The following is a 115,343-nucleotide window of genomic DNA, read 5'->3' as shown; positions in this document are numbered from 1 at the left end:
GGTTATCAAACGGCGTCAGCGCACCAGCAACAATTACAGAAGCTCGCTTTGAGTAGCGCTCAGTATCAAGATTACATTGATGCTAAAGAACAGCGTCGCCGAAAGCTGCAATACGGCGATCAGTTAACGGTCGATAATATTGCGATTCGTAACCACTCTCATTACAGCGACTTACTGTTAAAAAATAGACTGAATTTAGCGCAAGATATGGCGCTCAGTACCGAAGAGATTGAAGCAAGTATTGATCGACTTTATGCGTTAGACCGATTTAAACTTGTTCGTTATCAGTATGAGCAAGCCGATGAAAAAAATAACTTATTAATTGATGTTTACGAGAAAGGTTGGGGCCCTAATTACTTAAATTTTCGCTTTTTTTTAGAAGATGATTTTAGCACCACCAGTCAATACTCTTTAGGTGCATCTTTGAATTTTACCGATCTTGGTTCTCAGGGGGCGGAGTTGGCACTTAATATCGATTTGGGAACCGATAAACAATTAGAGGCTGAACTTTACTCACCGCTGTTCTCGAGTCAAAAAACCTTTATTGCAGTGACTGGGCGTTATCGCGATGATAACCGCCAAGTTCCCTATGATGATTTATTTGAAAATACCGGACTTTCTGCGACGCGCAATTATATACCTATCTCTTATCGTACCTTGACCGGTGAGGTGGCATTGGGGTATCAACAAACCTTGTGGCGTCAATTAAGAGTGGGTGCACGTTATATTGATGGTAAGGCTGAGCCTTCAACTATCCCTGATTATGGGCATGCCACTTTTACTCGCCAAGGAGTATTTGTCAATTTTCGCATTGATTCACTAGATGATTTTAGTATGCCACGTGAAGGTAACTACATTGATCTTGAATATGTTATCTCACACGATGATGTGCATGATCTGATCGATCAAACCAATAACAGCTCTGATACGGTGTATGATATTTCCGCCAAGTTGATGTCGGCAAAAAGTTTTGGCCGTCATACGTTGGTTGCTAATTTAGACTACGGAGAAGTGAGGAGCAAAAACTCGATAACCCCAGTGGAGCCGAAAACCATTGGTGGCTTTTTAAATCTTTCAGGGATCCCTCGTAATAGTTTGATCGGACAAAATAAAGCGTATACGAGTTTGGTTTACCGTTATCGTTGGTTTGATAACGATTTCGGTTTATTTACTTCCCCGGTCTATTTGGGGGCCTCTTTAGAGTATGGTGGGATTTGGTCAGAGCCAAAAGTCAATATTGATAATGCCCCTATGTATGTTGCGAGTTCGATTTTCGCTGGGGTTGATTCTCCGATAGGCCCGATCATGTTTGGTTACGGCCGAACAGAACAAAATTTTGATGCGTTCTACCTGATTGTAGGAAGCACTTTTTAAGGCATAGAGGGCGGGAGTGAGGATAAACTTTCGTCTTAACTTGCTATGTTGGTCAACATGATGAGATTTTAATTTATCGTTAAATTTGCTATTCTATTGTCCACAGTTTGGCCTCTAGGGCGCTGTTTCTCAGTCAAATTTGAATGAAAACATGGGCAACGGAGAGCCAAGTTTCCAAGGATGTTCACTCACCTTTTAATAATAATTTGGGTGAACCGCAATGAGAGGAAAAAGTCGTGCTTGAAGCCTACCGTAAACACGTCGCAGAGCGTGCTGCTGAAGGAGTTGTCCCCAAACCTTTAGATGCAGAGCAAGTTGCTGGACTTGTTGAGCTATTGAAAAATCCCCCGCAGGGTGAGGAAGCTTTTATTCTTGACCTGCTTGAAAACCGCATCCCGCCCGGTGTTGACGAAGCTGCTTACGTGAAAGCGGGTTTTTTAACCGCGATAACCCAAGGTGAAGTTTCTTCCCCTCTAATCAGTCGTGAAAAAGCGGCTAAACTACTCGGCACCATGCAGGGTGGATATAATATTGAGCCGCTGGTCTCGCTGCTTGATGATAATGAGCTTGCGCCGATTGCTGCAACAGCCCTTTCTCACACCTTACTGATGTTTGATGCTTTCTACGATGTCGAAGAAAAAGCACAAAACGGTAATCTGTTTGCGAAACAGGTGATGCAATCCTGGGCTGAGGCTGAGTGGTTCCTCGCCAAACCCGCACTCGCAGAAAAAATCACCTTAACCGTGTTTAAAGTGACCGGTGAAACCAACACCGATGACTTATCGCCAGCGCCAGATGCTTGGTCTCGGCCTGATATTCCTGTCCATGCCTTAGCCATGCTTAAAAATGAGCGAGAAGGCATCGAACCTGATGATGCGGGAAAAATAGGCCCTATCAAACAAATTGAAGCATTAAAAGCACAAGGGCATCAATTAGTTTATGTGGGAGATGTCGTCGGAACTGGCTCTTCACGTAAGTCTGCGACTAACTCGGTACTTTGGTTTATGGGCGATGATATTCCGTTCGTTCCGAATAAACGTGCTGGTGGTTATGTTCTCGGTGGAAAAATCGCCCCAATCTTCTTTAACACAATGGAAGATGCTGGAGCACTGCCTATCGAGGTGGATGTATCCAAACTCAATATGGGAGATGTGATTGATATCTACCCTTATGAGGGAAAAGTATGCCATCACCAAACCGGAGAAATACTGGCTAACTTTACATTAAAAACCGATGTGCTGATTGATGAAGTTCGCGCGGGAGGGCGTATTCCGCTGATCATCGGACGAGGGTTGACCGATAAAGCGCGTGAGTCATTGGGTTTAGAACCGTCGACGGTGTTCCGTCGTCCATCTCCGATTGCAGAAAGCAACAAAGGCTTTACCTTAGCACAAAAAATGGTGGGTAAAGCCTGTGGCGTCAAGGGAATTCGCCCTGGAACCTACTGCGAACCTAAGATGACTACGGTTGGGTCGCAAGATACCACTGGGCCGATGACTCGAGATGAACTGAAAGATCTGGCGTGTCTTGGTTTTTCAGCCGATCTGGTGATGCAGTCTTTTTGTCATACCTCAGCTTATCCAAAACCGGTTGATGTCAATACGCACCATACGTTACCGGACTTTATTATGAATCGAGGTGGGGTTTCACTGCGCCCTGGAGATGGGGTGATTCACTCTTGGTTAAACCGCATGCTGCTGCCTGATACCGTAGGTACAGGCGGGGACTCACACACCCGTTTTCCATTAGGGATTTCATTTCCAGCTGGCTCGGGTTTAGTGGCGTTTGCTGCTGCTACCGGTGTCATGCCTTTGGATATGCCAGAATCGATTTTGGTCCGTTTTAAAGGCAAAATGCAGTCGGGTATTACCTTACGAGACTTAGTCCATGCCATTCCTTATTACGGTATTAAGCAAGGGCTACTGACGGTTGAAAAAGCAGGGAAAATTAATGAATTCTCTGGCCGAGTGCTAGAAATTGAGGGAGTGGAACACCTAACGGTTGAGCAAGCGTTTGAGTTGTCTGATGCTTCTGCTGAACGTTCGGCGGCGGGCTGTACCGTCAAATTATCCCAAGAATCGATTGCGGAATACCTGAATTCCAATATCACCATGCTCAAATGGATGATCGCTGAAGGCTATGGTGATCGTCGTACGATTGAGCGTCGTATTAAAGCGATGGAAGAGTGGCTGGCCAATCCGCAGTTGATGGAAGCAGATAAAGACGCGGAATATGCGCACGTGATTGAGATCGATTTGGCTGACATTAAAGAGCCGATTCTTTGTGCACCCAATGATCCTGATGATGCTCGGCTACTTTCTGAGTGCGCAGGGACTAAGATCGATGAAGTGTTTATTGGTTCTTGTATGACCAATATTGGTCATTTCCGCGCTGCTGGTAAATTGATTGAAAAATATAACGGTCAACTTGAGACGCGTCTTTGGGTTGCACCACCGACTAAGATGGATCGAGATCAACTGACCGAAGAAGGCTATTACGGCATCTTTGGGCGGGCAGGGGTTCGCATTGAAACACCGGGATGTTCTCTCTGCATGGGTAACCAAGCTCGTGTTGCAGATAAAGCGACCGTTATGTCAACCTCAACGCGTAATTTCCCGAACCGGCTTGGAACTGGGGCAAACGTTTATTTGGCTTCTGCCGAACTTTCAGCCGTTGGCGCAATTCTTGGTCGAATTCCAACCATGGATGAATATTTAGCGTATGCCAAGCAAATTGATGCGACCGCTGCGGATACTTACCGTTACTTGAACTTTCATTTGATGCCACATTATACCAAGAAGGCTGAAAGTGTGATTATTCAGCAAGCAGTCTAAGCTTTACGCTTAATCTGGCCGCCTCCGTTGAGGCGGTTTTTTTATGGATATTGATTTCTTCCAGGTCTACATCGGCAAGGTTTTTTTGTATCATGCACGCGACAGTTATTAGGATGGCGATAAGCGATGGAGTATCAATTTATCCGTAATACCTTACTGGGACAGTATAGTGTGCGTTGTGAGATGGGGTTTGAAGTTATTGCACGTTGGTTGCAAGACGAAATAGCAGCGGAGTGCACGAAAATTGATCAGGTCATGCACCTGATTAAACTGGCTCAGCAACAGCCTAATCAAGAGCAATATTTAGTTGGACAAGAAATATCTCTGCTGATTCAAGGAGATGAGGTAACGATCCAAGAGAATATTTTGTTACAAGAACAGGAGCTACTGAGTGATGAAGCATTTGGCTTCTACGATTGTGAAAGTTTTGCCCAATGTGGTTTAGACGATTTTCAGCAGTTATTAGTAGGATGGCGAAAGTTTGTAACTGAGCGTTGAGCCGAGTGTTGCACCGATATGGTGACAACGATTCACGTTGCTTTATATCAGGGAAATAGGCGCACCGTTATGGTGCGTTTATTGTTTTTTATGACGATAATATTTAATCTTTTCCTTTTTATTCAATATGTTAAAAAGTTGGCACGTACCTTGGATTAACTGAAGTGTAAATGGATTACTGCTTCAGAGAGGATACGATGAAACTGATTAACGCCATAATTAAACCCTTTAAACTCGATGATGTACGTGAAGCCTTAGCCGATGTCGGCATTGAAGGTATGACCGTTGCTGAAGTGAAAGGCTTTGGACGTCAGAAAGGACATACCGAGCTTTACCGTGGAGCGGAGTATCAGGTGGACTTTCTACCTAAAGTAAAAATCGAGATTGCCACTCAAGCGGATAATGTTGATCGAGTGTTGGAAGCGATCATCAAAGCCGCTCATACCGGGAAAATCGGTGACGGGAAAATATTTGTTTATGACTTGAGCCACGCTGTTCGCATTCGTACCGGCGAGACTGATGGCGAAGCACTTTAATATTCAAAGGATTGGAGATAATGACTATGGATTTGTCAGTGACAGTAACAGAACTGCGCTACGCACTGGATACCTTCTTTTTCTTGATTTCTGGCGCGTTAGTGATGTGGATGGCTGCCGGTTTTGCCATGTTAGAAGCCGGATTAGTTCGTTCAAAAAACACCACAGAAATTTTAACGAAAAACTTTGTATTATATGCCATTGCTTGTACAACTTATTTAATCGTCGGCTATAACATCATGTATGTAGGGAATAGTGAAGGGGGGTGGCTACCATCCATTGGTACGCTGATCGGCAGTCAAGATGCAGGGGCAGATCACTCGCTAGAATCTGATTTCTTTTTTCAAGTTGTTTTTGTTGCAACCGCCATGTCGGTGGTTTCAGGCGCGGTAGCTGAACGTATGAAGTTGTGGGCTTTTTTAATTTTTGCGGTGGTGCTTACCTCGTTCATTTACCCAATACATGGTTATTGGACATGGGGTGGTGGTTTCTTAGCGCAAGCCGGATTTAGTGACTTTGCTGGTTCTGGTATTGTTCATATGGCTGGGGCTTCGGCAGCACTCGCAGGCGTTTTATTACTGGGGGCTCGTAAAGGGAAATACGGTAAAAATGGCCAAATTTATCCGATACCGGGGTCAAATATGCCATTAGCGACATTAGGTACCTTCATTTTGTGGTTTGGTTGGTTTGGTTTCAACGGTGGCTCACAACTAATGGTTTCTGATTTTGAAAACGCGACCGCGGTAGGACAAATCTTCCTTAATACCAATGCCGCGGCTGCTGCCGGAGCGATTGCTGCACTTATGGTGTGTAAAACGACTTGGGGCAAAGCTGATTTAACGATGGTACTCAATGGAGCATTAGCCGGTTTGGTTGCGATTACAGCGGATCCACTATCTCCTTCTCCGCTCTATTCAGTGGCGATAGGTGCAGTGTCAGGTGTGATTGTTGTGTTTAGTATTATTGCGCTGGATAAGCTTAAAATTGATGATCCCGTTGGGGCGATTTCAGTACACGGCGTGTGTGGTTTCTTTGGCTTAATGGTTGTGCCACTGAGTAATGGTGATGCGAGCTTTAGTGCTCAGTTCATCGGCGCGGCGGTTATTTTTGCTTGGGTTTTCATGGCAAGTTTAGTGGTATGGGGAATGCTTAAAGCCACCATGGGGATCCGCGTTTCTGAGGAAGAAGAGTTGGAAGGGATGGATGTTCATGACTGTGGCGTCGATGCTTACCCTGAATTTGTTACTCTAAAGTAATAATTGGTTACAAATACATTGCAAAAGCTTGCTTTTATAGCAGGCTTTTTTATTTTTCCACGATTGTTTTATTCAGTTTGAACAATATAATGAGTGAAATTGATAAGTGTTATCATTATTAATAATAAAGGACTGAACCATGAAAAAACTCCTCACGCTTACTGCCATTGCATGTAGTACCTTATCGCCAGCGGTAATCGCTGCACAAGAAGTCAATGTCTACTCCTATCGGCAGCCTTTTCTGGTTGAGCCAATGTTTGATGAATTTACGAAAGAAACGGGGATTAAAGTCAACGTTATGTTTGCCAAAACCGGAATCGCTGAAAAATTGGTTCAGGAAGGTGAATATAGCCCCGCCGATGTTATTCTAACCGTTGATATTAGTCGCTTAGCGGAACTAACTGATAAAGGGTTATTGCAACCGGTCTCCAGTGAACTTATCGAAGCAAACATTCCCGCGCAATACCAAGATAAGGAAAATGAATGGTTTGCATTAACGACGCGAACTCGGAGTGTTTATTCTTCTCGTGATCGAGTCGGTCAGTTGGGCGATGCTTTTAACTATGCTGATTTAGCAAACCCCGAGTTTAAAGGAAAAGTTTGTACACGAAGCGGTAAGCACCCTTATAACGTGTCGTTGGTCTCAGCCATGATTGCTCATCATGGTGAAGCGGAAACGAAACAGTGGCTAAAAGGGGTAAAAGCGAACTTAGCTCGTAAACCACAAGGTAATGATCGCGGTCAAGTGAAAGCGATTAAAGAGGGATTGTGTGATGTTTCACTGGGTAATAGTTATTATCTTGGCGCGATGATCAATGATCCTGAGCAAAAAGCATGGGCGGATTCGGTTTATATTAATTTCCCCAATCAACAGACCACAGGAACACATGTCAATATTTCAGGTATGGCAATGGCAAAGTATGCGCCAAATAAAGAGAATGCATTAAAACTGATGGAATTTTTGACCGGTGATAAAGCGCAGCAGATGTATGCTGAAGTTAATTTTGAGTATCCAGTCAAGCCAGGTGTAGCTCGCTCTGCCTTAGTGGCTTCTTGGGGGGACTTTAAAGCGGATACGATTTCACTCGATGAGATTGCATCACATCATAACACCGCGGTGAAGCTGTTGGATGAAGTGAAGTTTGATCTGTAATTAAATTGGTTAGCTAATGCTCGGGATGATTAAAACCGATAGCAGATGCTTTGAAGGATACGGCTATGCCATCAAGTTTTGTCGTTTTTGACGATGAATGAAAAACAATTCCTATGGAAAACCAGTAGTGGTGTTTTGGCGCTGCTACTGGTTTTGCCTATTTTAGCTATTTTCTATACCGCTGTTGGGGAAAGTGATGCGTTATTTGCTCATCTAATGACCACTGTAATGCCGACCTATATCTGGAATACATTGTTATTAACCTTCGGAGTTATGCTGTGTTCCTTTTTACTTGGTCTTCCAGCGGCTTGGCTAATGGCAATGTGCCGTTTACCCAGTGAAAAGTATTTGCAATGGGCGTTGGTTTTACCGTTAGCTATGCCTGGTTACCTGATCGGCTATATCTATACCGACTGGTTTGATTTCGCAGGCCCGGTGCAGATTTTTCTACGAGAGATAACCGGATGGGCGGCGGGAGATTACTGGTTTCCCAATATTCGCACCGTGGCCGGTGCTGTTATGGTGTTGTCACTGGTTTTATACCCTTATGTTTATTTACTCTGTCGTGCCGCTTTTATGGAACAGAGTGTCTCGTTGCTACAAAGTGCTCGGTTATTGAAATGTAGCCCATGGGAAAGTTTTAGACGTATCTCTTTGCCATTGGCTCGTCCTTCTATAGCCGTCGGGCTTGCTTTAGTGGCCATGGAAACGATAGGTGACTTTGGTACGGTTAGCTATTTTGCGGTCAATACCTTAACTACCGCGGTGTATGATACTTGGCTGGGATACTCTAATTTAAATGCAGCAGCGAAGATTTCAGCCCTGATGCTGTTTATTATTGTGCTATTACTGAGTGGTGAGCGATACAGTCGGCGTAAACAGAAGTTATTTCAAACTCAGTTTAATAGTCATGAAGATTGTCGTTACGCCTTAACGGGATGGAAAAAGTGGTTAGGGTTAATATGGTGTTGGGGGCTCGTCTTGGTCGCCTTTGTCTTACCTTTACTGCAGTTGTTCCATTACGCCTTGATCTATTTTTCTGTCAGTTGGACAGCCGAGTTTCGCCAATTTGCTTTCAATAGTTTTACGGTTGCTATTTTTGCGGCAATTACTGCGGTTATGGTCGCTTTAGTGATGAATTTTAACGTTCGTCTGCATACAAACAAATGTTCATTGATCTATATGCGTATCGCTGCTTTGGGGTATGCCGTGCCTGGAACGGTGCTTGCAATCGGGATTATGATGCCGGTATTAATGATCGATCATGGGGTGAATGACGTAGCGAAGTGGTTAAATTGGGGGCGGCCCGGTTTAATTTTTTCAGGTTCAATGTTCGCCATTATTTTTGCGATGGTGGTGAGGTTTTCTGCTGTGGCGATAGGCAGTATTGAAACCAGCCTCAATAAAGTATCACCATCGCTGGACATGGCAGCCAGAACAATGGGATGTAATGCCAATCGCATGCTTTGGCGTGTCCATTTTCCTCTCGTCAAGCGTGGGATATTGATTGCTGGGCTATTGGTGTTTATTGAATCGATGAAAGAACTCAACGCCGCGTTATTGTTGCGCCCATTCAATTTTGAAACGTTAGCCACCTATGTGTATAACTACGCCTCAGATGAGCGGTTAGAAATAGCAGCAATGCCTGCGATCCTGCTTGTGTTGGTCGGATTGATTCCTTTACTTATCGTTAACCGTTCACTGGAGCAAAAACACTAATGAATAGTGCTTTATTGATTAACAATCTCTCTTGCCAATATGAGGATCAAGTTATATTAGAATCCTTATCATTAGAGGTGGAAAGTGGGCAAATCGTCTGTTTACTTGGAGCCAGTGGCTGTGGAAAAACCACTTTATTGAAAGCGATAGCCGGCTTATTACCTCTCAGCTCCGGTGAAATGCACCTCAATGGTCGGCTTATCGACAATGGCCGACATTGGGTGCCACCCGAGCAACGAAACATTGGCATGATTTTTCAAGATTATGCATTATTCCCACATTTAACGGTGGCTGAAAATGTAGCGTTTGGTTTGCGTGGCCTTGAGCGTGATAAGGTTCAGGAAAAAGTCGCAGAAATGCTTGAACTAGTCCATTTAGGAACTTTTGCTGAGCGTTATCCACACCAGTTATCGGGAGGACAACAGCAACGTGTCGCTATCGCTCGTTCACTGGCTTATAAACCCGATCTGTTACTGCTTGATGAGCCTTTTTCGAATATTGATACTCAAGTTCGGCATGAATTGATTATTGAAATTCGCAAGTTATTTAAGGCGCAAGGGGTGACCGCTATTTTTGTGACTCACAGCCGAGAAGAAGCGTTTGCCTTTGCTGATAAAATGGCGGTGATGAATCGAGGTGTGATTGAACAGATTGGTACTGCTTCTGAGCTGTATTATCGTCCAACGAGCCGATTTGTGGCAGATTTTTTAGGGGGTGGTCGTTATTTGCCGGCTCGCCGCGTCGATGCAGCGCATTACCAGACTCATTTCGGAATGCTAAAGGCATTAGCACAGCGACCGATTCAACAAGATCAGGCGTGTGATTTATTACTGCGTCCACAACATGTACATATTCAACCGGATCCTTCTAGCTCGATTGTCGTGCTTGAACAACAGTTTATGGGGGATCACTGCCGTTATCTGATAGATGTTGAGGGCCTGACATTACTTGCGACCGCAACAACGGAGATTGCTATCGGTCAGCCAGTTGCGGTGACGATTGATCAACAAGGGCTTTTGGCTTTTTAAATGGCATAAATTAGCCCAGCATCAAGCTGGGCCATGGCTAATCAGGTTGGTCATTTCTTATGATAAAGAGAGAAATGTTTTCATCTGATTTAACACTTGTTCTGCCGTCGCTTTATCTTCCATCTCAGCAAAAATTCGCAATAGGGGTTCAGTGCCAGAAAAACGAGCAATCACCCAACCGCCATTTTTAAAGTATACTTTTGCGCCATCGGCATAACTGACTTTTTCTACCTCATAAGCAAAATCGGGCAGTTGTTTCTCGACGTAGATTTTGTGATAAAGGGTCGCTTTTTCATCTGCTTTAAAAGTGCAATCCCCTTCTGCGGTATAGGCATAGCCGTAGCGATGGTAAATTTCATCCAGCAACTCTGAGAGCTTTTTGCCGGTCACGCTGAGCATTTCCACCAATAAACTGGAGGCAAACACGCCATCTTTACCTTTGATATGACCTCGGATGGTTAAGCCGCCGGAGCTTTCACCACCAATCAAAGAATCATCGGCTTCCATTTGTGAAGAGATATGTTTAAAGCCAACGGGAACTTCAAAGCATTGTTCACCGTGGTCGGCGGCAATTTTATCCAGCAGGTGGGTGGTCGCAATATTGCGCACCACGGAACCTTTCCAGCCTTTATACTCTAATAAATAGTAATAGAGCAGGATCAGTACTTCATTGGGGTGAATAAAATTGCCTTTCTCATCGATGATCCCCAGCCGGTCGGCATCACCATCGGTGCCGATCCCAATATCGTAGCCTTCATTTTTAACCAGATGTTGTAAGCGATAAAGGGTGGCGGCACTGGGGGAAGGCATCAGCCCACCAAAGTCAGGGTTTTTGCCATCATTGATCACATCGACATCACAGCGACCATTAATCAAAACCGTTTGGAGTGCATTTTTGGCAACACCAAACATTGGGTCGATCAACACGCGTAAGTTCGCTTTTTTAATCGCTTCGATATCAATGGCATTGATGATTGAATCGACAAATTCGTTCATGGGGTTGATGAGCATGACTTGCTGCTGGTTGACGGCATGCTCAAAGTCTATAGAACGAACATCTTCAGTGCTTAAATTGGCAATTTGTTGTTCAATTTTTTGGGTGATGATCTCATCGGCATCTCGTCCACCACGAATAAAAATTTTGATACCATTATAATCGGCTGGGTTATGTGAAGCGGTAATGCAGGCGGAATAGGCACAATCCATCGCTTTGGCTTTAAACATAACCACCGGAGTAGGGACAAATTTATTAATAAAACTCACGACAATACCGTTTCCAGCTAACACTTCTGCAAACCAGCGTCCGGCTTTATCGGATAAAAAACGTCGATCATAGCCAATCACAAATCCAGACTGAGCGACTTGCTCCGCATTGATAATATTGGCTAGTGCTTGAGCAACTAAACGAACGTTGTCTTTGGTAAACTCTTCACCAATAAAGGCTCGCCAGCCACCAGTACCAAATTGAATCATTTATTGTACTCCTTGTATGGGCGCAGTATCACTGCGCCCAGAATATTTAACCCATAATGACGGTAACGTGATTGATACTGCCGGTCGGTTGAGCGGGGATCTCCTCAACCTCCTGATCATTAAGGATGAGGGTTTGCACGCCTTTACTGACGTTTTGTGGGTTTTCTACTTTGATCTGATAAGTCGCTCCACGCCATTGACGGGTAATTTCAAAGCCAGGCCATGAGGTTGGAATACAAGGATCAATCGTTAAGCTATCAAAGCCACAGCGCACACCAAGCAAATAGTTGGTTGTGGCATAATAAGCCCAACCAGAAGTTCCGGTTAACCAAGGGTGGTTGGCTCTGCCATGATCTTGATGATCGCGCCCCATAATAAATTGCACATAGGAATAAGGTTCAGCGACCCGCGTTTCGATGATGTCATTTTGGTTATAAGGATTAAGGGCATCATAAAACTCCATTGCTCGATCACCACGACCAAGTTTGGCTTCTGCAACCCATGCCCATGGGTTAGGATGTGAGAAGATCGCGCCATTTTCTTTCACGCCTTGATAGACACGAGTTACAAAACCGATGTCATCATTGGGGGTGGCAAAGGAAGGAGCATTAAGGTGTAAACCGTATTGTGAGAACAGATATTGATAAACAGCATCCATCGCTTTTTGGCCGCGCTCTGCGGAAACGGCACCAGATAATACCGCGAGGGTATTGGATTCTAAATGCACTTTTCCTTCTGGCTGGTCGAAGGTGCCAATTTTATCGCCATCTTTGGTTAAGCCACGGATATACCATTCCCCTTGCTCATCCCATAAATGAGTTTCACAAGCTTGGCGAACTTTATCAGCCATGGCTTGGTATTTTGCTATCGCTACATTGTCGCCTCGATAGTTTGCAAGTTCTAAGAATGCTTCTAACGCCCAGAAGTGCAGGAAAGAAACCATCGCCGATTCCCCGCCACCGAGGTTTAAGCAGTCATTCCAGTCTGCACGTAAACCTTTACAAATACCGGTTTGACCCACGTATTCAGCTGAGAAATCAAGAGCGGCCATCATGTGCTGATAGACACTGGCTTCTCCACCATCCGCGTAGGGAATAACTTGGTCAATAAAATCAAGCTCTCCGGTTTCTTTAACGTAGTTGAGAATAGTTGGCACGATCCATAAATGATCATCGGAACAGGTATCTTTAATACCGTGGATTTTGTCTTCGTCAGAAGGCGTAGGGACCACCGTGGGTGACTTAGATGGTTTAACATCGGCTTTTTCTGGATCAAACCAGTCGGGATCAAATAAGTGTAACCCGTACCCGGCTTTGACTTGCCCACGTAGTAAATCCACCAGACGTTTGCGTGTCATGGCTGGGTTGGTGTGAGGCACTGAAATGGCATCTTGTGCCGTGTCTCGGTAGCCAAGCCCAGTACGGCCTCCCACTTCGATAAAGGAGGCAAAACGAGACCAAACGACGCAAGTTTCTGCTTGATAAAGGGTCCATGCGTTGATCATGGTATCTAGCCCCTCGTTAGGCGATTTCACTTGGAATTTAGCACAGCGCTCATTCCAGTGAGCTTTGATACCGGCAAAAGCGTTATCGACTTGATTTAAATCTTGATATTTTTTACGTAGTTTTGCGCCATTACCTTTACCGACGCCAAGAATCACGGCAAAACGGACTTTTTCTCCCGGTTGTAGAATAAATTGCTTATGCAAAGCACCACAATGGTTGTAGCAGGTTTGTGCGCTATTAGAGCAGCGTCCCTGTTCAACGGCGATTGGGTTTGCTTCATCTCGATACATACCCAAAAAAGCATCACGTTGACCGTCATAGCTATCAGGATCAAAAGTGGAGGTTAAGTAGTAAAAACCTAAGAAGTCATCGGTGTTGTAGTAAAGATCGTACTCAATGACACCATCAGCATATTCAGTTCCAGCCGAGTATAATGACATTTGATGGTTTTGATTATCAGAAGCAATATGGCTAAAAGAGAACTCTACATAATTGAAAGCACTGATTGTTCGTACTTGATCCGAGGTGTTTTCGATCACCACATCCCAAAGTTCGGCATCTTCACCTTTCGGAATAAATAGCGTCTTGCTGGCCGTTATGCCGTTGTACTCACATCGAAACTTAGAATAAGAAAGGCCATGGCGAACTTCGTACTTCGCTTGGTCTAAATTTTTGGCGACCGGTTGCCATGAAATTGACCAGCTGTCTCCGGTTTGGTCATCGCGTAGATAGACATAGTGACCGGGACGATCTTGCGTAAAGTTCGGGCGAAACTTAGTGATTCGGTTGTATTCAGGAGAGTGGTAAAACGAGTAACCCCCAGCGTTATGAGAGATCACACTGCAAAATTTTTCTGTTCCTAGGTAATTCGTCCAAGGAGCGGGTACATCCGGGCGAGTAATGACATATTCACGATGTTCATTATCGAAATAGCCGTATTTCATGGTAATTTCCTTTTAAAACAGCGATACAGGGTATCGCTCAATATCGATGCTAGAGAAAACAGGAGAGGGGCAACCCTCTGGTTTCGTTTTATACTTTCCACGGGGCTCGGTAACCAATGCCTTGTTTGTCTAATAAGGGTAAATGTCCTTTAAGACGAGCAAGATAATTGATCCAGTGGCGTTGTGGTTTTTCTGTCCAGCCAGCTTCTGCTAAGGCAGTAAGGCGAGGATAGAGCATATAATCCAAGCGTGATGTGTGATTAACACGTTCACTCCATAAGGCACACTGAATACCTAAAATGCGTTTGCGCAAAGGATTATCGTCAGCAACTTCTGCTAACGGTTCATAGTAATAAGCTCGTTCGAGCGGTATCACGCCAGCCCAGTCAGTGCCTGGTTCTTCAGGAGCGTAGTCTTGTACTATATCGAGATAGGTAAATTGACCCGGTTGCAAAATGACATCAAACCCTTGTTTGGCACACTGCAACGCTGCTTGTTCGGAAAGCCAAGAATAGATAACGGTATCTTTGCTGACTTTATTGCCATGTTGTGCCTCTTCCCACCCCACCATTCGTTTGCCTAGTGACTTGAGTTTTTTCTCAGCGTAGCGCAGCAGATGGCCTTGTAATTCTTTGGCGTCTTGATAGCCATGCTCCTTCATTAAGGCTTGGCATTTGGTGCTAGCGAGCCAAACACCATGCGGGACTTCATCAGCGCCAATATGAATAAAATGGCTTGGGAAAAGGGCCGCAACTTCTTCCAGTACCAGATCCATGAAGCGATAAGTCCCGGCCAATGCTGGCGAGAGAACATTATCGGTATAGTATTGGATGCTACGATAAGTGGAGTGATCGTCTTTATCGACTAACCATTCCGGTAATGATTTAATCGCGGCACGGCTATGACCAGGAATGTCAATTTCCGGGATAATCGTAATGCCACGTTTTTCAGCATAATCAATGACTTGTTTTATCTCTTGTTGCGTATAAAAGCCGCCATGTACCTCGGTTAATTTGCTGTATTGCGGTTCAATGGGAAGACCCATCCCGCGCCACGCTCCAATATCAGTTAATTGGGGAAGGGATTTAATCTCAATTCGCCACCCTTCATCATCGGTTAAGTGCCAGTGAAACGTATTGAATTTATAGTGTGCAAGTTGGTTGATGAGCCTTTTTACCTCGTCCACACTGTAAAAATGACGTGCACAATCGAGCATCATACCGCGGTATGAAAAGCGAGGATGATCGACGATACTCAGTTGTGGGAAGGTTAATGCGTCTTGCGTTTTTTTCGCCAGTTGCAACAAGCTGGCGCTAGCATGAACAAATCCTTGTTGGCTATTGGCATCAACAAGAATGCTATCGTGTTCAATTTTGAGTTGATAGCACCCGTTATCAAGGGTTGGATTTAAGCGATAAGTGATAGCAATCGCCCCCTCGCCTGCTAAGGTGAAATGGTGCAAAGAGGTGAGCTCTTCTGTTAGCCAATGAGCGGCGGATTCAGCCAGCGGCGTTTGTATGTCTATTGAGCGGTTAGCCGTAAGATGGCACACGCCTTGCTGTTGCTCGACATGATTGGGGTAGGGAATCAAGCACAACTCAGCAACCTCAACCGCGGGAAGTTCACTGCGTTCTCGGTAGGGCGAAGCCAAAGCAATGGGGGTGACGATGACCGGGTAGCGGGTAATCGGATGTTCATCACTAAGTTGAATAAATGCTTCTTTAATCCCATCACTATAAAAATGGAAAGGGGCCGTTTTTATACAAAATTCACAGTAAAAATGGCTATTAGCTTCCAATATTTTTTGGTTTGGTAACAGGGAGCAAAAGCTACCAACTTGCTGTAGTTGACCTTGAGTTACGGTGTCGGATTCAATGTAGCGCTCAATAGAAAAATGCAGCGTCCAATGGTGCAGATCTTGATCGCTTAGATTATGTAATGTTAGACCAAAACGGCAATGGGAAGGCTGTTCTGAGAGTACCGCAAAGTCTATTCGATAGCTCATAATTCTATCCTTTATACAAGTTGTGTTCTGGTTTGCCAGCAAACATTAATGCGCCTTCAATCGCATCAAATTGAGCAGGGACAATCCAGTGTTGAACGGGTGGAGCGAGCCAAGTGATGATGCGTTCTGCGATACTGCCCATTAAGCAAAATTGTGAGGCTCCTTTGGCACGCAGTGCAAAAATGAACATTTCGATATCACGAGCCGTTTGTTTAAGAAGCTCCATGGCGAGCGGATCACCTTGCTCGGCAAATAAAAAAACTTGCGGGCAAAATTGACCATAATCTCTGGGTAGGGCGTTCTTAGACCAAGAGACAATCTGGTCAATATCATCGGCAAAATAAGCGAAGATAGCATCACTCAGCGCGGTAGCTGGGCGAATGCCATCATGAATTAAGACCAACTGCTGAATGAGATGCAACCCCATTGCCGCGCCGCTCCCTTGATCAGAAATGGGGAACTCACGCCCGCCCACGATATGCTGCTGACTTTGGTGAATGAATAAGCCACAAGAGCCGGTTCCTGCAATGATAATTGCCCCATCGTTACCGTTATGCGCGCCTAGACAGGCACCGTATGCATCGGTATTGAGGGTCATCGAAGCGAATGGATGAGACTGCTGCATAAATGCAAACCAGCTTGTCTGATGCTCGGCACCCGCAAGCGCTAATCCAACATGCATATGAGAAAAGTGTTGCTTATTTAATCCACCTTGTTGAGCTGCTTGGCTAATGGCTGCCGTGATCGACTGCATTGCAGGTGCAATCCCCAGTAAAATATTGGCACTGCCGCTTTTTCCTTCTCCAATGAGTGTTCCGTGTTGATCCCGAATTCTGGCTCGGCACGAGGTGCCTCCGCCATCGATTCCGACGTAATAGCTGATCATTGGTCTGCTCCTGGTGCGGAAGAAAAGTGGACAAATTGAGATGTGATTGCTAACAAATACCAAGCCGCATGAGGAATCCATTGTTCTCCCCAACGCCAGTTTTGTAACATGTCATCTTTTTGAGCGATAGGATTAAAGGCAATATCGCTTTCGTCCTCAAAGCCCGCAGTGATGCCATTACAGACGCCTCCTTTTGCGTTAAAAAAACCTAAATGGGGTAGGTAGTCTGGGTTATTCCGACCGTGGCCATCGAGCATACACATGTCGTAAGGATTGAGCCCGAGAATCCAATTGAGAGCATTATTGGCGAAACCGAGCAGCGAGGACCGGGTGGTTTCATCGCTTAAGTAAGGTTGAGCAAGGTAGGCCATGGATGCGAGAGAGGCTAAGCGAGCATTTTCACCTTGCCACCAATAACCACTTTCATTGTCGTGCGGCACAAAAAAGCTAGAACGTTTATTTCCTTGAGTATCACAAACGTACTGACGTGGATAACCAAAGGGATTGGTAACATCTTGTGTGATGGTTAGCTCAAATTGGCAAGCACGCTCGATCACTTGCTGGATAGGCAATTGATGATTTTTGGATGGTTCGATTGCAAGGTATTCGCATAAAGCGATAATCGGAAGCCCTGCTTCCACAGCATGATAATAAGGACGAGAGCCATCGCTGTTCGCTGACCAAAAATACGCTTGTTGTTCATCACAATATTGTCGAGCAGATAAACGTTTAGCCCAGTCTCGGGCTGCTAATAAGTATGGATCTTGTTGCGTGGTACGATAAAGCTCGCAGCACGCGAGTAAGGCACAATACTCATCAATGATATTTTCTTGTCCATCATCGAGGTAAGTGAGGTTATGGATTTTTAAATGGTGATACCCCTGTTCTGCCGCAGCAAGGTAGTCTTGACTAGAGTAATCTCCGCTGATTTCTAGCCTTGCTGCGGCCGCTAAAGCAGCGATAGCGATACCACCACCTTGGCGAAAGCCTGCTTGAAACTGCGCTGATTTTAGACCTTTTTGCGTCGAATACGCGCAGATTTCCCGTTGTTTGATCTCTTTACTCCATTGGTCAAAGACGGTCATATAAAAAAAACCCTCGGCGTTTTGCATTCGAACCAGAAAATCAGCACCAAACAACGCTTCTTCTATGAGGCGAGTGCGAGGGAAAGCGGCAAAACCCGAGTGATGGTTTAAAATCGCTAATCCTTTGAGCATGTTCCAAACCACCATCGGTGTTTGCTGTGGGTTCAAATAGTTAGCGTAAGAAAGGTGACTTAAGTATTTACTTACGTCACCAGAAGCATCGTACCAACCTCCATGCACATCAGCAGTGGTGTGAGTGCCTAGAAGTGGTACGTGCTTATCTTGCTTATCAAAAATGCCGGAGCATCGTTGCGATTTAAAATAATGCAGCACATCTGAAAAGGTCGATTGCATCAGCAACCCTTGCTTGATCACAAAACAAGCAGATTGCGTTTGCTCAAGGCGGAGATAATATTGCCCTTCTTGAGTGATATAAGAAAAGTCGAGTTGATAGAAATCACCATGATGCCAATGATCAACTCGCCCACCTATTTTGATAGCTATGCGAGCGACAGTTTGGTGACTGTGCGCGCATATCAAGCTAACTTCTTTGCTTGATAAACTTGAGTCATCAGCCAGTAATACCGCTTGTTTGGGGCCAAAAGTTTCGTAGCCAATATGGTTGATGAGCAATTGCATTTTACTTCTCCGCACTTCACACAAAAGAGCGCTCAGTGATCTGAGCGCAACGTGTTATTTTTCATACAGGTAACAACGGACAAAATGGTTGTCCGACAATTGAGTAACCGGTGGCAAAGCTTCTCGACACTTATCGCTAGCATGTAAACAGCGACCGGCAAAAGGACATCCGAGTGAATCTGGCGTCCATAGAGGGATTTCTCCTTTGTTTCCTTTTAATTTCTCATGGATCGATTTTTTCGGATCGGGCACCGCAGAGACAAGCAATTGAGTATAGGGATGTTGTGGATCATGAATGATTTCATCGGTATCTCCCCATTCAACCATGTGGCCCACATACATCACAGCAAGGTCTTCTGCGATATAGCGTGCTGTTGCGATATCGTGTGTGATGTAAAGCAGAGACATCTGTTTTTCAAACTTCATCTCTTCCATCAGGTTGAGCACCCCTGCGCGGATCGAAACGTCTAGCATTGACGTCGGTTCATCTGCCAGTACAACTTCTGCGCCGACCGCGATATTACGAGCTAAGTTAATCCGCTGTCGTTGTCCCCCTGAAAGTTGATGGGGGTACTTCTCTGCGGTTTCTTTAGGAGGAATCAAGCCAACTTGCTCGAGTAGGTCATAAACCCGTTCTTGCAACTCTTTTTTATTGCCCGGGGTTACCTTTTTATGGATCAGTAAGGGGCGAGCAATATGGTGAAAAATGGTGTGTGTAGGGTTGAGTGATCCAAAAGGATCTTGCCATACCATTTGTACACCTTCCCGATAGTGCATCAGTTCTTTGCGGGATTTGATGCCTAATATGTTCTTGCCCTTATACTCAATTGATCCAGAGGTTGGAGCGTACATTTTGGCAATCATTTTAGCGGTGGTGGATTTACCTGAGCCGGACTCACCAACGACCGACAAACCACGACTTTTGTACATTTTGAATGATACGTCGTTAATTGCACGCATCATGGGTTGTTTTAGTGCATTGCTGTTGATTGGGAAATCTTTGACTAAGTTTTTCCCTTCCATTAACAGCTCACCTAATGCTTTACTCATAATTGTCTCCAGAAATACGGTGATTACCTGCGTCGCAGCCTACAGTTTTACTTGGGTTATCGGTTCACCATAAAGGTGGCAGTTTGAGAACCGATTAGGCTCGATTTGGCGTAACGTTGTGGGCACTTTAGTGCAGGCTTCATGGACACGATCACAGCGAGCCTGAAAGCGACAACCTTTCGGTATTTCAAGTAAATTCAATGGGTTGCCTGGAATCCCGGTTAGTTTTGTTTTGGGCCCGGTTAATGGAGGGAAGGAACTACCCAAACCTTTGGTATAAGGGTGATACGGGTTTTCCAAGATCTGTTTAGATGGTGCAACTTCGATCAGTTCCCCAGAGTACATGATGCCAATACGATCAGAAAACTCGACCATCAATGACAGATCATGGGTAATGAATAAGATAGAAAATCCAAACTCCTCTTTTAGGGCATAGATCTTTTGCAATATTTCCCGCTGAACCACCACATCTAATGCGGTGGTTGGTTCATCCATAATGATCATCTTAGGGTTTAATGCTAGCGCAATTGCAATCACCAGGCGCTGGCGCATCCCGCCTGAGAATTGGTGTGGATAGTCATTTAAGCGACTTGGATGAATATCGACAATTTCGAGTAACCCCTCTGCTCGCCGTTTCGCTTGCGCACGAGTCATAGAGGTGTGACGCATAATCACATCACAGAACTGTTCTTCCATCGTGAGCACTGGGTTAAGTGCGTTCATTGCACTTTGAAAGACCATCGACATTTCGTTCCAACGGAACGATTGCATACGGTCATCACTATATTTCAGGATATTTTCACCGTTGAAAATGACCTCGCCTCCGGTAATAAATGCGGGCGGCTTATGTAAACGCATCAGAGAGAAGGCAACGGTGGATTTACCACAACCAGACTCTCCCGCGAGGCCAAATACTTCCCCTGGAGCAATATTAAAACTCACGTCGTTACAAGCGCGGACATCGCCAGCATCAGTAATATAGTCAACGCAAAGGTTGCGGATTGAGATAAGTGGTTCAGTCATAATTATTTGTCTCCGCTCCAAATAGCTGGTTGAGGTTCTAGAACTGGCTTACGCTGACGTTTGTCTTGTTGAGCCAGTTTTTTCCAGCGTTTCATTCCTTTGTGAGAACGTAATTGTGGGTTGGCAATTTCATCAACCGCAAAGTTCAGCAGCGCTAAACCTGTCACCAGTAAGGTTAAGGATATACAAGGTGCTAATAGTTCCCACCAAGCGCCAATTAGCATGGAAGATGAGGTTTGTACGTTATATAGCATGATGCCCCAGCTAATGGTGTTTGGATCGCCTAAGCCAAGGAAGGAGATAGTGGCTTCCATCATGATGGCGTACATAACCGATCCAATAAAGCTGGCTCCCACAATCGAAATGAGGTTAGGCAGTATTTCGACAAAAATGATTCGCCAAGAAGATTCTCCTAACACTTCAGCGGCTTTCACAAACTCTTTTTCTCGTAGTGCCATGGTTTGGGCTCGGACAACCCTTGCCCCCCAAGCCCAGGAGGTACAGCCGATGATCAGCGCAATGGTTAATGGCCCCGCTTGACCGATGAAGGCAGCGACCACAAATAACAATGGATATTGCGGGATAACCAACATAATGTTCATTGCCGCGGTCAAGAAGTCATCAATTTTACCGCCAAAATAGCCAGCTGAAACACCGATGACTGTCGCAAGAAAACAGACGGTCATCCCTGCACCGAAGCCGACCGCAAGAGACACTCGAGCGCCATAAGCAACTTGAGACCACACATCACGTCCCATTCGAGTTGTTCCTAACACGTGATTTTCTTTTTTCGACATGGCTAATTTTCGACGATCATTGCCCAAGTTTTCAGCCACCCAGCCATCCGGGTTTGCTTTGGCTGCTTTTACCACAAAGCTTGGATATTCATGGGGATTACCCGTGCGCTTATCAGGCGCATGTTGTGTAATAAAAGGTGCAAATACCGCCATTAATAAGAATAAACTGAGTATTGTTACGCCAAGCATCGCCATTCGATTGCCGCGCAGTAGTTTCCATAGTGCTTTCATAATTTATTTGCCTCCCTTACGTAAGCGAGGGTCGAGCACAACATAGAGCATGTCGGCTAGAAGGTTAAAGAACAGCATAAAGAGGGTCATAATGATGAGCTGACCTTGTAGGACTTGATAATCACGTGATGTGATAGCGTTAAACAGTACGCTGCCAAGACCGGGGTAGTTAAAGATAATTTCAATGATCAATTGGCCACCAATCGACATACCCAAAGACATCGATAATGCCGTGACACTAGGTAGCAGTGCATTACGAGCAGCGTAGTTGAAGACTACTCGGTTTTCGCTTAGCCCTTTTCCTTTCGCCATCGTGATATAATCTTCGGCGAGTAAGTTGATCATGTTGTTGCGCATATTGACCAAAAAACCACCAATTTGCACAATGGAAGCACAAAGAAGGGGGAGAACAGCGTGATAGCCGACATTTTTGATAAATTCCCAGCTGGTCCAATCGGGTAGGGTTCCGGGAGTATAAGCATAGCCGGTTGGAAACCATCTTAATCCGATGGCAAAAGTGAACATGGCCAGCATCGCAATAACGACTTGTGGCACGGCTTGAATGACCAGCATTCCCGGCGTGATAAACGTATCGTAGTAGCTGCCTCGTTTCCATGCTGCAAAAATGCCAAGAATTGAGCCAATCGAAAAAGAGATGATCACGGCGGTACCGGCTAAAAACAGAGACCACCCAAAAGCGCTAGCCAATAATTCATTGACACTTAACGGATAAAATTTGATTGAAGTCCCAAGCTCCCAGCTGAGGATGCTCTTCATATAAGTAAAATATTGCATCAAGATAGGCCCATCAACGAATCCTAGCAGTTGGCGCATTGCTTCGATTCGTTCAGGCGTTACTTGTGTTGTTGCGTGTGCGAACATCATGGTAACCGGATCACCCGGCATTGCTCGCGGTATAATAAAGTTTAGTGTTGCTGCGACCAGCAACGCGGCAAAATAGAACGACAAACGTCTTAAAAAATAACCCATAACTTACACCTTACTCACCCAGTTTTCCTGATCTTTCATTCAGGCCGCTCCTTGCGAAATTAAGAGCGAGAAATCCCCTGACGACATGCGCCATACTTACAATGGATAAGCGAGGGGGATTTTAAATAGCGGCGTAACGGGTACGCCGCTGGAATAAACGTTTACTTAACTGGTTTTAAATCCAGTACGTGAAGTAGACGTTCTGGGATACCAGCCCAAATACTTGGACGGCCCTTAGGATTTTCTTCGTTCCACCATCCAGTAAAGCGAGTGGTGTTATATTGATACATCCAAGCACCAGACAGCACTGGAATCGTGACTTGATTTTCTGCAATGATTTTCTGGATACCATGAGCAATTTCTAGCTGTTCATTCTTATCCGCAGTTTTGTAGAAGCTATCAAGTAAACTATCCAGCTTACTGTTGGTGAAGTAGTGCATCGCAAAGCGAGGCATGCCATCACCTTTTTGTAAGGCTGAATTGTAAGCACTGTTCCAATACGTGTATGGATCTGCACCGTGGAAATAGTTGGTGTAAGCCACATCGTAATCACCTTCTAACATTGCTTGGTTATACACAGCAAATTCAGGTGTACGAGCGCGAGCTTTGATGCCGACTTCTTGTAATTGTTCAACGGCGAGCTGAACGGTATTGTTGAAATCAGTCCAACCGTTTGGTGATTGAATCAAGAGTTCAAAAGATTTTCCTGATGGGGTTTCTACGTAGCCATCACCATTGATGTCTTTAAAGCCCGCTTTAGCAAGCAATGTTTTTGAGCCATCAACGTTATAAGTATTGAACCCTTTGTATTTATTGTGAACCGCTTCGTCTGACCATGATTCGAACGCATAACCAAGCCCTGAAGCAAAGTCGTTGACTGTGCCACCGCCATAGAACGCAATATCAATGATGGTTTGACGATCCAGTGCCATAGAGAATGCACGACGAAAATCAACGTTAGTCAGTGCTTCTTTCTTCGCTGGATCTGAGTTTTTGAAGTTGACCATAAATGCTTGTGTACCGGCTGCAGGATACCAGTAATGGTGTTTTGGACTTGCGGCCGCGTAAGTACGATCAATGTCTGGTATAAAAGAAGAAGTCCAGTCTAATTCTGAGTTAACAATCTTGCCCAGCAATTGGTCGTTATTAGCAATTTGTGGTACGCGTAGACAGTCTACTTCTAAGTTTGCGGCATCCCAATAATTTGGGTTACGGCACTGGATGTAAAGCTGTGGAGTAAAGGTGTCGATCTCAGTAAATGGGCCAGTACCTACTGGATTTTCGTTCGTAAAGGTTGCAGGATCTTTGACTTTTTTCCAAATATGCTCTGCGACGATTGGCACCTGAGCAATTTCATACGGTACGTTAGAGTTGGCTTCACTTAAACGGAAACGTACTTTGTAATCATTAATTTTTTCAATGCTGGTTACCCATTTATTGATACCGCGCTGATCAAGTTCTGGTTTCTCTTTGAGTAGGCCAAATGAGTAAATAACATCATTTGCACTGAATCCTTTACCATCTGACCATTTCACGCCTTTACGAATATCGAAAGTAACGCTCATTAAGTCATCTGACATCTTAAAGTTTTCTGCCAAGCGCATGACAGGCGTATTGCCCTGCATTTCATTAAAAACCACTAAAGGTTCATAAATAAAATCAGTGGTAGTACGTAGGTTAGTTGCTAGGTAGGGGTTAAAGTTACGCACCATAGTTGGATAGAAATCTGGCACGATGGTCAGCTCACTACGCGCAAGCGCTGGAGCGGAAACACTGCTGGCAGCGGCAATAACGGCTGCGGCTAGTGCTGTTTTTTTAATATTGGCAAGCATAGCTGTTCCTTACTATTTGCTTTCATTTCACAAATGGATATGAATGTCATCATTGGATTAACACTCGCAATGACCTACCTCATTATATTCATCATGCCGGAGGAGCAAGATGGAATGAGTGGCCTGTAGGCCGTTGACAAGACTAAGGAAACACCTTGTGGGGAAAATTATCAATTTCAATTCTCGTTAAAAATGTCAAAAACACCCATTGTCTCGTCATTTTTGTTAAAATTTGTTTTTTAGGCCCTTTTGAGTTTGAAAAATGAACGGTGAGGCGGATCACGTTCTTCCTATTATTACATTAAAATAGTGAGTGCTCGCTATCATTTTAATATTTTTAAATGAAGGGCTTTTATTTTTTTTAAGATTATTGAGATCTTGCTCACTGCCGGATAAAACGGAAAGTTTGAGCCGGAAAATAAATCTGGCAAATTGTTGTGATTATCATCGCAAACCTTAGCGATAAGTGAAGCGTGAGCAGCCTTGACAATATTTTTCTATCAAAAATCACCAGTAAGCGAGGTTTTGGTCTAAGCATAAAATGCCGGATAAGTAAGTTTTTTTGCTCTGTAAATCAAGGTGAGTTGGTGTGTTATTGGCATGATGAAAACCCTTAGCAAGCCTCAAAGAAGAGGATGTATGTTTGAGTCCGCTGTACCGAATGAATAAAGCATGATTTGATTATGCTAGTGAGGTTTAGGGCAAGGAAGGTATTAGACGGGACAATATAAAAAACCCGTTAAAACGGGTTTTTTAGGTCGACTGAATTAGGGGGCAGTTGATCTTTTGAGCTGATTGTTGCAGCCGTTTGTGCTTTCTTTATTCAAGGCAGAGACATTTAAAATGTCGTTACTCTACCTGATGAGAAGCAGATAACGCCGTAGAAAGGATCCGCAAACGCTTTTATCTCGAACAAAATTTAATCGCGAAAGGTCAACAAACCCTAGTCACTGGTTAATAGTTTTTGCAGTTTATCGCGTTGTACCTCGATATAGGTTCGTTCTGGACTTTGTTCTTTACAATGTTCCAGAATATAGTCTAGTGAGTTAAGCACCGTGCGCCAGCGAGGCGTTTTAGGCAGGGTTTCAATTCTTAGGTATTTATCTAATGTGCGGGTTTGCAAGGTACTACGGTCTAAATAAACACGCCATAACCCACTTTGTTCAGCAAAGGTAAATTTACTTTGCCCCGTTGCCTTTTCCCAGTAATCAAGTGCACTGGTCATTGCTTCAACCAGCACTGAGCGCATTAAATCTTGTTTAGATTGATGCTCTCCCGCTACTTTTTCTGCAATACGGGTAAATTCTCCACCGAGTTCTTTTAATTGTTGGAGTTTGTCTTTATCACCATCAAAGGCATAGCTAGATAAGGCCTCTACTGCGGTTTCTAAGTGATGGATTCTTGTTGCATTGACATTGTTTCCAATATTAAAGATATACATGGCTTTAAACCCAGAGCCTTCAGGAAGACGCAGAATATCGGCTGAAATATGTTGCCTAATATCATCGACATAGATATCAATGTTTCCACAGTAATGTTCTTGCTCGACCAGTAAATACTTTGCTGCAATTAACTCTTCAGCATCTGAACGCTTGAGCTGTTCCTGACTGCGTTTAAATAGTCGAGTTGCCGCTTCATTAGCAAAGCGAATTTTATGATCATCGCGTAGACACAAAATAGCTTCTGGTGCTGAATCGAGCTGCTCTAATAATCGGCCCTGAGTTTCAAGTAAGCTCGCTTCAACCATTGCTCTTTGTTTTAGCTCTTTTTGCAATTGCGCATTTTCGATGCGTCTTTTTTCTGCTTGGCTTGCTGTTAAATGGGCTTGAATACGAGCGGCCAGCTCTTGTTTATTGAAGGGTTTTGATAAGTAATCATTAGCACCCACGTCAAACCCTTTGAGGCGATCATCGTTTTGATTGAGCGCTGTGAGCATAATAATAGGTAACTGCGCATGATCGTAATGTTGACGTAGCTGTTCGCATACTTGGTAACCACTCATACCGGGCATCATAATATCGAGTAATAAAAGCGCAGGTTGATCGTGTTCAACGGCAGATAATACATCATGACCGTCTAAAACCGTTTTCACGCGGTAGCCTTCTAAGCGTAAAAAGCTATCTAGTATGCGTAAATTGACCGGTTCATCATCAGCGACTAATAACAGTGGCCCGTCAGGATTTTCAGGAAGATGGTGTTCATCGTCCTGCTCTAACTCGGTAAACTCTGGAACTTGAAAGTGTGCGATTTGAGTTCGTTGCACATGTTCTATCTGTTCTTGTGTTGCGAGTGGTAATGTGAAACTGAATGTCGTACCGACCATGGGTTGACTGCTGACGTATAACGAGCCATGCATCAGTTCAATTAACTGACGGCTGATCGATAGCCCTAAGCCAGCACCTTGGCGATAACGGCTACTATCGTGCCCTGCTTGAATCAACGGCTCAAAAATATGCTCTAGCTGTTCGGCTGGAATGCCTTGCCCTGTATCCACGACTTGTACTCGAACATGATCTTGCAACTGAGTGGCAGAAATGACAATTTTCCCTTCAGAGGTATATTTAATCGCGTTGCCGATTAAGTTATATAACACCTGTTCAAGGCGTTGAGCATCAGCCGATACCCAGACGGATGTTTCAGCGACTTGGTTAATAATTCGAATTTGTTTTTTGCCCAATAAATGGCTAGAAAGCTCCAATACTAAGCGAGTGGCACTGGCGAGATTGACGGCTCGATAATCCATGTCTAAATGACCATAACGCATTTTATGGTAGTCCAAGAGATCATCAACCAAGCTTGCCAGTCGTTGTCCGCTACTGATAATGATATCGAGTTGATATTTATGTGCGGCATTGATTGGACCATTGGCCCCAGAAATTAATGCTTCAGCAATACCTATCATGCCATGTAATGGGGTTCGGAGTTCATGCGAGGTGGTAGCAAGAAACTCATCTTTAAGTTTATCGGTTAATTGTAATTCGTCGTTTTGTTTGCGAATAACTTGAATGTTATTTTCTAACTCAATATTTTGCGACTTAATAAGCTGGATTTTTTCTCGGATAGAACGTTGCATGCGTTCAAAGCTGACAGCCAGTCGGCCAATTTCATCGCGACGTTGAGTATTGATGATCGCTTGATCGAGATCGCCCGCGGAAGCACGCTCTGCTGCCCATGTTAACTTTAATAAAGGCGCGGTGATAAAGTTGGATAAATAATGAGAAGCAATGACGACTAAAATCGTTGCAATTAACATGGCGACAATAAATAATTTTTCTAATTGACGAACTCGAGCAAATGCTTCTTTCTCGGCAACTTTAACCACAAGAGCCCAGTCTAAATCTTTAATTTTTATTGGCGCATAAGCGGCTATGTATTTTTCACCCAAGGTGTTTTTATAGGTACCTACCGCTCGTCCGCCCGCCAGTGCTAAATCGATCACATCAGCACTGGTATCAATATCGCTTTGATTGTTACCGAGAATACGAGAATGATGATCTTGTCCGACTAAGAGCGTGCGTTTTGATGAACCATTGTTATTTTCTGAAATTAATTTAGTGATACCATTATTGGGTAATCTAAACATGGCATAACTGTGTAAATAGCCTTGCTGTATAATGGGGGCTCCCATCCATGCGTAGGGTTGCCCATCTTCAGCGATAAAATCGGATAGCACCACCGGCGTGTAATCTTCATTGATTTTGCGATTTTCGCTAATAAGCTGCTCTAAACGTTGAAAGGTTTTTCCTAGGTTTGAGTCTTTATAGCGTCCACTGAGCAGGTTAGTACCATAGTTGTCATATTTATAGATGGAGTAGACCACGTTGCCATTGAGATCGACCAGTAATATATCGTCAAAATCGGATCGTTTTAGCAGCTCAAGATAAGCTGAATGATAACGTTTATGCAATAAACGGTAGCGCTCACTGCCGACATAACTACTGGATTTAGGCAGTACGGAGGTTTTAATTTGATCGCCAGAGCCAAGAATATAACGTTGTTGTGCATGCTGCCGGGCTTGCTCAATATTATCGCCTAATCGCTGAAAGGCATTGACTAAACCATAAAAACGACCGCCACTGGCATATGCCAACTCAGAACGGACAAACCCCATCACTTCTGATTCTTTAGCGTTAATGTAATCAATGACTTGCTGTTGCTTAGTGTCACGTAATGAGACGAGGTGAGAGGTGCTTTGCTCTTGTAAGTCTTTACTGTGAGAATGAAGAAAAAACAGTGCTGTCAGTGTGAGAGGGGTGAGACTGAGCACTAAAAAAGCCAACATCAGCGTATTTTGCAGACGTTTGAATTTTTGTTTTCGATTGAACCTAAACATGGATAAAACGTTACTTGTAATGATACTCACGATGAACAGAGCCTTTGTGAGAAAATAGAATTAAGGGATAGAGAAAGTAACGAAATTAACGAGTTTTTTTACTTTGACAAGTAAGTTACCCTGAAAGCGTGGACATGGACGCAATTTTCTCGTCCAAGCGGCTATTGCCGTTAAAATTGGCCAATAACCGCCCATCGATTACTTGCTGGCATGGTAAATCGAAAATTTACTGGTCTTACTGAGTGTCTCACAATGACCAAATGCCTGTTCGATAATAGGGGGATATTTAAGAAAACTGTTAGCAACTAAAAATAACTGCCCTGAACGAGTGAGGTAATTGGGAGCAGAGTGCAATAACGTCTCGGTGACCTGATAACTGGTCTCTAAGCCAGAATGAAACGGCGGGTTACTGACAATAACATCGTAATTGGTCGCCGTATCTGAATAAATGTCGGAAGCAAACACACGCCCTGAAAGCCCATTGGCGGCTAACGTTGCCTGACTAGAGCAGATGGCAAGGGCGTTGATGTCACACATCTCTAACTCAATTTTCGGGTTGAGCATTGCCATAACACATCCAATAACCCCAGCACCACAGCCAAAATCAAGTACTTTACCTTGTAGAGAGGGGAGAGTATCAAGCAGCAATTGACTACCTAAATCAAATTCACCATGGCTAAATACGCCGGGGAGACTACGGATGGTTAACTCATGCTGCTGGTATTGCACCGAATAAGATTTAAACCAATCTGTTAGAGCAAAATCAGCCACTGTTTCGCGGCATTCTCCCCAATAAAATGAGCAGCGTCTTGCTGAATCATATTTTTTGATCGATCCGTAAGGTTTGAACATTTTTTCAATGCTTTTCACCCCAGATCGGTTTTCACCGATGACGATGACTTCACAAGGTGAAGGAAGCTTAGCTAAGAGCATCGCTAAGAGGTATTGAGCTTCGAGCTTCGCTTTAGGCCAATAGATGACAAGCAGATCGGCATCGAGATTTTCGGTTAATTCTGCACCAAAATAACAATTTACAGCAGACGATTGCTGTAATTGGCGGTAATAACCATAGTGCGTGGTAAAAACCGCAACGGATAAGCAGTGTTTCGCCAGTAGTAAAGGAAAGTCATCTTCTATTTCTCCAGCAATCAGTACTTTTTTGCCAGAAAAATAAGCCAGTTGACGCTCAGCGATTTGACTTGGCGCGGTGTAGTGAGACATAACAAACTCAAGAGCAAATTCAGGGGCCAAGATTTTCGCACAATTGCCTCTTGGCTTGAAGGAGTTTAACTATTGTCTTGTCGATTTAAAAAGGAGTGGAACTCTTCTTCATAAAGGTTAAATAGCACCATCGTAATGGCAAAAATTAACGGGCCATAAATCAAGCCAATGAATCCAAACAGTTGCAACCCTCCTAATAACGAGAAAAAAATCATTAAGGTGTTCATCCCTGCACTTCCTTGCATGAGGAATGGGCGCAGTAAATTATCGATAGAGCCAACAACGGCGATGCTCCATATCAATAAGAAAACCATCCAAGTCATATCACCTATAATAAAAAGGTAAAGAGTGGCAGGAACCCAAATCAACGCTGTACCGACCACTGGAATAAAAGAAGCAAAGCCCATCATCGTCCCCCAAAATAGACCAGGAAAACCGGCCAGCCACATACCGAACCCACCGGCGACCCCTTGGGCAATAGCGGTTAGAAATGAGCCCATGATTGCAGATTTAGAAACTTGTTCAATTTCATTGAGTAAGCGGTCTTCTTGGCTACGTGATAATGGCACGATATGGCGGATCGCGAGAATGATTTTATCGTGATCGCGCAGGAGGAAAAATAAAACAAACAGCATCAAAAAGAAGTTGACTAAAAAGCTGGTTGCATCGCCTAAAACTTTGGCACTGAGGGAAACGAGATCGCTAGCAAATGTCGTGGCTAATTGTGCGGTTTTTTGTGCTATCTGTTGCGGGGTTATTTCATGAAAGGGCAGGTAATCATTCGCTAATGCTAATCCTTTTTTCACCCAAGGATAAGACAATACGGTTTGAATTCCTCCTTCTGTGCCCCATTGATAGAGGTTTTGAGAAAACTTCGCACCTTGTTGGATCATCGCGGTAAATACCAGTAATAATGGAAGGACAATGATAAAGACCAGAATAATGCATGACAAAAGCGCAACTATATTTTTATGAGTCGGAAGTTTAGTTTCTAGCTTTTGATGAATCGGGAACATCAGCAAGGATATGATAAAAGCCATGATGATGGCGTTGATATAAGGTTTGAGTAATAAATAGCAACTTAGGGCCGCGACAAGCAGTGCAGCAATCAGCACCCAATGGTTTGAGTTCAACTTTAGTTTATCTGGCACAATCCGATTCCCTTTGTTAGATGATTCATGGCGCGGCTCGTGAAGGTGGGTTGATTTTAAAGCTTAAAACAGCCTGCCGATTCTTCACGGTTCGGTATATAATGAACGCAATTGAGTTGACGGGCAATGGGGAGATAAAAATGGGCTGCTGTGATAAAGAGTCTTGCTGTACACCGAAAAAATCGATTTTCCAGCGAGTGCCTTGGTTAATGATGATACTCGTTATTTTGGCGGTATTGGTGGTGATCTATTGGCAGTAATTGACAGACATTCGCTCCCCCAAAAGGCTGCTTTGCAGCCTTTTGGGGTTTAACGCTTATGCTTCTTGCGCTAATTGAGCAAAGCTGCGGTCTGCCGCTTCTAGTGTGGCTTCAATTTCTTTACTGCCATGCGCTAAAGAGGTAAAGCTGGCTTCAAATGCAGAAGGTGCTAGATAGACACCATAGCCCAGCATCAAATGGAAGAAGCGTTTGAAACGAGCCACATCACATTTAACCACCTCTTCGTAACAAGTGACTTGAGGTTGATCGGTGAAGAAGAAGCCAAACATGCCTCCTGCTTGATTGACTACCAAAGGAATACCATGCTTGTCAGCCAAAAATTTTAAACCTTCGGCCAATTGTTTGGTTTTATAGGCTAGGCGTTTTTCATTGCCTTCTTCTTTTAACAGTGACAGGCAAGCGTAGCCAGCCGCCATGGCGATCGGATTACCCGATAAGGTTCCGGCTTGGTAAACAGGCCCTGTTGGCGCGATGTACTGCATCACTTCCTTACGGCCACCAAAGGCACCGACTGGCATGCCGCCGCCAATGACTTTGCCCAAGGTTGTTAGGTCGGGTTTAATATTGTAATGGGCTTGTGCCCCGCCGAGTGCGACACGAAACCCTGTCATTACTTCATCAAAAATCAGTAGCGCTCCTTCTTGGTCACAAATATCGCGAAGTCCTTCATGGAAACCGGCTACAGGCGGAATACAGTTCATATTGCCAGCGACGGGTTCGACGATAATGCAGGCGATTTCTCCAGGGTTCGCCGCAAATAGCTGGCGTACCGATTCTAAGTCATTAAAACGTGCAGTTAGGGTATATTTAGCAAAGTCAGCGGGAACACCAGGAGAGCTTGGTTGGCCAAGCGTCAGTGCTCCTGAGCCTGCTTTTACTAGCAAACTGTCTGCATGTCCATGATAGCAGCCTTCAAATTTGATGATTTTATCTCGCCCGGTATAGCCACGCGCAAGGCGAATGGCACTCATTGTAGCTTCAGTTCCAGAGTTAACCATCCGAAGTTGCTCCATTGATGGAACCAGTTCAGACACCAACTCTGCCATCGCGATTTCCATTTCAGTTGGCGCACCAAAACTTAAGCCTCGCTGCGCTGCATCGATGACGGCTTCTCTGATCACCGCATGGTTATGGCCAAGAATCATCGGGCCCCATGAGCCAACATAATCAATATAAGCTTTTCCATCGGCATCAAAAATCAGAGCTCCATCGGCACGGTCAATAAAAATAGGCGAACCGCCAACACCGCTGAATGCTCGAACGGGAGAGTTCACCCCGCCAGGGATTTTTGTTTGTGCCTTTTGGTAAAGATCTTCTGATTTGGTCATTGATACTTCCTCTTTATGATTGCTCGACCTATTGCGCTGTGCATTGTACGCTGATGAAGCAAGAGGTGAAATCATTTCGCTTATTTCTGAGAGCGAAGACTTAGCATCAGAAGGTAGAACGGCATCTTTTTTTGTGTGGCGAGTTTCAGATAGGTTTAAGTATGGATTTCTCTGCCTTTTGCGCAAATAAAGGTAAAATAGACTAACCAAGATTCGTATAATGGTATCAATGGATGATTTCATTGCCGTTGCGGTTAATACTTGAACGAATTAGTCGGGTATTAGATAATCTAGCCAACAGAAAAATAATGATGCTCATAGATCACAGATGAGTATGGAACGAGTGAGAGAGGTCGTTGTGAGCGAAGCCAATATCCCATTATCCTTTTCGGATGCCGCTGCAAAACGTGTGCGGGCTTTAATTGCCGAAGAAGAAAATCCAGAGCTAAAATTACGTGTTTATATTACTGGGGGCGGGTGTAGCGGCTTCCAGTATGGTTTTACCTTTGATGAAAAAGTTAATGAAGGTGATACCACGATTGAGAATAGTGGCGTCACACTGGTGGTGGATCCGATGAGTTTACAGTACTTAATTGGTGGTGTGGTGGATTATACCGAGGGCTTGGAAGGTTCACGCTTTTTTGTCAATAATCCAAATGCCACTACCACTTGTGGTTGTGGTGCCTCCTTTAGCGTGTAGCCGGTTGCGACCAGCGAATCGAAGTAAAAAGCCCTTGTTGTATCGAGCAAGGGCTTTTTTATGGCTCAGAGTTTATCAACCTTTACGGGGTGGCGTATAGCAGTTGACTATAACGATGCAGGGTATCCAAGTGAAGTTTGGCTTGAGTAATAAAGCTTGCTTTATTTTTTCCAGTCAATGACTTTGCTTGAGGTAAATCGACAGTGCGTGGATCTTTATGCACACCATGGACTAAAAATTCGTAATGTAAATGGGGCCCCGTGACACGACCTGTTCCTCCCAATGTACCGATGACCTGTCCTTGCTTAACTCTTTGGCCGGTTTTCACTGTCCGACGAGTTAAATGCAGATATTTGGTGAGATAGGTATTACTGTGGCGGATAAAAACATAATTTCCATTGAATTGGTTATAGCTCGATTTTTCGACAACCCCATCCCCAGCGGCCCAAATAGGCGTGCCGACAGGGGCGACATAATCGGTGCCACGGTGGGCTTTTAACTGTCCAGTTACCGGATGAAGGCGACGAGGATTAAAGTTAGATGAGACACGGCGAAAATCGAGTGGTGAGCGCAAAAAGGCTTTTTTCATTGCCCGTCCATGTTCATCAAAATACTGGCCAGTTCGATCATCTAAAATAGCTGTAAATGTTGTACCTTGATTGGTAAAAATGGCGGCAATGATCTGACCGCGTCCAACCACTTCACCTTCAACCACCTTTTCTTGGAAAAGTAATTGGAAGGTATCTCCCGCTCGAATATCCAAAGCAAAATCGATATCCCAACCAAAAATTCCCGCCAACTCCATAATTTGGTTAGCCGTTAGCCCTGCCGCATTGCCGGCATTCCAGAAATTCGATTGAATTTCTGCTTGAGCGTAGTTGTATTGATAAAAGACCTCTTTTTTATCCACTTTGGATGAAAAACCAGACTCTGTGCGGGTGATATCAAAAGTCTCATAAGCACTGATTCGGCGTTTTAGTTGAATCAGTTGATTTTGCTCATCAAAGCCAAATTGTAGTTCATCGCCTGGACGTAGTCGGCTCAACTGCTGATCAATGATCTGACTACTTGAGGTCAGTTCATATAAAAGACGAGGAGACAAACCAATACGTTGAAACAGTATCGCGGCACTTTCTCCAGCCTTTACGTGGTAGGTTTCCCAGCGCAATAGCGTGGAGGGCAAAATAGTATGGCCGGGTGAGAGAGCTTCACTATTGATCGTTAATGGATAATGCCGGCCAATTTGCAGGCGTTCAGGGTGGTTTCTCAATGCTTCCGGATCTGGGAGAAAAAATAGCGCAATAACAATTAACGCACTAAAAAAGGCAATAAATGCCCGATGAACCCAGGGAAGACGAGCAAAAAGTGCTAGCATACTCGTGTTCGTTCAATCATTAATAATAAAAATAGCCAGTTGATTAGTCTAACTGGTTTCAAAAGTCATCGCTATTCAAGTAATATGTCAAACTATTAAATTTTTGCCAAATCTGTGGGAGTGAACAAGAATGGCGAGTATTGAAGCTGCTTTAGCGGAGATTAAGCGTGGTGTTGAAGAACTAATTCCAGAAGAGGAGTTGGTGGCAAAACTAAAAGAAGGTCGCCCTTTACGTATTAAATTAGGAGCCGATCCAACAGCGCCAGATATTCATTTAGGCCATACTGTAATTCTTAATAAGTTGCGCACTTTCCAAGATTTAGGCCATGACGTTACTTTCTTAATTGGCGACTTTACGGGCATGGTCGGTGACCCAACAGGAAAAAACACCACACGGCCACCACTAACGCGTGAAGATGTGCTGCGTAATGCCGAAACTTATAAGCAGCAAGTGTTTAAAATTCTCGATCCAGCGAAAACCAAAATTCAATTTAACTCAGAATGGTTATCTGAATTAGGAGCGGAAGGGATGATCCGTTTGGCTGCCCATCAAACGGTTGCTCGTATGCTTGAGCGTGATGACTTTAAAAAACGCTATGCAGGTGGTCAGCCAATTGCTATCCATGAATTTATGTATCCGTTATTACAAGGGTATGATTCAGTAGCGATGGAAACCGATGTCGAGTTGGGGGGAACCGACCAGAAGTTTAACTTACTGATGGGGCGTGAATTACAAAAAGCTAACGGTCAAAAACCCCAAGTCGTGTTGATGATGCCTTTATTGGTTGGGTTGGATGGCGAGAAAAAAATGTCTAAATCGGCCAATAACTATATTGGTGTAAGTGAAGCGCCGAGCGAAATGTTTGGTAAGATCATGTCGATTTCAGACGATCTGATGTGGAGCTACTACGAACTACTGTCTTTCCGCCCACTCGCTGAACTCGAGCAGTTTAAGGCTGATGTGGCGAAGGGTAAAAATCCACGTGACATTAAAATTTTATTGGCCAAAGAGATCATTGCCCGTTTTCACTCCGCAGCCGATGCAGATGCCGCCGAGCAGGAGTTCATTAACCGTTTCCAAAAAGGCGCTTTGCCCGATGAAATGCCAGAATTTACTTTTGAAAAAGGCATTGCTATTGCGAACTTATTGAAAGAGGCAGGGCTGGTCGCTTCAACCTCTGATGCGATGCGCATGATTAAACAAGGCGCAGCCAAGCAAGATGGTAAAAAGCTCGAAGATGCCAAACAGACAGCGCAAACCGGTACTTATGTTTATCAAGTTGGTAAGCGTAAATTTGCTCGCGTCACGATTTTATAAATGAATAACAGTGGGAAGGAGTAAACACCTGACCGCGGCATGATAACAAAAGCGCATCATTGCGCTTTTGTTTTATTGGCGATGTTCGGTGAGTGATGAGTGCTTAAAATGACCTGGTAAAATTGTCGTTCAAACTGAGTGATAGGAGTATCAACGGGTTTTTTCGGGTCGGACTTGGCAGGAAAGTAATCGGTAATCCATTGAATAAATAGCGCTTGAGGCTGGCCCTTGTTATCAAGCGAAAACCCCACCATATTATGAGTGCTATATAACGAGCCACTTTTTGCTTTTAAGCGACCACGAATTTTTCCATCTTGCATACTGCGTCGATAGAGCAAAGTACCATTCTCTCCAGCGCTAGGCAGTGCATCAATTAAATGCAGTTCATTATCATGCTGCCAGAGATAGTTGAGGATTTGTCGCATCGACTCTAGGCGAACGCGATTATTTCTCGATAAGCCAGAACCATCAACAATTTGAGCATCATTGATATCTATTCCTGTGCGAGTAAAGATAATTTGTTTGAGTGCTTCACTGCCATTATTGAAGCTGCCGGGTTGTTGAAAAAATGTTTGTCCTAGGGTTTTCAACAGTGCATCGGCAATGAGGTTATCAGAATCTTGCAGCATCTTGGTGAGTAGCTGAGGTAAAAATTCAGAGCGATGGCTGGCAACAAGTGACCAATTTTGACTTTTTGGTACGCCTAATTTTACTTCGCCGTCCAGTGTCATTCCTAATTGATTGAGTAACTGGTATATCACGCGTTGTGTATACAATTCAGTGTCTTGTACTGCAAATTGAAGGGGAAGAGGTTGATTGCGCTGAGTTAAACAGCCTGAAAGATGGTAGTGGTTATCGCGGCTAGCAATCAGCTCTAAATCACAGTGCTGAGCTTGTTGTTGTGTTTGTGTCACACTCCGGGCATCACTACGAACATAAACCGGATAGTGAGGTGGCACATAGACTCGGGTTGTACCGTCATCTTGGGTATAAATCGAGGCTTGAATACAGTTACCATCTAAATTGATTGCGCTAATCGGCGCGCTGTAGCAAACCCCCAGGCTATCCCAAGGCCAACCGACGGCTCTTTGGTATCCGGTAAAATGGCGAGCATCTAACCAAATATCGCCCCGGATATGTTGACCATGTCGCTGTTTATAGCCAAGTAATAAGGTCTTTAAATGCCTCGAGGTTAAGGTGGGATCACCGGAGAAAATCAAGGCTAAGTCTTGGTGATTACTGCGTAGTTGCGTCTCAAAATAAAACTCATGACCTAATTCGAGTTGACTGGCGAGTGCGGTAACAATTTTTAATGTGCTGGCTGGGGGAAAATAGGCTCCCGTTTGCTGCTGCAAGATTGGCTGCGTATCGCCTAATTTCTGAATAACTAACCCACTGCGTGTGCCTTCGGGTAAGAGCGATAAAAAGTCTTGATTGACAGCAAGATGAGCAGAGCAAGGGAATGTTGACAATAACCAGAGGGTTAAACAGAAGAAAAAGCGCATACACCATCACGAGTAAAGCCGAGAATCAACAGAGTATACCAGAGAATAAAACGCCTGCTAGTGTGCAGGCGTTATCTATAACCTATTAACGAATCAATCAATTAGAAATCGTAACGTAGGCCTAGCGCTAATTCGTCTTCAGCTTGTGTTTTAGTTGCTGTATCAGTTCTACCAACTACACCAATTTTGTCGCCTTTATCAATCATATTGAAGTTATAAGAGACATAAGCGCGGAAGTTTGGTTTAAAGAAATAAGTTGCATCAACCGCTAGGTTATCCGCTGAGGTTTCTTTATTGGTTTCTGCATTGTTATAAGTCAGAGTAAACACAGTTTGGTTTAGTGTGTATGCTGCTGCTAACTCATAACCCGTATAGTCGGCATCGTGCTTCGCTAGTTCACCGTCAGTGAATACACCTGCAAAGTAGAAATCAGCCATTTTATAAGAAGCGGCTAACATATATTCATTCGCTTCATCTTGGTCTGCATAGCCAGCACCAACTTTAAAGCCTGTATTTGCAAACGCGTAGATAGCAGATAGTGAGTAACCATCTTGGTTGTTATCACCGAAGTCAGTGGTTTCTTCACGGTCAGCAAAACGGTAGCTCGCTTTAACCGCTAAATCATCAAATTGACCTGCGTAAGTCAGCATGTTGTCTGCGCGGTCAGCAACCGTTAGTTTGTGAGCTGCAGAGTTACCGTGGTAAGCCATAATATCGGTAAAGTCAGTAACTACACCTAGTGCGCCATCATTTTTACCGTAAGTGACTAGGCCAAAATTACCGCCGATACCGGCAAACGCATAACGGTTAGTGATGTCGTTGCTATTTGCATCAACTTCGCCGCCATTATCTGCGGTGGTGAATTCACCTTCATAGAAACCAACGCCGTATAGGCTGTCGTTGATTTGAGTTTTGCCCAGTACGTTTACACGAGCGCGAGTTTTGTCTTCAGCTTTGCCATCTTTTAGAGATAGGCGTGCTTCTGCACGACCACCAAGAGTAAGTGAAGTACCATCTTGATTATAAATTTCACCAGCATTTACGCCAGCTGCCATTGCTGCTGCTGAAACGGCTAAAGCGATTAAAGTTTTGTTCATCTTATTAAATCCTAATTTACTGTCCATAAATCATTATTGTCTGCAAGTAACCTACAGGGGAGCAGTGTCACTTGAGCTACGAATATTAAAATGCATCCAATTGCTTCATCGACATGATGTGTCGACATGATGTGTCAGCAAGTGAAGCATTCGTTTTCGTACTTCTATTTGTAACTGCAAAGTTCCCCGATGAGTTAGTAAAATGATATAAATCCCTCTTATGAACAGTGTTTTATTGTGATATAAAAAATATCAAAGCTTTGATTTTAATTGTTTTTATTGCTATTAATAACACTGATCTGATCAGTAAAAAAAACTAATTATTTAGTTTTTTTTACTTTATTCTTTGGTTTTAAGCAAAACCTAAGTGTGCACAAGATCACGTAAAGTGAATAAGTTCATAATGAATCTCAAATTCTGATCGCAATACTTGAATTTGGATGATTTCATCACCATGTTTGTTTACACTAATGGATAATGCATTCATCAATCACTACCTAGCCTATATGGGTTGGGTAGTTTTGTATTGTCCAAAGATAACTTTGGCATAGAGGTAATTATGGAAAAAGTTCCTATGACCGTCCGTGGTGAAAAACTACTGCGTGACGAACTCGAGCGGTTATTGAAACTGCGCCCGCAAATTTCTCAAGCAATCGCAGAAGCGCGTGAGTTGGGAGACTTGAAAGAAAATGCTGAATACCATGCCGCACGAGAAGAGCAAGGTATCTGCGAAGCTCAAATTCGTGATATTGAATATAAACTTTCGGTGGCACAGGTGATCGATGTCACTAAGATGGAAAATACCGGCAAAGTCATTTTTGGGGCTACGGTAACTTTGATCGATGTCGATACCGAAGAAGAAAAACGTTACCAAATTGTCGGTGATGATGAGGCTGAAATTAAAGCCGGACGTATCTCCGTGAGTTCACCGATAGCTCGAGGCTTGATTGGTAAAAGCGAAGGGGATGAAGTCTCTATCAGTACTCCAGGCGGTGAAAAATTGTTTGAGATTGATCGCGTTGAATATCTATAATTCATTCGCCCATGGCGATGGATTAAACATAAAAAGGTCGCAATAAGCGACCTTTTTATCATTTATAATCTACACGTGACGGGCTATTTACGTGGTAATTCGATTTTACGCTGCTCAGATGGGCGATAAAGAACCACAACTTTCCCAATAAGTTGGACTTTTTCTGCACCAGTTTCACGAACAATGGCATCCACTATCAATTGTTTCGTATCACGGTCTTCTGATACCACCTTCACTTTTATCAGTTCATGGTGATTAAGCGCAATTTCGATTTCTGCTAAAACAGCTTCAGTGAGGCCATTGGCCCCCATAAGCACGACCGGATTTAAATGGTGTGCCAAGCCTTTAAGATGCTGCTTTTGTTTGTTGCTTAGGTTCATTACGCGACCAAATTTATTTACTATAGGGTTGAAAACCACCATTTTAACGCCATCTATCCAGGAAGACTATATTTTCTGCCCAACTTTCTCTGGTAGAGACAGCTTTAGTTAGGAATCGAATGAGTAAACAGAAGCATTCAGCGAGTTCTGGTCGCTGGTTGAAAGAACATTTTGATGATAAGTATGTGAATGAAGCGAAGAAAAGAGGTTATCGTTCACGTGCTATCTTTAAATTGGAAGAAATTCAAAACAAAGATAAATTGCTTAAGCCTGGGATGACCGTTGTTGACCTTGGGGCCGCTCCCGGTGGGTGGTCTCAATACGCAGCCGGTATTGTTGGTGAACAAGGTCAGGTCATTGCTTGTGATATTTTGCCTATGGACTCCATTGCTGGCGTGGCTTTTTTGCAAGGTGATTTTAGAGAAGAAAGTGTTTTAGAAGCCTTGCTCGAACGTATTCAACCCGATATGGTCGACATCGTGATGTCGGATATGGCACCGAATATGGCCGGAAATTTATCGGTCGATCAACCCCGAGCGATGTATTTGGTCGAATTAGCTTTAGATATGTGTCGACAAGTTCTTGCTCCTGATGGTAGTTTTGTGGTCAAAGTGTTTCAAGGCGAAGGATTTGACCCGTACGTTCAAGAGGTACGACACCTTTTTAAAACGGTCAAAATTCGTAAACCAGATTCATCAAGAGCTCGCTCTCGTGAAGTTTATCTTGTTGCGACTGGTTACAAAGGCTAACTATTTGGCTTGACGCGAGAATACTTACACTATAGCTACAGTGAAAAAACTGTAGTACCCTACCTTTAATTACAACTAGTTATCGCGAGGCTGACACCTTGAGTGATATGGCAAAAAATTTAATACTGTGGCTCGTTATTGCCGTTGTGCTGATGTCTGTTTTCCAGAGCTTTGGCCCTGGTGACAGTAATGGAAGAACAGTCGATTACACCACATTTGTACAGGAAGTTGGTCAAGGCCAAATTCAAGAAGCTCAATTCAAAAACAGCGAAATTACCTTTACTCGTCGTGGGAGTAATAATCGTTTCGTTACCTATATGCCGGTGTACGATGAAAAAGTACTTGATGATCTGATTAATCAGAATGTCAAAGTACAAGGTACACCACCGGAAGAACAAAGTTTACTTGGAACGATTTTTATCTCTTGGTTCCCTATGATTTTGTTGATTGGGGTATGGATATTCTTCATGCGTCAAATGCAAGGTGGCGGTGGCAAAGGCGCAATGTCGTTTGGTAAGAGCAAAGCTCGCATGATGAGTGAAGAGCAAATCAAAACCAATTTTAGCGATGTTGCGGGCTGTGATGAAGCGAAAGAAGACGTTAAAGAGCTGGTTGATTACTTGCGTGATCCCAGTCGTTTTCAAAAACTGGGCGGTAAAATCCCAACGGGTGTGCTGATGGTTGGTCCTCCGGGAACGGGTAAAACCTTGCTAGCAAAAGCAATTGCTGGTGAAGCTAAAGTGCCGTTTTTTACTATCTCCGGTTCAGACTTTGTCGAAATGTTTGTCGGTGTGGGTGCTTCTCGTGTACGAGACATGTTTGAACAAGCCAAAAAAGCTTCACCTTGTATCATTTTTATTGATGAAATCGATGCGGTTGGTCGACAACGTGGTGCGGGTGTCGGTGGTGGACATGATGAGCGAGAGCAAACATTAAACCAAATGTTGGTTGAAATGGATGGCTTTGAAGGCAATGAAGGCGTGATTGTTATTGCGGCAACCAACCGCCCAGATGTGCTTGATCCGGCTTTACTTCGTCCTGGGCGTTTTGACCGTCAAGTTGTTGTTGGCTTGCCTGATGTTCGAGGTCGAGAGCAAATTTTAAAAGTTCACATGCGTAAAGTACCATTAGCCAGCGATGTTGAACCTTCTTTGATTGCCCGAGGTACCCCTGGTTTTTCGGGGGCAGACTTAGCCAACTTAGTTAACGAGGCGGCACTGTTTGCTGCTCGTGGCAATAAACGTAATGTTTCGATGGTAGAGTTTGAACTGGCGAAAGATAAAATTATGATGGGGGCAGAGCGTCGCTCGATGGTGATGTCTGAAGAGACCAAAGCCTCTACCGCTTATCATGAAGCGGGTCATGCCATTGTTGGTCGTTTAGTTCCAGAGCACGATCCGGTTTATAAAGTTTCAATTATTCCGCGAGGTCGAGCTTTAGGGGTAACCATGTACTTACCTGAGCAAGACCGAGTGAGTATGTCTAAGCAGCATTTAGAGTCTATGATTTCGAGCCTCTATGGCGGACGCTTGGCTGAAGAGTTGATTTATGGCCCCGAAAAAGTATCAACGGGTGCATCTAATGACATTGAACGTGCAACTGAGATCGCTCGGAAAATGGTCACTCAATGGGGGTTCTCTGAGAAGTTAGGCCCTATGCTGTATGCTGAAGATGAAGGTGAAGTTTTCCTCGGTCGAAGCGTAACGCAAACAAAACATATGTCGGATGATACAGCCAAACTGATCGATGATGAAATTCGTAAAATCATTGATCGTAATTATGAGCGTACTCGGCAAATTTTGTTGGATAATATGGATATCATGCATGCCATGAAAGATGCACTGATGAAATATGAGACCATTGATGCTGGCCAGATTGACGATCTTATGGCTCGTAAACCAGAGATTCGCGAACCCGCTGGCTGGGGAGATCAAGCAAAACCTGTTCAGCAAGAACAAGCATCAGACGATAAGCCAGATGCAGAAAAACGCCCATCAGAATCAATGCCAGAGGAACCGGTGGATAATGAATCTGCCCCTACTGAGAAAAAAGACACTGAATAAGGCTAGCACGCTAATCAAACCCCGACTTGTTCGGGGTTTTCTGTTTCAGGCTAAATTTTATTTTTATTGTCACTGTAAATATTCAGAGAGTTATGGACATTCGAACTGATACTAAACAGCTTTCTTTGCACCGCCCACAAGTTATGGGGATTTTAAATACCACACCTGATTCGTTTTCAGATGGTGGACGTTATACACATTTGAATGATGCATTTGATCGGGCCGAGCAAATGATAGCAGCCGGAGTAGATATTATTGATATCGGGGGCGAGTCGACTCGGCCTGGCGCTCCTGCGGTCTCTCTTGCTGACGAATTACAAAGAGTCATTCCGCTGATTGAACGGATTAGGGCTCGCTATCCCGATATCTGGATTTCGATTGATACCAGCAAAGCGGAAGTGATGCGGCATGCTGTCGATGCAGGTGCCGACCTCATCAATGATGTTCGTGCATTACAAGAACCTGGGGCATTAAAGGTTGCGGCTCAAGCGAACATTCCCGTTTGTATTATGCACATGCAAGGAGAGCCTCGCACCATGCAAAACTCTCCTCATTACGATGATGTCATTAAAGAGGTGAATGATTTTTTTGCTGAGCGAATCGATGTTTGTTTACAAGCTGGGATCAAAAAACACAATATTATTCTTGATCCTGGTTTTGGCTTTGGTAAATCGATTGAACACAATTATCATTTGCTAGCTCATTTAGATAAATTTCATCACTTTGAGTTGCCGATTCTGGCTGGCATGTCGCGTAAATCGATGCTGTTTAAGTTACTAGATAAAGCCCCCGCAGAATGCATGGTTGCAAGTGTTGCAGGGGCGACGATTGCGGCAATAAAAGGAGCGCATATTCTGCGTGTCCATGATGTTGAACAAACGATAGAAGCCATGGCGATAGTGCAGATGGTAAATAGAAATAAATAACAAACAAAAATATTAAGGAATCATCATGTCTGAAACACGACGTTATTTTGGTACTGACGGGGTACGAGGTAAGGTAGGGCAGTATCCGATAACTCCTGATTTTGTATTAAAGCTGGGATGGGCTGCTGGGCGTGTACTGGCACAGCAAGGCACAAAAAAAGTCATTATTGGCAAAGATACACGTATTTCTGGCTATATGCTTGAGTCAGCGTTAGAAGCTGGGCTTGCGGCGGCGGGATTAAAAGCGATTTTCACTGGGCCAATGCCAACGCCGGCGGTCGCTTATTTAACCCAGACCTTTCGTGCGGAAGCTGGAATCGTTATTTCTGCTTCACATAATCCATATTACGATAATGGTATTAAGTTCTTCTCTTCTGCGGGGACTAAATTACCCGATGAATTGGAGCTGGCCATTGAGGCTGAATTGGATAAACCACTTGAATGCGTGGAATCAGCCGAGTTAGGTAAAGCGACGCGTTTAGTTGATGCGGCTGGACGCTATATTGAATTTTGTAAAAGCACCTTTCCATCTGAATTAAGCCTTGCTGGTTTAAACATCGTGGTGGATTGTGCACATGGAGCCACTTACCACATCGCCCCGAATGTTTTTAAAGAATTAGGTGCTAATGTGATCGCGATGGGAACCGAACCTGATGGCTTGAATATTAATGATCAAGTGGGGGCTACCGATATTCGAGCTTTACAGCAACGAGTTGTTGAAGAGCAAGCTCATCTAGGCCTTGCTTTTGATGGTGATGGTGATCGCATTATCATGGTGGATCACTTGGGGCATAAAATTGATGGTGACCAAATTGCTTATATCATCGCGCGAGATGCATTGCGGCGAGGAGAGCTAAAAGGTGGCGTTGTCGGCACCTTAATGACTAACCTAGGGATGGAAAATGGCCTGAAACAGTTGGGGATTCCATTTTTACGCGCTGCGGTTGGTGACCGTTATGTGATGGAAAAATTACTCGAGAAAGGTTGGAAAATTGGTGCTGAGAATTCAGGTCATGTCATTTTGCTGGATAAAGTAACTACAGGGGATGCGATTGTGGCAGCTTTGCAAGTTCTTGCTTCTGTGGTTGGCAGTGAAATGTCGTTACATGATCTGGCACAAGGCATGACACTGTACCCTCAAGTCCTTGAAAATGTGCGTTTTAACGGTGATAGTAATCCGCTTGAGTCTGGTGCGGTGCTTGAGGCAGTCAAGTATGTTGAATCTCAGTTAGGAGAAAAAGGACGGGTATTACTGCGTAAATCAGGAACCGAGCCTTTGATCCGAGTTATGGTAGAAGGTGAAGATGCCGCTTTAGTGCAATCGTCTGCCCTGCATATTGCTGATGCTGTAAAAGCAAACTGCTAACCTATAAATTCCCCACCAACTAATTAACTTTGATGGGGAATTTTCTTTTTTCACTAAACTTTGAGCCTTTTTTGACCGTTTGGTTGATAAAAAAGGATTTTTTATCAAATACCTCTTGTCAGCGAAACGAGCATTCGTTAGTATTGCGTCCGCCTTCAGTGAGGAGGTCGCTAGCCTTGTTTAAGTCGAATGATTTAACGGCGCTGGCTCAACAATTTGGAACATAGGTGGAAGTCATGTTTAGCGTTCTACTTGTGATTTACCTGTTGGCAGCGGTTGGTATAATTGGCCTCGTATTGATTCAGCAAGGTAAAGGCGCAGATATGGGAGCCTCTTTCGGGGCTGGTGCTTCAAACACAGTGTTTGGCGCGAGCGGCTCAGGTAGTTTTCTAACCCGAATGACTGCAATTTTTGCAACCGTATTTTTTGTTATTAGCTTAGTGTTAGGCAATATGTCTACTCACAAAATTGAGTCTCAATGGGTTGATCCATTACAAGGTCAAGTTATCGAGCAAGCTAATGATACAGTGAGTGAAGTTCCTCCCGCATCAGGTGATGAAATTCCTCAATAACTTATCGTTACGATAAGTTCAGGTTATGCCGAGATGGTGAAATTGGTAGACACACTAGCATGAGGTGCTAGCGCCTTAGGTGTGAGGGTTCGAGTCCCTCTCTCGGCACCATATTTACAAACTTGTAAATCATACCTTGTACAGCTTATAATTGCTTACAAGTCGGACGCGGGGTGGAGCAGCTTGGTAGCTCGTCGGGCTCATAACCCGAAGGTCGTCGGTTCAAATCCGGCCCCCGCAACCATTTATTTATGGATGCAAGTTTGGCAGTGTCAACCTCACTGCAATTGAGAAGGCATTCTCAATTTATCTGGGTCCAGCAACAAAAAACCCCGACTATCGGGGTTTTTTGTTATCTGAATTTCATTACGTTAATTCAGGTGCTTGCTTGGAATTTAAATTGGGCTCTATGCCCTTTTTTTGTTTCTGGAGTGGTTTAAATGACAGGTTTAGAAAGACAACTTACTGAAATGCTTGAAGCTCCAGTGGTAGCATCAGGTTATGAACTCGTTGGACTGGAATTCGTACGTGCTGGTGAGCATTCTACACTGCGTATTTATATCGATCATGAAAATGGTATTACCGTTGATGATTGTGCAGAAGTGAGTCATCAAGTTAGTGCAGTATTGGATGTTGAAGACCCGATTACGGTTGCTTATAACCTCGAAGTCTCCTCTCCTGGTTTAGAAAGACCACTCTTTAAAGCAGCGCATTATGAGCAGTTTATCGGTCACGATATCAATATCGTGTTAAAAATGGCGGTAGGTAACCGTCGTAAATGGAAGGGAAAAATTCATACCGTAGAGGGTGAAACCATCCATATAATGGTTGATGGTCAAGAAGAGCATTTCGCTCTCAGCAACATTGCCAAAGCTAACCTGATCCCTAAATTTTAGTTCTCCTAGAGAAAAGAGCTTAAGAGGCTATACCATGAGTAAAGAAATTTTAGCGGTTGTTGAGGCGGTTTCGAATGAGAAAGCAGTTCCTCGTGAGCGTATCTTCGAAGCGCTAGAAGTCGCACTGGCCACATCAACCAAGAAAAAACATGACATTGAAATTGATGTTCGTGTCGCGATTGACCGTAAAACGGGAGAGTTTGAAACTTTCCGCCGTTGGTTAGTGGTTGATGAAGTTGAAAATCCGACCAAAGAAATCTCTTTTGATGCCGCAAATTATGATGATGAAACGGTACAATTAGGCGATTACGTTGAGGATCAGATTGAATCGGTTACTTTTGATCGCATCACAACCCAAACGGCGAAGCAAGTGATCGTACAGAAAGTTCGTGAAGCTGAGCGTGCGCAGATTGTCGAGCAGTTTATCGACAATGAAGGTGAGCTAGTGACAGGCGTGGTCAAAAAGGTCAATCGTGACACGGTGATCTTAGACTTAGGTAACAATGCTGAAGCTGTGATTTTACGCGATGATCAACTGCCGCGAGAAAATTTCCGTTCTGGTGACCGTGTTCGAGGGCTGCTTTATAAAGTGGCTCCGGAAGCTCGAGGTTTTCAGCTGTTCATTACCCGTTCAAAACCAGAAATGTTGGCGGAGCTGTTCCGCGTTGAAGTTCCTGAAATTGGTGAAGAGCTGATTGAATTGAAAGCTGCTGCTCGAGATCCTGGCTCGCGTGCGAAAATCGCAGTGAAAACCAACGACAAACGTATTGACCCAGTTGGCGCTTGTGTTGGGATGCGTGGTGCTCGTGTTCAAGCCGTGTCTGGCGAACTTGGTGGTGAGCGTATTGATATCGTGTTGTGGGATGATAACCCTGCACAATTTGTGATCAATGCAATGGCACCAGCCGATGTTGCCTCGATCATCGTTGATGAAGATGCACATGCAATGGATATCGCTGTCGAGGCTGATAACCTTGCGCAAGCGATCGGCCGTAATGGTCAGAACGTCCGTCTTGCATCTCAGCTAACCGGTTGGGAACTGAATGTGATGACCGTAGCTGATTTACAGAAAAAGCACCAAGAAGAGTCTATGGCTTCAATCGAAAACTTCATGAAGTATCTCGATATTGAGCAAGACTTTGCTGAGATGTTAGTCGAAGAAGGCTTCTCTACATTAGAAGAGATAGCTTATGTTCCAGTTAACGAGTTACTGGAAATTGATGGATTAAACGATGATCTGATCGAAGAGCTAAGAACTCGAGCAAAAGATGCTTTAACCACCATGGCTCTCGCGCAAGAAGAGACATATGAAGGGCTTGAACCTGCAGATGATCTACTTGCTCTACCAGGTTTAGAGCGTGAAATGGCATTTAAATTGGCTGCGAAAGGGGTTGCAACTCTAGAAGATCTCGCAGATCAAGGCATCGATGATCTCGAAGGTATTGAAGGCCTAACCGAGCAACGTGCGGGCGAATTGATTATGGCGGCTCGCAATATTTGTTGGTTTGGCGAAGACGCATAAGTTTCAGCAAGGGGAGAAAGCGGCATGACACAACTTACAGTTAAAACACTGAGTGAAGAAATTGGTACTCCAGTTGACCGCTTATTAGAGCAACTTGCTGATGCTGGTATGACAAAAGCGAGTTCGGATAGCGTGACTGAAGACGAAAAGCAAAAACTGCTTGCCCATCTACGCAAAGAACATGGTGATGGTTCAGAACCGACTCGTTTAACACTCCAGCGTAAAACTCGCAGTACACTGAGTGTGAATGCAGGTGGCGGTAAAAGTAAGAATGTTCAGGTTGAAGTGCGCAAAAAACGGACGTATGTTAAGCGCAGTGTAATCGAAGATGAAGCGAAACGCGAAGCCGAAGAAGCAGCTCAGCGTGAAGCTGAAGAAAAAGCAAAACGTGAGGCAGAAGAAGCGTTGAAACGTGAAGCTGAAGAGAAAGCAGCACGAGAAGCGCAAGAGAAAGCCCAGCGTGAAGCGGAAGAGAAGGCAAAACGCGAAGCTGAAGAAAAAGCGAAGCGTGATACGCCAGAGCAGAAAGCCAAACGTGAGCGTTCTGCACAAGATAAATTAAAGCAAGAAGCAGCGCGAAAAGAGGCCGAGGAATTAAAACGTCGCCAGGAAGAAGAGGCGAAGCGTAAGGCTGAAGAGGAAAGTCAGCGTCAGCTTGAAATAGCGCGCGAATTGGCCGAAAAAAATAAAGAGCGTTGGTCTGCTGAAGAAGAGAAAACAGGTGCTATGCAAGAAGATACAGATTACCATCTAACCACTTCACATTATGCTCGTGAAGCGGAAGATGAGGCAGACCGTCGTGAAGAAGGCGCTCGTCGTGCAGCGAAAGCGAAAAAGACCAAAATGTCTTCTCGTGATGATAAACAAGAGCGTAATTCACGTCCTCGTGGTGGTAAAGCTGGCCGTAAAGGTCGCATTCATAAACCAACTTCTATGCAACATGGCTTTGATAAGAGTGCGATTGTTGCGAAATCTGACGTCGTTATTGGTGAAACCATTGTCGTTTCTGAATTAGCCAATAAAATGTCAGTCAAAGCGACTGAAGTGATCAAAGTTATGATGAAAATGGGCGCGATGGCGACCATTAACCAAGTGATTGATCAAGAAACGGCTCAGTTAGTTGCGGAAGAAATGGGTCACAAAGTCGTTCTTCGTAAAGAAAACGAGCTAGAAGAAGCGATTCTTTCTGATCGTGATAACAAGTTTGAGGCGGTTTCACGTGCTCCGGTTGTAACCATTATGGGGCACGTTGACCACGGTAAAACCTCAACACTTGACTACATTCGTCGCACTCACGTCGCGGATGCTGAAGCGGGTGGTATTACTCAGCATATCGGTGCTTACCACGTTGAGACACCAAGCGGGATGATTACCTTCCTAGATACTCCGGGACACGCGGCGTTTACTTCAATGCGTGCTCGTGGTGCTCAAGCAACAGATATTGTTGTGCTGGTTGTTGCAGCTGATGATGGCGTCATGCCTCAAACGGTTGAAGCGATTCAGCATGCCAAGGCTGCTGGCGTTCCTCTTATTGTTGCCGTAAATAAGATCGATAAAGAAGATGCTAATCCTGATAACGTGAAAAACGAGCTAGCTCAATACGATATCATTCCTGAAGAATGGGGCGGAGAGAATATGTTCGTCCACATTTCAGCGAAACAAGGGACCAATATTGATGGCTTATTAGAAGCGATCCTATTGCAAGCCGAAGTACTAGAACTGACCGCCGTTAAAGATGGCATGGCTTCAGGGGTTGTTATCGAATCTCGTTTAGATAAAGGCCGAGGCCCAGTGGCGACGGTTCTTGTTCAGTCTGGTACTTTGAATAAAGGCGATATCGTACTTTGTGGTCAAGAATATGGCCGTGTTCGTGCAATGCGTGACGAATTGGGTAATGAAGTTGACCATGCGGGGCCATCAATTCCAGTCGAAATTCTCGGCCTATCGGGTGTACCGTCTGCAGGTGACGAAGCCACAGTCGTACGTGATGAACGTAAAGCACGTGAAGTTGCTAACTACCGTCAAGGTAAGTTCCGTGAAGTGAAACTCGCACGTCAACAAAAATCTAAACTTGAGAATATGTTCTCTAATATGGCCGCGGGTGATGTTGCCGAATTGAACGTGGTACTGAAAGCAGACGTACAAGGTTCGGTGGAGGCGATTGCCGATTCACTGAGAAAACTTTCAACTGATGAAGTTAAAGTGAACATTGTTGGTTCTGGTGTTGGTGGTATTACCGAAACAGACGTTGTATTGGCTGCGGCTTCAAATGCGATTGTCGTTGGCTTTAACGTGCGAGCTGATGCTTCAGCGCGTCGTGCAATCGAAGCGGAAAATATTGACCTACGTTATTACTCGATTATTTATCAGCTAATCGATGAAGTGAAACAGGCCATGAGCGGTATGCTCGCACCTGAATTTAAGCAAGAGATCATTGGGCTTGCTGAAGTTCGTGACGTATTTAAATCACCGAAACTGGGTGCTATTGCTGGTTGTATGGTGACAGAAGGTGTGATTAAGCGTCATAGCCCGATTCGTGTACTGCGTGATAACGTGGTGATTTATGAAGGTGAGCTTGAATCATTACGTCGCTTTAAAGATGATGTTTCTGAAGTGAAAAATGGTTACGAATGTGGTATCGGCGTTAAGAACTACAACGACGTGCGCGTTGGTGACCAGATTGAGGTCTTCGAAACCGTTGAAATCCAGCGTACCATCGACTAGCAACTAAAATTGCATTAACGGTAATGTTAGGTTGTTGAATACACCATGGGGGGCTGGGAAACCATCCCCCCATTCTTTCTACTAGTGAGAAAAAATATGCCAAAAGAATTTAGCCGAACCCAACGTGTGGCTCAGCAATTACAAAAAGAACTTGCCATGATCCTACAGCGTGAAGTCCGTGATTCACGATTAGGTATGGTAACGATTTCTGATGTCGAAGTATCACGCGATCTCGCTTATGCCAAAGTCTTTGTTACCTTTTTATGCATTGGCGAACAGACGCCTGAATCATGCTTAAAGGCATTGCGTGAGCATGAAGTTCATATTCGAATGATGCTCGGTAAGCGTATCCGCTTGCGTCTGACTCCTGAAATTCGCTTTTATTACGACAATACATTAGTTGAAGGGATGCGGATGTCGAATTTAGTGACTGAAGTGGTCAATCAAGATAAACGACGCCAACAAGATTCAGGTCGAGAGGACGAAGAGTAATGGCACGACGTCGTAAAGGCCGTGCAATTAACGGCGTCTTACTACTCGATAAAACCACGGGCATCTCATCGAACGATATACTACAGAAAGTGAAACGCCTCTATTTTGCCGAAAAAGCAGGACACACTGGTGCGCTTGATCCATTAGCGACGGGGATGTTACCGATTTGTTTGGGCGAGGCGACCAAGTTTTCTCAATTTTTACTCGATTCGGATAAGCGTTATCGTGTGATTGCTAAACTAGGTCAGCGTACTAATACCTCTGACTCGGATGGTGAAGTGGTTGAGACCCGTCCAGTTCAGGTCGATAGAGAGACATTACTCGCTAAGGTGGCAAGTTTTCGTGGCCAAACGGATCAGATTCCCTCGATGTTTTCAGCGCTTAAATATCAAGGGCGTCCACTTTACGAGTATGCTCGCCAAGGTATCGAGGTTCCGCGAGAAGCACGTAAAATACAGGTTTATGAAATTATTTTGCATCGTTTTGAGGATGATGAAGTAGAACTGGAAGTACATTGTTCTAAAGGTACTTATATTCGAACTATCGTTGATGATCTCGGTGAAATGCTTGGGTGTGGTGCGCACGTGACCATGCTACGTCGTATCGGTGTAGCGAACTACCCAGCGCAAAATATGGTGACACTAGCACAGCTTAACCAACGGGTTGAGCAAGCTCAACGAGAAGGTTCAGATCCTTACTCAGCCCTTGATGCACTTTTATTGCCGATGGATACCGCAGTACAAGATTTACCAGAAGTCAATCTAATTGCTGAACTGGTGGATATGGTGCAACATGGTCAAGCCGTCCAAGTGTTTGGTGCACCAAGTGAAGGGTTAGTACGAATGACCGGTGGTGAAGAGAAGCGTTTTCTCGGTGTTGCTCAGATTGATGATGATGGAAAGATCGCGCCAAAACGTTTGGTGGTTTACTCCTAGGTTTCAGTGGCATAAAGCAATATTTGCGCTTGTATCAATAGGTTTTATTCCCTATAATTCGCGCTTCTCGTGTCGGCTGAATCAGAGATTGGCTGACACAACGATTAACTTAACTCTTTAGGAGAGAATAATGTCTCTGAATGCAGAAACTAAAGCAGCAATCGTTGCTGAATACGCACGTAGCGAAGGCGACACTGGTTCACCAGAAGTACAAGTAGCACTACTGACTGCTTCTATCAACCATTTACAAGATCACTTTAAAGAACATAAAGGCGATCACCATAGCCGCCGTGGTCTGCTACGCATGGTTTCAAGCCGTCGTAAACTTCTAGATTACCTGAAAGGTAAAGATCTAGGACGTTACCAAGACCTAATCAAACGTCTAGGCCTACGTCGCTAATCAGTGACTGCATAGTACAGTTTGTTTAAAAAAGGGGCATTAGCCCCTTTTTTATTATCTAAATTTGGCATATTCCCACCCAAGTAGTTTATACTAGATGCCGTCCAGCATTCAGTGCTGGATTTGTTATCTCTCACTGCATTACAGTCACCCAAGTCGGCCAGCAGGTCGCGGCTATTAAAAAGTGATTTAGGCGATATAGAGTCTCTTTTTACTAGTCGCGATTGGTAATGCTTTGAGTGTTGATTAATTTATCTAGGTTTCTCCCTAGAAAAGGAAAACTCAATGTTCGAAAAACCAGTAGTAAAAACATTCCAATACGGAAATCATACCGTTACATTAGAAACAGGCGTGATGGCACGTCAAGCCACCGCAGCCGTAATGGCAACCATGGACGACACCGCCGTGTTTGTTTCAGTTGTCGGTAAAAAAGAGGCAGTACAAGGCCAAGACTTTTTCCCTCTCACAGTGAATTACCAAGAGCGTACTTACGCAGCAGGTAAGATTCCTGGTGGCTTCTTTAAGCGTGAAGGTCGTCCTTCTGAAAGCGAAACCTTAATTGCACGTTTGATTGACCGTCCAATTCGTCCTCTTTTCCCTGATGCCTTCACAAATGAAGTTCAAGTGATTGCAACCGTTGTTTCGGTTAACCCGAATGTTCAGCCAGATATCATCACTATGATTGGTACTTCGGCAGCTTTGGCGATTTCTGGTATTCCATTTAATGGTCCTATCGGTTCTGCTCGTGTGGGTCATATCGATGGTCAATTGGTGTTAAACCCAAGTCCAAAAGAATTAGACAAATCTCGTCTTGATCTTGTGGTTGCGGGTACTGAAGGCGCTGTGCTGATGGTTGAATCTGAAGCTGATATTCTGACTGAAGAGGAGATGTTGGCTGCGGTAGTTTATGGTCATGAGCAACAGCAAGTGGTCATCAAGGCGATCAATGAATTCGCAGCTGAAGTCGCGACTCCCGCTTGGGAATGGCAAGCTCCAGAAGAAAACATTGCCCTAAAAGAAAAAATTGCTCAGTTAGCTGAAACTCGTTTTACCGAGGCTTACCAAATTACCGAAAAAATGGCGCGTTATGAGCAAGTCGGTCAGATTAAGTCTGATGTGATTGACGCGCTATTAGCCGAAGATGACTCACTTGATGTGATGGATATCAAGAAAATGCTCGGCTCTCTTGAGAAAAAAGTGGTACGTAGCCGTATTATCGCCGGTGAGAAACGTATCGACGGGCGTGAGAAAGATATGATTCGTGCTTTAGATGTACGTACAGGAGTATTACCACGTACTCACGGTAGCGCTTTGTTTACTCGTGGTGAGACTCAAGCTTTAGTCACCGCAACCTTAGGGACGCAGCGTGATGCACAAATTATTGATGAACTGACAGGTGAGAAGAAAGATCACTTCTTATTGCATTATAACTTCCCTCCATACTGTGTGGGTGAAACTGGCTTTGTGGGTTCACCAAAGCGTCGTGAAATTGGTCATGGTCGTTTAGCGAAACGTGGTATTGCGGCGGTGATGCCATCAGTGGATGAGTTCCCATACACCGTACGCGTTGTTTCTGAGATTACTGAATCAAACGGTTCTTCTTCAATGGCATCTGTGTGTGGTTCATCACTAGCGTTGATGGATGCGGGTGTACCTATTAAAGCCTCTGTTGCCGGTATTGCGATGGGCTTGGTAAAAGAAGAGCAAGATTTTGTCGTCCTTTCTGACATTTTAGGTGATGAAGACCACCTAGGTGATATGGACTTTAAAGTTGCCGGTACCTCTAATGGTGTGACGGCACTACAAATGGATATCAAGATCGAAGGCATTACTAAAGAGATCATGCAAATTGCGCTGAACCAAGCGAAAGGCGCACGTTTACACATCCTTTCTGTGATGGATCAAGCGATTGCTGGTGCACGTGATGATATCTCTGAATTTGCACCTCGTATCCACACGATGAAGATCAGTGCTGAAAAGATTAAAGATGTGATCGGTAAAGGTGGTGCGGTTATCCGCATGTTGACTGAAGAAACCGGTACAACCATTGAAATTGAAGATGACGGTACGATCAAGATTGCCGCCACAGATGGTGATCAAGCCAAAGAAGCGATTCGTCGTATTGAGCAGATCACAGCAGAAGTTGAAGTGGGTAAAATTTACACCGGCAAAGTCGCTCGTCTAGCTGATTTCGGTGCTTTCGTAACTGTGTTACCAGGCAAAGATGGCTTAGTCCATATTTCACAAATTGCTGATAAACGCATTGAAAAAGTGTCTGATGTTCTCTCTGAAGGCCAAGAAGTTCAAGTGAAAGTCTTAGAAATTGATCGTCAAGGCCGTGTTCGTTTGAGCATGAAAGAAGCGGTAGAAAAACCGGCAGAAGAAGCCCCTCAAGAAAATGCGGCACCAACTGCGGAATAATAATTGCATTATTGTTCTCGAAGAACAGTTTTCGCTTTTTGGGGACAAAGCATGATATAAAGGGAGCGTAATTCGCTCCCTTTTTAATTGGATCATGCGAAATAACAGGAGTATGGATTTGTGAAATGGCTTCAAACCGCTCTTATCAGTGCGGCATTCTTGTTACTTGCTGGATGTGTTTCTACTGGATCTCAACAAACCCAGTGGGTCTACCCACCCATGGCGATTCCACTGCAATCAAACGTGCAGCACGAAGTTAAAATTGCGCGCTTAACGCAGTTACTACAACGTAGCGATTTAAATGATGACGTTCGTGCGAAGATGTTTTTTGAGCGGGGAAATAGCTATGACAACGTCGGATTACGCGATCTGGCTCGCCTTGATTTCACTCAGTCATTAGCGCTCAATCCTGCTCAAGCGGACATTTTTAACTTGCTTGGCGTTTATTATACTGAAGCGGGAGAGTTTGATGCGGCTTATGAAGCGTTTGATTCAACCCTCGAATTAGATCCAAGTAATGAATATGCGGTACGTAATCGTGCCATTGCGTTGTATTATGGGGAGCGTACCGAGCTTGCCTTTGAAGAAATCAGTCAACATTATCAACAAGATCCAGACGATCCATTTCGGGCGCTTTGGCAGTACATTATTTATAGTGAACTCAACCCAGAGCAAGCAAGGGATGAATTAGCCACTCGTTATCAGCAGCATGATGAACAGTGGGGATGGATCATGGTTGGATTAATGTTGGATAAGGTGTCGGAAGAGCAGCTATTTAAAATTTTGCTCAATAATACGCGAGATAATACCGCACTGGCTCAACAGTTGACCGAAACCTATTTTTATCTAGGCAAGCGGTATCAATTACAAGGGAACTACGCTCATGCGATTTCCCTATATAAACTGGCCCTCTCGTTTAATGTCTATGAGTATGTGGAACACCGTTACGCTTTCTTAGAGTTAGGGCGTATCTATCAGAATCTACGCGAAGCTCAACTGGCAAAAAGCACCCAATAAAAACGTACAATAGAGGTCGGTAGCATCATGAATTATCGATGCTGCCTGCCTGCTTTTTAATTATTAACTAATTCATTATTAACTAAAGCTAACCCCTCAATTTGATGCCAATAGCCGTTACAGTGATGGCTCGTGAGCGATTGCGGTTGTTGGCCTCGCTCATTGGCTTGGAAAAGCTGAAGATGCTCAAAGGTTTCAACACCGAGAGGGCTTAAGCGAACAACGTCAACTAACCCTACCATGCTGGATAAATCATTGACTAAGTTATAACAGTAGCCAGATTGGGTCTGAATACCATTCAAGTTAAAGACGTCTTGTCCTTCTTGGCTCTGGACGGAAATCCCCGTAGGGTAACGGATACAGCAGGTTTCGCATTCGTCTTTAGCTTTATTTTCGGCACGCGCAGTAAAACAGCGGGCAGAATAGGCCAGAGGTAAATAACCATGGGCAAACACTTCGGTCGCAAACTTATCTTTAATATTCAATGCGTCACACTGCTCAAGTACATTGATGAGCCATTGACGAGAAAGTTCGACCGGCATACACCAGCGAACCATTCCCTGTTTGAGAAAAATCTTGAGTGTTTGCGCATTATAGCAATTGATGGCAGGGCCAACGACAAAGGGAACGTTTTGTTGGTGTGCCATCTGAATCGCAGAAACATCATTGGCTTCAATCGTAAATTCACCATTATCAATGTATTTTTTCATAACATTGAGTTCGCTCGGTGCTTCTAGCAAAGCCATGGTAGAAATCACCACTTCCTTACCTTGAGTGGTGAGCTGCTTTGCTAGATCAAGCCAATCTGCGGCTTTTAGCTCACGACGTTTAGAACAGACCGTTTCTCCTAAATAAATGATATCGGCCGAGCTTTCACTGGCTTGGTGATAAAAATTTTCAACATCGTTTTTTGGCCAAAAGTATAGCAGAGGGCCTAATGCGTATTTCATGCGTTTTTCCCTGTTCATTTATTGCCATTGACGATGATAAGCACCAAGTGTGGTTTGGGTGCCTTCTGAGACGTTGGCAAGGCTAGCATCCCAAGCCGGTTTTACTTGATACTGGTCTGGGTTGGCAAGGTAGTTATCGATGGCGGCTCGCCAGGTGCGAGTTACCTGTTCAACATAAGCTGGGCTACGTTGACGTCCTTCTATCTTCACTGACGCGATATTGGCAGCAAACAGTTCAGGCACCATCGATAATGTATTTAAGCTGGTGGGTTCCTCTAGAGCATGATAGCGTTTTTGCTCGCCATCAAGTTCAGCGAGAAATCGCCCTTTACATAGGGTCGGGTAGCCTGCGTTTTCACCACAGGCATAGCGATCGATCAAGATGTTGTTAAGACGAGATTCTAAGCCTTGTTCTGTTTCTTGCCAGCGAACGTACTTGGCGGGAGAGCAAGCTCCGACTGTATTAGGGGATTCTCCGGTCATATAGGAGGAGAGGTAGCAACGTCCTTCCGACATAATGCATAAACTACCGAAAGCGAAGACTTCCAATTCGACCTCTTTCGGAATATTGCGTGATAGTTGTTTCACCTGATGAATGGACAGCACACGAGGTAAGACAACGCGTTTGACATTGAAATTTTCATGATAAAATTCAATAGCTTTGACATTAGTCGCTGAGGCCTGTACCGAGAGATGTAATTCAATGTCAGGGTAGCGCTGAGCTGCATATTCAAGAATGGCGACATCAGCGATAATCAGAGCATCAACCCCGAGAGCGGCAGCTTGATCAACCGCTTGTGTCCAGCGTTGGAAACCTTCTGGGTGGGCAAAGGTGTTTAGTGCAATATGTAGTTTTTTATTTCGATCATGCACATAGTTGATCGCTTTTTCTAGTTTCTTACCAGTAAAATTCAAACCGGCAAAGTGACGGGCGTTGGTGTCATCTTTAAAACCGATGTAAACCGCATCGGCACCACAATCAATGGCGGTTTTCAAGGCAGGTAAGTTACCTGCGGGGCAGAGTAGTTCCATTGCTCATTACTGTTTTTAAAGGAAAAGTTTTTATATTTTAGGAAGAGTTGTTGGTCCACTCCTTGATATAAGGCAGGTTTCACTCATTCAATTGTTATTTACCGATAAAGGTTTATTGTGCGAAGCCACGAATTTAGTCTGTCACTTTATCCTTGATTGCTCGCTATTCAATATTTAGAGGTGTGCGCCGATATTGAGTAAATAGCTCCTCAACTTCGTGTTTAGGTTTGGGGCGATAAAAATGAAACCCTTGAATGGTATGACAGTGAAGGTGGGAGAGTAATGTCGCCTGTTGCTCTGTTTCAACGCCTTCGGCAACCACGTCAAGATGGAGCGATTTGCCTAATTTAATAATGCTTTCCACCACCGTGGCCTGCTTAGGAAGGGTGTCAATATCGGTAATAAAGGTGCGATCTATCTTTAATTCATCAATCGGGAAGCGGGCTAAATAAGCCAATGATGAATAGCCAGTACCAAAATCATCAATAGACAATGAAAAACCTAACTTTTTGATCGCATTTAACATTTGTAAAGTGTGTTGACTGTCACTCATCACTGCACTTTCGGTCAGTTCAAAAGTAATACAGCTAGGATCAACGCCGGTTTGTTGTAGTAATTTTTCTAAGTGATGGATTAATTGTGTATTGCCAAATTGCTCTGGGGAAATATTGATAGCCACTTTACCGGGTAAAATATTTTGTTGTTGCCAACGCTTAACGGTAACAAAAACTTCTCGAATCACCACCCGCCCTAGGTGTTCAATAAGCCCAGCTTTTTCCGCAACAGGGATGAACGCACCGGGGCTGATATAACCTTCAATAGGGTGTTTCCAGCGTACCAGTGCTTCTGCACCATTGATACTAAAATCACGGGCATTCACTTTGGGTTGATACCAAACTTCAAGCCCATTTTGTTGCAACGCTTTCTGCAATTCAATCTCCAGCCATAAGCGCATGCGAGCTTCTTTATTCATTTGGTTATTGAAGGTGATCCAACGATTACGGCCACGATCTTTTGCTTCATACATGGCAGTATCGGCATTTTGCAGTAACACCCTAGCGTTATTGCCATCTCCTGGAAATTGTACACAGCCGATTGAACAGGCTAAACGTTTACTAAAATGGTGAAGGTCAAAAGGTTGGTTAATTAAGCGAATAATTCGATCGGCTAACATTTCCCCCACTTTGGCATGTTCAGGCTCCGGAATAATCAGGCCAAACTCATCGCCACCCAAATGACCTAATACCGCTTGAGGAGGGAGTATACGCTGTAATCGACTAGAAACTTCTTTGATGACTTTATCACCAATATGATGCCCTAGTGAGTCATTAATATTTTTAAAGTTATCAATATCTAGATAGAGCATCATGAGTGGGATTTGATTATCAATAAAATGGTCGAGACACTTGGTAAACCCTAATCGGTTACTGACGCCAGTTAATTGATCAATGTGAGTATGGTGTGAAACCGTATTCGTGATGTTTGATGATGGCGCGGCATCTTGAATCAAAATCAGGTGTGCCGGCTGGTGAAACAGTGAAGTTGATTTTGCACTGAGTCGTACGCGGCGAGCAGCACCACAACGAGGCCCAGTGACACACAAAAGCGAATCTTGCATCAGCCTATCGGCAAGAGAAGATGTCAATGGTTGCTGCGTCGATTCATCGATAAAGAGCTGGGACAGTGATTCGCCGAGTAAATTGAGCTGTCCAGCATGTCCTAATAATTGAGCGGCTGATGCGTTAGCAGATAAAATATAGTCGTCTTCAACCAGTAGCACTCCACAGGGCAGCAGCTGGCTGAGAGCGAGAAATTTTTGTTCCGCTTCTTCCAACGCACATTGCAATGTGTGTTTTTCAGACTCATCTATGGCCTGAAATAGAATATAGTCTGGATGATCTTGATGAAAAATTGGTGAAAGAAAAATACGCAGGTGTGTCGTCAGACCAAGCCAGTCAATCTCGATTGTGCTTTCTAATGTTTCCCCGTTAAAAGCACGGTCATAATAAGGCTTTAACTGTTGGTACAGCGCTTCATTAAAAATATGTCTATCATCCATTCCCACCATTTCAAAGGGAGTCAAGCCACTGAGTTCAGCATAGCGCTCATTCACTAAGACATACTGATGTTGGCGATCAAAAATAGCGATCCAAACTGGGCTATGTGCGGTTATTTTATTAAACCAATATGGTAGATGTTGAGTGGGCATTAAAAAGTGACCAACCCTATAAAATCTGTCGTATTCACAAAGTGATTAACTCTTCTAAATTTCATCAACTATAACTTTGATTCAATAGGTTGGAAAGCTTCATAAAAATCTCCAACTGAGAATTTTTTCATCTGAACCTCGCGAAGTCGTCCCGTTGATATTTAGAAAATTCCTTTTCTTTGATGCATAACAGGTACGAGACTTGGCCGAACCATTATGATAATGAACAATGATTCTAAGGTAACGGATAACGCGCGTGATAAACAAGATTCGAACCCAACTCGTTCAAAATGCAGCATCAATTTTGCGATCTCCAGTCCATTTATTGCCGAAGTTTATACAAAAAAAACTTTTACTTGATGGCTTGAAAATGGTCTTTCAAGAAGCATTGGAAGAGGGTGATTTTGAGTTTCTGAGTGATAAATGGTTGAAAGTTGAAATTCGTGATCTCAAATTGCACTGGTATATTAGTTATCAACAAGAGCGTTTGTTGGTTGCCGATGTAGCGCAACAAGAAGATGTGAGCTTTAGTGGTAATGTGAATGATTTAATCTTAATTGCGGGGCGTAAAGAAGATCCCGATACACTATTTTTCCAGCGTCGTTTATCGATTGAAGGGGATACCGAATTAGGATTAGAGGTTAAAAATTTGATGGACAGTGTGGATTTGCAACAATTACCGCAAGCGCTACAAATTTTACTTCACCAATTGGCTGATTTTGTGCATAAAGGCATGCAAACGCCGAATAGACACAATGAGGTCGAAAATGCTTATTCGAACTGAGGCTCCTGCGGATATCCTCGCGGTCGATCGCTTATTAAAATCGGTATTTGACACCGAACGAGAAGCGAATTTAGTGATGAAACTAAGAGAAAATGGTCGTCGAACTTTGTCGTTAGTCGCTTGTGATGATGAAGGTGATATTGTCGGGTATGCTTTATTTAGTCCGGTAATGTTGAATGGCGAAGATCTCAACTGGCAAGGTTTAGCGCCATTAGCCGTTGAAACAAATTATCGCTGTCAAGGCATCGGTGCTCAACTGGTCAATGAAGGGCTAAGTTCCTTAGGTGAGTTGGGGTATCCTGCGTGCGTGGTATTGGGAGCCCCGAATTACTATCAACGCTTTGGTTTCCGTGTTGCGAAGTCGCATGGTTTTCATTGCCCATGGCCTGAGGTTGAGTCAGCATTTCAAGTGGTCGAATTATGGGAGGATGCTTTTGCTGGTCGTCAAGGGCTCATCGAGTATTGCGATGAATTTTCCCAATAGATGTCAGTATAAGTCTCTTGAGCTGAGTTGATGATATTTGTTAGCATGCGCTCAACTGACAAGAGAAGTAGAGTATCATGGTTGATCAGCAGCAGTATTTACAAGCGATGGGCATTCAATATTGGCAATTAGTCCATCCACAGCGACTGGCGGGCTATCAGCCTCAATTAATGCCGCTTGATCCTGATTGCCGCCTATTGTTGATCTCCCCCTCCTTTCCTTCTGAGTCGGAAATTTTGTGGCTAGAAAAAGTGCTAAAGTCTTTCCATGTGACGTTAGTTGAAGCTAGACAGGTTTTTCCTGAACACATAGCACAATTGGATCTTACTCACTTGGCGTGGATCTGGTATGCCGGGTGCGAGGTGTCAGTGACGGCTCAAGCCAACTTGCTACACACTCCCCCCTTAAGTGTTATTAAAAACGATACTCGTTATCGACGAGATTTATGGCAGCAAATTTGCTCTTACAGTGAACAATAACCATATGGCAATGCAATTTTTACCACTTTCTACAGCACATCTAGCAGAGGTTTGGCATATCGAGCAGCATGCTCACAGTCATCCGTGGTCAAAAAATATGCTGGAAGATGTCGCTAGCCGAGGAGCTTGTCATCAAGTGATGATGGTTAACCAGAGCGTTGTTGGCTATTACTATGCACAAAATATTGTTGGGGAGGTCACCTTGCTTAATATTGCGATTGCGCCGAGTGAGCAAGGAAAAGGGTATGGAAAACAGCTTCTCCAATATTTTTTAGTGCAATGTGAACAAAGCAAGGCCGAAAGTGCTTGGCTCGAGGTGAGAGAGAGTAATCAACGAGCATTTCATCTTTATCAGCAATTAGGTTTTAATGAAATTGATCGCCGGTTTAATTATTATCCGACCGCACAAGGAAAAGAAGATGCGATCATTATGAGCTATTTTTTCTTTGATTAATGCTGCTGTTTCCTCCTCTATTTTTCTCCTGAATAATAAGCTGTGAAAACTCGATTCGTTTAGTTGCTCCGATCGTGAAGATCAGCGAGAATATTCGGTAATTTGAACTCAAAGGGCAACTTCTGCCATTCGGCGGAAGTGACCTTAAAAAGAAGATTTCTTGCATGTCTAATACTCCTTTTATTGGCGAAGTCGCTAAGCGTCGAACTTTCGCCATTATCTCTCACCCTGATGCGGGTAAAACAACCATTACTGAAAAAGTATTACTGTTTGGAAATGCGATTCAAAAAGCTGGAACGGTGAAAGGCCGAGGTTCGGCCCAGCATGCCAAATCAGACTGGATGGAGATGGAAAAAGAACGGGGAATTTCGGTTACCACCTCGGTAATGCAGTTCCCGTATCGTGATGCTTTGGTCAATTTGCTTGATACTCCCGGACACGAAGATTTCTCGGAAGATACCTATCGTACATTAACCGCGGTCGACTCATGCTTAATGGTCATTGACGCGGCAAAAGGGGTTGAAGATCGCACTCGTAAATTAATGGAAGTGACTCGTTTACGCGATACGCCGATCATCACTTTTATGAACAAACTTGACCGTGATATTCGAGATCCAATGGAGCTGTTGGATGAAGTTGAGAACGAGCTAAATATCGCCTGTGCCCCTGTGACTTGGCCGATAGGCTGCGGCAAAGAGTTTAAAGGGGTGTACCACATTCATCGGGATGAAACCATTCTTTATGCCACAGGGCAAGGGCATACCATTCAAGAGGTGCGTGTGATTGCTGGCTTGAATAACCCTGAGTTAGATAATCAAGTCGGTAGTGAGCTGGCCCAGCAATTGCGGGATGAATTAGAATTGGTGCTTGGTGCATCAAATGAGTTTGATCGAGAACTATTTTTAAGCGGCGATTTAACTCCGGTTTTCTTTGGTACAGCATTAGGTAACTTTGGCGTCGATCATATGCTGGATGGTTTAACCGAGTGGGCACCTTCTCCTTTACCTCGCCAAGCCAATGAGCGAGTGGTGCAAGCGACAGAAGATAAGTTCTCCGGCTTTGTGTTTAAAATTCAGGCCAATATGGATCCGAAACACCGTGACCGTATTGCTTTCATGCGCATCGTGTCTGGGACTTATAAGCAAGGCATGAAGATGAACCACGTTCGCTTGGGCAAACAGGTTAGCATTTCTGATGCGGTGACCTTTATGGCAGGGGATCGTTCACGTGCCGAAGAAGCGTTTGCCGGTGATATCATTGGCCTACATAACCACGGAACCATCCAAATTGGTGACACTTTTACTCAAGGGGAAACGTTGAAATTCTCAGGAATTCCTAATTTTGCTCCTGAGTTATTCCGTCGTATTCGTTTAAAAGATCCACTTAAACAAAAACAACTGCTCAAAGGGCTAGTGCAACTTTCTGAAGAAGGGGCGGTACAGGTTTTTCGTCCTCTACAAAATAACGATTTAATCGTTGGTGCGGTCGGGGTATTGCAGTTTGATGTGGTGGTCGCTCGTCTTAAATCGGAATATAACGTGGAAGCCATTTATGAAGGGGTTAATGTTGCGACAGCGCGTTGGGTTGAGTGTGACGATGCGAAGACACTGGAAGAGTTTAAGCGTAAAAACCAAAGTAATTTAGCGTTGGATGGCGGGGATAACTTAGCGTATATCGCTCCAACCATGGTTAATCTGAATTTAGCGCAAGAACGAGCACCTGAGATTTTGTTCCGAGCGACGCGTGAGCATTAATCTTTACTTGTCCTATTTGATGCATAATGGTTAGTACTGGCAATGAGACCGCTTAAGCGAGCTCCAGCACTACACTTTGAGTCAAACGCATTGCGCTAAGCAAGAAAAACAAGCAAAAAGCCGATGAACGATGCATCGGCTTTTTGCTATTGAGAGGAGCGGGTTACTTTTTTTTCTTTGTCGCTTTCTTTTTCACAACGGTTTTCTTTTTTTCATCTTTTTTCTTTTTCTTGAAGGTCGGCTTTTTATGTTTAGGGCGTAAACCTTCTATAAATCGTTCTTTAATCTCTTCTTTTACATAACGGGCGACCCGATCCATCATCGGCTGATCGTGTGCTTCGACCAAAGAAATAGCATTGCCTTTCTTACCGGCGCGAGCCGTTCGACCGATGCGGTGTAAATAGACATCAGCACTACGGGGCATGTCAAAGTTTATTACATGGCTAATGTCAGGCACATCAATGCCTCTGGCGGCAACATCAGTAGCCAGTAGGACATTAACCTCACCCTCACGAAAGCGAGTGATGGCGTTATTACGGCGATCTTGTGGCATTTCACCTTGGATCCAAGCGCAAGCAATTTGTGCTCTTTCGAGTTCTGCACGCAGTTCAGCTAATCGTTCACGGGTTTTTAAGAAAACAATTGCCCGTTCAGACTGTTGGGTAAGAATGGTTTTGAGTAGTTCAAGCTTATGTTCCATATTGTCTGCGCGGTGATACCATTGCGCAATTTTTTTCCGCTCACGGCGCGGTGGTTCTGCGTTAACTTCTGCTGGGTTAGTGAGTAGATCAGCAGTAAACCCTTCTACTCCTCGCCCCTCTAATGTGGCAGAGAAAAGTAAGGTTTGCTTACGCCAGCGACATTCAGAAGCAAGGCGATCAACCACAGGGCCAAAGCCCATATCTAGCATGCGATCAGCTTCATCAAGTATTAGCCATTCAATGGCACGGCAATCGAACCGTTCCGCTTCTATATATTCCAGCAAACGGCCAGGGGTTGCCACGACAATATCTTGGGTCGTGGCGAGAATCTCAGCATGCTCTTGATATTGAACCCCCCCAGTGATGGTAAAAATATTAAGATGGGTATATTTAGCCAATTCACGAGCTTGTTCGGTGATCTGCATGGCAAGTTCACGAGTAGGCGTGAGGATTAAGATCCTCGCTGGGCCTCCTTTTTTGCGCGGGAAATCTTGTAAATATTGCAGTGCAGGGATGACAAATGCCGCCGTTTTACCCGTACCTGTTGGTGCAGAGGCAAGAATATCTCTACCGTCCAGGGCATGGGGAATCGCTTCCTCTTGAACTTGAGTGGGGCGTTGAAAGCCCATTTCTTCAATTGCTTCAAGAAGATTGGCATCCAGTTCTAGGTCAGCAAAGGTTTTAGTCACAGTTGGGGTACTCCGCAAGGCTGGGGCTGAATAGTCTAAAATAAAGGGCGCACATTATAGTTGGATCTTTAGTCAGATCACATCTTTAATTACTTCATCTTAAGATAAAAATCCCGAGTCAGGGCTATAAAGTCATCACTATACCCATTTTTAGTATGGATCGTCAGTTTACTGCGTTCAACTTGACTCATTTTTTTACTGAGTTCAAATAGTAACCGATGTACTGCTTTTGAAGGCGTCGGGCTGACTTCACATAATCGTGTTAGGTACCAACCTTGTTGTTGGGCTAATTGAATAAATGATTTTCCTTCTTTAATTGGCAAGATAAAACAAGCTCGACCATCTTCAGTTAATAGATCGGCTAAACGATCAATTAAGCTTGAATGAGTTAAGTTCTGAGTATGTCTAGCGAGCGCTCGTGAATAAGAGTGCGCCATCTCTCCACTAGTGAAGTAAGGCGGATTACAGATGACCCCGTCAAAATGAGTACTAAAGAGAGTGGTCAGTATGTCTTGTTGGCATACCTCAATGCGTTCTTGCCAAGGCGAAAGAGCCACATTATGAGTGGTTGAGTTGAATGCCAATGGATCAATATCGATAGCACAGATAGATACTTGAGCAAAGCGCTGCGCGCACATAAGGGAAAGTAAGCCTGTGCCACTACCTATATCAAGAATCCGTTTCGGAGAGTGAGTAAATGCCCAAGCTCCAAGCATCACGCCATCAGTACTGACTGGCATGCCACATTGCTGTTGAGTAATCGAAAACTGTTTAAATTTAAAAGGGTTACTTTTCATTGCGCTGCTTTTTTATAAACATCGGGTGTTATATGAATTATGAGAGGATTTTCTCTGATGTTGTGAATTTGTTTGGTGTTTTATGCTATATGTTGACCATTTGTAGTGGAGTTTAATTGAAATATGATTCTGTATTATTTTTAACAAATAGTGTAATACACTGCTTTTGGGCTCCATTGATAAATTAATATGGTGTTTTTTGCTTAGCTATTGCGAAAAGTCGATAGGTTCGTCATTATTCCAGTCTTATTAGTTAGAGGAAGCTCGACTTCCCTTTCAATGCACACACAACATCTATTACATATTTATTTAAGGGTTATCTGTGAAACAGACGTTAAAATTAACAGATATTGCCGCGTTAGGCTTTATGCTTTTTGCGTTCTTTCTCGGCGCTGGAAATATTATCTTTCCGCCATTGGCCGGCCAATTAGCTGGAGAAAATTTACTTTCAGCGATGACCGGCTTTCTTCTCACTGCCGTTGGCTTACCGCTTGTCTCTATTATTGCTGTAGCGATTGCTGGCGGAACTTGGAATCATCTTACCAAAGATCTACCGGCTAAGATTGCCACATTAGTCGCTGTGCTTATTTTTATTATCATCGGGCCTGCTTTTGCGACGCCACGGACAGGGCTTGTGGCTTATGAAATGGCCGTTAGTCCCTTGTTTGCCGAGACATCTCAACTTCATCTCACGATTTTTTCTATCCTCTTCTTTGCTGTGGCGATGTTTTTCTCTTGGTCACAAGGCCGTTTGATTGATCTGATTGGTAAATTGTTAACACCGGCTCTTTTTGTTGGCCTTATTGTATTAGCTATCGGTGTTTTTCTTGATCCGCAAGGGGAATGGATGGCGGCCAGTGGCCCATATATAAACCAGCCATTTACCAAAGGGTTTTTGGAAGGATATAACACGATGGATACCTTGGCAGCGCTGATGTTTGGTATGCTGATCGTTGATGCATTGCGTAGCAAAGGAATTACCGAGCAGAAAGCGACGACGAAATATCTGATTAGCTCGGCATTTATTGCTGCTTTTGGTTTAGCCTCAGTCTATATTTCTTTGTTTTACCTTGGCGCGACCAGCTCTGCTATTGCTGGAGGGGCAGATAATGGTGGCTTTATTTTAAGTCAATATGTTCAAGCATTATTTGGCCCTTATGGACAAATCGTTTTATCGACCATTGTGCTGTTGGCTTGTTTAACTACAGCGATTGGCTTGATCTCTGCGTGTTCTGACTACTTCTGTTCTTTAACACCAATTCCATATCGTGCTTGGGTAATCATTAATGGTGTCGCATGTGCGACGGTTGCGAATGTTGGCTTATCTCAACTGATTGCACTCTCTATTCCTGTTTTGGTGGCCTTGTATCCGGTGGCGATTGCTTTAGTGGTACTGGCTTTTGTGCGTCATAAAATGCCCAATCCTCAAGTGGCTTTTCGTGTGGTGACATTGGTCGCTTTCTTATTTGCCTTGATCGATGCGGCTAAAGTCTGCGGTTTGGATGTGTCCATGTTTGATGCGTTGCCTTTATTTGATGTTGGGATGGGCTGGGTACTGCCTTCCTTTACCGCTTTAATCTGTATGTTTTTTGTCGCGGGTAAAGTCTGTCGAGTGCCTTCTAATCAAAGCACTGCATAATCTAAGGGCTGTTGACCCTAGGGTTAACCAAAATTAGTGGCGGATGATGGTTTTCATCCGCTTTTTTATTGGGTGACGCATGCGGTTTGGATTAGATATTGCTAGTTTAATGAAGCGAGAGAAGAGATAACGTGACTGGATTTTTTCCTGTATCTTCGTCACATTTTTCAGTAGAATTCTTTGGTTAAATTCTATTCATAAAGCCAAAAATCAACATGTTTGAAATCAATCCTATAAAAAACCGTATTCAGGATGTGTTGCAACGCACAACAATCCTGAGGGGGTATCTTTGACTACGATGCAAAGAAAGAGCGTTTAGAAGAAGTTAATGCAGAATTAGAGCAACCGGATGTTTGGAATGAACCTGAGCGGGCGCAAGCTTTGGGCAAAGAACGTTCCTCACTACAAGCGGTTGTAGAAACCATCGATCAATTAGAACAAGGAGTCGATGATGTCGAAGGGTTGCTTGAGTTAGCGATTGAAGCTGATGATCAAGAAACCTTTGATGAAATCGAACCTGAATTACGTGAACTTGAAAGTAAACTGGAACAGTTAGAGTTTCGTCGTATGTTTTCAGGCGATCACGACGCCTCAGATTGCTATATTGACTTACAAGCCGGTTCGGGTGGTACAGAAGCTCAGGATTGGACCTCAATGCTACTGCGTATGTATTTGCGTTGGGCGGATGATAAAGGGTTTAAAACCGAAGTCATTGAGGTTTCTGAAGGCGATGTTGCTGGACTTAAATCGGCGACTGTGCGTATTATCGGTGATTATGCGTATGGCTGGTTACGTACAGAAACTGGTGTTCACCGTTTAGTACGAAAATCCCCTTTTGATTCAGGTGGTCGTCGTCATACTTCATTTGCTTCTGCCTTTGTCTATCCAGAAATTGATGAAAACATTGCGGTTGATATTAATCCTTCGGATCTACGTATTGATGTTTATCGTGCGTCAGGTGCGGGAGGGCAGCACGTTAACACCACAGAGTCTGCGGTTCGTATTACTCATATTCCAACCAATACGGTGGTGCAATGTCAAAATGATCGTTCTCAACATAAGAACAAAGATCAGGCAATGAAACAGCTACGAGCCAAGTTATTTGAACTTGAGTTACAAAAGCAAAATGCTGAAAAACAAGCGAATGAAGATGCCAAATCAGATATCGGCTGGGGAAGCCAAATTCGTTCTTATGTATTAGATGATTCTCGAATCAAAGATTTACGTACTGGCGTTGAAAATCGCAATACGCAAGCGGTTCTAGATGGTGATCTAGATAAATTTATTGAAGCTAGCCTTAAATCAGGCCTATAAGCTTTTTACCGATAAAACAGGGTACATGCAAAATGACTGATGCTGTTCAAAACGAAGCGAATCAACCACAAATTGCGCAAGAAGAAAACAAACTGATTGCAGAGCGTCGTAGTAAGTTAGAGCATATCCGTAAGAGCTGTAAGGCGAATGGTCACCCCAATGACTTCCGCCGTGACAGCTTGGCGGGTGATCTGCAAGAGAAGTTCGGTGAAAAGAGCAAAGAAGAGTTAGAAGCCCTTAATCATGTTGTGGCGATTGCTGGCCGTATCATGGCCAAGCGTGGGCCATTCTTGGTTATTCAAGAAACGTCTGGCCGTATTCAAGCGTATGCTTCGAAAGAAGTTCAAAAAGCGCTGAAAGAAAAATATCAAGGATTAGATATTGGCGATATTATTGGTGTGAAAGGTGCTTTACATAAATCAGGTAAAGGTGACCTTTATGTGAATATGGAAGAGTATGAATTACTGACTAAAGCACTACGTCCGTTACCTGAGAAGTTCCACGGCCTGACCGACCAAGAGATGCGCTATCGTCAACGTTATGTTGATTTGATTGTAAATGAAGAGTCACGTCATGCGTTTGTGATCCGTTCGAAAGTGATGTCCGCTATTCGCAATTTCATGATCTCTAAACAGTTTATGGAAGTTGAAACACCAATGATGCATGTGATTCCGGGGGGGGCGAGTGCGCGTCCATTCATCACCCATCATAATGCACTTGATATGCCTATGTACTTACGCATCGCTCCGGAGCTTTATCTCAAACGTCTCGTAGTGGGCGGATTTGATCGTGTATTTGAAATTAACCGAAACTTCCGTAACGAAGGGTTGTCGCCTCGTCATAACCCAGAATTCACTATGATGGAATTCTATATGGCGTACGCCGATTACAAAGACTTGATGGATTTCACCGAAGAATTATTGCGTACTATTGCTTTGGAAGTGTTAGGTTCAACATCCATGCCTTATGGCGATGAAACCGTAGAGTTTGGCGGTGAATATGCGCGAATGAGCATGTTTGAAGCGATTAAACACTACAATCCAGATCATGCACAAATCCAAGCGCTCACAGAAGATGATATACAAAATCGTGAACTTATGGTGTCGATTGCCAAATCGGTTCACGTTGAAGTGGAAGAGTTCTGGACTTGTGGTCAACTTCTTGAAGAGATCTTTGGTGAAACGGCCGAGCCTAAATTAATGCAGCCAACCTTTATTACGGGTTATCCTGCGGATATTTCACCGTTAGCTCGACGTAGTGATGATAATCCATTCTTTACTGATCGCTTTGAATTTTTCATTGGTGGGCGTGAAGTTGCCAATGGTTTCTCTGAGCTCAATGATGCAGAAGATCAAGATGCTCGCTTTAAAGCGCAAGTTGAAGCGAAAGAATCGGGGGATGATGAAGCGATGTTCTATGATGCGGACTACATTACCGCACTAGAGCACGGTTTACCACCAACAGCAGGCCAAGGTATCGGCATTGACCGTTTAGTGATGCTACTGACCAATACACATACTATTCGTGATGTTATCTTGTTCCCAGCCATGCGTCCTCAGCAGTAATTGTTTTAGCAACATAAAAACCGCCAAAAGGCGGTTTTTATGTTTTTTATCTCTGCGAATGCCCCACCAGAAAAAGTATAACGTTCTATTTATTTTGCTCTTCTAAGAAAAGAGTTCCCTTTGAGATCAAACTTCTGCAATTTACTGATCCAATTCAGAGAGATTTATCGTGTAATCTTAATAGTGATACAGATTCTATTTTAGAGTACCACTAAGGTAACGACGATAAATTCCGCGCCAATGTAGCGCAATATAAAAAATAAAAAACGAATAAGGAAACCAGTTGATGGGTACTCAATTTCGCATGGGTTGTGTTCCCGGTTCGCTAATTGTCGTAGGAGGCACTTATGAGCCGTGGTTATCAGTGCTAGAGCAAGCAGGCTGGAAATGTAAACAATGTGCTGATCTGCGCAAAGCCGATCAAATATTTTCCGAGGTGGGGCCATGTATTGGTATTGTTGACCTGAGCCACGATGAGTTTAGCTTGAATGGCGTGGCAAATTTAGTCAGTAGTCATAAACAGGTTCGCTGGCTGGCTTTTATCCGTGAATCTCAACTTCGTTCAGATACGATTTGCCAATTTATCGTCAACTTCTGCATCGATTTTTTTACCGCTCCAATTCCAGACACTCAGTTGCTCAGTACCATTGGTCACCAGTTAGGGATGCTCCAACTAGAAAAAAAAGTGTGGCCAGATTATGGCGCACATACCGACATGGGGTTAGTAGGCGAATCGGTGGCAATGAAGCGCTTACGCGATCAAATTAAACGGATTGCACCAACTGATGTCAGCATTTTGATCTCAGGAGAAAGCGGAACAGGAAAAGAGAGCGTAGCTAAAGCGATTCACAAAACCTCCGCTCGCTCACAAAAGCCATTTATTACCATCAATTGTCGCGCGATGGCCGAACAAAGATTTGAACAGGAGCTGTTTGGGAGCGCTCGCTCAGCAACCACTCCGGCTTTACTGCTACAAGCGCATGGCGGCACTTTATTGCTTAATGACATTCTTGCTCTGCCAAAGAATCAACAATGGAACTTGCTGCGTTTTTTACAAGAAGGAAAAGTCAGTACACCGCAAGGCTTTCAACAAGTCGATGTACGGATATTAGCTGCACATTCTATGGATATTGAAAAGGCGTTAATTGATGGTGATTTTAATGAAGAGCTGTACCATTATATTAATGTGCTGAGAATTCAGGTGCCTAGCCTAAAAGATAGAGCCGGAGATGTTGAATTATTGGCGAACCATTTCTTAAAAGAGTATGCCAAAGAATATAACGCACAAGCCCGTAGTTTTTCTGAGGATGCTTTACATCTGCTGGCTCGTTATCACTGGCCGGGAAATGTCCGAGAGCTAATGAATCAAATTAAACGAGTGGTATTGATGTCTGATACGGTCATGCTCGATCAATGTCACTTGGATCTACCCAAACGTATTGAAAGTAAACGCACGTTGAAAAGTATCCGAGAACGTTCGGAGCGCGAGGCGTTACTGCAAGTATTAGAGTCGCATGCTGGGCAAGTATCCAATGCAGCAAAAGAATTGGGGATATCGCGAGCAACAATGTACCGTTTACTTAACAAGCACCATTTATTGCCAGAGACGATTATAACCTGAGACGATTGTAACATGAGACGATTGTAACATGAGACGATGTTCTAACCGCCGGTCAACAGAGGTTCTAACCGCAGATCAGCAGAGCGAATCGCTAAATTCACTCTGCGGGATATTGTTATGGGCAAGGGTTTGAATACAGTGTCGCGATTTTAGTTATTTCGGAGAGTAATTCATCACCCAATGTGATCTCTACGCTATCAATATTACTTTCTAGCTGAGATAACTGAGTGGCTCCAATAATATTACTCGCGACGAACGGCTGTTGGTTGACGAAAGCTAGTGCCATTTGTGCGGGATTTAAGCCAAATTCCTGAGCGAGATTGACATAAGCTTGAGTCGCTTCGATACCTTGTGGAGTGAAGTAACGCTGAAAACGTTCAAATAAAGTACATCGCGCCCCGCGTGGGCGAGCATTATGCAAATATTTACCGCTTAACACGCCAAATGCCATAGGGGAATAAGCAAGCAACTTAACACCTTCAAAATGACTAATTTCGGAAAGACCAATTTCAAAGCTACGATTAAGTAGGTTATAGGGGTTTTGAATCGAAACCATTCTAGGGAGTTCATGTTTTTCAGCTAAACGCAGATAAGTCATTAACCCCCAAGGCGTTTCATTTGAAACGCCAATATAACGAACTTTTCCCAGACGAATGAGATGATTTAGCGCTTCTAATGTCTCAAGTAACGTAACTTCTTCTTGTGTATCTGGGTATGAGTAGTTCAGTTGACCAAAATTATTTGTTTGCCGTTGTGGCCAGTGTAATTGATAAAGATCGATATAATCGGTTTTTAGACGCCGTAAACTCTCATCAATGGCTTGATGAATATTTCGGTGATCGAGAGCCATTTTATCGCGGATGTAGTCAACATTACGAGGGCCAGCAATTTTGGTCGCGAGGACGATTTTTTCTCGTTTACCCGATTTTTCTATCCAGTTACCAATATATTGCTCAGTTTTACCCTGGGTTTTAGCATTGGGTGGTACTGGATACATTTCAGCGGTATCAATAAAGTTGACTCCACGTTCCAGTGCGTAATCAAGCTGTTGAAAAGCATCGGCTTGACTGTTTTGTTCACCGAATGTCATGGTACCTAAGCCAATTTTACTGATTTCTAAGGTGGAATGTGGCAGTTTGGTATATTGCATAGTACTTCCTTGTTGCGATGAAAAAGCCTATCGCTTTCGTACAACGTCAGTGATTTGCTACAAGAATGTTACTATAAGCGAACCTCACTTCTAGTGAAAATAAATTTTAGCGAGATCTTGTGGTTGGTCACCTGATGCAAGAGCTGAAAAAACTTGAATTAACCAGATAAAGGCTAACAGGGGAGAGCATAATAATGCGCTAGTAATTTCGCTGTGAACTGAGTTCGTAAATAAAACCCTCGTGGTAGGGTTCGAATGGGACGGCCATTGACACCATAAGCTTCTGTTTTGACACGCCCGTGAGCGGCTTTCGGACGCAGCTGTAAGACTTGTCCATGCTTGGCTGTAATTTGTGATATTTGCCCAAGCACGATCAATTCCATTAATTCTTCCCAATCTGCTTTTAACAGCGCTTCTTCCTCTGCCGAAGGGCTCCAGATTAAGGGCGATCCAACACGTCGTTCAGGCAAAGGAATTTCTCGTTCTCCTTGTACCGGCATCCATAAAACGCGTGATAATTTATGTCGCACATGGCTATTTTCCCACGTTAATCCTTGGATACCTGTTAGTGGTGCAACGCAGACAAACGTGGTTTCTAAGGGCTTTCCTGTATAACTAATCGGAATACTTTTTAGCTCAATACCTAATTTAGCAAAGTCTTGTTGAGGCTTACTGCCCGCGCTTGCCCCTAAATGCCATTCTAATAACTGACCGACCCAACCCTTATCTTTTTTAAGATCAAGTGGAACTTCCATCATTGCTTGTTGAGCTAATTCAGCAAATGTCAGCCCCGCGATGTGTTGCGCTCTATCGAGTAGTTCTTGTTCACTCTTAGGTTCAGGTTTCATGGGATTCTTGACAACTAAAAATATCGATTATAACAAAAACGATCCTAAAAAGGATCGTATTGATGATTTATTCAAAGCAAAGAAAAGCGTTGTGCTTGGGTTATCCACAGGATAATCAAGGGAATAAATGATTGGACTAGTGTGGATAGATATACAGGGCTTTAGAAGGCCTCTTTTCAATAATCTTTTCCATTTTATGCGTTGTTACAGCGTGTCTGTGTGGATAACCGTAGGGTTGGTTGATCTTTGAACATTTGTGTTTTTTTTATGATCTTGGCAAATCATTAACGTGTGTATCGTGGGTGGTTTAATTTAACTGTTTGATATTAAATTAATTAGTTTTTTATTTTCTCAACTTTTTATGGATGTAAAAATGGAAAAAAAAGCGATTTTATTTTGTTCACTTATTTCTGCACATGGTTATTCACAGAAAACGTGAATAAATGTGCTCAAAGTCTCATTCTTTTGTTGATAACTATTTGGAAGGATAAAAAGAGTACCCTTTAGTCTTCCTTAGTCATAAATATCGCATGAATCACACGAGTTCGTTTGCTCCTGTTGGGGATATGTGGAAAAATCAGCATCATTAAGATTTTACTAGAGGTTTGCCAGTGATAGATGGCGATGGTTACCGGCTCAATGTAGGTATTGTGATATGTAACAACCATGGTCAGGTATTCTGGGCGAAACGATATGGACAGCACTCATGGCAATTCCCACAGGGAGGCATTGATGAGGGTGAGTCTCCCGAACAAGCGATGTTTCGGGAGCTTTACGAAGAGGTTGGGTTAACCAAAAAAGATGTCAAAATCATTGCGACCAGCCGTCATTGGTTAAGATATAAACTACCAAAACGCTTGGTACGATGGGACTCTCAACCTGTCTGTATTGGACAAAAACAGAAATGGTTCTTACTGCGTATTGAATGTGATGAGTCAAAAATTAACATGCAACGTGGAAGTACCCCTGAATTTGATGGTTGGCGCTGGGTTAGTTATTGGTACCCAGTTCGGCAAGTCGTGTCTTTTAAGCGTGATGTTTATCGACGCGCGATGAAAGAGTTTGCCTCCTTAGCGATGCCTTTTAAAGAGCGGAAAATAAAAGGCAGGCGCAAAAACCGAAGAGGATAAGTATGCTTTCTCAGCTAAGGGACATAGTTGAACAAGTGTCAAAAGTTGAAGACGTTTATCAAGCGTTGGATATTTTTGTCAAACAAACATGCAGTGCCATGGCGACTGAATGTTGTACCGTCTACTTAGTTAATGAAGAAATGGGACGCCTAGAGCTGATGGCGACCCAAGGCTTGAAGTTTAAAGGCGATAAAATTCATATCGGTTTTGACGAAGGATTGGTGGGATTAGTGAAGCGAACAGCTGAGCCGATTAACCTTGCCAAAGCTTCTCAGCATCCCAACTTCAAATATTTTGAGCAATTAGGAGAAGAGGTTTACCATTCCTTCCTTGGCACTCCGATTATCTATCGTAAGCAAGTGCTCGGGGTGCTGGTGGTTCAGCAAAAATCTCCCCGTTTATTTAGTGAGATGGAAGTCTCTTTTTTAGTCACGTTAGCAGCTCAGTTAGCGGTAATTGTTGCTTATGCTCAAACACAAGGGCATTGGCGACTGGCTAAGAAGCAGCAGGCCATCAGCGGTATTCCTGCGTCAACAGGAGTGGCGATTGGCGAGTTATGGTGGGATGATTCTCAACCACAGTTAGTGGATGTTTGCCCTGCATCAACACTTGATGTAGAAAAAGAACAAGCTTGGCTTACTCGAGCGATGGAAAGTGCACTGAGTGATTTTCGTAAATTAAGAAAAAAACTTGATAACGATATCAATAAAGAAGCATTAGCCATCTTTGATCTCTTTACTCATTTACTCAATGATCCCATGCTGGGCAATGATTTAAAAGCACAGATCCAAAAAGGAGACCGAGCAGATTGGGCTCTACGTCAGGTCGTTGAAAGTTACTCTAATCGGTTTGCTCGTATGTCGGATGCGTATTTGCGTGAGCGAGCACAAGATATTCGAGAGCTTGGCCAGCGTCTACTCTATTTTCTCTATAATACTGAGCATGAGCAGCAGCAGCTCGAGAAACCGATTATTTTGGTTGTTCGTGAGCTTACCGCTTCTATTTTGGCCACATTACCAAAAGATAAATTATTAGCGGTTGTCTCGTTGGAGGGAGCGGCCAATTCACACGCTGCGATTTTATCCCGTGCACTTGGTATACCTGCCATTATGGGGGTTTCGCTAAACCTAAAGCAGATCAATGGTAAAAGAGGTATTGTTGATGGGTACAGCGGTAAACTGTTTATTTCACCAGGAAAGCAGATTGTAGCCGAGTATCGGGCGTTAGCATATGAAGAACTGCAACTATCAAAAATGGTCAATGAGGCGATTTTTGAACCAGCCTTTACCCAAGATGGAACACGTATTGAGCTGTTATTGAATGCAGGGTTAAGTGCCGATACTAACATTGCTATTAATCAAGGCATTGATGGCATTGGGCTATATCGGACCGAAATCTCATTTTTACTGCAGCATCGCTTTCCATCTGAAGAAGAACAGATTTTACAATATCGAGCAGTACTGGATGCTTATCCTGATCGCCCTGTGGTGATGAGAACTTTAGACGTTGGAGGTGATAAACCTCTGCCTTATTTACCAATCGAAGAAGACAATCCGTTTCTTGGTTGGCGAGGTATTCGTTTTACTCTTGATCATCCTGATATTTTTCTTATTCAACTGCGTGCGATGATGCGGGCGAATAGTGAGCATCATAATCTTAGGATCTTATTGCCTATGGTTTCTGGCGCAAAAGAACTTGATGATACTCATGCGTTAATCCAGCAAGCTTACCAAGAAGCGGTCAAGTTGGATGCCAGTATTGTGATGCCTAAAATAGGAATAATGCTCGAAGTTCCATCAATGCTCTACTTGCTACCGATGATAGCCAATAAAATTGATTTTGTATCTGTTGGTACCAATGACTTAACGCAATATTTATTAGCCGTTGATCGGAACAATGCTCACGTTGCTGATGTCTATGACTCGATGCATCCAGCCGTGATCATGGCTTTAAAACAGATCCAACAGACTTGTCTGCAATATTCGATTCCGGTTTGTGTATGTGGTGAGTTAGCGGGCGACCCTATCGGTGCGTTGTTATTGATCGGTCTTGGTTACACAACGTTAAGCATGAATGCTTCTAATGTTGCTAAGGTGAAGTATTTAGTTCGCCACTCAGCGCGTAGCGACTTGCAGTTATTAGCCCAGAAAGCCTTAATGCAATCCTATGGGCATGACATTTACAATATGATGCAGGTTCATTTTGAAAGTTTGGGTTTTGCCGGCTTTATTCGTGCGGGAAAGAAATAGGAATATAATGTGGGAATCGAATTAATTGCTCTACTGGTCATACTCGGCGTTATTGTGGGTTTATTGGCTGGCTTGCTAGGCATCGGCGGGGGATTACTCGTGGTGCCAGCTTTATTGTGGTTGTTACCTAAGGCTGGGATTGCAACGGATATTGTTATGCATTTGGCGCTCGCGACGTCTTTAGCCAGCATTATTGCTACATCAGCCTCTTCAGCATTTAATCATCTTAAGTTAGGTAATGTTGATCTGTTCGTTGTTAAATGTTTGTTACCCGGAGTTTTGCTTGGTGGGTTTTTAGGTTCTGGCGTGGCAGAGTGGATCCCTAGCCATTATCTACCCAAAGTATTTGGTGTGATTGTCTTACTGCTTGCCATACAAATGGTGATTTCTATCCAAGCGCGCTCAAATCATCCGATGCCGAAAGCTTGGGTGACCACCTTGTCTGGTACCGTTATTGGTATTATCTCTACGTTAGCAGGCATCGGCGGTGGTTCTCTTACTGTGCCCTTTTTAAATCGTCATGGCATTGAAATGAGAAAGGCGGTGGGCTCGTCTGCGGTTTGTGGCTTAATGATTGCGATGTCAGGGATGCTGGGTTTTATTTTGCACGGCTATCATCTAGAAAATTTACCCGATTACAGTATTGGTTATGTTTACCTTCCCGCCTTATTAGCGATTGCTTCTACTTCGATGTTAACTACTCGTGTCGGTGCGAAATTAGCCACTCGGCTGCCAACGGCGACGTTGAAGCGTTTTTTTGCTATTTTCCTCATGTTTGTTGCGCTAACCATGTTGCTGCAATAATGTTTTTATTCTTAAAAATAAGAGAACGTCATTTATGTCTCAGGGATATTTAACTTTTCCGAACATCGATCCGGTGTTGTTTTCCATTGGCCCACTTTCTGTACGTTGGTATGGAATGATGTATTTATTTGGCTTTCTATTTGCCATGTGGCTGGCCAATCGCCGTGCTGATCAACCGGGCAGTGGTTGGACACGAGAGCAGGTTTCCGATCTGCTGTTTGCCGGTTTTTTGGGTGTGGTAATTGGTGGGCGAATTGGATATGTGCTGTTTTATAACCTTGATCTATTTTTAGCTGATCCACTATATCTCTTTAAAGTTTGGACCGGAGGAATGTCGTTTCATGGTGGCTTATTGGGGGTCATTTCGGCGATGTTCTGGTATGGGCGAAAACATCAGCGTACTTTTTTTGGGGTGGCGGATTTTGTTGCTCCCTTAGTTCCGTTCGGATTGGGTATGGGGCGGTTAGGTAATTTTATGAATTCCGAGCTTTGGGGCCGAGTGACCGACGTGCCGTGGGCATTTGTGTTCCCGAATGGCGGGCCACTGCCTCGTCATCCTTCCCAATTGTATGAGCTAGCATTAGAAGGGGTTATCCTATTTTTTATTCTAAATTGGTTTATCAAAAAACCACGCCCTCTAGGCTCAGTTTCTGGGTTATTTTTGATCGGATATGGTACATTTCGTTTCTTGGTTGAATTTGTTCGTGAGCCGGATGTACAACTTGGCTTGTTTGGTGACATCATCTCCATGGGGCAAATTCTTTCCACACCAATGATTATTATCGGTGGACTACTCATGTTTTGGGCGTATCAACGCCAAGTCTATCAAGATACACCTCAAAAGAAATAAGGGCTTGAAGTGAAGCAGTATTTAGACCTTTGCCAGCGAATTGTGGAACAAGGCGCTTGGGTTGAAAATGAACGTACCGGTAAGCGCTGTCTAACCGTCATTAATGCGGATTTAACTTATGATGTGGCCAATAATCAGTTTCCATTAGTCACGACACGTAAAAGTTTTTGGAAAGCCGCGGTGGCAGAATTACTTGGATATATTCGGGGTTACGATAATGCTGCTGATTTCCGTCGTTTAGGAACCAAAACGTGGGATGCGAATGCCAACTTAAACCATGACTGGTTGAATAATCCTTATCGAAAAGGTGAGGATGATATGGGGCGAGTTTATGGCGTCCAAGGTCGCGCTTGGGCGAAGCCTAATGGTGGACAGGTCGACCAACTGAGGAAGATTGTTGATGATTTGACCCATGGTGTTGATGACCGCGGAGAAATACTCAATTTTTATAATCCCGGTGAATTTGATATGGGCTGTTTGCGGCCTTGTATGTACAGCCATCATTTTTCTTTGCTGGGCGACACCTTGTACTTAAATAGCACTCAACGCTCCTGTGACGTACCGCTAGGTTTGAACTTTAATATGGTTCAAGTCTATGTGTTTCTTGCTTTAATGGCACAGATAACCGGTAAAAAACCCGGTCAGGCGTATCATAAAATTGTCAATGCGCATATCTATGAAGACCAATTGGCCCTCATGCGTGATGTACAACTAAAGCGCGAACCCTTTGGCGCTGCTCGTTTTAACATTAATCCTGAAATTCGTTCACTGGAAGATTTAGAAACTTGGGTGACATTAGATGACTTTGAAGTCACGGGTTATCAGCATCACGATGCCATTCAATATCCCTTTTCAGTATAATGGTCGGGTTCTACTCGACGTTGCAGTGGTGTGATTGCATGCTTGTTACTCATTTTCTTTTTACCGATCAAATAGGTTAGATAATTTTTTGATGGGTGAAGACGAAAAAGCCGCCGTTGCTATGATACGGCGGCTTTTTATTAACCTCATTCTTATATTAGGTGGTTAAACTAAGTATTGAGCCAGGTAACACAACGAAGACAGCCAGTAAATAGGCCGCTACCGAGGCTTTATTTTTAATCGCACAATCAGAAATCCAATCCGCTCCTTTGAGAGGAAGTTCTCGCAAGAATGGAATGCCAAAAATCAGTAGCGTTGCCATTAAGTTAAAGACTAAATGCACGAGCGCAATTTGCAGAGCAAAAACAGCAAATTCTCCTGATACGGCGGTAGCGGCGAGTAAGGCTGTGACACAAGTACCGATATTTGCCCCCAGAGTAAAAGGGTAAATATCGCGGACTTTGAGTACGCCTGAGCCGACTAAAGGAACGATTAGGGTAGTGGTTGTGGTAGACGATTGAACGAGTACTGTGACAATACTTCCAGAGGCGATGCCATGCAATGGGCCTCGGCCAATAGCTTTTTGCAAAATATCTTTCGCTGGACCAACCATGAGTTTTTTCATGAGTTTTCCCATCGCTAAGATGGCAAAGAAAATAATTAGAATCCCGATCCCTATCATGCTGACTCCACCCCAAATGTTACCCAATGAAGTTAACTGGGACTGCAGAGCACTAATAATGGGCTTAGTAACAGGGCCAATAAAATCTAGCCCCTTGATGCTCATATTGCCTGTTGACATCAGAGGGGAGACTAACCAGTAGGCGATCTTTTCTAATATTCCGAACATCATTTCCAATGGCAGGAAAATCAGTACGGCGAGTAAGTTGAAAAAATCATGAATGGTTGCACTGGCGAAAGCGCGTTTAAATTCATCCTTGCAATGGGCATGTCCTAAACTGACCAGCGTATTGGTCACCGTTGTTCCAATATTCGCCCCCATCACCATGGGGATGGCGATTTCTACAGGTAAACCACCAGCCACTAATCCTACGATAATGGAAGTCACCGTACTCGATGATTGAATCAGAGCGGTAGCAACTAGCCCTATCATTAATCCGGCGACAGGGTGTGAAGCAAATGCAAAAAGAGCTTTTGCTTGCTCTCCAACGGACCATTTAAATCCACTCCCGACCATCGCAACGGCGAGTAATAGTAAGTACAACATAAAGGCCAAGTTTATCCAACGTAGCCAGCGAGCAGTTGCTTCGCTTGAATACCTTGTTGATATCGCTTGGTTTAACATGGGCTTCTCCATTGACCGAATGACAATCACAGGTCTGTTGTTGAATCTGTGCGTGATAGTAGAGTGGGAATATTGCATTAATATGACAGCGACATGATTCAGTGGTGATTTTGTTATCTCACCCGGTTTATTTTTATTTTTATTTTATCTTTTTGAATTTCATGGTTTTTTTTGAGATAAGCAAGCGTGTTTTTCTCTCAACTCTTTGGCTAGCAAATTTCAGCTATATGACAATTGGGGGGTTCTTTTTCGTTTTAATCATTATTTTTGGTTTTATTTATCGGTTTTAACGAAGGGTTTGTGGTCTGTCGTGAGGTTTGTTATAACTAAAACCTCATTTTTATGCTGAAGCTTATCCTATGTCGCATCTCAACTATAATCACCTTTATTATTTCTGGATGGTGTGTAAACAAGGTTCAGTCACAAAAGCTGCTGAAGCTTTATTTCTAACGCCGCAAACGGTGACAGGACAAATCAAAGCATTGGAAGATAGGCTAGCCGGTAAATTGACAAAACGGAATGGTCGTAGTATCGAGCCGACCGAATTAGGCCAGTTAGTCTTTAAATATGCCGATCGCATGTTTGGCCTGAGTTATGAAATGCTGGATATCGTTAACTACAGCCAACGTTCTAATGTCCTATTTGATGTGGGAGTCGCTGATGCACTTTCTAAGCGCTTAGTGAGTAAGATATTGATGACGACTGTGCCAGAAGACAACCGAATTCACTTACGTTGCTTTGAGTCGACCCATGAATTACTCCTTGAACAGCTCTCACAGCATAAATTAGATATGATTCTTTCTGATTGTCCTGTCGATTCAAGTCAAAGCCCCGGTTTGTTTAGTAAAAAGCTAGGTGAAAGTCATATGGGGTTATTCGCCAGCAGCAAAGTCGATAAAAAAGATTATGCCGCGATTCTAGCTCATCGAAAATTATTGATACCGGGCAGCCGGACAGCCATGGGACGTAAAGTTCATCAATGGTTTGAACGGCAAGGATTACAGCCGAATGTGTTGGGTGAGTTTGATGATGCCGCATTGATGAAAGCGTTTGCCTTGTACCATCCTGATGTGATTTTTATGGCTCCTTTACTTTTGCGATCAGAAATGGAACAAGAAGGAACGTTGCATTTAATTAGTCAAATTGAGGAAATAAAAGAAGAGTACTACGTGATTTTTGCTGAACGGATGATTCAACATCCGGCCGTAAAAAGTGTATGTGATGCAGATTTTCACCATTTCTTTGAATAAAAAGAAATGGTTTTGAGCACCGTAGATTCAAAACCTTGCTGCAAATTTGGTATATATTATTGTTAACAAATAGATTACTATCTGCCAGCTCGGGCGGCTGGATAAGGTGGTGTTTGTCGCTATACTAACTGCCCGATAAATTTAAGTGTCCCTCTGTAGCTGTTCACTTACTCCTCTAAGTGTATTGCCTGTGACGAAAAAGTTAGAGCAGTAAGGTGTGATTAACTCGCCTTGTGTTTGAGTCGGTCAAACAGTATGTGGGTATGGGGTAGCTTAAGTGGTGATCGAAAAGAGGCTTGCTCATGAACCTAGAACAAATGGAACAGAACTCCACACAAGCAGTGGCGTTATTAAAAGCCATGGCAAATGAGAGGCGGCTGCAAATTCTTTGCTTATTACACAATCAGGAACTTTCTGTTGGCGAGTTGTGTGGAAAGTTAGAGTTGAGCCAGTCGGCATTGTCACAGCACTTGGCTTGGCTAAGAAGGGATGGCTTAGTTGAAACGCGCAAAGAAGCGCAAACCGTGTTTTATACGTTAAGCAGTTATGAAGTAAAAGCGATGATTGAGCTGTTGCATCGTTTGTATTGTGCTCACTAATTAAGATATGTGGCAGTTTGTTTAGCTGAAAAGTATAAAAAATAGATAAATAAAAAACCGGCTTTAGCCGGTTTTTTTATCACTGAGAAATCTCACTCAATTATAGAGCTTTGATTGCTGCAGAGAAACGAGACTTGTGGCGAGCTGCTTTATTCTTATGAATAAGGCCTTTAGTTGCCATACGGTCAAGGATAGGTGTAACGACTGCTAGTGCAGCTGTTGCAGCTTCTTTGTCGCCAGCAGCAATTGCAGCAACAGTTTTTTTCATATAAGTGCGCATCATTGAACGACGGCTAGCATTGTGCTGACGACGTTTTTCAGATTGGATAGCGCGCTTCTTAGCAGATTTGTTATTTGCCAAGGGTCTAACTCCCAAAAACTTTAGTTCGGTGACAATTTAAGGGCCGGAAATATCCCTTATTTGCACTTAAATGTCAAATGATTTGTGCAAAAACCCGTCTAAACCAAACAAGTTTGGTATCACAAGGTCTTCACGGTTAAGATGGCGTGGATTCTAACAGTATTTTTTTACCAATGCTAATACTTATCCGGATCTTACGCTGACATTCTGCGACTTCATATCAGGAGATAATCACTAAGTTAATAAAGTGACTGAGGTTTATCGAGGATGAAACTTTGATTATGAGGTTTTCTGTTTCAGTATTGTCAGTCATTGGTCGAGTATTTTCGCTTATTTTTCGAGGTTACTGTGAGTAAACGCTTACTCAAGTCAGGCATTATTGTGAGTGCTATGACATTTATTTCCCGGGTTTTGGGATTAGTTCGTGATGTGGTGGTGGCAAACCTAATGGGAGCCGGAGCTAGCGCGGATGTGTTTTTTTTCGCTAACCGAATTCCTAATTTTTTACGCCGTTTATTTGCTGAGGGCGCGTTTTCTCAGGCTTTTGTTCCCGTATTAACGGAATATCACGCTTCTGGGGACAAAGAAAAAACCCGAGCATTGATTGCTAAAGTATCAGGAACCTTAGGTGTTTTAGTTACGGTGGTGACGCTGCTTGGTATTGTTTTTTCTGGTGTCGTAACAGCACTATTTGGTGCAGGTTGGTTTTTGGATTGGCTACATGGTGGGCCTGCCGCGGAAAAATTTGAGTTAGCCAGTTTATTGCTGAAAATGACTTTCCCTTACTTGTGGTTTATCACTTTTGTGGCTTTATCTGGGGCGATTCTCAATACGTTAGGCAAATTTGCGGTTTCTTCCTTTACGCCGGTTTTTCTTAACGTGATGATGATTTTATCAGCGTGGTATATTTCGCCCAATTTAGCCAAACCTGAAGTCGGGTTAGCCATCGGAGTCTTTTTAGGCGGTTTGGTGCAATTTTTATTTCAACTGCCTTTTTTAATTAAAGCTGGCATGCTGGTTAAGCCCCAATGGGGCTGGCGAGATCCTGGCGTAGTGAAAATTCGCACCTTGATGATCCCCGCTTTGTTTGGTGTTTCTGTCAGTCAGATTAACCTGTTATTTGACTCTTTTGTTGCCAGTTTTTTGCAAACGGGCTCGATCAGTTGGCTCTATTACTCTGATCGTTTATTAGAATTTCCGCTAGGCTTGTTTGGCATTGCTATCGCAACGGTTATTTTACCCGCGTTGTCTCGTAACCATGTTGATGCCGAGCAAGCTGGGTTTGCGAAAACCATGGATTGGGGGGTTCGCATGGTGATTTTGCTCGGAATTCCCGCGATGCTTGGTTTAATGGTGTTAGCTAAGCCGATGCTGATGGTGCTCTTCATGCGTGGCGAATTCACCGCGAGTGATGTACAGCAAGCTTCGTTATCTTTATTGGCTTATTCTGCAGGTTTACTAAATTTTATGCTGATTAAGGTGTTAGCTCCTGGCTATTACTCTCGGCAAGATACCAAAACACCGGTCCGTTATGGCATTATCGCGATGTTAAGTAATATTGTTTTTAATGCGATTTTTGCTTGGTTTTATGGGTATGTCGGACTCGCAGCAGCTACAGCACTTTCTGCCTTTATTAATATGGCTCTTTTATATCGAGGCTTGCATCGCCAAGGTGTGTATCGAGTGAGTCGTCAAACGGTGTTATTTGTCATTCGTCTGCTTTTTGCTGGCGTAGTGATGGTGACTGCCATCTATTGGCAGTTGGATACGATGTCAGTTTGGTTAACGTGGGGACTTCCACAACGAATACTCACTTTAACGGGGCTAATTGTCTTTGGTGCATTAGCATATCTTCTTAGTGCTCTCGTGTTTGGCACTCGATTAAAAGACCTAAAAGCAGCGACAGAAGAGGGATAGTTAAGGTATAATCCGCCAGTTTTACACCCATATAATTGAGAACAATAGGTTTTAAGCGTATTGCAATGGAATTGATCCGCGGTATTCATAACATTAAGCCTCATCATTACGGTTGTGTTTTAACCATCGGTAATTTCGATGGAGTACACTTGGGGCATCAAAAGGTATTAAGTCAGGTCTCTAAGCAAGCGAAGTACTTGAATTTGCCCTCAGTGGTGATGACGTTTGAACCGCAACCGATGGAGCTTTTTCTAAAGGAGCGTGCGCCTGCTCGGTTAACCCGTTTGAGAGATAAATTTGTTCAATTGGGGAAATTAGAGCTTGATCGCTTGTTGTGTGTCAATTTTAATCATCATTTTGCCAATTTAGATGCTCAGGCGTTTATTCGTGACTTGTTGGTCACCCAATTGGGTGTTAAGTTTCTGGTAGTAGGAGATGACTTTCGTTTCGGGCAAGGTCGTAAGGGCGATTTTGCTATGCTGCGTCAAGCTGGAAAAGAGTACGGCTTTGAGGTGGTGAATACACACAGTTTTTGTGTTGAACAAGCACGAGTCAGTAGTACCTTGATAAGGGAAGCGCTTGCCGCCGATGAACTTCCTCTCGCTGCTAGTATGCTGGGAAGAAATTACAGTATTAGTGGGCGAGTTTCTCACGGTCGAAAATTAGGCCGTACCATCGGTTTCCCGACTGCAAATATCCCACTAAAACGATGTGTTTCTCCGGTTTCCGGTGTCTATGTGGTGCAAGCATATGGCTTGGGAGAATGCCCGATTGCTGGTGTGGCAAATGTTGGTCAACGGCCGACAGTGAATGGAGTTCGCCAGCAATTGGAAGTGCATTTATTCAACTTTCAAGGCAACTTGTATGGAAAACAGCTCGAAGTCGCGTTGTTACATAAGTTACGCGATGAACGTAAGTTTGAGTCATTTGAGGTACTCAAGCAACAAATTGAATTGGATGCTGAGGCTGCTAGGGTGTGGCTGCGTCAGCTTTACAGTGAGTCGGTTGATTCCACCGATGCACATAATGTCTAACTTCGCCCAATAGAACGGAATTAAGAATCGATGAGTGAATATAAAGATACCCTGAACTTACCTGCAACAGGGTTTCCAATGCGTGGCGATCTGGCTAAACGTGAGCCAGAAATGCTAAAACGTTGGTATAAAGAAGATCTATACGGAGCAATCCGTCAAGCTAAAAAAGGCAAAAAATCATTCGTACTGCACGATGGCCCTCCTTATGCCAATGGGGATATCCACATTGGTCACGCACTCAATAAGATTCTTAAAGACATTATCATTAAATCCAAAACGCTATCAGGTTTTGATGCCCCTTATATTCCCGGTTGGGATTGTCATGGTTTACCGATTGAATTGATGGTTGAGAAAAAAGTCGGCAAACCGGGTCAAAAAGTGACTGCGGCGGAGTTTCGTGAAAAGTGCCGTGAGTATGCCGCAGGACAAGTGGAAGGCCAAAAAGAAAGCTTTAAGCGGCTCGGTGTTTTGGGCGAGTGGGATAAACCTTATCGCACTATGGATTTTGCAACCGAAGCGAACATTATTCGTGCCCTCGGGAAAATCGCTGATAACGGCCACCTACTCAAAGGCTTTAAACCGGTGCACTGGTGTACTGATTGTGGTTCGGCGCTGGCTGAAGCGGAGGTGGAATATAAAAATAAAGTTTCTCCGTCTATTGATGTGCGCTTTAAAGCCGTTGATCCCGAAGCGGTGCTCAGTAAATTTAACTTAGCGCAAGATCATGCTGGACAAGGTGAACTATCCATTGTTATTTGGACCACTACACCTTGGACCTTACCTGCAAACCGTGCCGTTTGCTTGCGTGACGATCTTGAATATGTGTTGATCCAAGTTGAAGGTGAAAAGGCTGAACGCATCATTGTTGCTGCAGAGCTGGCCAAAGAGGTCATGGATCGTGCGGGTATTGAACATTTCCATAATCTTGGTTTTGCGAAAGGTGCCGATCTTGAACTAACTCAATACCAACATCCGTTCTACGATTTTACTGTGCCTGCCATTTTAGGTGATCATGTCACCACAGAATCAGGGACAGGGGTGGTACATACTGCTCCTGGCCATGGTCAAGAAGACTTTGCGGTTGGGCAAAAATATGGTTTGGAAGTCGCTAACCCTGTCGGTTCTAACGGTGTTTATCTGCCCGATACAGAACTGTTTGCCGGTCAGCATGTATTCAAAGCCAATGATGCTGTGGTTGAGGTTCTAAAAGAACGAGGCGCGCTGTTACATCACCATGCTTATGAGCATAGTTATCCACACTGCTGGCGTCATAAAACCCCTATCATCTTCCGGGCTACTCCGCAGTGGTTTGTGTCGATGGATCAAGCCGGATTACGTGAACAAGCGCTCAGTGAAATTAAAGGCGTGAAATGGATGCCGGACTGGGGTCAAAGCCGAATTGAAGGTATGGTTGAAGGTCGTCCTGAGTGGTGTATTTCTCGTCAACGGACATGGGGTGTACCGATTGCACTATTTGTTCATAAAGAGACAGCCGAGCTGCATCCTGAGTCACCAGCACTGATTGAAAAAGTCGCGCAGTTGGTTGAACAAAAAGGCATTCAAGCATGGTGGGATCTTGATACAACAGAGATCTTAGGTAGCGATGCTGAGCAATACGAAAAAGTGCTCGATACGCTAGATGTTTGGTTTGATTCCGGCGTCACTCACTATGCGGTTGTAGACAATCGATCAGAATTTCACGGTGCTCAAGCCGATATGTATTTAGAAGGCTCTGATCAACATCGTGGCTGGTTCCAATCTTCGCTGATTTCATCGGTCGCCATGAAAGGTAAAGCACCTTATAAAGAGGTCTTGACTCACGGTTTTGTGGTGGATGGACAAGGACGAAAAATGTCGAAGTCGATTGGCAACGTGGTTGCGCCGAAAGATGTGACCAATAAATTAGGTGCCGATATTTTACGTTTGTGGGTTGCTTCAACCGATTATACCGGCGAAGTGGCCGTTTCCGACGAAATTTTAAAACGCAGTGCGGACGCCTATCGTCGTATTCGTAATACCGCTCGTTTCTTCTTAGCGAACTTGAATGGATTTAACCCAGCGACAGATATGGTACCCGCTGAACAAATGGTGGCTTTGGATCGTTGGGCGGTTGCAAGGGCTTTAGCTGCGCAACAGGAAATTATTAAAGCGTATGAAGAATACAACACTCACGCGGTAGTTCAGCGTTTGATGCACTTTTGTTCTATTGAAATGGGGTCTTTCTATCTCGATGTGATCAAAGACCGTCAATACACTGCGAAGCGTGGGGGGCATGCACAACGTAGTTGTCAAACCGCACTTTATTATATTGTTGAAGCGTTAGTGCGTTGGATGGCACCGATCATGTCATTTACCGCCGATGAAATTTGGAACGCAATGCCACAGTTACAAGCGAATGGTGAAAAACGCAGTTCATTTGTTTTTGTCAGCGAGTGGTATCAAGACTTGTTTGCTTTAGATGAAAATGAACCGCTCTGCAGTGCATTTTGGAGTGATATCCAAGAAGTCCGTGGTGCAGTGAATAAATTGTTGGAAAATGCCCGTAGTGAAAAAATCATTGGTGGTTCGCTACAAGCAGAAGTGACTCTCTTTGCCAAGCCTTCATTAGCGGAAAAACTCAATAAACTCCATGACGAGTTACGGTTTGTGCTGTTGACCTCTAAAGCCACAGTAAAAGCACTAGAAGAGCAGACTGATGCGGCCCAAGCGACTGAGATTGATGGCTTGTTCGTACAAGTGAGCAAAATCGACGCTGAGAAGTGTGAACGTTGCTGGCACTATACTGCTGATGTAGGCACAATTTCAGGCCATGAAACCATTTGTGGTCGCTGTGTGTCTAACGTGGAAGGTGAAGGCGAGCAGCGTCAGTTTGCTTAATTTCAAGGCGAGAGTATGACTCAAAAAGCATTTTCATTAAAACAATCAGGAGTGCGTTGGCTATGGCTAGCGCTGCTCATTTTCTTGGCAGACATTGGCATTAAACTGCTAGTCATGAAGGAAATGGGCTATGGGTGGGCTAACCGAATTGAAGTTCTCCCGTTCTTTAATTTGCTTTACGTTCACAACTACGGTGCCGCGTTTAGTTTTTTGAGTGATCAAGCCGGTTGGCAGCGTTGGTTCTTTAGCGGTATCGCGGTGATCGTGGTAGGATTATTAGCCTATTGGATGCGCCGTTTACCTGCCACAGAAAAATGGAACAATATTGCTTATGCGTTGATCATTGGTGGCGCAGTGGGCAATGTGTTTGACCGAGTGGTACACGGTTTTGTGGTCGATTATCTCGATTTCTATTGGGGAACTTACCATTGGCCTGCTTTTAATTTAGCCGATAGTACCATCTGCCTTGGTGCGGCCATGATTGTATTGGATAGCTTTCGTGGTAAAAAGCATTAAGTTTGCTGAATATTAATCGAATAACCTTAAGCGTCGTCCGTTGATTCGGTCGGCGCTTTTTGTTAGAAAGGCGTTGTATAATAAATAAAATAGACAAGCGATTCAGTCTTTGTCTCCTTTTTGTGAAGGAAGCCTAACGTGACAACCATTACCCATAACTCAGCAGTCACTCTGCATTTTTCCATTAAATTGAAAAACGGCTCTGTAGCCGATAGTACCCATAATATAGGTAAGCCAGCAAAACTTATCATCGGCGATGGTAGTTTAAGCGATAACTTTGAACACTGTTTGTTAGGAATGAAAGCGGGGGAGCAGAAAGCAATAGCCTTGTCTGCACCAGATGCTTTTGGTTTGCCCAATCCTGATCTTATCCACTATATGGACAGAGCAAAATTTGTCGGTGATAACGAGGTGGATGTTGGCACGATAATGGCTTTTAGTGGCCCAGATGGTGTGGAAATTCCTGGCATCATTACTGAGATAGCAGGCGACTCTGTCACGGTTGACTTTAACCATCCACTGGCTGGACAAGATGTGATATTTGATGTCGATATTATCTCGGTCGATTAGTGTTCTTCCCTTAATTAGATTTTTTAACTCATGAGCAATAACATGAAAATATTGTTAGCGAATCCTCGTGGCTTTTGTGCCGGAGTTGATCGCGCCATCAGCATCGTCGAACGAGCATTAGAGCTATACCAGCCGCCAATTTATGTACGCCATGAAGTGGTGCATAACCGTTTTGTTGTTGAAGGCTTAAAACAGCGGGGAGCGGTGTTTGTTGAGGAATTAAATGAAGTTCCTGATGATAACATTGTTATTTTTTCTGCCCATGGTGTTTCTCAACAGGTGCGTCAAGAAGCCAAAGAACGGGCATTAACGGTTTTTGATGCGACTTGTCCTTTAGTCACCAAAGTTCACATGGAAGTCTCTCGTGCCAGTCGTCGTCACATGGAAGTTGTATTGATTGGCCATGCAGGACATCCGGAAGTTGAAGGGACGATGGGGCAATATGCGAGTGACCAAGGGGGAATGTATCTGGTCGAAAAACCCGATGATGTTCTTGAACTGCTCACAAAAGTTAAAGATCCGACTCATCTACACTATGTTAGTCAGACGACGTTATCTGTCGATGAAACGGCGGAAGTGATTGATAAATTACGTGAAGTTTTTCCAGAGATTCAAGGGCCGCGTAAAGATGATATTTGCTATGCGACGCAGAATCGTCAGGATGCGGTTCGAATGCTTGCTCAACAAGTTGATATGATGATCGTTGTCGGCTCGAAAAACTCATCGAATTCAACCCGACTAAAAGAATTAGCAGAAAAACTCGGTACTCCAAGCTATCTGACTGACTGTCCAGAAGATATTCAACCACAGTGGTTTAATGGCATTAGCACGGTCGGCGTGACAGCGGGAGCTTCTGCACCGGAGGCATTAGTCGATCAAATTCTTGATCGTATTCAACAATTAGGGGCGACACAAATTGAAGAAGTACTTGGTCGTGAAGAAAATATGTTTTTTGAAGTACCTAAAGAACTGCAAATCAAACAGATCAGTTAATTTACAACGGCCATTGTACTGAAAAATCACGTGGGAGTGACAGGCCTGCCCTCGAAGTATTGTGGAAAACCCCTCCGGCTATACAGAGGGGTTTTGAGTACCCAAAAGGTCAATTAAGCGGTTTTAATCGTTTTTTTCTCAACTTCTTGTTGCTCAGCAAGATCAATTTCCCCTTTACCTTTCGAGATTCGTATGACATAGAACATAATCATCAGTGAGGATGTTATCCCTAAAATGGTTGACAACTGCATGGGTAAACCAAAACCAAGGGCATGATTGCTGAGGATGAAAGTGATACAAACCGTGGTCATAAATAGTGCTGGAACTGTGGTAATCCAGTGTAGTTTATTATGACGGAGTAGATACGCTGAGGCAGTCCAGAGCATCATGACGGCAGTTGCTTGGTTAGCAAAGCCGAAGTAGCGCCAAATAATACCGAAGTCGACTTGAGTTAATACGGCACCTAGTATGAAAAGAGGCAGTGCCATCATGAGTCGATTACGTAATGATTTTTGCTCCATATTAAAATACTCAGCTAAAATTAATCGGCTAGAGCGAAAGGCTGTATCGCCAGAAGTGATAGGCAGAATGACCACGCCAAGGAAGGCAAGAATACCGCCAAACACCCCCAACAAACCAAATGAAGCACCATAGACGACATTACCTGGCCCTCCATTGGCGACCGCATCAGAAAGTGAGTCTAATGAACCAAAAAACGATAGTGCGACGGTACACCAAATTAATGCAATAATACCTTCACCAATCATTGCACCATAAAACACAAAGCGTCCATTTTTCTCATTTTCCATACAGCGAGCCATTAATGGTGATTGCGTAGCGTGGAAGCCAGAAATCGCACCGCAAGCAATGGTAATGAACAGCGCTGGCCATAATGGCATATCATTGGGGTTAAGATTGGCAAACATATCACTGACTTCAAATCCCCCAAGTACTTGATGCTCACTAGAAAAAGCAATGGCAGTCATCAATCCAACGGACATAAAAATCAACAATGCCCCAAATAGCGGATAAAAACGACCAATGATTTTATCGACAGGCACAATGGTGGCAATAATGTAATAAGCAAAGATAATAACAACCATGCTGGTCATGCTAACGGTAAAGTCTGTTTGTGAATTAATTAGATTAGTAATCATTCCAGCAGGAGCTGAAACAAAGACCACGCCGACTAATAGCAACAAGACAATAGCAAAAATGTTCATAAAATGTTTCGCGCCATTGCCTAAGTAGCGACCGGTAATACTCGGTACAGAAGCACCGCCATTACGTACTGACAGCATGCCTGAGAAATAGTCATGCGTTGCTCCGGCAAAAATACAGCCGACGACAATCCACAACATAGCGGCAGGGCCATACAATGCCCCCATAATTGGCCCAAAGATTGGGCCAACGCCAGCGATATTCAGCAGTTGTACAAGGTAAACTTTAGGGGTCGACATGGCGACATAGTCAACGCCATCGGCTTTACTATGAGCGGGTGTTTGGCGTTGTTCATTAATACCAAAAATCTTCTCTACCACGGTGCCATAGAGAAAGTATCCACCAATTAAGGCTGCAACACAGGTTAGAAACCACAACATGATCAGTATCCTTTATATTTGTATGATGCGTAGGGGCTTATCGTTCAATTGAGCGTGATATCCTTGTAACTTAAAGGGCTAACGGTTTGACTACGTCAGTTTATTCCGTGCGTATCGTGTACCGATGCTTATCGGCTGACTTACTTTCCGCGAATCTGCCACTCCAAGTTATTTGGGTATATACTCAAAGCGCTAACGTTTTTTTAATGGATTAAAGTGTCTTTAACGGCGCTGATAATAAATGATTTATCGCAGAGGCTCATGCCTTACTCTGGCGAGTGGTCGTATAAAAAATTAAGAGGCATTTAAGTTTGCTGAGTGGTTTTTAATAAAACGTTAATATTGTTATTTTTGATATTCTATCAAGTAAAAGGTTAATAATGAGTAGAGTAATCGTGGTTGGCATCGTTTTAGGGTTAATGGGCTGTGTGGCTAGCGAAAATGATTTGGCCGAGCAGGGTAACTGGCATCAAATTGGTTACAATGATGGGGTTGCTGGTAATACGCCTCGTTCCTATCAAGCGTTGTCTGAGGTAGGGCCGGTTAAGCATAATGATTATGAAAAAGGTTATCTTGAAGGAATTACTGAGTATTGTAATCCTAACTTCGCTTATCAAATGGGAGTCAATGGGCAATATTATGAAGGGGTGTGTGAAGGCACGGAACAAGCTCAAAAATTTAGAATGGAATGGCAACGTGGTTGGAATGAGTATAATCGTTGATGCCGATCAGCATTATTGTTTCACCTTCACCGGCATTGATGAGGTTTGATGAAGATAGAACGAGAGTATGGTGATAGCAGTATCATGCTGCCACTTTATTAGCTGACCACCTCATTTTGCTGGGTAAATGACCCCTAAAGACGCGAGCTGTTTCGCCCCAGTCACTTCAGGTAAGTTGCTGGGTAAACCATGAACTCTTCGCTGCGCTAACCAAGCAAAAGCCATTGCTTCCATATAGTCGCCATTGACGCCTTTACTGTCAGTCGAAGCCACATGCCATGTTGGGAGGTGAGTTTGCAAACAATCCATCAAGAGGCCATTTTGAGCGCCTCCGCCACACACCAATAGTTGTGGTGTCGAGCCTTGAGCATAACGGCTAACCTCATCGGTAATGGTCTGTACGGTCAATTCACATAATGTCCGCTGTACATCGGGGGCACTCAATGAATGATTGGCCAGATGAACCTCCAACCACGGTAAGCTAAAATATTCTCGACCAGTACTTTTTGGTGCTGGGCGAAGGAAGTAAGGATCTTGCTTTAATGCGTGCAGTAAAGAGAGATTAATATGTCCTTGGCGTGCCCAAGCACCATTTTTATCATAAGGTTGGTGTCTATGTCGCTGGCACCAAGCATCCATCAGTGTATTTCCAGGTCCGGTATCGTAACCTAAGACGTTTTTATCGGGGAATAAAACGGAGATATTGGCAATCCCTCCAATATTGAGCACTACAATGGTTGACTCTGTGACATTAAATACCGTGCGATGAAAAGCAGGCACTAACGGAGCCCCTTGACCGCCTAAGGCCATATCTTTACGACGAAAATCAGCAATAGTGGTGATTCCGGTTCGAGCGGCCACAATATTGGCATCTCCTAATTGCAGGGTAAAAGGAGACTCTCCATCGGGCTAGTGAAACACGGTCTGGCCATGATTTCCGATCGCGGTGATCTGTTCTGCGCGATAACCGCTTTTTAGCAATAATTGCTCGACAGCATCGGCATAGAGGTGGCCGAGGTGATAATCTAACTGTCCAATTTCTGGTAGATGGGTCGCTTGACCGAGGCAAATATTAAGTAACCGCTGTTTGATCTTCTCTGGCATAGCGAGACAATCGTGTGCCAGTAATTCGATATGATGTTCGCTTAACGCCACCAAGGCAGTATCAATGCCATCCAGACTAGTTCCAGACATAATGCCAATATAGAGTTCACGTTCAGTCATGCTTTTATCCCATGCATCTTGGGTGGGTTAGGTGATGAAACGTTATTGTAATGGAAAAACAAACTGAATAACTTCATCGGCTGTGATAATTTTTACTTTCACCTCTTTACTATTTAATAAGGGACAAATATGGGACCGTTATGGCTTGATGTCGAAGGCTGTGAATTAACCGCTGAAGATCGTGAAATTTTGGCACACCCAACCGTTGGTGGTGTGATTTTATTTGCTAGAAACTATCACGATAATTCGCAGTTGTTGGCGTTGAATAAAGCGATTCGTCAAGCGGCAAAACGTCCGATTTTGATTGGCGTAGATCAGGAAGGGGGAAGGGTTCAGCGTTTTCGTGATGGTTTTAGCCTAATTCCGGCTGCGCAATATTATGCTCAATGTCAAAATGGAGAAGCCTTAGCAGAACTCGGTGGATGGCTAATGGCTGCTGAGCTGATTGCCCATGATATTGATCTTAGTTTTGCCCCTGTGTTGGATAAGGGATTTGACTGCCGAGCTATTGGTAGTCGCGCATTCGGTCAAGATATTCAAACGGTACTTACCTATAGCCGTGCTTATATGCATGGGATGAAATCGGTGGGTATGGCCACAACCGGTAAGCATTTTCCTGGACATGGTGCGGTGCTGGCCGACTCTCATCTAGAAACGCCTTATGATCAACGTGATTCGATTGATGACGATATGGCTATTTTTAAAGCGCAAATTGATGAGGGAATATTGGATGCTATCATGCCAGCCCATGTGATTTATCCTTATTATGATTCGCAGCCTGCTAGTGGTTCCGCCTATTGGTTAAAGCAGAAATTACGTCAGGAATTAGGCTTTAAAGGGATTGTTTTTTCTGACGATTTAAGTATGGAAGGCGCTGCGATGATGGGGGGGGCCGCACAAAGAGCGCAGCAGGCGTTAGCCGCTGGATGCGATATGATTTTAATGTGCAATAAACGTGAGTCTGCTGTGACAGTGTTAGATAACCTACCTATCACAGAGGTAGCACAAGCGCATACTCTTCTTAAAAAACAATCATTTAGCTACAGAGAGTTACAATCACTAACCAAATGGCAACAAGCCAGAGTCACCATGCAGCGTCTTGTTGAGCAATATGTTTAAATTAAGGCGTGTTAGCGCCTTTATTCAGGAGTAAAAGCCCAGTTTTTCTTTTAACTCTTTTAAATAACGTCGGCTCACGGGCACTGAGTGTTCACTTGAAGTGATAATTTCAGCTAATCCATTTTCCAATAATTTGATCTCCTTGAGCGCTTTTAGGTTGATCAGATATTGACGATGACAGCGAAGTAATGGCGTTTTTTCTTCCAAGATCTTGAGTGTTAACTGACTGGTTGCTCGTTGCTGAGCAGTTTGAACATGTACTCCGCAGAGATCACTAAAGGCAAATTCTACCGCCTGAGTTGGAATGATCATGATTCGATTAAGGCCAATGCAAGGGATATGATCAAGCTGGTGAGGTGCTAATAACGTGTAATCTTGTGTTTTAGTCAGATTACGCTGTAAGCGTTGGATGGTTTTATTCAAGCGAGCGGGATCGACGGGCTTTAGTAAGTAATCAAAAGCATTCTCTTCAAAAGCTTGTAATGCGTATTGATCATAAGCAGTGACAAATACCACTTTGGGCATAGTGTCAGGATCGAGCATACCGAGCAGCTCAATACCCGTAATCTGTGGCATTTGTATATCAAGGAACACGACATCGGGTTTGAGTTGATGAATTTTTTTTAGTCCTTCAATCGCATTGTTAGCTTCACCAATGACTTTTATCTTGCCACTTTCGTCTAATAATTCTACGAGTTCTTCACGAGCAAAGCGTTCGTCATCAATGACTAATGCAGAGAGCATACTCATATTTTAGTAACTTCCTTTGTGTGGGATGAGAAAGCTCATCCGAGTATATTGGTTGGGTTCAACAGCCACGTTAAGTGATGACGCATTACCAAATTTATAGGTTAAGCGTTTAGCCACAATTTGCATTCCAAGGCCATCATGATCTTGTTTTGGCGTTTGATAGCTTCCGGCATTATCTTCCACAACAATGCGATCGCCCCCTTCTTCTGGTTGGCTATAGATGCGTATTTTTCCTCCTTCAAATAGGTTTGAGGTCCCGTGTTTGATTGCATTTTCAACCAAAGGTTGCAGAGTAAAGCTGGGAACGTTGCGTTCGAGCAGTTTTGCATGGATGTCAATTTCCACGTCAAGGCGATCACTAAAACGTGCTTTTTCAATGGTTAGATAAGCATTCACATGGGCTAGTTCTTCTTTTAAAGTAACCGTTCCAATATTCTGCTTTAAGTTACTGCGGAAAAATTGTGAGAGATGTTGAATAAGTTCTCGCGCTTTGGTTGGATCCCGACGGATCACGGCGTTTATCGTATTTAATGCATTAAATAGAAAATGCGGGTTTACTTGGGCTTGAAGTAGCTTGATCTCTGCGCGCGATAAGAGGATCTGCTTTTCTTGATATTCGCCATAAAGAATTTGACTAGAAAGAAGTTGGGCAATCCCTTGTGCCATTGACATATTAATGGTTGAAAACAGTTTACGCTTAGGTTCGTATAATTTAATCGTACCAATGACTCGATCGCCAGCTCGGAGTGGAATTATGAGCGCTGATCCCAGTTTACAAGTGGCGGACAACGAACATTGATAAGGGTGCTCTTTACCATCAAGGTAAATAATATCATTCCGCATGATGGCATCGAGCGTACTTTGCGAGGAGATTGGGGTGTTCGGTTTATGGTGATCATCACCAATGCCGACGAAAGCGAGAATTTTTTCTCTATCGGTAATCGCGACGGCACCAACATTGGTTTGTTCGTAGACAATTCTGGCTATTTTCTCAGCATTATTGGGGTTAAAACCTGCGGCAAGAATCCCAACCGACCGTTCTGCAATATTCAGTGCTCTGCGCGAGAAGGTAGCAGAATATTCTTCAAAAATGGTTTTTTTATCTTGTAGGATACTCATAAACAGAGCAGCACCTAAAGAGTTAGCGATGATCATCGGAATCGCAATCGCCGAGACTAGTGCGTAGGCTTCAGCGAATGGCTTGGCTATTAATAAAATTAATAGCATTTGCACCAGTTCGGCAATCAACGTAATCGTAAAGACTGCACGGGTATTGAACAGTTGTTGGCGCTTTCCCCTTTTAATCATGTATAAATGAAATAACCCACCAATTAAACCTTCAGCGGTTGTTGAAACGGCACAAGCAAGATCAGTAAAACCACCGAGGGTGTAGCGATGCATTCCGCCAGTAAACCCGACAGCAAAGCCAACCACTGGCCCACCAAATACACCTCCCATAACCGCGCCAATCGCTCGTGTATTGGCAATCGCATCATTGATTTGTAAACCTAAATAGGTGCCTAAAATACAAAATAAGGAAAATAATACATAGACGCTCAATTTATGTGATAAATGGCTGGATATATTGAGGATAGGGAGAAATAACGGGGTTTTACTCAGCATATAAGCCAATACAAAGTAAACACACATTTGTTGTAGTAGAGAAAGGACCAATTCCATAAACAGCCTAATTTATCTATCACAGAGAAAATGCCTTATTCTAAGTAAGTTTTGCTGAATAAAACATGTTTGTTTATACCCTTTCTATTTGAATCTGCAGCGATGTTAACCACAGCCGTTCACTCCAATCACATAGTTAGCCGATACTCATGGCGATGATGAGAGCCATCCGTGGCGCTCACCAAAGTCCAGCCGACGGCTGTTCAAATTTGTTCCAGACAAATTTGTCACTCATTTGCCGCCGACCTGCAACGCCAAGTTGTTTGGGTATAGGGGATAACAACGACAAATACCAACTGTATAATAATATTTACACTTAATGTTTTTTTAAATTTACACTTGCATTAGAAATAAAGCCTGTTAATTTAATACCTATTCAAATTTAACCATCAAAGATAGAATGGTGTAAACAATATATTACAGGTGTGGTATGAAAAAAAGTGACTTGAGTGATATTAATATTATTGATGAACAGGTTTTAATAACACCTGACGCATTAAAAGAAAAATTACCACTGAGTGATAAGGCTCGTCAGTTTATTCGTCAATCTCGGCAAACGATTGCGGATATCATTCATAAACGCGATCATCGTTTACTGATTGTGTGCGGCCCTTGCTCTATCCATGATATTGAAGCTGCCAAAGAATATGCGACAAAGCTGAAAGCATTATCTGAGCAGTTGAGTGACCAACTGTATATTGTGATGCGTGTCTATTTTGAAAAACCACGTACGACGGTGGGGTGGAAAGGGCTGATTAATGACCCACATTTGAATGGTACCTTTGATATTGAACACGGTTTACATGTAGGGCGTAAGCTATTAGTTGAACTGGCTGAAATGGAGATTCCTTTAGCGACAGAAGCGTTAGATCCGATCAGCCCTCAATACCTAGCAGATACTTTCAGTTGGGCTGCGATTGGGGCTCGAACCACCGAATCACAAACTCACCGTGAAATGGCGAGCGGGCTTTCAATGCCTATTGGTTTTAAAAATGGTACCGATGGTAGTTTATCGACGGCCATTAATGCTATGCAGGCGGCTTCTTCCAGTCATCGTTTTATGGGGATAAATCGAGAAGGTCAAGTGGCATTATTAACCACTCGAGGCAATACCAATGGACATGTTATTCTCCGTGGGGGTAAGCAGACGAACTATGATTCTGTTTCTGTTGCTGAATGTGAGCAAGAACTGAAGCAAGTCGGTTTAGACGCGGCTTTGATGGTTGATTGTAGCCATGCTAATTCGCGCAAAGATTACCGTCGTCAGCCTCTGGTTGCCGAAGATGTTATTCATCAAATCCGCCAAGGTAATGGTTCCATTATTGGTTTGATGATAGAAAGCCATCTTAATGAAGGGAATCAGTCAGCGGATCTTTCGCCAGAAAAGATGGCTTATGGTGTTTCTATTACTGATGCCTGTATTGATTGGCAAGCCACCGAGGCATTATTACGTCATGCACATCAAGAGTTGGTTCCATTTTTAGAAAACCGCCTCAAAGATTAAATAAGCAAAAGGATTGACTGATGGTTGAAGAATTAAACGTATTACGTGAGCAAATCGATGAGGTTGATAAACAGATGGTTGAGCTATTGGCTCGCCGTTTAGCGTTAGTCGAAAAGGTCGGGGAAGTAAAAAGCCGCCATGGCTTACCGATTTATGTGCCTGAACGTGAAGCGTCGATGTTAGCTTCTCGGCGTGAAGAGGCACAACGTAAAGGCATTCCTCCTCAGTTAATTGAAGATATTTTGCGTCGCACGATGCGTGAATCATATGCTAGTGAAAAAGATTCCGGTTTTAAGTGTCTTAACCCTCAATTACGTTCGGTGGTGATTGTCGGCGGTAACGGACAACTGGGCCGCTTATTTTCCCGAATGTTCCGTCTGTCTGGTTATCAAGTGAAAGTTTTGGGCAGCCAAGATTGGGCGCAGGCAGATGAACTCTTGCATAATGCAGGGTTGGTCGTGGTGACGGTGCCTATCCATTTGACCGTTGACGTGATTGATAAACTGACTCAGTTACCGAGTGATTGTATCTTATGTGATCTAACTTCGATTAAACAAAAGCCGCTTGCAGCGATGTTAAAAGCGCATCAAGGCCCTGTTGTGGGTTTACACCCGATGTTTGGGCCTGATGTACCAAGCCTTGCTAAGCAAGTCATTGTGTATTGTGATGGTCGTGGAGCATCACAGTATCAATGGTTATTGGATCAGTTTACCATCTGGGGAGCGAGTTTATGTCAAATAGATGCCGATGAGCACGATCATGGCATGACACTGATTCAAGCACTACGCCATTTCACTTCTTTTGTGTATGGTTTTCATCTTTCAAAGGTCAACCCGAATCTTGAACAATTATTAACATTGAGCTCCCCGATTTATCGATTAGAGTTAGCGATGGTTGGACGTTTATTTGCTCAAGATCCCAATCTATATGGCGATATTATTCTCTCGTCGCAAGAGAATGTAGAGATGATTCAGCGTTTTCAGCACAGTTTTTCGCAAGCGGTAAGCTTAATTGAACAGCAAGATAAACAAGGTTTTATTAAACAATTTGAGCAAGTTAGTCAGTGGTTTGGCAAATACTCTCAACAGTTTATGGTTGAGAGCCAAAATTTACTCAAACAAGCGAACGATGCGATACAGCGAAGTTCGTGAGCCCACCACCTAGCCGTGAGTTTAATGTTGATTAGTCATGATGATGTGGCGTCATCTTCGATATCAATCAAATGTTCAATATCGCGTGAGAGAAGTTCGCTATCACCGAGGTTGAGTTCAACAATACGTTTTAAATGTGCGATGCTTTCAATATCAATATGGCTAATTTTAAGGTGGAGAATACGCTCATTTGTTCTGACTAACATGGCGGTCATATTGAGCGTGATTTCACTATCAGGTAAGGTAAATTCGACATCTAATGGCTGAGATGGATCCAAGCTTGGTGCATCAATTGCCCACAACAGGAGCCCATGCAAAGAGAGATCTTGAATACAGGTTGTGAGTTGAATTTGGCCTTGACGCAGTGTCGCGGGGGCTTGATAGAGAATACGAACAAATCGGCGTCGCTCTGTCATAATATTCACCGTGTTAGAGGATCGTAGCCTAAGCATAGCAGATTTGCTGCTGAGGCAATCAAACACCATTGGCAAAACCAAACGAGAACATGGCAAAATCAAGCGAGAACCCAAAATAACTCAGGCCGCAATAGCGGCCTGAAGTTGATCACTTAGTGATGCGTTTATATTTAATTCGATGCGGTTCTGCGGCTTGTGCTCCCAGTGTTTGCTTGAGCCAATCCATGTATTCGGTGTAGTTTCCTTCATAGAAGTTCACTTTGCCTTCATCACGATAATCAAGGATATGGGTTGCGATACGATCGAGGAACCAACGGTCATGGGAAATGACCATGGCGCAACCGGGGAACTCAAGTAGGGCTTCTTCTAGAGCTCGTAATGTTTCCACATCAAGGTCGTTCGTGGGTTCATCGAGCAGTAGGACGTTGCCACCTGCTTTCAGAAGCTTGGCCAAGTGAACTCGATTGCGCTCACCACCAGAGAGTTCGCCAATCACTTTTTGTTGATCGACGCCTTTAAAATTAAAGCGGGAACAATAAGCACGAGCAGGGATTTCAAAGTTATTGATACGGATAATATCCGCACCTTCAGAAATTTCTTGGAAGACGGTATTTTTATCGTTCATGCTATCGCGGAACTGATCAACCGAGGCCAGTTTTACAGTATCCCCCAGTTCAATGCTGCCAGAATCTGGCTGCTCGACACCGCTAAGCATTTTAAATAGCGTCGATTTGCCCGCACCATTCGCGCCGATAATACCAACAATGGCTCCTTTAGGAATACTAAAGGAAAGATTATCGATCAAGACACGATCGCCAAAGGATTTGGTCAAGTTTTTCACGTCAATGACCTTATCTCCCAAACGCTCACCGGGTGGGATAAACAGTTCATTGGTTTCATTACGTTTTTGATGGTCGGTACTTTGTAGCTCTTCGAAGCGAGCCATACGAGCTTTAGATTTAGCTTGACGGCCTTTAGGGTTTTGGCGAACCCATTCCAATTCTTTTTCAATGGTTTTTTGGCGTGCTTTCTCTTGTGAAGCTTCTTGTTGTAGGCGAGCGTCTTTTTGTTCCAACCAAGAGGTATAGTTTCCTTGCCATGGAATACCTTCACCACGGTCTAACTCTAAAATCCAACCCGCAGCGTTATCTAAGAAGTAACGGTCGTGAGTAATGGCAACCACAGTACCACTATAATCGACTAAGAAACGTTCCAACCAAGCGACAGATTCAGCATCCAAGTGGTTGGTCGGCTCATCAAGTAATAGCATATCTGGTTTTTCAAGCAACAGACGGCAAATGGCAACACGACGGCGTTCACCACCTGATAATGTCGCTACTTTGGCATCCCACTCCGGTAAACGCAGCGCATCAGCGGCACGTTCAAGTACATTATCTAAATTGTGGCCATCTTTGGCTTGAATTAAAGCTTCTAAATCGCCTTGTTCTTTAGCTAGCGCATCAAAGTCTGCATCGGGTTCTGCATAAGCAGCGTATACCTCATCTAGACGTTTAAGCGCATAAGCGACGTCAGCAACGGCTTCTTCGACCACTTCGCGGACGGTTTTATTTTCATCCAATACTGGCTCTTGAGGCAGGTATCCGACGTTTAATCCCGGTTGTGGACGCGCTTCGCCATCGAAATCTTTATCAATGCCAGCCATGATGCGCAGTAGGGTCGATTTACCTGAACCATTTAAACCGAGTACCCCAATTTTTGCACCGGGAAAAAAGCTCAAAGAAATATCTTTGAGAATTTGACGTTTAGGGGGAACAATTTTGCTCACCCGAGACATGGTATAGACGTATTCAGCCATTGCCGATCATTCCTAATCTTTCAAACAGAACAAAGCGACTATTCTATACTAAAGCGTTTGCTTTTGTTACTAGCCGATATTTTGGTTTGGGGATCTTAAGGCGAAGAGGGATGAAAAAATGGGGGGCATATTTTCATCATCTTTCTTTACTACTTTAAGAGATACCAGTGCCGGTGGCCTTGTTTTGTTATCACACTTGTTTTGTTATCACACTTGTCTTGCTATCACAATTGACAACAACTTTACTGCTAGTAACTTTACATTTTATGCAAGAGTCTGCGTAATTAAGGGTGAATGGGATTATTTGCATTAAGGGAATGGAGTACCATGAAGGGCGTTTTTTTTGTTCAACCATCTTATATTTTTTTAGCGATATTGATCGCATGGGGCCTATTTAGCCGTAATGTATTATCCGAAACAATGGATCTGCAAGCTCAGAGAGAGCTATATGATCAAGCGCATCTATGGTTAGATCGTAAAGAGGTGCGCCGTTTTAAAAAAGTGCGCTCTCGCTTGGCTGATTATCCTCTTACCCCGTATCTAGATTATCGAAGTTTCTTAATTGACTTGGGTGAAAAACCACCGATTGTCGTACGCCATTTTATAGATAGTTATAAAGATTTTCCTTTTGCTTACCGCATTAGTGCGCCTTACATTGATGCATTAGCTCGGCAAGATAAATGGCCCGAAATGCTACAGTTCTCTCCTAATGAACCCAAGGGCGAGAGATATCGTTGTCATTACTACACCGCTAAATTGAAAACCGGACGTTATGCACAAGCCTTTAGCGGAGCTGAAACATTATGGAAAAGCGGTGCTAGCGTTTCTGCGGCTTGTGACGAGCTGTTTATAGTGTGGGAGCAGCAAGGTGGTTTAACCGATAGCATGATTGTTGAACGTATGTTGATGGCTTTTGACGGACGTAATCGTTCTTTGATGAGTCATTTGGCGGGGAAATTAACCGGTAAGTCAAAAGAAGCTTACGCACAAGCTTTACTTAAGTTATATGATCATCCTGAAAAGGTCATTGAATTTATCCAGCACAATCAAAATGGTTTCAAGTTAACTCAATCGGTTGAATTGGCATTAGAAAAGCTGGCTCGCCGTGATGTTATTCAAGCGCTTGAGTATTGGCACGCAGTCAATAAGATTTTGAACTGGCCGGATTCACAACAAGCCAGAGTTGCTCAATATATTGCGTTGCGCATGATGGAGGTTGAGAGTGATGAATTTCGCCAGTGGCGAGACTCGGTTATCGAGCAAAGCTCTCATGTTCATCTGATTGAAACACGTATTCGTTTAGCACTGCGTGAACAAGATTGGCTTGGCATCACCCACTGGATAACTCGTTTACCCGAGAGTGAACAAGGAACATTACGTTGGCAATATTGGTTGGCTCGAAGTGAATTAGCGCAAGGGAAAGAGTCGCAGGGCATCGCGCGAATGCACGCATTACTTGGACAACGTAATTTTTATAGTGTTGCTGCCGCTCAATGGGTGAAGCAGTCCATCCAGTATCCGAGTTCGTCACTTGCTTTAGAGCATTCATGGCTCAAACCTTATCAAAAATCGTTAATGCGTATTGATGAGTTAATTCAACGCGACAAGATTGCAGCCGCGAAGAGTGAGTGGAATTTATTATTACAGCATGCCCAGCAAAAAGAGAAAGAAATGTTAGCGGTTTATGCTGCAACTCATGGTTGGCATCATTTAACCGTTAAAGCCTCTATCTCTGCCAGTTTATGGGATAACACTCAACTGCGCTTTCCATTGGCTCACCAATGGTGGTTTAATTTTTATGGAAAAAAACACGGCATCAGTCCGGTAACGTTAATGTCACTAGCTCGACAAGAAAGTGCGATGGATGTTGAAGCGCGTTCTCCTGTGGGGGCCAGAGGAATTATGCAAATTATGCCGTCGACGGCGCGCTATACAGCGAAGAAATATCAGCTTAATTATGAAGACGCAGACGAGCTGTATCAGGTTGGGAAAAATATTGAGATTGGGAGCCATTATTTAAATGGGTTACTTGAGCGCTATGATAACAATCGTATTTTATCTTTTGCAGCCTATAATGCTGGACCAAGTCGTGTGGATCGTTGGCAAGCTCAAACTCAAGGTAAATTAGATGCCTATGCCTTCATTGAAGCGATTCCTTTCCGTGAAACTCGTGGTTATGTACAAAATATTTTGATGTTTGAAACCTACTATCGCAATTTAATGGCCCTTGATGGTGAATTTTTAACGCAGCAAGAGTTAGCAACAAGCTATTGATTCCGGCTGAGTGTACTCTACAATAGATAGCGTGTATCACCCAACGAGTACAAGAATGTCATCACAACCTGAGTACCGTGACTGGCGAGAGTTATTAGCGTTAGTTAAACAAGCAACCACAGATGAGCAGCATGAAATGCTGTTAACCATGTTAATGACTCCGGATGAACGAGAGGCTTTAGTGGCACGAGTCAATATCTTGTGCGAGCTGCTCAAAGGCGAGCTTTCTCAGCGTCAGATTAGCCAACTGTTAGGTGTTGGTGTGGCAACCATTACCCGAGGCTCAAATGAGCTTAAATCTCGCACAGAGCAAGAGCGAGATTCTCTAGCTCAATTATTGTTACCTTCATAACCTGACGGTTTAACAACCGTTTTTCTCGCCTTTTCTTTTGCTGTGCGAAAGGGCGTCAGCTCAATTTTCTTCTTGTGTCTCGGATCTATTTAAGGTTACTGATCTATTTAAGGTTACTAATGGGGAAGAGTTCCGGATTGAGAAAAGGAATTAAGGCGAGTATTAACGCTTGATGATAAACCGAACTACGGGTGAGTTGGTGACCTGTGAGTAAACCAATCGCCCCTCCTTTTTGTTTAATATTCTGCGTAGCAAAAACTTTATCCATCACGTGTCCTAGCTCATTATCGGGCGTGAGCTGCTCTGTGACGATAGGAGGTAGCGGTAAGCTGGCAGAACGAGATTCACCATAACGCTGATTCGATTTAATAATCATCCAGGCGAATGTCATGCCATGATCTACTCCAGCCTCAAGACCAACATAATAATCGGCGTTAGGAGCTATTTTTTCAGCATGGTGTACTCTATTGAGTGCTCCTTGCTTCGTTTCGCCATCGCTCATTGGTTGATCTGCCACACCACTCGCAACAGAAACACCTTGAAAATGAAACTCTTGGTCGGGAAAGACATCATGAAATGCACTTTTTACGGCATTGATTTTTGCTGGATTGAGTGATGCAACGATAATATTTTTCATGCTTGTCTCTGTGTTTATTGATTGGCTAATTTTATTTGGGTCGGTTTGATATTCTCACTTGGGTAACAACCTAACACTTTTAAATGTTTTGTTAACTTGATTAACTCACTAAGGGCTTGTTGCATCTCTTGTGAGTCAAGATGTGCTTGTAAGTCAACATAAAACATCTCTTCCCAAGGGTTACCCATAATCGGACGTGATTCTAACTTGGTCATATTGATACCATAACGTTGTAAAACCAACAGGGTAGAAACTAAAGCTCCAGCTTCTTGTGAGGTTGACATAATTAAGGTCGTTTTGGCAGGGATCTGAGTTGAAACCTCAATCGGTTTTCGCGCGACAATAATAAAACGGGTGTAATTTTCCGTTTGATTGGCAATGTTACCTTGGATGGGGTGTAACCCGTAGAGCTTACCGCTAGCGGCATTGCCAATAGCCGCAACATCTTGACGTTGTAAGTTTTGTACCTTTTTCATGGCATCAGCAGTACTGATACAGCTTTCTAATTTCACACCCTCTAAGCGACTTAAAAATTCACTGCATTGTTGATGTGGCTGGGGATGGGAGTAGAGCACTTTGATGGCTTCTAATTGGATATCATGCGTTGCGACTAAGCAATGCTCTATCGGCTGGGTGATTTCTCCTACAATATACAATGTAGTGTGTTGTAATAGGTCGTAGACTTCATTGATAGAACCAGAGCTGGTATTTTCAATCGGCAGTACGCCATAGTCAGCGTGGCCCGATTCAACCGTTTTAGTCACCTCTCTAAATTGTTCGCAGTTGAGTTCAATTAATTCGGTATTTTTACGGCTGAAGTATTCACGAGTCGCTAAATGCGAATAAGAGCCTTTAGAGCCTAAAAAAGCGACTCGAGCGAGTGGTTTGCGATTTTCAGGATTCGCTAAGTTTTGCAAGTAAGCTTGTTGCAGTAAAACGGAGTCTTCGATAATAGTGTGGAATAATTTTGTGATGTATTGTGCATCTAATTGGTAATTTTCTTTTCCTGATTGGATAAGTTTGACCAGCAGTTGTTGCTCTCTTTGGGTATCTCGCACGGGTTTCGAGGTTTTTATTTTACTTTTGGCGACGTCAATACTGAGTTGGCGGCGTTCAGAGAGTAGTTGTAGCAGTTGCTCATCAATGGTATTTAAACGTAACCGAATCTCTTCGAGTGAAAGGGCGTTGTCTGTCATCATAAAATCCTTATAAAAAAAGCCTCCATGGGGAGGCTTTCTGTTCGTTTTTGACTTATTTCCGTAAACGAGCGTGCCTCCAAACGTTATTGGAGAAAAAAGAAGTCAAAAAGGAACAGTGGGTTATGTGTCATTTTTATCGTTATTGCTGATGGATTCAAGCCACACAATAAGCAAGCTAGGTAGGAGCGTCAAGCAAAAAAATAGCGCCCAAAGGCGCTATCTCAATAACCGTGCAAATTATTCGGTTTCCTCTTCCATTTCGGGCTTATCTGCTCGTCGTGCTTCAGGTTTATGACGCAGCTTATTCAATTGGCGTTCAAGTTTTTGCTCGACTTCGTTAATCGCAGCATAAAGATCATCGTGAATAGCCGAAGCAACCAGCTGGCCTTTAGGAATCGTTACCGTGGCCTCAAATTTTTTCTGTTTGTTTGGTCGTTCGCTAAAGCTTGCTTGGCACCCAGTAATTTCTACTTGCCATTTCTCTAACTTTTTGAATTTACTCTCAATGTGATTACGGATTGCAGAGGTGATTTCAATGTTTTTACCTGTAATATTCATTTGCATAGTGATTTTTCCTCTGTTACATCCCTTATGGGTTACCTACAGATTAGCGTTTCAATAACAAAATAATGTGATGAATCTCTCTTTTTTATTGGGTGTAAAATGCTTTGAAAATAAACGTGATCTTTAGCAAGGAGTTGGTGTGTGAGGTCGAGAAAAAGCTTGAGGTTTCGATGGAAACGATTAGATTGGTTATTAAGTCTTACTAAAAACTTTCTATTTTTTAGGGTATTGCGTCAGCCTAAAAAAGTTATTACTCTGTTTTTGTTCATCTTATAATGGTGAACTTTATCACGTTAGTATGTGTCGTCTTTTCGTCAATCGCTCTTCTTGTTGCAAAAAAAGCCAGCCACTTTTTGCGGCTGGCTTTTTGGGTAACTAATTTCTGAGCAATGGCATTGGCTCATTAGGATTAAGCTGGATGAGTTGTTCGGTTCGTGCAACCGCCTCATCTAATCCTAATTGTTGGTAAGCTTTTAATTGAATGGTCAGCGATTTTCGAGCGGCTTGTGTGCCTGGATAAGTTTTTTGTAACTCTTGAGCTCGGTTTATCGCTGCGATCCAAGCTTCACGGCGTAAGTAAAAGTCTGCAGTGGCTAAGTCGTAATCCGCTAACCGATTTTTTAATGCATACATCCGTTGCTGAGCATCCTTAGCATATGGGCTGTTAGGGTAACGTTCTAATAAACGTTTAAAATCAGCAAAGGCAGCTTTAGCCGGCTCAGGATCGCGATCGCTTCGATCAATATTAAATAATTCATGCATGAAATTACGATCTTGGGCCATGTGAGTCAGCCCTCGTATATAAAGTACCCAATCCATTTTTTCATGGGTGGGATTGAGGCGAGTGAAGCGCTCAATCGTTGCTAGCCCAAGGGCAAGATCATCGTTTTTATAATAGGCATAGATTAAATCTAGCTGTACTTGTTCTGAATAAGCACCAAAAGGATAGCGAGAATCCAGTGCTTCGAGCTTATCTATCGCTGTTAACCAGTTTCCACTTTGCAGTGACAGTTGAGCCTCACTATACAGCTCTGCTGGGGGAACATCTGGGACAACTTCTTCTTTACTTGCACAGCCAGTTATGAGTAAAGATAACGCGAGTAAACCCGATAAAGTTTGGTATTTCATCTCTGGATTCGATTCCTTGCAATAAAGCTTCTAAACTTGGAGCAGCGTGCTCCATAAATCGTTTCGTTACTTTCTTTTCAGTAACAGATACAATAAGTACCTATTTTTCCACACTCGTGGCTATTAGTCTCACGGTTTTTAAAAAAGTTCGATATGGCTCAGCAGATTGAATTAACTCAAACAGTAAAAGAAAGCCAGCTTGGTCAGCGCTTAGATCAAGCAGTCGCGGAATTATTTAGCGATTATTCTCGCTCACGGCTGAAAGAATGGCTATTGGACGGGAAAATTACCGTCGATGGTCTTGTTGTCACTAAACCCCGAACGAAAATGATGGGGGGAGAAATTATCACGGTTTTGGCCGAACTAGAAGATGAACAGCGTTGGGAAGCGCAAAATATTCCACTCAATATTGTTTATGAAGATGATGATATTATTGTCATCAATAAGCCTAGAAATTTCGTTGTACATCCTGGGGCTGGAACGCCAGATGGAACCGTATTAAATGCTTTACTTTTTCATTATCCACCCATTGCAGAAGTACCTCGTGCCGGAATTGTGCATCGTTTAGATAAAGATACGACCGGATTAATGGTGGTGGCGAAAACTGTTCCAGCACAAACTCGATTGGTTCGTGAACTACAAAAACGCAATATTACTCGTGAATATGAAGCAATAGCGATCGGTACCATGACCGCTGGTGGAATGATTGACAAACCGATTGGTCGCCACGCCACGAAACGAACGTTAATGGCGGTTACGCCAATGGGTAAGCCAGCCGTTACGCATTATCGTGTTGCTGAGCATTTTCGTGAACACACGCGAATCCGGCTTCGTTTAGAAACAGGGCGCACGCACCAAATTCGTGTTCATATGGCCTATCTCCAGCATCCTTTATTAGGTGATACCGCTTATGGTGGACGTGCACGGATCCCTAAAGGAGCGTCTGAAGAGTTAACCGAGATGATCCGCGATTTTGATCGACAAGCGTTGCATGCGGTGATGCTGAAGTTTGCTCATCCCATTACTGAAGAAGCGTTGGAATTTCATGCACCTGTTCCTGATGATATGGTTAGGATGGCTGATGCTTTGCGTGAAGATGCAAAACTGAATTATTCGCAAGAGTATTAATCATGGATAAGATTATTCCTAACTGGCCAGCACCAAGCAATATTAAAGCCTTTGCTTCTACGCGAATCGGTGGATTTTCACCGTCACCGTATCAGGGGTTAAATCTTGGTATGCACGTTGGGGACGATCCTGCTTTAGTTTTACGTAACCGTGAATGGTTGCAGACGATAAGCCAAATGCCTTCAGCACCTATATGGTTAAATCAAACTCACTCAACTAAAATTGTGCAGGTTGAGCGACCAACGAAAGTCATACTCGATGCTGACGGGCTTGTTACGACTTCTCGGCGTGTTGTCTGTTCGGTAATCACAGCGGATTGTTTACCTGTGCTGATCACCAATAGTCAAGGAACGCAAGTTGCTGCGGTTCATGCTGGTTGGCGTGGGCTGGCGGGAGGTATTGTTGAAAACGCTTTGCACACTATTTCAGGCAACCCTCTGGTTTGGCTAGGTCCGGCCATCGGTGCTCAAGCTTTTGAAGTCGGTAATGATGTCAGAGTGGCGTTTTGCGAAAGAGACGCCGATGCAGCGCAAGCATTTTTACCGACGTCACAACAAGGGAAATGGTTGGCGGATATGGTTCAGTTAGTACGTTTACGACTAGCAAAATTAGGCATTGAGCAAATTTATGCTTGCAACCTGTGCACCTATCAAAATCCCCAGCAATTTTATTCTTATCGCCGTGATGGAATGACCGGTCGTCAAGCTAGCTTTATTTGGATGGAGTAGCCTTATAAAGTTAATGGTATTGGCTTGAAATTTCACCTCTGCGTAACCATCTTTCTATACGTGATTAGTTTATCTCCGATGAGATTAAGAAGGTGGTTATGCGTCTCGATAGATTTACCAGCAAATTCCAAATAGCGATTTCTGATGCTCAGTCGCTTGCACTAGGGCGAGATCATCAGTATATCGAACCTGTACATTTGATGGTGGCATTACTTGATCAAAATGGTAGTCCGATCCGTCCTCTACTTACCATGCTTAGTGTCGATGTTGCTCAATTACGTTCTAAATTGGGTGAACTTCTCGACCGCCTACCTAAGGTGAGTGGCATCGGCGGTGATGTTCAGCTTTCTAATTCGCTAGGTTCGTTATTTAACCTCTGTGATAAAGTGGCGCAAAAACGTCAAGATGCTTATATCTCCTCAGAAATATTCTTACTGGCCGCTTTAGAAGATCGTGGCCCTCTTGGACAGTTATTAAAAGAGATCGGTTTAACGGAAAAAAAAGTTTCTGAGGCAATTGAAACGATTCGTGGCGGACAGAAAGTGAATGATCCAAATGCGGAAGAGCTACGACAAGCGTTGGAGAAATTTACCATTGATCTTACTGAGCGAGCAGAGCAAGGTAAATTAGACCCTGTCATTGGTCGGGACGATGAAATTCGTCGTACGATTCAAGTGTTACAGCGCCGTACTAAAAATAACCCAGTTATCATTGGGGAGCCTGGTGTGGGTAAAACCGCGATCGTGGAAGGGCTTGCTCAACGCATCATTAATAATGAAGTGCCAGAAGGGCTTCGCGGGCGTCGCGTATTGTCTTTGGATATGGGCGCATTGGTTGCGGGAGCCAAATATCGTGGTGAGTTTGAAGAGCGGCTAAAGTCGGTGTTAAATGAACTTGCCAAAGAAGAAGGTAATGTCATCCTCTTTATTGATGAATTACATACCATGGTTGGTGCCGGTAAAGGTGAAGGTTCAATGGATGCGGGCAATATGCTGAAACCCGCATTAGCTCGTGGTGAATTGCACTGTGTTGGCGCAACGACGCTGGATGAATATCGTCAATATATTGAGAAAGATCCAGCACTAGAGCGTCGCTTCCAAAAGGTCTTGGTCGATGAGCCAACAGTGGAAGATACCGTTGCTATTTTACGTGGCCTAAAAGAACGCTATGAATTGCACCATCACGTTGAAATTACCGATCCGGCGATCGTAGCTGCGGCAACCTTATCACACCGCTATGTTTCTGATCGTCAACTGCCAGATAAAGCGATCGATCTGATTGATGAGGCGGCATCAAGTATCCGTATGCAAATGGACTCCAAGCCAGAAGCATTGGATAAGTTGGAACGTAAAATCATCCAACTTAAGATCGAGCAACAAGCATTAATTAATGAGCATGATGATGCGAGTGAAAAACGGCTAAGTATCCTTAATGATGAACTTAAGGAAAAAGAGCGTGAATATGCGGAATTAGAAGAGATTTGGAATACTGAAAAAGCTGCGCTTTCTGGTACACAACATATCAAATCAGAACTTGAGCAAGCTCGCTTAGATTTAGAAGTTGCCAGACGTGCGGGAGATTTAAGTCGTATGTCAGAGCTGCAGTATGGCCGAATTCCTGAATTAGAGAAGCAGCTTGACTTGGCTACTCAAGCAGAAATGCAAGAGATGACCTTATTGCGTAACAAGGTAACTGATGAAGAAATAGCCGAAGTTCTGTCTAAGCAAACGGGAATTCCAGTTTCTAAAATGCTTGAAGCAGAAAAAGAAAAATTACTGCGTATGGAGGAGGTTCTCCACCAAAGAGTGATTGGGCAAGCCGAAGCGGTGGAAGTGGTCGCAAATGCTATTCGTCGAAGTCGTGCTGGGCTTTCTGATCCTAACCGCCCAATAGGCTCGTTTTTATTCCTAGGCCCAACCGGGGTTGGTAAAACCGAGCTGTGTAAAACGCTAGCTAATTTTCTATTTGATAGTGAAGACGCCATGGTGCGAATTGATATGTCTGAGTTTATGGAGAAACACTCGGTAGCTCGGTTAGTTGGCGCACCTCCAGGTTATGTTGGCTATGAAGAAGGTGGCTATTTAACTGAAGCTGTACGACGTAAACCTTATTCTGTTCTTTTACTTGATGAGGTTGAGAAGGCACATCCTGATGTTTTCAATATCTTATTACAAGTATTAGACGATGGACGTTTAACCGATGGACAGGGAAGAACGGTCGATTTTCGTAATACTGTGGTGATTATGACTTCTAACCTTGGTTCATCAAGAATTCAAGAGCATTTTGCTTCTTTGGATTATCAAGCGATGAAAGAGCAAGTCATGGATGTGGTGAGTAAACACTTCAGGCCTGAATTTTTAAACCGTATCGATGAAAGTGTTGTGTTCCATCCGTTAGGTAAAGAACATATTAAATCGATAGCCCTTATTCAGCTTGAGCGTTTACGTCAACGTTTAGCAGATAAAGATTATGAGTTGAACGTTAATGATGAGGCGTTAAATTTAATTGCTCAGGTTGGGTTTGATCCGGTTTATGGTGCAAGGCCACTTAAACGAGCAATTCAACAAACGGTTGAAAACCCGCTAGCGAAGTCAATCTTAGCGGGGCAGTTTGTACCGGGAACGCCGATTTATTTAGAAGTCAAAGAGGGACACATTACCGCTCATCAGTAATTCGGTTAAAAAAGAGGCTTAGTTGGAGCTAATTAAGTCTCTTTCTATCTCCGGTTTTTATCATCTTTCTTATGGAATTTGGCAGGTTAGCTGTTTTTTTGAGCGTTTAAGCTTAAATTTATAAGAATTGTCGTTTTAGCACTTGCCAAGCTAACCAAACCCCCTATAATGCCGCCTCACTGACACGGCAGACGCCGCAAGGCTTCAGGCAGTGTTAGTCGAGGGAAA

92 protein-coding genes, 2 tRNA genes, 1 pseudogene and 1 other annotated feature (1 of these 96 running past the window's edge) are annotated in these 115,343 nt (G+C 43.7%); of the genes and pseudogenes, 58 read left to right on the top strand and 37 right to left on the bottom strand.

Features of this window, described 5'->3' with window-relative positions:
• The 8 genes from CAG57_RS03560 to CAG57_RS03525 all read left to right on the top strand — a co-directional run.
• Positions 1–1,374: the 3' portion of a patatin-like phospholipase family protein gene (locus CAG57_RS03560; protein WP_161427679.1), read on the top strand. Its footprint begins 897 nt before the window's first position; 1,374 of the gene's 2,271 nt are visible here — the last part of the coding sequence; the start codon falls outside the window, past its left edge; the stop codon is at positions 1,372–1,374.
• 236 nt (positions 1,375–1,610) lie between these two features.
• Entirely contained in the window at positions 1,611–4,208 is a 2,598-nt protein-coding gene (gene acnB / locus CAG57_RS03555) for a bifunctional aconitate hydratase 2/2-methylisocitrate dehydratase (RefSeq protein WP_161427678.1), read from the top strand.
• Positions 4,209–4,334: 126 nt separating this feature from the next.
• Positions 4,335–4,706: a YacL family protein gene (locus CAG57_RS03550; protein WP_161427677.1), complete on the top strand. Its 372-nt coding sequence runs from the start codon at positions 4,335–4,337 to the stop codon at positions 4,704–4,706.
• Positions 4,707–4,903: 197 nt separating this feature from the next.
• A complete protein-coding gene (gene glnK / locus CAG57_RS03545) occupies positions 4,904–5,242 on the top strand; it encodes a P-II family nitrogen regulator (RefSeq protein WP_099610606.1) in 339 nt (112 codons plus the stop codon).
• 26 nt (positions 5,243–5,268) lie between these two features.
• The gene (locus CAG57_RS03540) at positions 5,269–6,498 is read left to right on the top strand and encodes an ammonium transporter (RefSeq protein WP_099610687.1); all 1,230 of its coding nucleotides are present in this window, start codon (positions 5,269–5,271) and stop codon (positions 6,496–6,498) included.
• A 139-nt stretch (positions 6,499–6,637) separates the two neighbouring features.
• On the top strand, positions 6,638–7,651 hold the full coding sequence (locus tag CAG57_RS03535; RefSeq protein ID WP_161427676.1) for a Fe(3+) ABC transporter substrate-binding protein: 1,014 nt from the start codon (positions 6,638–6,640) through the stop codon (positions 7,649–7,651).
• A gap of 93 nt (positions 7,652–7,744) precedes the next feature.
• On the top strand, positions 7,745–9,370 hold the full coding sequence (locus tag CAG57_RS03530) for an ABC transporter permease (protein ID WP_161427675.1): 1,626 nt from the start codon (positions 7,745–7,747) through the stop codon (positions 9,368–9,370).
• A complete protein-coding gene (locus CAG57_RS03525) occupies positions 9,370–10,398 on the top strand; it encodes an ABC transporter ATP-binding protein (RefSeq protein ID WP_161427674.1) in 1,029 nt (342 codons plus the stop codon). The genes CAG57_RS03530 and CAG57_RS03525 overlap by 1 nt, the downstream gene beginning before the upstream one ends.
• Positions 10,399–10,455: 57 nt before the next feature.
• Here CAG57_RS03525 and CAG57_RS03520 read toward each other — a convergent pair whose 3' ends face one another.
• The 13 genes from CAG57_RS03520 to CAG57_RS03460 form a co-directional block, all read right to left on the bottom strand.
• The gene (locus CAG57_RS03520) at positions 10,456–11,871 is read right to left on the bottom strand and encodes a phosphoglucomutase/phosphomannomutase family protein (RefSeq protein ID WP_161427774.1); all 1,416 of its coding nucleotides are present in this window, start codon (positions 11,869–11,871) and stop codon (positions 10,456–10,458) included.
• A 46-nt stretch (positions 11,872–11,917) separates the two neighbouring features.
• Positions 11,918–14,320, bottom strand: coding sequence for a GH36-type glycosyl hydrolase domain-containing protein (locus CAG57_RS03515; protein ID WP_099610608.1), 2,403 nt, complete (start codon positions 14,318–14,320; stop codon positions 11,918–11,920).
• Between the two features lie 88 nt (positions 14,321–14,408).
• On the bottom strand, positions 14,409–16,325 hold the full coding sequence (locus tag CAG57_RS03510; protein WP_161433830.1) for a beta-N-acetylhexosaminidase: 1,917 nt from the start codon (positions 16,323–16,325) through the stop codon (positions 14,409–14,411).
• 4 nt (positions 16,326–16,329) lie between these two features.
• Complete coding sequence (locus CAG57_RS03505) at positions 16,330–17,211, bottom strand: N-acetylglucosamine kinase (protein ID WP_099610610.1); 882 nt, start codon at positions 17,209–17,211, stop codon at positions 16,330–16,332.
• The gene (locus CAG57_RS03500) at positions 17,208–18,935 is read right to left on the bottom strand and encodes a glycoside hydrolase family 9 protein (RefSeq protein ID WP_161428009.1); all 1,728 of its coding nucleotides are present in this window, start codon (positions 18,933–18,935) and stop codon (positions 17,208–17,210) included. The genes CAG57_RS03505 and CAG57_RS03500 overlap by 4 nt, the downstream gene beginning before the upstream one ends.
• A gap of 54 nt (positions 18,936–18,989) precedes the next feature.
• Positions 18,990–19,985, bottom strand: coding sequence for an ABC transporter ATP-binding protein (locus CAG57_RS03495; protein ID WP_099610612.1), 996 nt, complete (start codon positions 19,983–19,985; stop codon positions 18,990–18,992).
• Between the two features lie 39 nt (positions 19,986–20,024).
• On the bottom strand, positions 20,025–21,008 hold the full coding sequence (locus tag CAG57_RS03490; protein WP_161428010.1) for an ABC transporter ATP-binding protein: 984 nt from the start codon (positions 21,006–21,008) through the stop codon (positions 20,025–20,027).
• A gap of 2 nt (positions 21,009–21,010) precedes the next feature.
• Positions 21,011–22,036 carry an ABC transporter permease gene (locus tag CAG57_RS03485; protein ID WP_099610614.1) on the bottom strand — a complete coding sequence of 342 codons (1,026 nt, stop codon included), beginning with the start codon at positions 22,034–22,036 and terminating at the stop codon, positions 21,011–21,013.
• Between the two features lie 3 nt (positions 22,037–22,039).
• Positions 22,040–23,026 (bottom strand): ABC transporter permease, encoded by a 987-nt coding sequence (locus CAG57_RS03480; RefSeq protein ID WP_161428011.1) that lies wholly within the window; start codon positions 23,024–23,026, stop codon positions 22,040–22,042.
• Between the two features lie 161 nt (positions 23,027–23,187).
• Positions 23,188–24,858, bottom strand: a complete 1,671-nt coding sequence (locus CAG57_RS03475) for an ABC transporter substrate-binding protein (protein ID WP_161428012.1) — start codon at positions 24,856–24,858, stop codon at positions 23,188–23,190.
• 943 nt (positions 24,859–25,801) lie between these two features.
• The gene (locus CAG57_RS03470; protein ID WP_161433828.1) at positions 25,802–29,191 is read right to left on the bottom strand and encodes a response regulator; all 3,390 of its coding nucleotides are present in this window, start codon (positions 29,189–29,191) and stop codon (positions 25,802–25,804) included.
• Between the two features lie 198 nt (positions 29,192–29,389).
• Entirely contained in the window at positions 29,390–30,412 is a 1,023-nt protein-coding gene (rsmC, locus tag CAG57_RS03465) for a 16S rRNA (guanine(1207)-N(2))-methyltransferase RsmC (protein WP_161426847.1), read from the bottom strand.
• Between the two features lie 65 nt (positions 30,413–30,477).
• Positions 30,478–31,563, bottom strand: a complete 1,086-nt coding sequence (locus CAG57_RS03460) for an AI-2E family transporter (RefSeq protein WP_161426848.1) — start codon at positions 31,561–31,563, stop codon at positions 30,478–30,480.
• 101 nt (positions 31,564–31,664) lie between these two features.
• Here CAG57_RS03460 and CAG57_RS16030 point away from each other — a divergent pair, with 101 nt between their 5' ends.
• Complete coding sequence (locus CAG57_RS16030; RefSeq protein WP_202597772.1) at positions 31,665–31,823, top strand: hypothetical protein; 159 nt, start codon at positions 31,665–31,667, stop codon at positions 31,821–31,823.
• Positions 31,824–31,879: 56 nt separating this feature from the next.
• Here CAG57_RS16030 and hemL read toward each other — a convergent pair whose 3' ends face one another.
• Positions 31,880–33,172 carry a glutamate-1-semialdehyde 2,1-aminomutase gene (gene hemL, locus CAG57_RS03455; protein ID WP_099610620.1) on the bottom strand — a complete coding sequence of 431 codons (1,293 nt, stop codon included), beginning with the start codon at positions 33,170–33,172 and terminating at the stop codon, positions 31,880–31,882.
• A 358-nt stretch (positions 33,173–33,530) separates the two neighbouring features.
• Here hemL and erpA point away from each other — a divergent pair, with 358 nt between their 5' ends.
• A complete protein-coding gene (gene erpA, locus CAG57_RS03450; protein ID WP_099610688.1) occupies positions 33,531–33,872 on the top strand; it encodes an iron-sulfur cluster insertion protein ErpA in 342 nt (113 codons plus the stop codon).
• 82 nt (positions 33,873–33,954) lie between these two features.
• On the opposite strand, the gene CAG57_RS03445 is transcribed toward erpA, so the two are convergent.
• Positions 33,955–35,247, bottom strand: a complete 1,293-nt coding sequence (locus tag CAG57_RS03445) for a peptidoglycan DD-metalloendopeptidase family protein (protein ID WP_161426849.1) — start codon at positions 35,245–35,247, stop codon at positions 33,955–33,957.
• A gap of 130 nt (positions 35,248–35,377) precedes the next feature.
• Between CAG57_RS03445 and tyrS the strand changes: the two genes are divergently transcribed.
• Positions 35,378–36,565, top strand: coding sequence for a tyrosine--tRNA ligase (gene tyrS / locus CAG57_RS03440; protein WP_161427788.1), 1,188 nt, complete (start codon positions 35,378–35,380; stop codon positions 36,563–36,565).
• Positions 36,566–36,621: 56 nt separating this feature from the next.
• Here the strand turns inward: tyrS and dacB are convergent, their stop codons facing one another.
• Positions 36,622–38,070 carry a serine-type D-Ala-D-Ala carboxypeptidase gene (dacB, locus tag CAG57_RS03435; RefSeq protein WP_161427789.1) on the bottom strand — a complete coding sequence of 483 codons (1,449 nt, stop codon included), beginning with the start codon at positions 38,068–38,070 and terminating at the stop codon, positions 36,622–36,624.
• 101 nt (positions 38,071–38,171) lie between these two features.
• The gene (locus CAG57_RS03430; protein ID WP_161427790.1) at positions 38,172–39,167 is read right to left on the bottom strand and encodes a porin; all 996 of its coding nucleotides are present in this window, start codon (positions 39,165–39,167) and stop codon (positions 38,172–38,174) included.
• A gap of 559 nt (positions 39,168–39,726) precedes the next feature.
• On the opposite strand from CAG57_RS03430, the gene greA reads away from it, so the two are divergent.
• Positions 39,727–40,200, top strand: a complete 474-nt coding sequence (greA, locus tag CAG57_RS03425) for a transcription elongation factor GreA (RefSeq protein ID WP_099610625.1) — start codon at positions 39,727–39,729, stop codon at positions 40,198–40,200.
• A gap of 83 nt (positions 40,201–40,283) precedes the next feature.
• On the opposite strand, the gene yhbY is transcribed toward greA, so the two are convergent.
• Positions 40,284–40,580, bottom strand: a complete 297-nt coding sequence (gene yhbY / locus CAG57_RS03420) for a ribosome assembly RNA-binding protein YhbY (RefSeq protein ID WP_078926153.1) — start codon at positions 40,578–40,580, stop codon at positions 40,284–40,286.
• Positions 40,581–40,699: 119 nt separating this feature from the next.
• Here yhbY and rlmE point away from each other — a divergent pair, with 119 nt between their 5' ends.
• The 15 genes from rlmE to nlpI all read left to right on the top strand — a co-directional run bounded on the left by rlmE (position 40,700) and on the right by nlpI (position 56,663).
• Entirely contained in the window at positions 40,700–41,329 is a 630-nt protein-coding gene (rlmE, locus tag CAG57_RS03415) for a 23S rRNA (uridine(2552)-2'-O)-methyltransferase RlmE (RefSeq protein WP_099610626.1), read from the top strand.
• A 107-nt stretch (positions 41,330–41,436) separates the two neighbouring features.
• Positions 41,437–43,392, top strand: a complete 1,956-nt coding sequence (ftsH, locus tag CAG57_RS03410) for an ATP-dependent zinc metalloprotease FtsH (RefSeq protein WP_202597879.1) — start codon at positions 41,437–41,439, stop codon at positions 43,390–43,392.
• A 92-nt stretch (positions 43,393–43,484) separates the two neighbouring features.
• A complete protein-coding gene (gene folP / locus CAG57_RS03405) occupies positions 43,485–44,318 on the top strand; it encodes a dihydropteroate synthase (protein WP_161427792.1) in 834 nt (277 codons plus the stop codon).
• A gap of 25 nt (positions 44,319–44,343) precedes the next feature.
• Positions 44,344–45,684 (top strand): phosphoglucosamine mutase, encoded by a 1,341-nt coding sequence (gene glmM / locus CAG57_RS03400; protein ID WP_099610629.1) that lies wholly within the window; start codon positions 44,344–44,346, stop codon positions 45,682–45,684.
• 236 nt (positions 45,685–45,920) lie between these two features.
• Complete coding sequence (secG, locus tag CAG57_RS03395; RefSeq protein WP_099610630.1) at positions 45,921–46,256, top strand: preprotein translocase subunit SecG; 336 nt, start codon at positions 45,921–45,923, stop codon at positions 46,254–46,256.
• Positions 46,257–46,283: 27 nt separating this feature from the next.
• Positions 46,284–46,367, top strand: a tRNA-Leu gene (locus tag CAG57_RS03390).
• Positions 46,368–46,423: 56 nt separating this feature from the next.
• A tRNA-Met gene (locus CAG57_RS03385) sits at positions 46,424–46,500 on the top strand.
• 196 nt (positions 46,501–46,696) lie between these two features.
• Positions 46,697–47,152 carry a ribosome maturation factor RimP gene (rimP, locus tag CAG57_RS03380; RefSeq protein WP_099610631.1) on the top strand — a complete coding sequence of 152 codons (456 nt, stop codon included), beginning with the start codon at positions 46,697–46,699 and terminating at the stop codon, positions 47,150–47,152.
• A 34-nt stretch (positions 47,153–47,186) separates the two neighbouring features.
• Positions 47,187–48,674, top strand: a complete 1,488-nt coding sequence (gene nusA, locus CAG57_RS03375) for a transcription termination factor NusA (RefSeq protein ID WP_099610632.1) — start codon at positions 47,187–47,189, stop codon at positions 48,672–48,674.
• A 24-nt stretch (positions 48,675–48,698) separates the two neighbouring features.
• A complete protein-coding gene (gene infB, locus CAG57_RS03370; protein ID WP_161427793.1) occupies positions 48,699–51,398 on the top strand; it encodes a translation initiation factor IF-2 in 2,700 nt (899 codons plus the stop codon).
• Between the two features lie 96 nt (positions 51,399–51,494).
• Positions 51,495–51,890 carry a 30S ribosome-binding factor RbfA gene (gene rbfA, locus CAG57_RS03365; RefSeq protein ID WP_099610634.1) on the top strand — a complete coding sequence of 132 codons (396 nt, stop codon included), beginning with the start codon at positions 51,495–51,497 and terminating at the stop codon, positions 51,888–51,890.
• Complete coding sequence (truB, locus tag CAG57_RS03360; RefSeq protein WP_099610635.1) at positions 51,890–52,825, top strand: tRNA pseudouridine(55) synthase TruB; 936 nt, start codon at positions 51,890–51,892, stop codon at positions 52,823–52,825. The genes rbfA and truB overlap by 1 nt, the downstream gene beginning before the upstream one ends.
• Before the next feature lie 130 nt (positions 52,826–52,955).
• Complete coding sequence (rpsO, locus tag CAG57_RS03355) at positions 52,956–53,225, top strand: 30S ribosomal protein S15 (RefSeq protein ID WP_099610636.1); 270 nt, start codon at positions 52,956–52,958, stop codon at positions 53,223–53,225.
• 285 nt (positions 53,226–53,510) lie between these two features.
• Entirely contained in the window at positions 53,511–55,646 is a 2,136-nt protein-coding gene (pnp, locus tag CAG57_RS03350; RefSeq protein ID WP_161427794.1) for a polyribonucleotide nucleotidyltransferase, read from the top strand.
• A gap of 120 nt (positions 55,647–55,766) precedes the next feature.
• Positions 55,767–56,663 carry a lipoprotein NlpI gene (gene nlpI, locus CAG57_RS03345; RefSeq protein WP_161427795.1) on the top strand — a complete coding sequence of 299 codons (897 nt, stop codon included), beginning with the start codon at positions 55,767–55,769 and terminating at the stop codon, positions 56,661–56,663.
• Positions 56,664–56,719: 56 nt separating this feature from the next.
• Here the strand turns inward: nlpI and CAG57_RS03340 are convergent, their stop codons facing one another.
• From CAG57_RS03340 to CAG57_RS03330, 3 genes are all read right to left on the bottom strand, one after another.
• A complete protein-coding gene (locus tag CAG57_RS03340) occupies positions 56,720–57,613 on the bottom strand; it encodes a U32 family peptidase (RefSeq protein WP_161427796.1) in 894 nt (297 codons plus the stop codon).
• 18 nt (positions 57,614–57,631) lie between these two features.
• On the bottom strand, positions 57,632–58,645 hold the full coding sequence (ubiU, locus tag CAG57_RS03335; RefSeq protein ID WP_099610640.1) for a ubiquinone anaerobic biosynthesis protein UbiU: 1,014 nt from the start codon (positions 58,643–58,645) through the stop codon (positions 57,632–57,634).
• A gap of 163 nt (positions 58,646–58,808) precedes the next feature.
• Complete coding sequence (locus CAG57_RS03330) at positions 58,809–60,854, bottom strand: putative bifunctional diguanylate cyclase/phosphodiesterase (protein WP_099610641.1); 2,046 nt, start codon at positions 60,852–60,854, stop codon at positions 58,809–58,811.
• A gap of 256 nt (positions 60,855–61,110) precedes the next feature.
• On the opposite strand from CAG57_RS03330, the gene ubiT reads away from it, so the two are divergent.
• The 5 genes from ubiT to prfC all read left to right on the top strand — a co-directional run bounded on the left by ubiT (position 61,111) and on the right by prfC (position 64,809).
• Positions 61,111–61,638: a ubiquinone anaerobic biosynthesis accessory factor UbiT gene (gene ubiT / locus CAG57_RS03325; RefSeq protein WP_099610642.1), complete on the top strand. Its 528-nt coding sequence runs from the start codon at positions 61,111–61,113 to the stop codon at positions 61,636–61,638.
• The gene (locus CAG57_RS03320; RefSeq protein ID WP_099610643.1) at positions 61,622–62,122 is read left to right on the top strand and encodes a GNAT family N-acetyltransferase; all 501 of its coding nucleotides are present in this window, start codon (positions 61,622–61,624) and stop codon (positions 62,120–62,122) included. The genes ubiT and CAG57_RS03320 overlap by 17 nt, the downstream gene beginning before the upstream one ends.
• Before the next feature lie 77 nt (positions 62,123–62,199).
• On the top strand, positions 62,200–62,601 hold the full coding sequence (locus tag CAG57_RS03315; protein WP_161427983.1) for a DNA polymerase III subunit psi: 402 nt from the start codon (positions 62,200–62,202) through the stop codon (positions 62,599–62,601).
• 4 nt (positions 62,602–62,605) lie between these two features.
• Entirely contained in the window at positions 62,606–63,055 is a 450-nt protein-coding gene (rimI, locus tag CAG57_RS03310) for a ribosomal protein S18-alanine N-acetyltransferase (RefSeq protein WP_161427984.1), read from the top strand.
• A 164-nt stretch (positions 63,056–63,219) separates the two neighbouring features.
• Positions 63,220–64,809: a peptide chain release factor 3 gene (prfC, locus tag CAG57_RS03305; protein WP_099610646.1), complete on the top strand. Its 1,590-nt coding sequence runs from the start codon at positions 63,220–63,222 to the stop codon at positions 64,807–64,809.
• Between the two features lie 163 nt (positions 64,810–64,972).
• Here the strand turns inward: prfC and srmB are convergent, their stop codons facing one another.
• Both srmB and CAG57_RS03295 read right to left on the bottom strand, forming a co-directional pair.
• The gene (gene srmB / locus CAG57_RS03300; protein WP_099610647.1) at positions 64,973–66,199 is read right to left on the bottom strand and encodes an ATP-dependent RNA helicase SrmB; all 1,227 of its coding nucleotides are present in this window, start codon (positions 66,197–66,199) and stop codon (positions 64,973–64,975) included.
• An 89-nt stretch (positions 66,200–66,288) separates the two neighbouring features.
• Positions 66,289–66,996: a tRNA1(Val) (adenine(37)-N6)-methyltransferase gene (locus CAG57_RS03295; RefSeq protein ID WP_161427985.1), complete on the bottom strand. Its 708-nt coding sequence runs from the start codon at positions 66,994–66,996 to the stop codon at positions 66,289–66,291.
• A gap of 322 nt (positions 66,997–67,318) precedes the next feature.
• Here CAG57_RS03295 and brnQ point away from each other — a divergent pair, with 322 nt between their 5' ends.
• The 4 genes from brnQ to vpsR all read left to right on the top strand — a co-directional run bounded on the left by brnQ (position 67,319) and on the right by vpsR (position 73,135).
• A complete protein-coding gene (gene brnQ, locus CAG57_RS03290; protein ID WP_099610648.1) occupies positions 67,319–68,635 on the top strand; it encodes a branched-chain amino acid transport system II carrier protein in 1,317 nt (438 codons plus the stop codon).
• 215 nt (positions 68,636–68,850) lie between these two features.
• A protein-coding gene (prfB, locus tag CAG57_RS03285) for a peptide chain release factor 2 (protein ID WP_099610649.1) occupies positions 68,851–69,949 on the top strand; the annotation gives its coding sequence in 2 pieces (ribosomal slippage) (positions 68,851–68,925 and positions 68,927–69,949; 1,098 coding nt in all).
• Between the two features lie 32 nt (positions 69,950–69,981).
• Positions 69,982–71,514 carry a lysine--tRNA ligase gene (gene lysS / locus CAG57_RS03280; protein ID WP_099610650.1) on the top strand — a complete coding sequence of 511 codons (1,533 nt, stop codon included), beginning with the start codon at positions 69,982–69,984 and terminating at the stop codon, positions 71,512–71,514.
• Between the two features lie 286 nt (positions 71,515–71,800).
• Positions 71,801–73,135: a cyclic-di-GMP-binding transcriptional regulator VpsR gene (vpsR, locus tag CAG57_RS03275; protein ID WP_161428496.1), complete on the top strand. Its 1,335-nt coding sequence runs from the start codon at positions 71,801–71,803 to the stop codon at positions 73,133–73,135.
• Positions 73,136–73,250: 115 nt separating this feature from the next.
• On the opposite strand, the gene CAG57_RS03270 is transcribed toward vpsR, so the two are convergent.
• Together CAG57_RS03270 and mutH are read right to left on the bottom strand one after the other, a co-directional pair.
• Positions 73,251–74,285: an NADP(H)-dependent aldo-keto reductase gene (locus CAG57_RS03270; protein WP_161428497.1), complete on the bottom strand. Its 1,035-nt coding sequence runs from the start codon at positions 74,283–74,285 to the stop codon at positions 73,251–73,253.
• A 173-nt stretch (positions 74,286–74,458) separates the two neighbouring features.
• Entirely contained in the window at positions 74,459–75,133 is a 675-nt protein-coding gene (gene mutH, locus CAG57_RS03265) for a DNA mismatch repair endonuclease MutH (RefSeq protein ID WP_161428498.1), read from the bottom strand.
• Positions 75,134–75,744: 611 nt separating this feature from the next.
• Here mutH and rppH point away from each other — a divergent pair.
• The 5 genes from rppH to CAG57_RS03240 are packed head-to-tail and all read left to right on the top strand — an operon-like array spanning position 75,745 to position 81,027.
• Entirely contained in the window at positions 75,745–76,263 is a 519-nt protein-coding gene (gene rppH, locus CAG57_RS03260) for an RNA pyrophosphohydrolase (RefSeq protein WP_161428499.1), read from the top strand.
• Between the two features lie 2 nt (positions 76,264–76,265).
• A complete protein-coding gene (gene ptsP / locus CAG57_RS03255; RefSeq protein WP_161428500.1) occupies positions 76,266–78,512 on the top strand; it encodes a phosphoenolpyruvate--protein phosphotransferase in 2,247 nt (748 codons plus the stop codon).
• Positions 78,513–78,521: 9 nt separating this feature from the next.
• A complete protein-coding gene (locus tag CAG57_RS03250; protein WP_161428501.1) occupies positions 78,522–79,316 on the top strand; it encodes a TSUP family transporter in 795 nt (264 codons plus the stop codon).
• A gap of 34 nt (positions 79,317–79,350) precedes the next feature.
• Complete coding sequence (gene lgt, locus CAG57_RS03245; RefSeq protein ID WP_099610655.1) at positions 79,351–80,166, top strand: prolipoprotein diacylglyceryl transferase; 816 nt, start codon at positions 79,351–79,353, stop codon at positions 80,164–80,166.
• Between the two features lie 9 nt (positions 80,167–80,175).
• A complete protein-coding gene (locus CAG57_RS03240) occupies positions 80,176–81,027 on the top strand; it encodes a thymidylate synthase (protein WP_099610656.1) in 852 nt (283 codons plus the stop codon).
• Between the two features lie 157 nt (positions 81,028–81,184).
• On the opposite strand, the gene CAG57_RS03235 is transcribed toward CAG57_RS03240, so the two are convergent.
• Entirely contained in the window at positions 81,185–82,333 is a 1,149-nt protein-coding gene (locus CAG57_RS03235; RefSeq protein ID WP_161428502.1) for a Na/Pi symporter, read from the bottom strand.
• A 359-nt stretch (positions 82,334–82,692) separates the two neighbouring features.
• Between CAG57_RS03235 and nhaR the strand changes: the two genes are divergently transcribed.
• A complete protein-coding gene (gene nhaR / locus CAG57_RS03230; protein ID WP_099610658.1) occupies positions 82,693–83,583 on the top strand; it encodes a transcriptional activator NhaR in 891 nt (296 codons plus the stop codon).
• A 302-nt stretch (positions 83,584–83,885) separates the two neighbouring features.
• Positions 83,886–84,182 carry an ArsR/SmtB family transcription factor gene (locus tag CAG57_RS03225; protein WP_099610659.1) on the top strand — a complete coding sequence of 99 codons (297 nt, stop codon included), beginning with the start codon at positions 83,886–83,888 and terminating at the stop codon, positions 84,180–84,182.
• 100 nt (positions 84,183–84,282) lie between these two features.
• On the opposite strand, the gene rpsT is transcribed toward CAG57_RS03225, so the two are convergent.
• The gene (rpsT, locus tag CAG57_RS03220; RefSeq protein ID WP_099610660.1) at positions 84,283–84,543 is read right to left on the bottom strand and encodes a 30S ribosomal protein S20; all 261 of its coding nucleotides are present in this window, start codon (positions 84,541–84,543) and stop codon (positions 84,283–84,285) included.
• 348 nt (positions 84,544–84,891) lie between these two features.
• Here rpsT and murJ point away from each other — a divergent pair, with 348 nt between their 5' ends.
• From murJ to ispH, 6 genes are all read left to right on the top strand, one after another.
• Entirely contained in the window at positions 84,892–86,460 is a 1,569-nt protein-coding gene (gene murJ, locus CAG57_RS03215) for a murein biosynthesis integral membrane protein MurJ (RefSeq protein ID WP_099610689.1), read from the top strand.
• A gap of 65 nt (positions 86,461–86,525) precedes the next feature.
• Positions 86,526–87,494 (top strand): bifunctional riboflavin kinase/FAD synthetase, encoded by a 969-nt coding sequence (gene ribF / locus CAG57_RS03210; protein ID WP_161427305.1) that lies wholly within the window; start codon positions 86,526–86,528, stop codon positions 87,492–87,494.
• Positions 87,495–87,524: 30 nt separating this feature from the next.
• Positions 87,525–90,371 (top strand): isoleucine--tRNA ligase, encoded by a 2,847-nt coding sequence (gene ileS, locus CAG57_RS03205; RefSeq protein WP_161427304.1) that lies wholly within the window; start codon positions 87,525–87,527, stop codon positions 90,369–90,371.
• A gap of 15 nt (positions 90,372–90,386) precedes the next feature.
• On the top strand, positions 90,387–90,887 hold the full coding sequence (gene lspA, locus CAG57_RS03200) for a signal peptidase II (RefSeq protein ID WP_099610663.1): 501 nt from the start codon (positions 90,387–90,389) through the stop codon (positions 90,885–90,887).
• Between the two features lie 138 nt (positions 90,888–91,025).
• Complete coding sequence (fkpB, locus tag CAG57_RS03195; RefSeq protein ID WP_099610664.1) at positions 91,026–91,457, top strand: FKBP-type peptidyl-prolyl cis-trans isomerase; 432 nt, start codon at positions 91,026–91,028, stop codon at positions 91,455–91,457.
• 42 nt (positions 91,458–91,499) lie between these two features.
• On the top strand, positions 91,500–92,450 hold the full coding sequence (gene ispH, locus CAG57_RS03190; protein ID WP_202597817.1) for a 4-hydroxy-3-methylbut-2-enyl diphosphate reductase: 951 nt from the start codon (positions 91,500–91,502) through the stop codon (positions 92,448–92,450).
• Positions 92,451–92,563: 113 nt separating this feature from the next.
• Here the strand turns inward: ispH and CAG57_RS03185 are convergent, their stop codons facing one another.
• Positions 92,564–94,051 carry a carbon starvation CstA family protein gene (locus CAG57_RS03185; protein WP_099610666.1) on the bottom strand — a complete coding sequence of 496 codons (1,488 nt, stop codon included), beginning with the start codon at positions 94,049–94,051 and terminating at the stop codon, positions 92,564–92,566.
• 380 nt (positions 94,052–94,431) lie between these two features.
• On the opposite strand from CAG57_RS03185, the gene CAG57_RS03180 reads away from it, so the two are divergent.
• On the top strand, positions 94,432–94,773 hold the full coding sequence (locus tag CAG57_RS03180; protein WP_161427302.1) for a DUF2799 domain-containing protein: 342 nt from the start codon (positions 94,432–94,434) through the stop codon (positions 94,771–94,773).
• 111 nt (positions 94,774–94,884) lie between these two features.
• On the opposite strand, the pseudogene CAG57_RS03175 reads toward CAG57_RS03180, so the two are convergent.
• Positions 94,885–95,997: pseudogene (locus CAG57_RS03175) on the bottom strand (anhydro-N-acetylmuramic acid kinase).
• Between the two features lie 129 nt (positions 95,998–96,126).
• On the opposite strand from CAG57_RS03175, the gene nagZ reads away from it, so the two are divergent.
• Entirely contained in the window at positions 96,127–97,116 is a 990-nt protein-coding gene (nagZ, locus tag CAG57_RS03170; protein WP_099610669.1) for a beta-N-acetylhexosaminidase, read from the top strand.
• Positions 97,117–97,140: 24 nt separating this feature from the next.
• On the opposite strand, the gene btsR is transcribed toward nagZ, so the two are convergent.
• Positions 97,141–97,860 carry a two-component system response regulator BtsR gene (gene btsR / locus CAG57_RS03165; protein WP_099610690.1) on the bottom strand — a complete coding sequence of 240 codons (720 nt, stop codon included), beginning with the start codon at positions 97,858–97,860 and terminating at the stop codon, positions 97,141–97,143.
• Positions 97,861–97,869: 9 nt separating this feature from the next.
• Complete coding sequence (locus CAG57_RS03160) at positions 97,870–99,546, bottom strand: sensor histidine kinase (protein WP_161427301.1); 1,677 nt, start codon at positions 99,544–99,546, stop codon at positions 97,870–97,872.
• A 430-nt stretch (positions 99,547–99,976) separates the two neighbouring features.
• Here CAG57_RS03160 and CAG57_RS03155 point away from each other — a divergent pair, with 430 nt between their 5' ends.
• Together CAG57_RS03155 and tyrA are read left to right on the top strand one after the other, a co-directional pair.
• Positions 99,977–101,050 (top strand): 3-deoxy-7-phosphoheptulonate synthase, encoded by a 1,074-nt coding sequence (locus CAG57_RS03155; RefSeq protein WP_161428272.1) that lies wholly within the window; start codon positions 99,977–99,979, stop codon positions 101,048–101,050.
• Between the two features lie 20 nt (positions 101,051–101,070).
• Positions 101,071–102,201, top strand: coding sequence for a bifunctional chorismate mutase/prephenate dehydrogenase (gene tyrA / locus CAG57_RS03150; RefSeq protein ID WP_161428273.1), 1,131 nt, complete (start codon positions 101,071–101,073; stop codon positions 102,199–102,201).
• 35 nt (positions 102,202–102,236) lie between these two features.
• Here the strand turns inward: tyrA and CAG57_RS03145 are convergent, their stop codons facing one another.
• Both CAG57_RS03145 and ettA read right to left on the bottom strand, forming a co-directional pair.
• The gene (locus CAG57_RS03145; protein WP_099610672.1) at positions 102,237–102,617 is read right to left on the bottom strand and encodes a PilZ domain-containing protein; all 381 of its coding nucleotides are present in this window, start codon (positions 102,615–102,617) and stop codon (positions 102,237–102,239) included.
• A 148-nt stretch (positions 102,618–102,765) separates the two neighbouring features.
• Positions 102,766–104,433: an energy-dependent translational throttle protein EttA gene (gene ettA / locus CAG57_RS03140; RefSeq protein WP_161428274.1), complete on the bottom strand. Its 1,668-nt coding sequence runs from the start codon at positions 104,431–104,433 to the stop codon at positions 102,766–102,768.
• Positions 104,434–104,760: 327 nt separating this feature from the next.
• Here ettA and CAG57_RS03135 point away from each other — a divergent pair, with 327 nt between their 5' ends.
• A complete protein-coding gene (locus CAG57_RS03135; RefSeq protein WP_161428275.1) occupies positions 104,761–106,707 on the top strand; it encodes a transglycosylase SLT domain-containing protein in 1,947 nt (648 codons plus the stop codon).
• Between the two features lie 55 nt (positions 106,708–106,762).
• The gene (trpR, locus tag CAG57_RS03130) at positions 106,763–107,059 is read left to right on the top strand and encodes a trp operon repressor (protein ID WP_099610674.1); all 297 of its coding nucleotides are present in this window, start codon (positions 106,763–106,765) and stop codon (positions 107,057–107,059) included.
• 103 nt (positions 107,060–107,162) lie between these two features.
• Here trpR and yjjX read toward each other — a convergent pair whose 3' ends face one another.
• From yjjX to CAG57_RS03110, 4 genes are all read right to left on the bottom strand, one after another.
• A complete protein-coding gene (gene yjjX, locus CAG57_RS03125) occupies positions 107,163–107,696 on the bottom strand; it encodes an inosine/xanthosine triphosphatase (RefSeq protein ID WP_099610675.1) in 534 nt (177 codons plus the stop codon).
• A 14-nt stretch (positions 107,697–107,710) separates the two neighbouring features.
• Positions 107,711–108,892, bottom strand: a complete 1,182-nt coding sequence (gene pheA / locus CAG57_RS03120; protein WP_099610676.1) for a prephenate dehydratase — start codon at positions 108,890–108,892, stop codon at positions 107,711–107,713.
• 12 nt (positions 108,893–108,904) lie between these two features.
• Positions 108,905–109,024 (bottom strand) — a sequence feature (Phe leader region).
• 108 nt (positions 109,025–109,132) lie between these two features.
• On the bottom strand, positions 109,133–109,459 hold the full coding sequence (gene hpf / locus CAG57_RS03115; RefSeq protein WP_099610677.1) for a ribosome hibernation-promoting factor, HPF/YfiA family: 327 nt from the start codon (positions 109,457–109,459) through the stop codon (positions 109,133–109,135).
• Between the two features lie 375 nt (positions 109,460–109,834).
• A complete protein-coding gene (locus CAG57_RS03110; RefSeq protein ID WP_099610678.1) occupies positions 109,835–110,587 on the bottom strand; it encodes an outer membrane protein assembly factor BamD in 753 nt (250 codons plus the stop codon).
• Between the two features lie 153 nt (positions 110,588–110,740).
• Between CAG57_RS03110 and rluD the strand changes: the two genes are divergently transcribed.
• From rluD to clpB, 3 genes are all read left to right on the top strand, one after another.
• Complete coding sequence (gene rluD / locus CAG57_RS03105; RefSeq protein WP_099610679.1) at positions 110,741–111,715, top strand: 23S rRNA pseudouridine(1911/1915/1917) synthase RluD; 975 nt, start codon at positions 110,741–110,743, stop codon at positions 111,713–111,715.
• A 2-nt stretch (positions 111,716–111,717) separates the two neighbouring features.
• Positions 111,718–112,443 carry a peptidoglycan editing factor PgeF gene (pgeF, locus tag CAG57_RS03100; RefSeq protein WP_161427444.1) on the top strand — a complete coding sequence of 242 codons (726 nt, stop codon included), beginning with the start codon at positions 111,718–111,720 and terminating at the stop codon, positions 112,441–112,443.
• Positions 112,444–112,541: 98 nt separating this feature from the next.
• A complete protein-coding gene (gene clpB / locus CAG57_RS03095; RefSeq protein ID WP_161427443.1) occupies positions 112,542–115,115 on the top strand; it encodes an ATP-dependent chaperone ClpB in 2,574 nt (857 codons plus the stop codon).
• The last annotated feature ends 228 nt before the right edge of the window (positions 115,116–115,343 follow it).

Source organism: Vibrio sp. V30_P3S12P165, from assembly GCF_009904905.1.
In the GTDB taxonomy this organism is placed as follows: Bacteria; Pseudomonadota; Gammaproteobacteria; order Enterobacterales; family Vibrionaceae; genus Vibrio; species Vibrio fujianensis.
The sequence above is the reverse complement of the archived record's forward strand: the minus strand, read 5'-3'. Positions and strand labels throughout refer to the sequence as shown.

Excerpts from the sequence above, each read along its gene's own strand:
- CAG57_RS03550 (WP_161427677.1), top strand. The coding sequence starts at position 4,335 with ATGGAGTATCAATTTATCCGTAATACCTTACTGGGACAGTATAGTGTG.
- glnK (WP_099610606.1), top strand. The coding sequence starts at position 4,904 with ATGAAACTGATTAACGCCATAATTAAACCCTTTAAACTCGATGATGTA.
- CAG57_RS03540 (WP_099610687.1), top strand. The coding sequence starts at position 5,269 with ATGGATTTGTCAGTGACAGTAACAGAACTGCGCTACGCACTGGATACC.
- CAG57_RS03535 (WP_161427676.1), top strand. The coding sequence starts at position 6,638 with ATGAAAAAACTCCTCACGCTTACTGCCATTGCATGTAGTACCTTATCG.
- CAG57_RS03530 (WP_161427675.1), top strand. The coding sequence starts at position 7,745 with ATGAATGAAAAACAATTCCTATGGAAAACCAGTAGTGGTGTTTTGGCG.
- CAG57_RS03525 (WP_161427674.1), top strand. The coding sequence starts at position 9,370 with ATGAATAGTGCTTTATTGATTAACAATCTCTCTTGCCAATATGAGGAT.
- CAG57_RS03520 (WP_161427774.1), bottom strand. The coding sequence starts at position 11,871 with ATGATTCAATTTGGTACTGGTGGCTGGCGAGCCTTTATTGGTGAAGAG.
- CAG57_RS03515 (WP_099610608.1), bottom strand. The coding sequence starts at position 14,320 with ATGAAATACGGCTATTTCGATAATGAACATCGTGAATATGTCATTACT.
- CAG57_RS03510 (WP_161433830.1), bottom strand. The coding sequence starts at position 16,325 with ATGAGCTATCGAATAGACTTTGCGGTACTCTCAGAACAGCCTTCCCAT.
- CAG57_RS03505 (WP_099610610.1), bottom strand. The coding sequence starts at position 17,211 with ATGATCAGCTATTACGTCGGAATCGATGGCGGAGGCACCTCGTGCCGA.
- CAG57_RS03500 (WP_161428009.1), bottom strand. The coding sequence starts at position 18,935 with ATGCAATTGCTCATCAACCATATTGGCTACGAAACTTTTGGCCCCAAA.
- CAG57_RS03495 (WP_099610612.1), bottom strand. The coding sequence starts at position 19,985 with ATGAGTAAAGCATTAGGTGAGCTGTTAATGGAAGGGAAAAACTTAGTC.
- CAG57_RS03490 (WP_161428010.1), bottom strand. The coding sequence starts at position 21,008 with ATGACTGAACCACTTATCTCAATCCGCAACCTTTGCGTTGACTATATT.
- CAG57_RS03485 (WP_099610614.1), bottom strand. The coding sequence starts at position 22,036 with ATGAAAGCACTATGGAAACTACTGCGCGGCAATCGAATGGCGATGCTT.
- CAG57_RS03480 (WP_161428011.1), bottom strand. The coding sequence starts at position 23,026 with ATGGGTTATTTTTTAAGACGTTTGTCGTTCTATTTTGCCGCGTTGCTG.
- CAG57_RS03475 (WP_161428012.1), bottom strand. The coding sequence starts at position 24,858 with ATGCTTGCCAATATTAAAAAAACAGCACTAGCCGCAGCCGTTATTGCC.
- CAG57_RS03470 (WP_161433828.1), bottom strand. The coding sequence starts at position 29,191 with ATGTTTAGGTTCAATCGAAAACAAAAATTCAAACGTCTGCAAAATACG.
- rsmC (WP_161426847.1), bottom strand. The coding sequence starts at position 30,412 with ATGTCTCACTACACCGCGCCAAGTCAAATCGCTGAGCGTCAACTGGCT.
- CAG57_RS16030 (WP_202597772.1), top strand. The coding sequence starts at position 31,665 with ATGAACGCAATTGAGTTGACGGGCAATGGGGAGATAAAAATGGGCTGC.
- hemL (WP_099610620.1), bottom strand. The coding sequence starts at position 33,172 with ATGACCAAATCAGAAGATCTTTACCAAAAGGCACAAACAAAAATCCCT.
- CAG57_RS03445 (WP_161426849.1), bottom strand. The coding sequence starts at position 35,247 with ATGCTAGCACTTTTTGCTCGTCTTCCCTGGGTTCATCGGGCATTTATT.
- tyrS (WP_161427788.1), top strand. The coding sequence starts at position 35,378 with ATGGCGAGTATTGAAGCTGCTTTAGCGGAGATTAAGCGTGGTGTTGAA.
- dacB (WP_161427789.1), bottom strand. The coding sequence starts at position 38,070 with ATGCGCTTTTTCTTCTGTTTAACCCTCTGGTTATTGTCAACATTCCCT.
- CAG57_RS03430 (WP_161427790.1), bottom strand. The coding sequence starts at position 39,167 with ATGAACAAAACTTTAATCGCTTTAGCCGTTTCAGCAGCAGCAATGGCA.
- greA (WP_099610625.1), top strand. The coding sequence starts at position 39,727 with ATGGAAAAAGTTCCTATGACCGTCCGTGGTGAAAAACTACTGCGTGAC.
- yhbY (WP_078926153.1), bottom strand. The coding sequence starts at position 40,580 with ATGAACCTAAGCAACAAACAAAAGCAGCATCTTAAAGGCTTGGCACAC.
- rlmE (WP_099610626.1), top strand. The coding sequence starts at position 40,700 with ATGAGTAAACAGAAGCATTCAGCGAGTTCTGGTCGCTGGTTGAAAGAA.
- ftsH (WP_202597879.1), top strand. The coding sequence starts at position 41,437 with ATGGCAAAAAATTTAATACTGTGGCTCGTTATTGCCGTTGTGCTGATG.
- folP (WP_161427792.1), top strand. The coding sequence starts at position 43,485 with ATGGACATTCGAACTGATACTAAACAGCTTTCTTTGCACCGCCCACAA.
- glmM (WP_099610629.1), top strand. The coding sequence starts at position 44,344 with ATGTCTGAAACACGACGTTATTTTGGTACTGACGGGGTACGAGGTAAG.
- secG (WP_099610630.1), top strand. The coding sequence starts at position 45,921 with ATGTTTAGCGTTCTACTTGTGATTTACCTGTTGGCAGCGGTTGGTATA.
- rimP (WP_099610631.1), top strand. The coding sequence starts at position 46,697 with ATGACAGGTTTAGAAAGACAACTTACTGAAATGCTTGAAGCTCCAGTG.
- nusA (WP_099610632.1), top strand. The coding sequence starts at position 47,187 with ATGAGTAAAGAAATTTTAGCGGTTGTTGAGGCGGTTTCGAATGAGAAA.
- infB (WP_161427793.1), top strand. The coding sequence starts at position 48,699 with ATGACACAACTTACAGTTAAAACACTGAGTGAAGAAATTGGTACTCCA.
- rbfA (WP_099610634.1), top strand. The coding sequence starts at position 51,495 with ATGCCAAAAGAATTTAGCCGAACCCAACGTGTGGCTCAGCAATTACAA.
- truB (WP_099610635.1), top strand. The coding sequence starts at position 51,890 with ATGGCACGACGTCGTAAAGGCCGTGCAATTAACGGCGTCTTACTACTC.
- rpsO (WP_099610636.1), top strand. The coding sequence starts at position 52,956 with ATGTCTCTGAATGCAGAAACTAAAGCAGCAATCGTTGCTGAATACGCA.
- pnp (WP_161427794.1), top strand. The coding sequence starts at position 53,511 with ATGTTCGAAAAACCAGTAGTAAAAACATTCCAATACGGAAATCATACC.
- CAG57_RS03340 (WP_161427796.1), bottom strand. The coding sequence starts at position 57,613 with ATGAAATACGCATTAGGCCCTCTGCTATACTTTTGGCCAAAAAACGAT.
- ubiU (WP_099610640.1), bottom strand. The coding sequence starts at position 58,645 with ATGGAACTACTCTGCCCCGCAGGTAACTTACCTGCCTTGAAAACCGCC.
- CAG57_RS03330 (WP_099610641.1), bottom strand. The coding sequence starts at position 60,854 with ATGCCCACTCAACATCTACCATATTGGTTTAATAAAATAACCGCACAT.
- CAG57_RS03320 (WP_099610643.1), top strand. The coding sequence starts at position 61,622 with ATGCTTATTCGAACTGAGGCTCCTGCGGATATCCTCGCGGTCGATCGC.
- CAG57_RS03315 (WP_161427983.1), top strand. The coding sequence starts at position 62,200 with ATGGTTGATCAGCAGCAGTATTTACAAGCGATGGGCATTCAATATTGG.
- rimI (WP_161427984.1), top strand. The coding sequence starts at position 62,606 with ATGGCAATGCAATTTTTACCACTTTCTACAGCACATCTAGCAGAGGTT.
- prfC (WP_099610646.1), top strand. The coding sequence starts at position 63,220 with ATGTCTAATACTCCTTTTATTGGCGAAGTCGCTAAGCGTCGAACTTTC.
- CAG57_RS03295 (WP_161427985.1), bottom strand. The coding sequence starts at position 66,996 with ATGAAAAGTAACCCTTTTAAATTTAAACAGTTTTCGATTACTCAACAG.
- lysS (WP_099610650.1), top strand. The coding sequence starts at position 69,982 with ATGACTGATGCTGTTCAAAACGAAGCGAATCAACCACAAATTGCGCAA.
- vpsR (WP_161428496.1), top strand. The coding sequence starts at position 71,801 with ATGGGTACTCAATTTCGCATGGGTTGTGTTCCCGGTTCGCTAATTGTC.
- CAG57_RS03270 (WP_161428497.1), bottom strand. The coding sequence starts at position 74,285 with ATGCAATATACCAAACTGCCACATTCCACCTTAGAAATCAGTAAAATT.
- mutH (WP_161428498.1), bottom strand. The coding sequence starts at position 75,133 with ATGAAACCTGAACCTAAGAGTGAACAAGAACTACTCGATAGAGCGCAA.
- ptsP (WP_161428500.1), top strand. The coding sequence starts at position 76,266 with ATGCTTTCTCAGCTAAGGGACATAGTTGAACAAGTGTCAAAAGTTGAA.
- lgt (WP_099610655.1), top strand. The coding sequence starts at position 79,351 with ATGTCTCAGGGATATTTAACTTTTCCGAACATCGATCCGGTGTTGTTT.
- CAG57_RS03235 (WP_161428502.1), bottom strand. The coding sequence starts at position 82,333 with ATGTTAAACCAAGCGATATCAACAAGGTATTCAAGCGAAGCAACTGCT.
- nhaR (WP_099610658.1), top strand. The coding sequence starts at position 82,693 with ATGTCGCATCTCAACTATAATCACCTTTATTATTTCTGGATGGTGTGT.
- CAG57_RS03225 (WP_099610659.1), top strand. The coding sequence starts at position 83,886 with ATGAACCTAGAACAAATGGAACAGAACTCCACACAAGCAGTGGCGTTA.
- ribF (WP_161427305.1), top strand. The coding sequence starts at position 86,526 with ATGGAATTGATCCGCGGTATTCATAACATTAAGCCTCATCATTACGGT.
- ileS (WP_161427304.1), top strand. The coding sequence starts at position 87,525 with ATGAGTGAATATAAAGATACCCTGAACTTACCTGCAACAGGGTTTCCA.
- lspA (WP_099610663.1), top strand. The coding sequence starts at position 90,387 with ATGACTCAAAAAGCATTTTCATTAAAACAATCAGGAGTGCGTTGGCTA.
- ispH (WP_202597817.1), top strand. The coding sequence starts at position 91,500 with ATGAAAATATTGTTAGCGAATCCTCGTGGCTTTTGTGCCGGAGTTGAT.
- CAG57_RS03185 (WP_099610666.1), bottom strand. The coding sequence starts at position 94,051 with ATGTTGTGGTTTCTAACCTGTGTTGCAGCCTTAATTGGTGGATACTTT.
- CAG57_RS03180 (WP_161427302.1), top strand. The coding sequence starts at position 94,432 with ATGAGTAGAGTAATCGTGGTTGGCATCGTTTTAGGGTTAATGGGCTGT.
- nagZ (WP_099610669.1), top strand. The coding sequence starts at position 96,127 with ATGGGACCGTTATGGCTTGATGTCGAAGGCTGTGAATTAACCGCTGAA.
- btsR (WP_099610690.1), bottom strand. The coding sequence starts at position 97,860 with ATGCTCTCTGCATTAGTCATTGATGACGAACGCTTTGCTCGTGAAGAA.
- CAG57_RS03160 (WP_161427301.1), bottom strand. The coding sequence starts at position 99,546 with ATGGAATTGGTCCTTTCTCTACTACAACAAATGTGTGTTTACTTTGTA.
- CAG57_RS03155 (WP_161428272.1), top strand. The coding sequence starts at position 99,977 with ATGAAAAAAAGTGACTTGAGTGATATTAATATTATTGATGAACAGGTT.
- tyrA (WP_161428273.1), top strand. The coding sequence starts at position 101,071 with ATGGTTGAAGAATTAAACGTATTACGTGAGCAAATCGATGAGGTTGAT.
- CAG57_RS03145 (WP_099610672.1), bottom strand. The coding sequence starts at position 102,617 with ATGACAGAGCGACGCCGATTTGTTCGTATTCTCTATCAAGCCCCCGCG.
- ettA (WP_161428274.1), bottom strand. The coding sequence starts at position 104,433 with ATGGCTGAATACGTCTATACCATGTCTCGGGTGAGCAAAATTGTTCCC.
- CAG57_RS03135 (WP_161428275.1), top strand. The coding sequence starts at position 104,761 with ATGAAGGGCGTTTTTTTTGTTCAACCATCTTATATTTTTTTAGCGATA.
- trpR (WP_099610674.1), top strand. The coding sequence starts at position 106,763 with ATGTCATCACAACCTGAGTACCGTGACTGGCGAGAGTTATTAGCGTTA.
- yjjX (WP_099610675.1), bottom strand. The coding sequence starts at position 107,696 with ATGAAAAATATTATCGTTGCATCACTCAATCCAGCAAAAATCAATGCC.
- pheA (WP_099610676.1), bottom strand. The coding sequence starts at position 108,892 with ATGACAGACAACGCCCTTTCACTCGAAGAGATTCGGTTACGTTTAAAT.
- hpf (WP_099610677.1), bottom strand. The coding sequence starts at position 109,459 with ATGCAAATGAATATTACAGGTAAAAACATTGAAATCACCTCTGCAATC.
- CAG57_RS03110 (WP_099610678.1), bottom strand. The coding sequence starts at position 110,587 with ATGAAATACCAAACTTTATCGGGTTTACTCGCGTTATCTTTACTCATA.
- rluD (WP_099610679.1), top strand. The coding sequence starts at position 110,741 with ATGGCTCAGCAGATTGAATTAACTCAAACAGTAAAAGAAAGCCAGCTT.
- pgeF (WP_161427444.1), top strand. The coding sequence starts at position 111,718 with ATGGATAAGATTATTCCTAACTGGCCAGCACCAAGCAATATTAAAGCC.
- clpB (WP_161427443.1), top strand. The coding sequence starts at position 112,542 with ATGCGTCTCGATAGATTTACCAGCAAATTCCAAATAGCGATTTCTGAT.